Genomic DNA, 115,343 nt, shown 5'->3' with positions numbered 1-115,343 from the left:
ACAGTATGCAAGTCTCCTCGTGAGGCTGCGATGAGCGTCGGTGCTCAAGCCGAGCCGCTGAGGTTTGGTGCAAGGAGATGGCGCGACGAGGCCGGGGAGAGTCACGCAGGCAAAGAAAAAGCGCGACACCTTCGTGGTGCCACGCTGGCGGGGGTGGGGCGCGTGTCGTTCACGCGCCCCGCATAGGCTCAGGCGCGAGTGCGAGCGATCGAGAGAAGAGCGGGGGAAACGATCAGGGCGGTCAGAGCGATGACAATCGCGAAGACGATCGAAGCGACCGAGGCGACCTGCAGGGCAGCGAAAACGCCGAGGGCTGCGAGGACGACGACGAGGGCAACCAGCACGGAGGCCGAGGCGGTGGCCTGGGACATGGTGGGGGCGGTTTCAGCCTTGACGATGTTGTTCATGGGGTTCTCCTTATGAGTGTCTTCGCGCGGAAGCACGAAGCGCGCCCCGCACGCCAGCGTGTTTGTGGACCTGTTGGTCCGTGCCGCCCGGGTGGGCGACGGCATCAAAAAAGGGGGCTGACTCGTGGTCGCCCCCCTTGGTGCAGCTCCAATTCTACGTGGATTCCACCGCTCGGTCTATACCGCGCAAGCCCTTGTAAGGCATGGCACAAGCATCGTAAAAAGTTGTTAAAGCGCTGTTTTATCAACGAAAAAGACATGTGTGAAGATCAGTGGAGAAAATGCCAGTTTGTGCAAGTGTGCCCGAGTGGGAGCTCCACCCGGGCACACAATGTCACTCGGCTCGTGCCACATTCATTGCTTGGAGGCCCTTTGGTCCTTCAATTGCCTCATATTCGACCTTCTCGCCCTCGACAAGAGTGCGGCGCCCAGATTGGCCGATGATGTGTGAATAGTGCACGAAGACGTCGCTGGATTCGTCATCAGGAGTGATGAACCCGAAGCCTTTGGCGTCGTTGAACCACTTGATGGTTCCGTTAGCCATGGGCCCTCCTTCGTGTTCGCCCCAACGCTGGGGCATCGTTCGGCCCCGTCTGCGGAGTCGACATGGTTCCACTGCGCCGGCCCGGCATCGTTGCCCCCGGACTGGCCGTGCAGAATCACACCTATACGGTACCGCACTCGCGGCCAAAATGTGGCTGACCTGCGCAATCGTAAAATAAACTCTCGCCGCAACGGCGCTACTTGCCCCCGCTCAGTCGAACCGGGACGATGGCCTGCACGTCCTCACCCCCGAAGGCTACGCTTCCGATCGCCACATCGACCCCGAAGACACTCGCAAGGGTGTGCGCGTTCATGACGGAAGACGCCGGACCGACCACTGCCTCGTGCGTGGAGGAGAAGAGCGCGACCTGGTCCGCGACGCGAAGGGCGTGCGCCGGGTAGTGCGTGTTCATGATGACGGCGAGGCCGCGGTCCCTCACGAGGCGCTCGAGGAGCCCCAGGACGATCAGCTGATTGCGGAAGTCCAGGCCGGTCTCGGGTTCGTCCAGCACGAGGACGCGCGGGTTCGCGACGAGCGCTCGGGCGATGAGGATCATCTGGAACTGGCCGCCCGACATGGTTGCGCAGGGCATCTGCGCCAGATGGGAGGCCCCCACCTCGTCGAGGACGTCGCGGGCCATGCGTTCCTCGCGCGCGCCGGGCTGGGCGAGCGTGCGCATGTGGGGGGCTCGCCCGACCATCACCATCTCGAGGCCGGTGAGCGCCACATTGGAGGCGTTGCGGGCCTGCGGCACGTACGACAGGATGCGGCCCAGGGCCCGCGTCGACATCGACGAAATGGGTGTTCCGTCGATGAGGGTGCGCCCCTGATCCCACTTCTGCAGGCCGATCATGGTGCGCAGCAGCGTTGTCTTTCCGGCGCCGTTGGGCCCCAGGATGGCCAGGAGTGAGCGCTCGGGCACCTCGAAGGAGACGTTCGTCAGGATCGGGGAGGGGGCACCCGGGTAGGTGAAGGTTGCGTTCTCGACGCTGATCATCGCACTCCCCCCGTCCGTCGCAGCAGGACAATGAAGAAGGGGGCACCGATGATGGCCGTCAGGATCGAAATCGGGATCTCCGAGGCCGACAGGGAGCGCGCGAGCGTGTCGATGACGATCATGAGCGCCGACCCGAGCAGAAGCGACACGGGGATCACCGCACGGTTGTTCTGCCCGCACAGCATGCGAGCACAGTGTGGCACGAGTAGGCCGACCCAGCCGACCTGGCCGCACATCGAAATGACCGAGGCCGTGATGACCGTCGAGGCGACGATGAGGACCGCGCGCATGACGGTGACGTTGACTCCGGCGGACCGGGCCTCGTCTTCCGAGAGGGACAAGATGTTGAGCTGCCAGCGCAGCGCAACGATAACGACGACGCCCGCGATGATGAACGGAGCCCCCAGCGCGATCTGGTGGTAGGTGACCGCCGCGAGCGAACCCATGAGCCAGTAGGTGATCTCGGGAAGCTGGCTCGTCGGGTCGGCCGTGAGTTTGAGGAGTGAGAGAACCGCGTTCGCCAGGGCTGACACGATGACGCCTCCGAGCACGAGCGTAATGACGTTGAAAGAGCCCGTTCGTGTTCGCGATATCGCCGTCGTGAACGCCATCGTTGCCAGGCCCGCGACGAGGGCAGCCGCCTGCACTCCGATCAGGTTCCAGTCCAGCAGCAACGCGATGACTGCGCCGACACACGTGCCCGCCGCGACGCCCAGGGTGTCCGGCGTGGCCAGGGGGTTGGAAAAGAGCGACTGGAAGGAAGCGCCCGCGACGGACAGGCCCCCGCCAATCAGGATTGCCACGATGATGCGCGGCGCCCGCAGGTCAAAAACGACGGAGTTGACGCGCGGGGGCACAGCCGGGCCACCCCAGAACCTCGCGCGCAGTGCCGCGACCACGTCCTCGAAGGACACGGAGAAACGGCCAATCAGCATGGCCGCGGCCGCGCACATGACGATGAGGGCGATCAGCGCAGGAATCACCCACACGCGCAGCCTCCCGTTCCTGGTCAGCACAGATTGCATGAAGTCCTCTCCCCGGCCCACGCCGGGCGTATCGCGCATGAGGGACCCCGGCCTCGTCGATAGGGGGACGAGGCCGGGGCCAGGTATCAGGACGCGGCGTCGGGGTTGACGATTCGGCGGGCCTGCTCGTCGGTGAGCGTGAAGTTGTACATCTTCTGGTAGTAGTCCTTCGTCATCGCCACGAGGTCAACGTCGGAGAACTGCTCCGGGTACAGGGAGGCACCGAGCCAGTTCGCCACGATCGGGGAATCCGGGTTGGGGGTAAACCAGTTCCACATGCCCAGGCCGGTGGAGTAGACGCGGCCGGACTTCACGGAGCTGAGGGTGGACAGGTCCACGCCCTCGACCGAGTTCGTCAGGACGGTGTTTGCCGTCATGTTCGACATTCCCTTGCCGGTGACGAGGAAGACCTGGGGATCCCACGTGAGGACCTGCTCGAAGGTGACGGGCGTGTGCGAGGTGTCGGTGTCGCGCGTGACGTTCGTGTAGTTCAGGGAGTCGGCCCATTCATTCGTGAACCAGCCCTCCTTGCCGCCCGCGACCGCGAGCTGGCCATCGGCCGCGCCCATGAGCACCATTGTCGAGACGCGCTGGTCCTCGGGGACCTTCGCGGTGCGCGCGCGGGCGTCGGCGACGAGGTCCTTGCCGAGCGCGATCTTGTCGGCCATGTGTCCGTCCTCGTTGAAGACGTCCTCGAGGAGCTCCATCCACTCTGCGTAGGTCTCCGAGGGGTTGCCCAGAGTCGTGAAGCCGACGGCCGGGATGCCGGCCTTGCGGAACATTTCACCGTGTTCCTTGTTGAAGGCGTTATAGAAGACGACGTCGACGTTCAGGTTCAGGAGGGCCTCGGCGTTGAGCTCGCCCTTGTCGTAGTAGCTGGTGTCCACCTGCATCATTTCGGGCGCCATCTCGGCGGCGATCGTCTGGCTCATGGCCTTGACGCGGGCGGCGCTCATGCCCACCAGGTAGGGGGCCTTGCCGTCGAAGTAGGCCAGGTAGGTGGATTCGATGGGGATCTGGTCGATGGCGACGCGAGTGACCTTCTCGGGCAGGGTGACTTCGTTGCCCGCGTGGTCGGTGATGGTGCGTGTTGAGGCGGCCGAGGCCTCCTGGGTGCTGTGATCCGATTGGCTGGTGGTGGCCCCGGAGCCACCCGAGCAGGCGGTGAGGGCCAGGGTAGCGGTGGCCAGGATAGCGGTCAGCGTGGCGAGGCGGGTTTTCATTGCGTCCTCTCGTGTCTCAGGGATTACGAGGGAGATGCTACACAATATTAGGTGGACCTCACAAGACTAATGGTGGCATTATGACACGGTGTTATATCCCGCCGCGATCCTGTCGGCACGACGGTCGGCTCACGCCGTCTGTTGACTGGCTACAAATGCCCGGCTACCCTCGTGGGAATGACTCGAGACACCTCCTCACCCGCGCTGGTTAGCGCCTCCGGACGTTCCCTGGCGTTGAACTGGTGGCGAGTGGTCGCGATGATCTGGAGCGGCCAGGCGTTTTCCATCATCACCAGCGGCGCGTCGGGATGGGCGATCGTCTGGCACGTCACCACGACCGAGGGTTCGGCCCTCAAGCTCGCCATCGTCATGGCCCTCTCTCAGCTACCCCTCGGCCTTCTGGCCCCGCTCGGCGGGGTCGCCGCTGACCGCTATAACCGCCGCACCGTCATGATTATCTCGGACCTGGGGGCGGGTGGTATGTCGCTGGCGCTCGGGGCGCTGGCCTGGCTGGGACACGGGAGCTTCGCCCTCATATGCCTCTTTGCTGCTCTGCGCAGCTGCTTCCAGGCCTTCCACTTCCCCGCGATGAGTGCGGCCATGCCGATGCTGGTCCCCGAGAAGCACCTCATGCGAGTCAACACCCTCGACCAGGCCGTGGGGTCCATCGCCAACATCGGTTCCCCCGCCATCGGCATCGCCCTGTACACCGCCTTCGGGCTTCCCTACACCCTGGGTCTGGAGTTCGTGGGAGCGCTCCTGGCGGTCGCCGGCCTGGCGCTTGCGAGGATTCCCTCCGTCGAGGCCGAGATGCCCCCAACCATCATGGGGCAGATCCGCGAGGGCTGGCGCGCGCTGAGTGTCAACGTTGGCCTCGTCTACCTCATCGTCGCCCTCACCGCCGGCATGATGGTGTTCGAGTCGCTCGCTGTCGTCTACCCGCTGATGGCGCAGCAGTACTTCGGAGCCGATGGGGGCATGGTGTCCATTGCCGAGGCGATCACCGGGACGTGCATGCTGGTCGGCGCGGTCATCATGATGGCGTGGGGCGGGGGCAAACGCCTCGCGCTGCTCATCAGCGCCACGACCGTCGTCGTCGGCCTCCCCTTCGCCGCAGTTGGCCTGCTCCCGCGCGGCGGCTTCTGGGCCTTCGTCGCCCTCATGGGCTTCGGCTGCATCTTCCTGGCGTGGTTCCACGCCCCCCTGATGACCCTCATCCAGAGGCACGTCGGGGAGGATAAGGTCGGTCGCGCGCTCGGGTTCTTCCAGCTGATGCTCGGGCTCGCGATGCCCGTCGGTATGGTCCTGGGCGGTGCCTTCGCCGAGAAGATGGGAGGCCCCGTGCTCTTCACCGCCTCCGGCGTCTTCTTCTGCGTACTCGGTGCCGCTATGTATGCCATCCCCCGCATCCGCGACCTCGACACCCCCGTGCCCGCCGCTCTTCCTCTCGACGAGGACGCGTAGACCCCGCGCGCGCCCCTTTCCCCAGAGCCGCAGGTGTGCACGGCCAGCTATACCCTGTCTTTCAAGGGAAGGAGCATCTGCGAGCGGAAGGAGAGACGCGATGCCCGGCAGTCTTGATCTGGAGCGCGCCCTCGTTATCGGTGTTGCCTCCAGCGCCCTCTTCGACCTGTCGGAGTCCGACGCCGTATTCCGTAACGAGGGCGAGGAGAAGTACCGCGCCTATCAGCGCGACCACCTTGATGATGTGTTGGAACCGGGGATCGCTTTTCCTTTTATTCGGCGCCTCCTGGACCTCAACGACCTCTCCGAGGACGAGCGCCTGGTCGAGGTGGTCATCCTCTCGCGCAACGACCCCGAGACGGGAATGCGCGTCATGCGATCGGTCCAGCGCCACGGGCTGGACATTACGCGCGCAATCTTCATGCAGGGGCGCGCGCCGTACCGGTTTATGGGGCCGCTGAGCATGTCCCTGTTCCTCTCGGCCAACGAAAACGACGTACGCGAGGCTATCTCCTTGGGGTTCGCTGCCGGACGCGTTGTGGGGCGCGCGGTGGCCGACGACGGGGGCACCGACCTGCGCATCGCCTTCGACTTCGACGGAGTGCTGGCCGACGATTCGGCCGAGCGCGTGTATCAAAGCGGCGGTCTGGCAAGGTATCAGGAAAGCGAGAGTGCCCTGGCCAAGGTGCCCCTCTCGCGCGGCCCAATGGCAGATTTCCTGCAGAAGGTCAACCGGATTCAAGGGCTAGAGGACGTCAGAAGAGCCGATGATCCGGAGGGCTACAAGCGTCGGGTGCGCGTCGCTGTCGTGACTGCGCGCAGCGCCCCCGCCCACGAGCGGGCGATCAACTCGATCCGAGGGTGGGGGCTGAGCGTCAACGATGCGTTCTTCCTGGGAGGCATCGACAAGGGACCGATTCTGGAGGTGCTACAGCCGCACATTTTCTTCGACGACCAGCGTCGCAACGTGGACGGGGCCGCACGCTCCACCCCGAGTGTCCACATCCCCTTCGGGGAACTGAACGGGGTACGAGAGGCGGAACTCGATGGGAGACTCAATTGAGACAAGCCCTGACTCGGCAGCGCTCTCAGGTGATTCCGGCAATGCGGCAGGAACGACGACGAGGAATCGATGGGGAGTGGCCGCCGATTGTCTCCGCGTCCATCGGGGGATAGGCGTGAGCTTGCTGCGTAACGCGAGGGGTACCCGGCACGGCACTCGCAGATGTGGGCGTGGCCTGGGAGACTAGGTACATGAGCTTAACCGCGCGCGACGCCCGCCGCCTCACCCCCGTCGAGGTGGCGACCGCCGGCGCTCTCTCTGGCCTGGCCGTCACTTTCGGCCTCATCGCCGCTGTCACCCCGGTCTTTCAGCTCTTCTTCCAGGTAGCCACAGCAGTTCCCCTCGCGATGGTCTCCCTCAAGCTGCGACCACGAGCCGCGGTCGCAGCCTTCGCCTCGACGATCCTCCTCGCCATCGCCGTCGGCGGGGTCGCCACCGCCGGACGTGCGTTCCAGGCCGCGCTCGTCGGCCTCATCATCGGCTTCCTCCACAAGAAACGCGCCTCATGGCTCCCCGTCTCCGGGGTCGCCGCCGGCCTCGGCCTCGTCTGGGGTGTCGGCACCGGCATTGCCTTCTGGATCCTGTCCGACCTGCGCACCCTCGGCCTCGAAAGCATCCAAAAGACCCTCGACGGCTTCCTCAAACTGATCGGGAACATCCCCCACTCCGGCGGATTCGTCGACGCGGGGCATCAGCTTGGCCAATGGTTCGTCGACTGGTGGTGGATCTGGATCCCCATCACCCGCCTCATCGGCGTCGCCTTCCTGGTCCTTGCCGCCAGGTGGCTCCTCGGAGCCATCCTCAGCCGCATCTCCCTCGACGAGGGCTGGGACCCGCTCCTGGATGCGACCGCCCGTGTTGATGAAGAACCCGCCGCCGAGGCCTCGTCCCCCCTGCCCCTGACCCTCACCGACGTCAGCTTCACCTACCCCGGCGCCGACCACCCCGCGCTGCGCGGCGTCACCTTGAGCTTCGAGCGCCCCGAGTACACCGTCGTCGTCGGGCACAACGGGTCCGGTAAATCCACCCTCGCCCTCCTCCTCGCGGGCACCCAACCCGGCTCCGGGACACGCTCCGGCGGCGGAATGCTCGGCGAGGTTGGCGGCACCGCGCTCGTGGGGCAGCGCTCCGAACTCCTCGTTCTCGGACAGAGTGTCGCCGAAGATATCACCTGGGGCATGAGCGCCGAGCAAAGCGCCGGCCTTGACCTCGACGATCTGCTCGAGCGCGTCGGCCTGACCGGCCTCGCCGACGCCGATCCCCGCTCTCTCTCGGGCGGACAGCTCCAACGCCTCGCGCTCGCGGGAGCCCTCGCGCGCTCCCCGCGCCTGCTCATCTCGGACGAATCCACCGCCATGATCGACAGGGTGGGCCGGGTCGACATGCTCGATCTCCTCGCCTCCCTGCCCGCGCTTGGCATCGCCGTCGTCCACATCACCCACGACCCCGCCGAAAGCGCGCGCGCCGACCGCGTCATCGCGATTCGTAGCGGGCGCATCGTCTCCGACCGTCGCGTGGGGGAGGACGCGCCCCCCGTCGACGAGGCCCGGGAACCTCTCACGTCCCCCGAACCCCGTGCGTCGGCCGAGGCTACGTCTTCCCCGGCGGGCACGCCCGCCCTCATCAACGCCTCCCACCTGTGGGCGGACCGCGTCGCCCACACCTACGACCTCGGCACCCCCTGGGAGAAGCCGGTCCTGCGCGATGTCAGCCTCATCCTCGACCCCGGCCAGGCCATGCTCATCACCGGGGATAACGGATCGGGAAAAACGACTCTCTCGCGCGTCCTCACCGGCCTGCTGGTCCCCACCTGGGGGCGGGTCACCCTCGGCGGACGTCCCATGCAACGCTGCGTCGGCGACGTCGCCCTCTCCATGCAATTCGCGCGTCTGCAGCTCCAACGCCCGTCGGTGCGCTCCGACATCCTTGCCGCTGCGGGACACGGCCCGCGCATCGGGACCGGCTCCACGCATCGCAAGGGCACGATCAGCCGCGAGGAAGGTGACCGTATCGTCGCAGAGGCCATGGAACTGGTCGGCCTCGACCCCGCCCTCGCCTCGCGAGGCATCGACGACCTCTCAGGTGGACAGATGCGCCGCGTTGCCCTCGCAGGGCTGTTCGCCTCCCACCCGAGTGTCCTCATTCTCGACGAGCCCATGGCTGGCCTCGACGCGGCGTCGCGCGACCTGCTTATCTCCGTCCTTGACGAGCGGCGCCGCGCCGGTCTGTCCATCCTCGTCATCTCCCACGACCTCGAGGGCATGGACTCCCTGTGCGACACCCGAGGCCACCTCGCCCAGGGGGTGCTCTCGTGATCGAACCATACTCTGCCTGTGGGGCGACCGGCCCCGGCGGCGGTGCCAGTGAGGGTCGCTTCTCGAGGACCCCTCCCGCCCTTGGCGAAGGGGCCCCGCGCCCCAAGCCGCGGCGAAGCGCGGGCTTCACCCTGCCTCGACCCCTGCCCTGGGCGACGCCGCTGACGCGCGCCTGGCCAGGCACGCTCATCGCCTGCTGGACGGTGCTCACCACGTGCGTGATCCTCTCGCCGCGCTGGTCGACGCTCGGCATCGTCAGCGGTCTCCTTCTGGTGCCGTCGCTGATCATTCGCCTCCCCCTCAGTGTCGCGCCGCGTCCGCCTATGTGGATGGTTTCCGGATTCGTTGGAGGCTGTATCGGTGCGTGGGTGGGGGACGGGCTTGAGCTCTTCCTGCGCGTCTCCACCCTGGCGCTCGTCGTCCTGTGGGGGTCGGGGCTCGTCGCGTGGGTGACGCCGACCGCCGCGCTCGCGTCCGCGCTGCGCTTCTTCCTGACGCCCCTGCGGCTCCTGGGTGCGCCGGTCGATCAGTGGTCGCTCGTCATGGCCTCGGCCCTGCGGGGCCTGCCGATGCTGCGCGACCAGGCGCAGGCCGTGCTCGATACAGCCAAAGTGCGCCTCGGCCAGGACGTTGCCACGCTGTCCTTGGGCGGGTACGCGCGCCTGTGCGTCGACGTTATCACCGCGATCCTGTCCGCCACTTCGCGCGGCGCGGCCGAAACTGGGCGTGCGATGTCCATGCGTGGTTCCATCGAGGCGCGCAATGGTGCCGATCGTGGTGCTCGTGTGCGGCTTGGATGGGTTGATGTCTGCGTGATTGCTGCGACCCTGTTGGGGGTTTCCGGTGTTATTGCGTGCAGGTTGATGCTGTAAGTCGTCAATGCCGGTGTCTGTTCGATGGGAGTGGCCTCTGCCTTCCTCGAAAGACCCTGTGCCCTGGGTCACACGACCCTGATTTGACGCGGGTGGTGTGATGCCCCTATTCTTTCTGGGTACGCGCGAGTGGCGGAATAGGCAGACGCGCACGGTTCAGGTCCGTGTTCCAGTGATGGAGTGGGGGTTCAACTCCCCCCTCGCGCACGATGAAATCGCAGATCCTTCGGGGTCTGCGATTTTTGTTTTCCCTGGCTGTTGAGGCTTATAGGTCAGGTTGTGTTGGTTTTTGGGCTGTCTTTCGTTGCTACAAAGCCAAAAGGTGGGGGTTGGACTCGTTGTGACTTGAGTTCTTGGTTGGCCAGGTCGTGTTGGGTATATCCCGGTTTTTGATTGATATTCCGCGGTAAGGTCGGGGTTTGAATCGGCTTGGATTGGGGGATAGGAAATCCTCGATGCACAATCTGTGGTGGCACGACGCAAAAATGGGGCTCAACTCGAGCAGGTAGGCCAAGGTTCCGCTGTCTTGGGTGTAGGGCAAGACAGTCTCGGCGTAACGATACCCGTGCCCGGCATTTCAGTGCGTTTTTAGACTTCGTCACCGGCAAATACACCCTGGCCGATCACGGGCCCAAGGGACGCACCATACGACGGCGTAACGAACCATTTTGGCATCTATGGCCAGTTTCTCCATTGGTTGAGGAGGTTAACCATGTGGTCTTTGTTGACGGAATCTACCTGTCCCACAAGCTGGTGGTTCCTATTGCCTGCACCAAGACCCATGTGCTTGGCTGGTACGTGGCCAAGGGTGAGACCACCCGCGCCTGGCAAGCACTGATGTCTAGGATCGTGCCCCCAGATGTTGTCGTGTGCGATGGTGGGCAAGGCATCGCCAGCGCTGTGAAGACCACCTGGCCTACCACCCGGATCCAACGCTGTGTCTTTCACGCCTATAGCGCGGTCAAGCGTAAGACCACCACCCGGCCACGCACTCAGGCAGGTGTTGATCTCTACAGTCTTGCTCAGGCCTTGCTCGAGGTCACTACCTTTGACCAGGCAGTGGCATGGATGAGCAAACTCGCCACCTGGAACACCACCTACAAGGAGTTCCTAGCCCAGCGCACCCGGCTACCAGACGGACGTTGGGTTGCCACCCATGCCCGGCTGATCCAGGCCAAGAACTCCCTCAACACGCTGGTCAAACAAGGCACGCTGTTTACCTACCTCGATCCTGCCCTTGACCGTGAAGGTGACCCCATTGCCAGGACGTCGAACCTGATCGAGGGCGGGATTAATACCCAACTACGCTGCGTGCTCGTGGCATGAGTCTTAATCACCAGGTCAAGACCGTGTTGTGGTGGTGCTACCTGCACACCGAGTTCCCTGCCACCCAGCACACATCCTTAAAACTACGATCACCGACCAACAGATCATTGACCAATTCGACAAGGCCAGCCACCGCGCCCAAGCACAAGCCGAGATCGACAGGTGGGGAACCGCAGTTAACTGGACCGACTTCCACCACAGCGGAACCTGGCACGAAACCTACTAAACCGAAACCAACACGTTTTGACCTATAAGCCTTGCTTGTGGTCCCACGGGTGTTCCGGGCGCCGCGTGGGGCCGGGCTGCTTTGTGTGCCCGTGGGCGGCGGCCCGCCCGCTCGCCGTCCGCGCTGCGAGCCTTCGGCTCGGCGCGTCGCCTCGAAGCCCGGCCAGGCCCCGCCACCGCCCACAGGCACCGCAGCCTGGCCCGCCGCTTCCTGGGGGCGTCATGGGGGTCTCGCGTGTTGAGTTTTTGGGGTGCTCGGGTGCGTGTTGTTACAAACGTCGTCAATCCAAGGTGTTTTTCGTGTGGCTTTCTGCCTCGTTGTTACGAACGTCGTCAATCCGAGGGCTTTTTCGCTGAAAATGGCGTTTTTACGCTTGCTGGGCGAACTTTTTCGCGGAAATGCTGCTGAAGGGGCCGTGCGGGGCGAGTTTTTTCGCGCCAATCGGCCCTGCGCCCAGGTCTTGTAGGCGACGTGGCGCACGAGGCTGGCTGCGGTGGGGGTTTTGCAGCATTAGAAGCTGGTTGGCGGCGTGTTGCCGGCGTGTCGTACCTCTAATGATGCCATTTCCCCCGTTTGGTGGCGGCTCGGCCGAGCCATCACCAGGCGGGTTAACATGCGCGTAAACGGGCAAGGCGGCCACATGCCGGGTTCGAGCCGCCACCCATCGGGTTAACGTGCGCGTGAAAGGTCCTTCATGTCGGCTCGGTGCCCACTATTGGACACTGGCAGCCTGCCTATCTCGCATCACATACCCCATATAGTTGAAGATTCAACCGCGACCCCATAGGCTGGCGTCATGACGTACTTCAGGATTCCTGAGCTTCGGTCACTACACGAACGGCCCCCGCCACGGCATCACCGCGGCCCAGTCCCTCCACCAGGCAATCGATCTGTCCGTCGCCGCCGACGAGCTCGGTGTCAACGGCGCCTTCTTCCGCGTCCATCACTTCGCCCCGCAGGCGGCCGCGCCCATGCCGCTTCTCTCCGCCATCGCCTCGCGCACGAAGGCTATCGAGGTTGGAACCGGCGTTATCGACATGCGCTAGCGCATGTCTGAGTTATGGCGTTGGACGGAATACCTATTGCTTGCAGGCACGCGCAGCCCGCAGTCCGTTGGCGATGACGACGACTTCGGCGACCTCGTGCACGAGGACGACCGCTGCCAGGCCGAGCACGCCGGTGATCGCCAGTGGCAGCAGCACAGTGATGATCGCCAAGGACAGCACGATGTTCTGGTTGATGATCCTGCCGCCGCGGCGGGCGTGGCGCAGAGCCTGCGGGATGAGGCCTAGGTCGTGGCCGGTGAAGGCGACGTCGGCGGACTCGATCGCGGCGTCGGAGCCGGTCGTGCCCATCGCGATGCCCACGGTCGCCCCGGCCAGGGCGGGCGCGTCGTTGATGCCGTCGCCGATCATCGCGGTCGGCGACGTCTCCGAGAACCCGGCGACGATGCGAGCCTTATCCTCGGGACGCAGCTCGGCGTGCACGTCGCCGATCCCGGCCAGCTTCGCCAGCGCAGCAGCGGTGCGGGAGTTGTCGCCGGTGAGCATGCTCACCTTGACACCCTGGTCGCGCAGGGTCCGCACGACCTCGGGGACCTCGGGGCGCAGCTCGTCGCGGACGCCGATCGCCCCGGCCAGGAAGCCGTTGACGGTGACGAGCACGCAGGTCTGCCCCTCGGCCTCCAGGTCCTCGACCCGGGCCTTGAGCGGACCGGCGTCGATCCAGCGCGGACTGCCCACCGCCACCCTGCGGCCGTCGACCAGGCCACCGATGCCGTGCCCGGCCTCCTCGGCCACGTCCTGCGCGGCGGAGGTTCCCCGGCCCGCGGCGGCGATGGCGGCGGCGAGTGGGTGCGTCGAGTGCTGCTCCACGGCGGCAGCCCAAGCAAGCACCTGCGCATCGTCGAACCCATGGGCGGCGACGATGGCGGTTACCTCGGGCCGGTTGCGGGTCAGAGTGCCGGTCTTGTCCACGGCCAGGTGCCGGATGCCGCCGAGGCGCTCGAAGGCGGCCCCGCTCTTGATGACGACGCCGAACTTGGTCGCCGCGCCGATCGCGGAGACCACGGTGACGGGCACCGCGATCGCCAGCGCGCAGGGGCTGGCCGCGACGAGGACGACCAGGGCGCGGGTGATCCAGGTCTCCGGGTCGCCGAGCAGGGACCCGAGCACGCCGACGAGGACGGCGAGGACCATCACGCCAGGCACCAGCGGGCGGGCGATCCGGTCAGCGATCCGGGCTCGGTCGCCCTTCTCGGCCTGGGCCTGCTCTACCAGTTCCACGATCGTGGTCAGCGAGTTGTCGGTGCCCGCGGCGGTCGCCTCGACCTCCAGCACGCCGGCGCTGTTGATCGCGCCCGCCGACACCGCTTCTCCGGGCGCGACCTCGACCGGGATCGATTCACCGGTGATCGCCGAAGTGTCCAGGCTCGACCGGCCCGAGCGGACCAGCCCATCGGTCGCGACCCGCTCGCCAGGGCGGACCAGTAGCACGTCGCCGACGGCGATCTCCCTGGCCGGGACCGAGGCGGAGGTCCCGTCGCGCAGCACGGTGGCGGTCTCCGGCACGAGCTTCAGCAGCGCGCGCAGCCCGCCGCGGGCGCGGTCCATCGCCTTGTCCTCCAGGGCCTCGGCGATCGAGTAGAGGAACGCCAGCGCGGCCGCCTCCTCGACGTAGCCGAGGATCACCGCGCCCACGGCGCTGATCGTCATCAGCAGCGCGATCCCGAGCTTGCGCTTCACAACGAGATTCCGGATCGCACCGGGCACGAACGTGTACGCGCCCAGCAGCAGGCCCGCCCAGAACGCGACCAGCGCCGCGATGTGCAGCCCCGACCACTCCAGCGCCAGGCCGGTGCCGAACGCGACGCCGGAGAGGATCGGCACGACCAGGCCGGGATCACGCCACCACGGGCGCTCTGCCTCCTCTGCCTCGTCCGCGGGGCTGGTCGTCGGCTCGTCGCAGCCGCAGGCGGCGCTCACGAGGCGTCCCCCGAACTGCTCGCGGCGCAGCAGCTCGGAACCGAGCAGGCCGGGTCGATGCACGGCGCGCTCTCGTCCACGGCGAGGGTCACATCGACCAGTGCCGTCAGCGCCGCGGCCAGGTGCGGGTCGGCGATCTCGTAGCGAGTCTGGCGGCCCTCGGGCTCGGCGACCACGATCCCGCAGTCGCGCAGGCAGGTCAGGTGGTTGGACACGTTCGAGCGGGTCAGCCCCAGCTCGCGCGAGAGCACCGCGGGGTGGCTCGGGCTGTCGAGCAGGGACATCAGGATGCGGGAGCGCGTCGGGTCGGCCATGGCCCGGCCGAGCCGGTTCATGACGTCAAGACGCGAAGCAATGGTCAGCATGCACTGAACTATACAGCAGCCGCTGACCTAATGTCCAGTTGTCGCGGCTGCCGCACGCACTGCGCGCGCTTGCCCTCGTGAGGCGTGATCACCTCTTGCGCCAGCGGGGCCAGTTCGGCATCCCGCGGCCCTTCCAGGTCTCCACGAGACCCGCAACCCAGCGGACGGCCCCGGCGAGGCCAGCGCCGACCACGAGCCACCGGCCGATGCCGAGCCACACGCTCCCGTCCACGTCCAGCGCTCACTGAACACCCGTGATGAGCCCGGCGATACCCATCCAGAGACCGGCGACGACCACGGCCACCGGCAGGAGAACGAGGCGTATCGCGGCGGCGGCGGACCAGAGCTGTCGTGCCTCCAGCTTCGCCGTCGCGGCGATGATCCGCTCCGCCCGCGCGTTCGAGGCGTCGAGGCTCGCGGTCATCGTGGCCGAAGCCTCCCCGGCGACCTGCTCGACAGCCTTCTCGACCCGTTCCTCGGTGCGCTTCTCGATCCGCTGGACCGCGCCGCCGACCTGGCTCACGAGCTTCTGGTTCGCTGTGACCTGCGCCTTCAGACCCTCAATCGCCGAGGCTGTAGCCGTGCGATTCTTCTGCGCCTCCGCGACCAAGCTCCGCGACGCGGCGTTCAAGCTCTCGCTGTTAAGACTCTGCGCGAACTTGCCGAGCGTGCTCGCGATCTCGTTCTGCCTGCTCTCGATACTCGCGATCCTCGCGGACACGTCGCTGGAGGGCGAGGAGGTCGACGCCGGGGCCGTGATCCGCTCCAGCCGCCTCGTCGTCTCCTCGTCCATGACCTTCACGAGCCCCGCGAGCTTCTTCTGCTGTTCGGTCAGCGTGGCGATCCTCGTGTTCTGCGCCTCGACGGCGGCGAGGATCGAGGTCAACAGCTCCATCGTCTCCGGACTGCCGAGCTGCTGCTGCGACTGCTCGGGCTCGTTCTGCTGCTTCAGCCTGTCGAGCGCGGATGCGCGGGGAACGTCGATAACGACAGACATCCGAAGTCCTCAGACATGAGTATCTTCCGGTTCCCCGCCACGGTACTTGGGCTGCTTGACCGGCTACTCATCCGGGAGCAGAACCCCGCGCTTCTAAGTCGCGGCCTCGGTGGGATCTTCTTGTCTGCAACCATTCTCCCACGAGTCGTCTCACCATTGCAATGACGAGTCGGCTCATGAGTCAGTCGCGACGCTGCTCTATCCGAATCAGGTCGGGGTCGAATTTCACGTGACCGGGCGTGATGGGCTCGATGGTCACCGTCACCAGCTCGTCCACGAGCATCCGGCGGCGGTCCACGTCCAACACCTTCCACTTTGCCTCGACCACCTCGCGGCGCTCCGCGGTGCCGACCGGCTCCTCGACGTCCGCGAGCAGCTTCGCCGCCGCTGACACCGAACGGTCGAGCAGCTCCGCGTCGATCTCGTCGATGCGGGCCTTCACGTCGTTGATCGCTGCCGTTATCTCCAGGACCGGATGATGGATGTCGCGCAGCAGCGGGCTCAGCTCCCTCACCCGATCGACCAGGGCGTTCCGCTCCGTCAGCAGCTCCTCGCGATCCGGCCCATCGTCCTCCTGTGGCATCATGAGGTCGTGCACGTCCATCGAGGACAGATGCGTGAGCACCGCCTCGGTGACCATCGCATCGACGGGCTCGCGCTGGTGGGTGAGATGGAACTGCTCGCCGCAGCGGTACGTCGGCTGCTTGTGGCTGTTCGTCCCCGAGACGAGCGTCGCGCCGCACTTCCCGCACAGCCCGATCGTGGACAGGAGATACTTCGGCTGGTTCCCCTGCCTCGCCGACCTCCGCACGTTGTAATCCAGCTTCGCCACCGCGGCCCGCCACGTCTGCTCGCCGACGATGGGCGGGAACGCCTCGCCCTGAACCGGGTACAGCTCGCCCGACGCGTAGTGCTTGATGTAGCCACAGTAAAGCGGGTTCGCGAGCAGGTAGCGCACAGCATCGACGGAGAACTCCGACCCACGTGCGGTGAAGTGACCGGCGCTGTTCAGGTCCGTGTTCCAGTGATGGAGTGGGGGTTCAACTCTCCCCTCGCGCACGATGAAATCGCAGATCCTTCGGGGTCTGCGATTTGTTTTTGGGTGCGTGGTGAGGGCGCGTGCGGTCAGACAACATGCTTCCCGAAGGGGTAGCGGTGGTGTGCCTTGGCTGGCACGGCTAGTGTTCCGGAGGTAAGCGCTGCACCCTTTGCGGGGCGCTGCACCCGATCAGAAGGGGTGTCATGCATACCGATCGGGTGTGGCGCCCGTGTGAACAAGGGAGATCACGGGCCTGTGTGCCGGTTGACCCGCGCAAAGTGAGGGGACGGTGCCCAGGCGCTCCGCTCCTATCTCGCGCCCACGCTCAATATAGTTGAATATTCAATCGACGTGGCGTAGGCTGACGTCATGAAATACTTTGGATTCCTGAGCTTCGGTCACTACACGAACGGCCCCCGCCACGGCATCACCGCGGCCCAGTCCCTCCACCAGGCAATCGATCTGTCCGTCGCCGCCGACGAGCTCGGTGTCAACGGCGCCTTCTTCCGCGTCCATCACTTCGCCCCGCAGGCGGCCGCGCCCATGCCGCTTCTCTCCGCCATCGCCTCGCGCACGAAGGCTATCGAGGTTGGAACCGGCGTTATCGACATGCGCTACGAGAACCCCCTGTACCTCGCCGAAGAGGCCGCGGCCCTTGACCTCATCGCTGATGGGCGCACCGCCCTCGGCGTCTCGCGCGGCTCACCGGAGATAGCGAACAGAGGATGGGAGTCCTTTGGCTACCATTCCAAGGATCCACGCGGCGCGGACCTGGCACGGACCCACTATGAGCGCTTCCTCGACGCTGTGTCGGGCACACCCATGGCCCAAGCTGCGCCCCTGGGCGAGCAGTACCCCACGCAGATGACCCCCGGAACACCCCTGCCGGTTCTCCCGCACTCTCCAGGCCTGCGCAATCGAATCTGGTACGGCGCGGGATCCAACGCCTCGGCCATTCAGGCGGCGCGCGACGGCATCAACCTCATGAGCTCCACCCTGGTCTTCGAGCACGGGGACAAGCCCTTCGGCGACATCCAGGCCGAGCAGCTGCGCGCCTATCGACAGGCGTGGGCCGAGGCGGGCCACGCCTGGACGCCGCGCGTGTCCGTGTCCCGTTCGATCTTCCCGCTCCTGTCCGAGCGCGACCGAGGCCTCTACGGCCTGAGCGCGTCGGGAGACCAGGTTGGCCACCTCGACTCCGGCATCGCGACCTTCGGGCGCACGTATGCGGCAGACCCCTCGACGCTCATCAAGCAGTTGAGCCAGGACCGCGCCCTCGCGGAGGCCGACACCCTCCTCCTGACGATCCCCAACCAGCTCGGATTCGAGGAAAACTGGTCGATCATCCGCAACTTCGCGGAGTACGTCGCGCCCGCGCTCGGGTGGGAGCCGGCGAGTCCGGGTGTCCTTCCGAGCGGATACGACCTCGACGAGGTCGTGACCCACTAGGAGAGCGTGCGCCCTCCAGTGGGATCGCGCGGGGGCGCGACATTGTCCGTGCGCGCGATGTCACCGTCAACGTGGGTAGTCGTCCACGCGGGTTGCGCCATTGTCGCTGCGGCGCGCGCGGCGGGGGTGCGCGTGCGGGCGATGTGCGAACCGACTGGCGGGGAGTGTCAAGCCGGGGTGGGAGTATTGGGAGGTCCCATCCCGGTTTCACTTTCTGTGTGTGCTGGCATACACTGGTCGGACACTATCCATGCAAGACGATGAGGTCTTCTCATAATGGCTCGACGCTCCAAGGGTGCGGTGTCAATCAATCCGCGCTCCGCTCAGAATATGTCCACGCGGCCGGCTGCAATCGCGAAGAAAAAGCAGACGATTAGCCCGGTCAAGGTATTCGGTGCTGTGGGCGCGCTCGCGTGCATCGTGACCTTCCTATTCGTGCAGCTCCCCGGCCTGGACGTGGCCGGAACGCGCATGTTCGGCATCTTCCTGGCCGCGATTCTGCTGTGGGTGACGGAGGCGGTGCCCCTGGCCGGCACCGCGGTCCTTGTGATCTTCCTGGAGGTCCTGTTCATTTCGGACCATGCGCTGCTGAGTGTGGGCGAGGGCGCTCCGGCCTACACGAAGTTCTTCGGTGCCCTGGCTAACCCAGTCATCGTCCTGTTCCTGGGCGGCTTCATGGTTGCGGACGGTGCCGCAAAGTACAAGCTGGACCGTGCCCTCTCGGCCGTCCTCCTCAAGCCCTTCATGGGCAAGCCGCGCCTGACTGTCATGGGCGTCATGCTTATCACTGCGATCATGAGTATGTTCATGTCGAACACGGCGACGACGGCGACGATGTTCGCCGTCATGATGCCCGTCATCTTGGCCCTTCCCGAGGGGAAGGCGCGCACCGGCATCGCCCTGTCCATTCCCGTGGCCGCGAACGTCGGCGGCATGGGCACGCCGGTCGGCACGCCCCCGAACGCGATCGCCCTGGGTGCCCTGGAGAACGCTGGAGTCAAGGTGACCTTCCTGCAGTGGATGCTCGCCGCCGTGCCCCTCATGCTGGTGCTCCTGGCCCTGTCCTGGGCGTTCATCGCCTGGCGTTACATCCCCACGGATGCCGCGTTCGACATCGACACGTCGGCGCGCTTCGAGAAGTCGCGCAGTGCGATCATCTTCTACTCGGTCGCGGGAGCGACGATCCTGCTGTGGATGACCGAGTCGCTCCACCACATTTCCGCCAACGTCGTCGGCTTCCTGCCGGTGGTGGTCCTACTGATGACGAAGGTGATGAGCGGTGACGACCTGCGCGCCTTGGACTGGCCGGTGCTGTGGCTGGTCGCCGGCGGTATCGCGCTGGGTTCGGGTGTGGCCGCCACCGGCCTCGACAAGTGGATGCTCGGCTCGATCCAATGGGCGTCGATCCCTGGCATCCTCCTGATCTTCGTGCTGGCTCTCGTGGGCTGGGTGACCTCGAATGTCATCTCGCACTCGGCGTCCGCGAACCTCCTCATCCCGATGGGCATGGGCTTGGCGACAACGGTGTCGACGAGCGCCGCGGAGATCGCCATCGTCATCGCCCTGGGCTGCTCGCTCGGCATGTGCCTGCCGATCTCGACTCCGCCGAACGCGATCGCTTACTCGACGGGCACCACGCCGACCAGAGAGATGGCGATCGTCGGCATCGTGGTCGGTATCATCGGCATCATCCTCCTGGCGTTCGTTGCGCCGCTCACCTGGGGATTCATCGGGGTGATGTGACGTGTTCGGGGACGAGGCAGTGGTCGGATCAGGGGATGCGCGCCCCCGGCCGGGGCTCGCCCACGGGTGGACGCGGGGGCCCGCGACGGAGGACGCTTCGGTGTTGGCCCGTACGGATGTGCGCGCTGCCGGGCACCGCACCGGACACCCGATTCACATGCTGGTTGTGGGCGATAATTCGCGCGCGATCGCCGCTCCCGTCACGAGGGACCTGGCGCACGCATTCCCGGGCCTGTGCCTCGACCGTATTGATGGGAGAGAGGACCTGACCGTCTACGAGGCGGGCCTGAGGCCGGGCGATCACGTGCTCATGGGCCTGGTGACCTCGGAGGTCGATGACATCGACGCGCTCATTGATCGGGCGCGGACCTTCCCGGCGCTGCAGCGCATGCAGTGGGTCGTGGTCACGGACAAGTCCGAGCATCGCGACCTGTCCCGGTGCATGCAGTCGGGAGCGCTCGCCTCGGTCCTGAAGTCACCGTGGACGGTTCCCTTGCTGTCGGGCCAGGCGTACTCGACGATGGTGCGCTACCTGCGGGGGTGCGGATACTCGGGTAGTCAGATTCGCTCGCTCATTGCCGACCCCCCGCCGTTTGCCGTGCAGGGCCCGCTCCTGGAGGGATTGGACCGCGATGAGCGCGAGGTCGTCATGGAGCTGCTTGCTGGCGTGGAGCGGGTGCTCGGCCAGCGCCCGCGCCTGATCGTCCCGGAGGGCACGCAGTTGGTGACGCAGGGCGAGCCGGTGGGGGCCGTCTACCTGGTGCTCGACGGGCAGGTCTCCCTGCACAGGGATTCCCCGCAGGGCGAGGTCTTGGCGCATTTGGCCTCGTCGGGCCCGCTCATCGGCCTGGTGTCTCTGGCCCGCGCGGAGGACGCGTTCTTTACGGGCGAGACGGCGACCGAGGCGACGCTCGTGCGCCTGACGACCGAGCAGCTCCAGATCGTCATCTCCGAGGACCCGTCGATCGGCGGGACGCTGACGGCGCTCGCGATCCGCTCGCTGACGCGTCGCCTCATGCGCGCCGAGGACCTCCACCTGGAAAATGCGATGCTCGCCGAGGACCTCGAGGCGCAGAAGCAAGCCCTGGCCGCCACGCTTGAGGACCTGCGCGCCACCCGCGCAGAGCTGGTCGAACGCGCGCGCTTCGCCATGCTCGGCGAGCTCAGCGCCGGCATCGCCCACGAGCTCAACAACCCGGTGACGGCCCTCGTGCGCGCCGCCAAGCACCTGCACGAGGACGTCGACGCGGCGCTCGCGGCCCCGGCCCCGGCCTCGTCGAGGGAAGCGATGGCCCGGGCGCTGACCGCACCCCCGCGCTCCACCTCGGTTGAGCGCGCCCTCATGAAGGAGCTCCTGCCCGTCGTTGGTGACCGCACGCTCGCCCGGCGCCTCGTGCGAGCGGGGATTCAGGGGGCCGACGGGGCGCGTGCGCTCGCGCAGATCCCGGGCGGTATCGACGCGTACGAGGCCGGGGCGCGCCTGGGCGGGTCCCTGCGCTCGGTGCTCGCCGCGGGTGACCGCGTCATCGAGCTGACCCAGTCCCTCAAGGGATATGCGCGCCCGGACGCTGAGGACCTCAAGCCCGTAGATGTGCGTGAAGGCATCGACGATGTTCTGCGGCTCACCGCTCACAGGGTCCGCGGCATCCGCATCGACTGTGACTACGAGGATGTGCCGGCCGTGCGCGCGCACCCCGCGAAGCTGCAGCAGGTGTGGACAAACCTCATCGTCAACGCCGCCGAGGCCATCGAAGATGAGACAGCCGACCTGGATGCGGCCGCCGAGGTGTCGGGCGGCGTGCCCGAGCTGCCAGCCCGTGGCGAGGCTGAGGCCCTCATCCGGATCACCGTGCGCCCCACGCCCGAAGGCGTGAGCGTCAACATCCAGGACAACGGTCCGGGCATCGACCCGGGAATCGTCGACAAGATCATGGAGCCGCACTTCACCACCAAGGCGGGGCGCGTCCGATTCGGGCTGGGCATGGGCATGTCCATCGTCCGATCCATTATCGCCGATCACGGGGGCACCCTCACGATCGACTCTCACCCGGGATCCACGATCATGCGGATCTCGTTGCCCGCCCAACCACACGAGGAGGAATCATGACCCTGACAATCCTGTCCCTTGAGGACGAAGCGGACGTGCGCGACGCGCTCGAGCGCGATCTTGAACAGTTCTGGGACAAGATCCGGCTCGAAGTCGCCGAGGACGTTGACGACGCCTGGACCGTCATTGACGAGATCGTCGAGGACGGGGACGAGTTAGCGCTGGTCCTGTCCGACCATCGCCTGCCCGGAAAGTCGGGCGTTGACTTCCTCGTGGAGCTCATGAAGGACGAGCGTTTCGGCGCGACCCGCACGGTGCTGGTCACCGGCCAGGCGGACCAGTCCGATACGATCCGCGCCGTGAACCAGGCGGGTCTGGATTACTACATCGGCAAGCCGTGGAACCCCGAGGAGCTACGAACCGTCGTGCGTGACCAGCTCACCGAGTACGTCCTGGAGTCCGGCGTGAACCCCCTGCCCTACGTGAGCGTGCTTGACGGCGTGCGCGTCATGGAGGCGATCCGCTAAACCCCATAGCAAGGGCTGCCGCACAGCCACAAACGGCTGTGCGGCAGCCCTTGCGATTCGTGTCAGCCCTGCGCCGGCTGGCCCGGGTCGTTGCACATCGTGATGCCCTCGAATCCGGCTGCCCCCAAAACCTGGAAGATCTCGTCGAGGAGGACCATCGGCTCGGCCGTGCCCGCGGCGAACTCCGGGTGGCGGATCTCGATGGCCGCCATGCCGCGCGGGTCCGTGACCGGCTCGGTATCGAATCTCTCCGACAGCAGCGCGTTGGCCTCCTCCAGGTCGGTGGGGGAGCCAAACGCCCAGGTGACGGCCTTGTTGCCCGCGCCCGTGGGCGTGCGCTGAATGTACATGCGTGTCATGAGGATGTGGCGGCCCTGTCGTGGGAAGACGTCACCCACGCGGGTGAATAGCGCGATGTCTGCGAGCTCCCCGCCCAGCGACGAATCGACGAGGGCGTAGGCGTAGGCACCGATGCCGCGCAGGGTCAGAGCGTCGGCGAGAAGCCCCATGACCTCGTCCCCGAAGGGCTCGGGCTGGAAGTACACGCCCTCGCCGATCTCGGGCGCGTCCGGGCCGAGCAGCGAAATCTCGAAGCCCGCGTCGGCCAGTGCGTCCCGCACGAGCGCAACGTTGTGCTCGGGGAAGGGGTGCAGCGCGGCCGCGTTCGCGGCGATGCGCTCGATAAACACGTAGGTGGAAAAACCAAGCTCAGCCATGCGCTCATTGTACGGGCGTGCGCCCAACACCACATGCGCCGAGGCCGCGGCACCCTCCCAGGTTCGGCCAACCCGAGGGGGCCACGGCCTCGTGAATGAGGGGGTGTCAGTGCAGGCAGAGGCCCTGCTCGTTGAGGACCTGCAGGATGGGGGAGACGTGCGCGCCGCCCACCCCGATCCCATTCGCGACCAGGTGAGTGAAGGACTCCAAGCGCGCGCCGGCGCGCAGGTCGTAATACTCGGTGACCTCACGGTCGTAGTCGGCCAGCGCCCGAGTGTAGGACTCGACGCGGGGGTACGTGTTCTTTGCGGTGATGACCGATAGGGGCAGGCGGGGCTTCTGGCCCGGATCCTGGTCCGAGTGGCCGACGAGCAAGCCCACAATCGGGAAGGTCAGCTCCGGCAACTCGAGCGCGTCGACGACGCCGCGCGGATCCGCCAGGATCGAGCCGAGGTAGACGGTGCCCAACCCCATCGACTCGGCGGCCACGACCACGTTTTGGGCGGCCAGCAGAGCGTCCTCGGCCCCCGTCAGGAAGAGGTTCGTCGAGGACAGGGCCTCCGAGGACACGCCCTGCTCGGCGCGGATGCGGCTGTTGCGGTACAGGTCCGCGACGAAGATAAACAGGTCACCCTTCGTCCCGCCCACGTAAGGCTGGCCGGAGGCGTCCGCGATCCTGGCCCGCACCTGCGGGTCGGTGATGTGCAGGATCGTGCACGCCTGCAGGAAGGAGGAGGTGGCCGTATGGCGGGCCACGTCCATGAGAGTGTCGACCTCGGCCTCGGTGAGGGGCTGGTCCTTGTAGGCGCGGATCGTACGGTGGGCGAGCTGGCTCGCAATCGTCTCGTTCGTCATGCGTTCATTCTACGATTGGGAGCGTGAAACAAATTGAGCCCTTTGGACCTTTCGCGTTGGACTCCCGCGTGACTGCCGTTGCCGTCCCCTCGCCGGCCGGCGAGCTAAGCGGCCTGCTGACCGGCCCGAGCGCCGCCGACCTCGTCGACGGCTCCCCCTCGGTCTCGCCGGCCTCCGCGCCGGGAGGTGCCGGGATGAATCGCGCCCTCCTCGTCCCCGGATACACCGGTTCCAAGGAGGACTACTCGACCGTCCTGCCCTTCCTCGGGGAATCGGGCTGGGATGTCCTGGCATATTCGCAACGAGGCCAGGGCGGGTCCGCCGCACCGAGTGGCCTGGGCGCGTACGGGATGAGCGACTTCGTCGGCGACCTCATCGCCGTCGCCGAGGCCTGGGCTGGTTCGACGGGGCGCGTGCACCTCGTGGGCCACTCCTTCGGCGGAATCGTCGCGCGCGCTGCCGTCGTCGCCCGCCCCGACCTCTTCGCCTCCGTGACCCTCTTCTGCTCGGGCCGAGCCGTCTACGACTGGATGGACACCCTGCCGATCCTCGACCCCCTGCCCGCGGGCCCCGGCGCGCGCGAGCGGATCCTACGCTCCTACTTCCCCGACATGAACTTTGACGAACCCGGCGTCGGGTGGGCGGAGTTCCAGCGTATTCGTGCCCTGGACACGGCATCGGAGAACTTGGTCGGCATCGCCCGTATCCTCTCCCAGCTACGCCCCGACACCCCGGCGCTCGCAGCAACGGGCGTGCCCGTCCACGTGCTGTACGGGGATCAGGACGAGATCTGGCCGCCGTCGTGTTACGCCGAGGAGGCCGCCGACCTGGGTGCGCGCCAGAGCGTCATTCGCGGAGGCACGCACAGCCCGCAGCTGCAGTTCCCGCAGCAGTGGGCCGAGTTTGCCAGCTCTTACTGGGCGGACGTGGAATCGGGGGCGCTGGTCTGGTCCATGTGACGCGAGATGCTGTGACATCGTCCCAAAACGGGCCTTGTGATGCATATCTGTGAGGATGGATGCTTAGTATTGTGTTTATGAACAAGCGTTCCATCCTCACCGCAGTGCTGGCGCTCGGACTGGGCATCACCGCCCTGACCGGCTGCGCCACCGATTCCGATTCCGCTCACTCCTACGTGACCCCGAAGGACGTCAAGACGGTCGAGCGTCCCATCACTCAGATCGACGACAGCGGCATCAAGGTCCCCGAGAAGCGCGACCTGAAGATCAAGCTGGCCGAATCCGACAAGGCTGCCAAGTGGACGATCGAGGTCTCTGACCCGACCGCCCTCGAGGTCGGCAAGTCCGAGAAGAACATCGTCACCCTGCACCCGCTGCGTGCGCTGGGCGAGGAAGACGACCCGATCACCGTGACCCTGACCGATCCGGATGGCATCAGCACCGAGATTTCCGTGGTCGTCACGCCGGGTGCCAACTGATTCCATACTGACAACACTTCGGGCCCAGGATCTGCGGATCCTGGGCCCTGTGCGTTGTTCAGGCTGCCCCGGTGGGGGGAATGGCAGCATTAGAGCTACGACACGCCGGCGACACGCAGCCACAGCGGCCCTAATGCTGCAAAACCCCCACACTGCCCCAGCGTCGGGCACCACAGCACCCGACAGTGAGGCTCAGGCATCAAGGGAAAGCGGCAGAACGACGACAAGGGGGGTGGCCAACGATGAGTTGGCCACCCCCCTCTGGTATCTCGTGTCTCAGTGCAGGATGCGCGCCAGGAAGTCCCTGGTGGCCTGCTCGCGCGGGTTGTCGATGACCTGCTCCGGCGGGCCCTGCTCGACGATCTGGCCGCCGCGCAGGAACACGACGCGGTCGGCCGCCTGGCGGGCGAAGCTGATCTCGTGCGTCGCCATGAGGATGGTCGAGCCCTGCTCCTTGATCTCGCGCACGAGGTCGAGGACCTCGCCGACGAGAACCGGGTCCAGTGCCGCCGTGATCTCGTCCAGCAGGAGCAGTTCCGGATTCGTGGCGAGCGCGCGTGCGATGGCGACGCGCTGCTGCTGGCCACCCGACAGGCGATCCGGGTACTCCTTCGCCTTGTCCTTCAAGCCGATGCGGTCCAACAGCTCCATGCCGCGCTCGTGTGCGCGATCCTTTTCCCAGCCGTGCACCTTGCGGGCCGCGAGCGTCACGTTGTCCAGCACCGACATGTGCGGGAACAGGTTGTAGTGCTGGAACACCACGCCGATGCGCGCGCGGATCTGATCCGCGTTCGCACGGGGGTCCGTGATGTCCTCGCCGGCCAGGAAGATCTGGCCGTCGTCCACCCGCTCCAGCAGGTTCGCGCAGCGCAGCAGCGTTGACTTACCCGAGCCCGACGCGCCCAGGAGGACCACGACCTCGTGCGCTGCGACGTCCAGGTCCAGGCCGCGCAGGACGATGTTGTCGCCGAAGCGCTTGACGACGCCGACGGCGCGCAGGACCGGGGTGTTGTTGTCCGAGGTGGGGGAGGCCTCGTAATCCGTGGAGACCGACATCAGACGGTGCCTCCCATCTGCTCGCGTTTACGCAGTCGGGCCGTGTACCAGTCCGACAGGCGAATGAAGGGGAACGACAAGATGATGAACAGCAGGCCGGCGACGACGTAGGACGTCATGTTGTAGGTCTTGGCCTGGACCATCTGTGCCGAACGGATCGCGTCGACCGCGCCCAGGACCGAGATCAGGCCGACGTCCTTCTGCATGGAAATGAAGTCGTTCATGAGGGCGGGCGTGACCTTGCGGATCGCCTGCGGCACGATGATCATCCGCAGCGTCTGCCCGTGGGACAGGCCCAGCGAGCGGGCCGCGTAACGCTGGGAGGGGTGCACGGAGTCCAGGCCCGCGCGCAGCACCTCGGCGACGTACGAGGAGTACGTGAGGATCAGCGCGACCGTGCCCAGGAACGCGGTCGGGATGCGCGTCATCGGGTTAAGGGCGGGGATGCCGAAGCCGATTAGGTAGAGGACGACCAGGAAGGGGACGCCTCGGAAAATATCCGTGTACGCGGCCGCCAGGAAGCGGATCGGGAAGAACACGGGACCGGCCAGCGTGCGCGCGGCCGCCAGCAGAGTCGCAAAGACGGCGACGCCCAACACCGAGATCAGCAGGATCCGGATGTTGAGCCACAGGCCGGACAGGACCTGGGGGAAGGCCTCGACGAAGTATTTGCCGTTGAAGAAGGTGTTGCGGGTGGCCTCCCACCCGTCGGAGTTGACGACCACGGCGATGAGGACTCCCGCGACCACGACCGTGGAAGCCAGGGAGATGAGAATGGACCGGACCGTCTGCTTGCGCCGATAAGCGCGGCGGCCACGCTCAACCGCCGAAACGGTGAGCGTGGCCGCCGCGTCACTTGAGTAGTCACTCATGAGTGTGGGAGCCTCACTTAAGGGTGGGCACGTTCTGTGCCTCGTTCAGCCACTTTTCCTGCAGCTCGGCGAGCTTGCCGGATGAGGCCAGGCGATCGACCGCAGCGGAAACCGTGGGGGTCAGCTTGGAGCCCTTGGGCAGGACGATGCCGTACTCCTCGCCGCCCGTCGTGTCGTCGAACTGGCCGATGATGACGCCGTCATCGATCTGCGCGGAGACCATGTAGAACGCGGTCGGAAGGTCGACGACGATCGCGTCCACGCGGCCCGTCTGCAGGGCCAGGACCGTGTCGTCGGAGGAGTTGAACATCTGCAGCTTCTGGGTCAGGCCGGACTCCAGGTGATCGGAAGCGAACTGCTGCGACGTCGTACCGGCCTGGACGCCGATCAGGACGTCCTTGAGGTCAGCGATGGACTTCGCGTTGGCGGCTGGGGTGCCAGCCTTGGTGATGATCGCCGAGGTGGTCGTGTAGTACGGGGACGTGAAGTCGACGGCGTTCTTGCGCTCGTCGGTGATGGAGAACTGCTGAATGTTCAGATCCCAGTCCTTGGCGCCGGGGGTGATCGACGCGTCGAAGGTGGCGCGCACCCACTGGACGTTGTCGGCGGTGTAGCCGAGTTCCTCGGCCAGCGCGTAGATGACGGCCGACTCGTAGCCTTCGCCTGAGGCCGGGTCGTTGTCCAGGATCCACGGCGAGTAGGCCGGATCGGAGGTAGCGACGGTGAGCTTGCCTTCCGTCACGGTCGGCAGCGCGCCGGGGCCGTAGGTCTGCTCGGCGTCGGCGGAAGAAGAGGAGCTCGTGCCGCCCGTGCAGGCGGCCAGGCCGAGGGCCGCGACGGCGGCAACGGCAGCGAGGGAACGGACAGAGCGGCGCATGGGGTCTCCCGGTGACGTGGGGGATTCCGCCTTGTGGGCGGGTCTGACTCGACGAGAGTATCGGTGCACCGAAAAATGCGCTGGTGTCGTTTCGCTGCACGAAACAATGGAACGAGGTGTGGGCTGGGAAAACGGCGGAATCGTTGGGATTTTGTGTGGGTGGGGGATGGGACACAGTGCCGCGTGGGCGTGCGAAAGGGCCGGGCCACATCGGCCCGGCCCTCCCGTCAGATCACTTCTGGAACTTGTCCTTCAGATCGGAGACGACCTCGGTCGCCTTGTCCTTGGCAGCCTCGACGGCCTTCTCGACGTTCTCCTCGCCGAAGGTTTCCTTAGCCTTCTCGAGACCCTCTTCAGCCTGCTTCTTCAGATCTTCCAGACCCATGTTTCCTCCTTGGAACGAGTCGCCCGTATTGGTCGAGCGGATGGTCTCACCCTATGCCCGAACCGGGGTGCTCGCGCGTTCAAGGGGTCCCGTGGCGCGATCGTTCCCTGCGCATCCGCGCCGTGGGACATCGTGCCGTCGGGATCAGACGCCTTCGGCGAGCTTCCAGTCGTCGAAGGTGAACTCGGGGGAGACCACGCAGGTGGCCAGCGCGTAGTTGCCGCGGGCGAAGGTGCGCTGCCAGGTGCCGGCGGGCACGAGGATCTGCACGGGGTTGCTCGGATCGGATGCCTGTGTGCTGGCTGGAGAGCCCAACGTCACGATGCACGGGTCGGCCTCGGGAGCGTCGCCGCTGCCTCCCAGGTGTACCTCGAGGGCGCCGGGCCCCGACCAGATCCACAGTTCGTCGGAGTGGACGAGGTGCCAGCGGGCCTCCTCGTCGCGGTCGAGGAGGAAGATGATCGCGGAGGCACTGTGGCGGCTCCCGCGCGGCGTGTCCACCTGCGCGGGCGCGGTCCACGTGCGGCGGTAGTGGCCGCCCTCGGGGTGGGGTGCGAGGCCCATGGCATCAATCAGCGGGGACACGTCGGTCATGCAAAACTCCAAACGAAGGGAAAGGGAGGCTGAGCGAAAGGGAAACGACAGGGTCAGTGAGAGGTCGAGTAGCGCACGCGCCCGGACACGATGGTTTCGACGACGCGACCGGCACCGTGGCGGGCGACGGTGTCGATGGTCTCCACGATCGAGGTGACGGGCACGTCGACGACGCACATGTCGGCGACGGCACCCGACTGGAGCTGACCCAGGCGGTCGGGGCCGGTCGCCAGGCCCATCGCGGTGGCACCGCCCAGGGTCGCGGCCTGCAGGAGGCGGCGCGCCAGGTCCTGGTCCTCGTAGCCCTGGGATCGCGCCAGGTCGAAGAGAAAGGCGACGTCCTCGAGCAGGTCAAGGGAGGGGGAGGAGGACAGGGAGTCTGTGCCGACCGCGATCATGTTGCCCTCGCTGAGGTAGGCACCGACGGGCGGCGCGTCCAGGCCGATCACGTGGTTTGAGCGCGGGCACAGTGCCACGGCCGTCTGGCGGGCGCGTAGTCGCCTGCGGTCGTCCGCGCGCATGTACACGCCGTGGGCGACGTGGCAGTCGGGCCCGAGGACGCCCAGCTGATCGACGAACTGCGTCGAAGAGAAGCCGCCGCCGCGCGAGCGCATCGCCGTGAACGACGAGGAGTGCTCGCTCTTCCACAGGTCGGCCAGGGCGGTCGTGCGCGTCTCGGACCATTCGGCCTCGGAGTGGGACTCACCCAGGTGGATGTGGATGCGCATGCCGCGTCGCCTGGCCATGTCCGGCAAATCCAGTAGCGGCTCGGCGTCGAGGGAGTAGGGGGCGTGCGGGGAGATGCCCACTGCCGGAGGGGTTGGCATGGCGTCGAGGGACGCGGAGACCTCGCGTTCGCCTCGGGCTCGCCACTCCTCGTTCGACCAGCTCATGACCTCCCAGTAGGCGACGCCGTGCAGCCCGGCGTCGTGCAGTGCCGAAGCCGCGGCGGCGTCCGTCACCACGTCGGCGGCGGCGGTCGTGCCGCTGGCCAGGAGCAGTCGGGCGCCAGCGGCCGCGTCGCCTCCCCAGTCCAGGCCGCCCGCGTCGTAGACCTCGTCGAAGGCGCGCGCCCAGTCGTCAAAACCGCGGTACTGCCCCGCGCCCACGGACGCCATGCCCGTGTACTGCAGGTGCGTGTGCGCATTGACGAGGCCGGGGAGCAGCACGCCGTCAAAGTGGCGTTCGGTGAAGGAAAGGCCGCGCTGCGTGAGCGTTTCGACGACCCAGTCGCGCGCTCCCACGTGCTCGATGCGCCCGTCGCGCACGGCGACAGCGCCGTCGAGGATCGAGGGGGCGGTGATCGGGATGACCATGCCGGCGGACCAGACGACCACGTCGCTCATGGGGGGGCCTTTCAGTGGGGGACGCTGACTAACAGTGTAGAAGTGGGGTGGGCGCACCCGCCCGCCGGTGGACGTGAGCTGCGATTATGACAGGGACAGGGCGCCCAGCGCCGCCGCTGCCACCGCGTCGTCGGCCTCGCGCGGCAGGTCGTGCAGGCCGGGGGATAGCTCGCCTTCGTGGGTGAGGAGCTCGCGCAGGGATGCCAGCTGCACGCCGAAGCTCATGTCCATGATTTCGATGGGGTTTCCCTCGCCCGCCGTGTAGTTGATGCCCTCCCCGCGCTCGAGGACGCGCAGCGTTTTGCCGGAGGGGCTGGTCAGGGTCTGCACGTGGGGATCGCCCGACTCGGCCATGACCCAGGAGGCGGCCACGGCCTCGTCAATGGATACCTCCCCGTCGACGCCGCCGGCGACCGTGACGATCGCGCCCTCGGGCGCCGCTTCCAGCGCGCTCAGCGGGATCGTCGCCCGCTCGCCCGTCGCGGAGATCAGCATGCCGCCGCTCGCAGCGGCCTCTTCCAGCGAGGCCACGGCGAACCCGTCCATCGACGCCTGCAGCGCGCGGACGGGGTCCAGCTCCACGACGGTCACGCGTGCGCCGAGCGCCGCTCCAAAGCGCGCGCAGCCGCGGCCCACGTCTCCGTAGCCGATGACGACGACGCTCATCCCCGCCACGGGCGCGCCGACGCCGCGCGGGTCAATAAGATCGAGGATCGTCGTCCAGCACGACTGACCCGTCCCGTAGCCGTTGTCGAACAGGGTCTTCGAACGCGCGTCGTTCGAGGCCATGACCGGAATGTGCAGATCGAAAGAACGCAGGGGCCGCAACCCTGAGGTGGTCTCCTCCGCCGCGCCGACCAGCGCGTCCAGGACACCCGGGCAGCGTTCCGTCTCGTGCGCCAGGCGGATCAGGTGGGAGCCATCATCCAGTAGGAATTCGCTGCGCTGATCCAAAAACTCGCGGGCGAGCTCCCACTCGCGCTCGCGGGAGGCTGCCGAATCCGCGAAGACGGGGATGTCGGCGTCGCGCAGGCGGGCCGCGACGTCCTCGCGGGTCTCGGACGCCCAGCCGAAGACGCTGACGCGCGCCCCGGCCTCGGAGAGCATGAGGGCCAGGGCGGCCGTCTTCGGCTCCAGGACGAGGGACAGCCCCACGCTTCGGCCCGCCACCAGGGGAGCTAGTGCACGTGCCGCCACCTCGGTGACCGGCATGTGGGCGCGCGCCCACTCGATGCGTCCCTCGTCGCCGGGGCCCGTGATGATGCGCCCGTCGGGGGCGATGACGGCGCGGAAGACGCCGCCGGGTGCCAGGACCGTGATCGCGCCGGGCCTCGGGGTCGCGTCCTCCTCGAGCGAGAAGACGACCGGGGGCGAGGCCGGGGTCCCCTCGGCATCCGACAGCGGGCCCACGTGGGCGCCGAAGGCGCGCAGCAGGGCGGCGAGTGTCGGGTCGTCGGTCGCGAAGGAACGCCCCGCGATGAGCATGTTCGTGGCCCGCGCGTAGGCGCGTAGCAGCAGCTGGGCGGCGAGGGGATCCAGGGCGCGGTTCATGCGTCAAACGTAGCAACTGCGGCGTCAATGTCGGGGATGGGTCAGGGGATGACCAGGGCGGCCCCTCATAGAAATACGCGGGGCTGCGGGCCTATCGTTCAAACATGACACACGACACGGCGGGTCTGGTGACCCGAGCACTGACGAAGACATACATGCGCGGGAATACTCCCGTCCACGCCCTGGCAGGCGTCGACCTGACACTCCCGCAGGGCACGCAGGTGGCGATCATGGGTCCCTCGGGCTCCGGTAAGACCACCCTCCTGCACTGCCTGGCGGGCGTGCTGCGCCCCAGCTCAGGGTCCATCACCCTGGACGGCGAAGAGATGACGACCATGTCGGAGCGGGCGCTTTCCGACCTGCGTCTGCGTCGCTTCGGCTTCGTGTTCCAGGACGGCCAGCTTCTGCCCGAGCTGCCCACGGAAGAGAACATCGCGATGCCCCTCATGCTCGCGGGAACGCCGAAATCGCAGGCGATCGCTCGCGCACGCGAGATCCTGACGAACCTCGGCCTCGACGGTGCCGGCCCCTACCGGCCCGGCCAGCTCTCGGGCGGCCAGGCCCAGCGCGTCGCGATCGGGCGCGCGCTGGTGACCAACCCGTCGGTGATCTTCGCCGATGAACCCACGGGTGCCCTCGACCAGGCGACCGGCGGAGAGGTTATGTCCCTGCTGACCAGCGCGTGCGCGACAACGGGCGCGTCCCTCGTTCTGGTCACCCACGACCCCGCCGTCGCGAGCCGACTCCCGCACACGATTCACGTGCGCGACGGACGCGTCTCCCTGTCCGAACGAGGCGGTGTCCCCAGCAGTACACCGGCCTCGCAGCAGACTGTCCCAAGTGCGCCCGCGGCGGGCACCGCGAGCGAGGGGGGACAGCGATGAGTTCCGTACGCACCGCGGCTGAGGCGCTGCTGCGCTCGCGCGACCGGGCGACCTCCGCCCTGACGGTCGCCGCCTTCGCGTTGCCGCACGCCGTCCTTCTGGCGGTCACCGGCGGCGTCATGTCCTTCATGTCGCGTTCTGACGCTGCGAGGGCTACCGGTCTGGCCGACGACCCGACCACCATCGAGGGTGCGATGGTCATGTACGTCCCCCTGGCTTTCTTCGCCGCGACCCTCCTGATCGTCCCGATCATTTCGATGGGCGCGGCCGCTGCCCGCCTGGGCATGAGCCGGCGCGAGCGCGACCTCGCGGTGCTACGCCTCGTGGGCCTAGCGCCCGGCAAAACGAAGCTGGCGTGTATCGTCGAAACCTGCGTCTTCGCGTCCGTCGGTGTTCTCATCGGCTCGGTCTTGTACGCGGTGACGCTTCCCGCGTGGGGGGCGCTATCCTTCCAGGGCCGCCCGATGGGGGTCGGCGAAATGTGGGTGGGAGTGTTGGTTCTCCTCGCCGAGGCCGTCGCCATGATTCTGCTGGCTGCCCTTTCCTCGTGGCTGGCCATGCGCAAGGTGGCGATTACCCCCCTTGGTGTTGCGCGACGCTCCCTTGCCGGTCGGGTCAGTCCCTTCGGCCCGATCCTGGCGGTGGTTCTCCTCGTTGGGTGGCTGGTCGTGGGCGGATTCGCCATGAACTTTGGAGCCGCGATCGGCATGGCCATCCTCATGGGTTTCCTGGGAGCGATCTTCCTGGTCGTGAACCTGCTCGGCGTCTGGTCGATCAGCGTGATGGGGCGGATCATGGCGCGCTGGGCTCGTAGCCCGCAGATGATGGTGGCGGGCAGGCGCCTGGCCGATGACCCGCGCAGCGTGTGGCGTTCCTTCGGAGCCGTGGCCCTGGTTGGATTCATCGTGGGCGTGATGTTCCCGATGGGTTCCGCGATCTCCACGGAGGGAGGCACGGCCATGGATGAGGTCCAGCGAATCGTCAACGGCGACATCCTGCGCGGCATGATGCTGACCTTCGCGATCACCCTGGCGCTCGGAGCGGTGTCCACGGCCGTCAACCAGTCCATCCGAGTCATCGACTCGGCCGAGCAGATGCGTGCGCTGTCCTACATGGGGTCCCCGCGGGGCTTCATGGATCGCAGCCGCCGCCTAGAGGTCGCCCTGCCCGCCTTCGTGATGGTGGGGGGATCGGTGCTGATGGGGCTGGTGTTCATGTCCCCGTTAATTCCCTCTGGAGCGGCCAGCGGTTTCATTGCGGCGGCCGCCGCAGCTCTCGTCGGTGTCCTCCTGATCGTGCTCGCCTCCGAGGCGACGGTCCCTCTGCGCCGCCGAATCCTCGCGAGCGTGCGCGAGGGGCGGGAGTAGAGCGCTCGTCGCCAGTCGCGTGGTCCGAGCTACGGGGGAATGTAAAACCGTCGGGCGCGCGAGTGCATGGAGAAGGGGGGCGAACCTCTTGGTTCGCCCCCCTTCTGGTAGCTCACTTCTCGAGCTTGTCCTTGATGTCCTCTGCCTTGTCCTTGGCGTCCTCGGCGATCTCCTCTGCCTTGTCCTTGGCGTCCTCGGCGGCCTCTTCGACCTTGTCCTTGGCGTCTTCTGCCTTGTCCTTGGCGTCCTCGGCGGCCTCTTCGACCTTGTCCTTGGCGTCTTCTGCCTTGTCCTTGGCGTCGCCAGCGAGCTCGGCGAGCTTGTCCTTGGCTTCTTCAGCCTTCTCCTTGGCCGCGTCAACGACCTTCTCGAAGCCTTCTTCAGCCTTCTTGGCCAGATCTTCCAGGCTCATGATTCTCTCCTCAACGTAGGGTCGTTCGATGCTTTGAGCGAACATGGCCAGCCTAACACATAGTGTGACGGGCGGCTCATTTTGCAAGGGGGTGCAAGTCGTTTGTTGGTTTGCGGCTCCGATCAAATTGTTTGGAATTAAAGAAATCAAATGCATGTGATGCACGCCTCATGATTGCTAGGACTGCGCCATTCAGACCGCAATAGTCGATGGAGACATCGTGTACCGCTCGCCTTCCCAGTACTCGCACGCGGAGGGGGTCGGTGTGGCCGCGCGAGGAGCGCAGGTCACCAGGCCAGCCGCGCGTCGCCGGCGCCCCGCGCCGCCCTCGTATCCGCCCGCCGTGCGCCCGAGCGTGCGTGCGCGAGCCGACCTCGACGAGGAGATCTTTTCCCTATCCGCCTCGACCCAATGCCTGCTGTCCGTGGGTACGCGGCGCTTTTCGCGCCTCGGGGCCCTGATGGTCGCCGTGCTGGCCCCCGTTGCCGCTGCGCTATGGTGGTGGTGCTGAGAGGATCTCGACCTCCCCCGAATGGAACGGAGGGTCGTGACGGCCTCGGTTCCATCATCTGGAGGTGTCGTGTTCCTCGTCGGATTTCTTCTGCTTGCTGCCCCCGTCCTATTTGTTGCCTTCCTGGCGCTGGCTGTCGACGTCACGGCAGCAAATAGTCGTGAAAGAAAGGCCGCCGATGAGGTTGCGCGGGCTAATCTAGCCGATGGATCTGCGGACAACGCGGGCGAGTTGATCCGCGAGAAACAGCGCCGGGGTTCGAGCGTGGTGCGCGTCTGCATCATCCTGGGTTTCGTCCTCATCGGAAGTATGTTGTACCTGCCGCCGTTGGCCTGGCTCGCCAGCTTTTTTGATCCGGACGGTAACTCGCCCGCAGTCGCCATAAACTTGGCCTTCCTCTCCGCGCTGCTCTTCGTCGCCCCTTTCGGCCTGCTTGCGTTCCTGTGCGCCCTCCTCGTTCGCCTCTTCGAAAAGGGCAAGGAGAGGGATCAGGAGCGCTCAGAGTGACCATGCGTGTACCTCACGAGGTCACGTGAGGTTGCCCCAGCCTCGTCCCCGGTGCGAGCACCCGTGCCTCCCGTCGGGCACAATGGACTCATGACGACCCCCACTGACCCCGCGCGTTACGCGGGCGCCGACCTGTGCCTGGCAGCCGTCGACATGGACGGCACCCTCCTGGACGACGACAAGAACTTCCCGCCCGGGATGGATGCGCTTCTCGACCTGATGGACGAGCGTGGAGTGACCTTCGCTCCCGCGTCGGGCCGCCAGGTGTGGACCCTCATCGACATGTTCCCCGGTCGCCCGGGAATGACCGTCATCGGCGAAAACGGTGGCATCGTCATGCGTGACGGAGTCGAGGTCTCTTCCAGCCCGCTCGACGCCCCCACCATGCGCGAGGCTGTCCGCCTCGTGCGCGAGGCAACCTGTGGACCGGATGGGATCGACGGCGGCCTGGTTATGTGTGGCAAGCAATTCGCGTACGTTGAGCGCACCGACGACCGCTTCGTCGACGGCGTCATACCCTACTATCACCGCACGAAACGCGTCGATGACCAGATCGCGATCATTGATGGGATCGAGGCCGGGGACGTCGACGATGCGATCGTTAAGCTGGCCGTGTTTGCCTTGGGGCCCGTCGAGGCGCTCGCGGAGGCAACGCTGGCCCACTTCTCCGACACTCACCAGTATGCGGTTTCTGGGGCGAACTGGGCGGATCTGCAGATCCGAGGCGTTGATAAGGGCAGTGCCGTGCGTGATCTGCAGCGTTTCCTCGGAGTGGCGCGCGAGCAGACCGCAGTCTTCGGGGACGCGGGTAATGACCTGTCCATGATGAGCGAGGGGGAGTTGTCCTTCGCGATGGCCAATGCCTCGGCGGATGTTGTTGAAGCCTCGCGTTTTGTGGCGCCCTCCAACAACGAGGCCGGGGTCGCCCAGGTGCTGCGCGTCCTCCTCGGGTGAGCGTGTCTTGCGCTGGCCGCCCTTTCTTCGATGATCTCAATTTTTGAAATACCGGTCTTGGGGAGGGGACGGTGGACCGAGGAACGTCGGCCGCGCCCAAGGAACCCTGCAGCAGGCGTCGGCTTGGAGGAAGGAACAGATGAATGAGCGAACGCAATAGCATTGAGGTGCCGGCCACGCCTTCGCCGTCCGTCGCCCCCGGTGAAGGCATGCAGCAGGCAGCCGGTGGCGGGGTCGTCCCCGCGCGTGCGCGCGTCACGTGGATCCTGTCCATGCTGTTCGGCGCTGGCGGCTGGTTGCTCATATTCGCCGCGATCGCAGGTATGTCCTCCGGTCACTTCTGGTCAAGGCCCCGCCACTCGTCGTTGTTGGCCTCGTCGTCCTGATTGGTTTGTTCTATGGGTTCTTGTACCTCACTGCGTTGCTGTAGGGCCGGTGCGTTTGCGCCTCACGAGAACGTTGCTGTCGTGCTGGATGTCGCCCGTGGCGGCTCCTTCGTGGAGGTGTGGAAGAGTGACTCGCACTGACAACGATGTTAAGCGCAGAGGGGGACTCTTGAAGCGCAAGGGTGCCGGTGTGACAAATCTGGGCGCGGCCCGCCAAGTCGTGGGGCGTTTGTTCGTGGGCGGCTTGTCGGCCTGGACCGGAGTTGTGTCCGTGATCGGGCTTGGGTGCGCCGTTGTCGTGGGCTTCGTCTGGTTGATCTCCGAACTCATCCTGGGTGATCCCCTCGTTGCGTTGTTCTACTTGTGCCTTCCCTTCGCCGTGGTTGCCATTCCACTGGGAGTTGTCGGACTGGTCGACTTGATGGCTGGTTTCACGGCGCGACGCCGGTCGGGGGATAAGTGGGACCGAAAGCGCAATTCGACGGTGACTGTCCTCAACGCCGTCTCCGTCATCCACGTCATGTGTTGGAGTATGGTCGCGCTAGTTGCTCATGTTCTGGCAGATGAGATGTTAGGTCCGTGATGAGGAAGCGTGAGAGAAAGGAGGGCGGGTCGCCGTGGACGTGAATACTTCGACTGATGCTGTCGGCAACGGCAGCTCCGCTGACACCGCGGTCGCGGGGGAGAGGGTTGAGAGGACGGGTCCGGGCAGGCGAGCGAGCGCGGGTGCGGCCTCGATCTGCACGCTGGTTGCGGGACTCGTGGTCATGAGCGGGTTCTTCCTCGTCCGGTTGGCTTCGGTTGCCGACGAGATGAGCGCCAGCGCTAACCTCGTCATTCCCGGCGAGTTTGCGGTCATGAGCGACGGCGAGTTTGTCCGTTCCCTCCTGCCCGCAGCCGGCGTGGCGGGGATCGTTCATCTGGTGGGTGTCGTCGCCGGGCTGATGGGACGAACGCGCGCCGAGGATCGCAGGGAGCTCGCGCGCTGCGCGCTCGGAGTGGGTGCGAATGCCTTCTTTCTTGCCTGCGCCTGCATCACCCCCGTCGTTGGCTTGGTCCCCGATCCGCGGGCGCTCGTGCCCCTCCTCGTTGTGTGCGGCGCTGCGGTCCTGGCTGCGTGCGTGTCCCTATTCCGCGGCATGCGTGCCAGCGCGGGCGCGATATCGGTGGGCGCGGGAGCAGCGGGCATGCTGGCTATGGCCGGAGCGTTGCTTGTCGGCCTGTTCGCGATGCTCCACGAGCTCGCTACGACGCCGGGGCGACCCTTCTTGCCCGCGTTGATTGTCGTGGCCGTCTGCATCCACATGTCCGTCCCGGCGGGCCTTATCCAATTGACGGGCCTGATCGTGGGCATACGGGCGCGTCGGCACGCCGACAGCGAGGCCGAGCGGGCGCTTGCCGGGCGAGGAATAGTCCTGAACGTGCCCCTGTGCTGGTGCGTTCTCTTCCTCCCCCTGCTGCTTCTGTCAGCCATCCCGTAGAGCGCTCCCTCGACGAACGAGGTTGGGGTCGGCCTCGCCAGCATTGTTGGTTCAGTGCCCGCGTGTGATGCGATGATCCTGACCAAGAAAGGAATAGAGCATGTGATAGGAGCAACAGCCTGATGTCCAGCCTGAGATTGCGAGTGTTTCCCTCATCCGGGCGTTGCGCAGGGGACCACATGTGGCATGGCGCTACGGGCCGGTGTCGTGAACGACCCTTCTCAACCTCGCCGTCTGGCGCGCACGTCGATCAGCTTCGGAATCGTCGGCCCGGTGCTGACCGCTCGTCCCCTGCGGCCCGTCTTCATTTAGGATTGTGACTGTTGCTCATCCGGGTGCGTACCATTGGCGGAAGGATTGACCGTGACAACCCCGAATCCGAATGTTCCTAACCCGAACGCTTACTCAGATTTGTCTGCTCAGCAGCCGTCCTACCAGTACCAGGGCGGTGTTCCTCCTCAGGGGCTGCCCCAGCCGGGGATACAGGCGAACTGGGCGGCGCAGGCGAACTGGGCGGCGCAGCCCGGGAATGGTGCCGCTGTGCAGGGTTACCCGCAAGCTGGGTACGCAGGCTACGGGCATGCTCCAATGGGTCCAATGGCTCCCATGAAGCGTCGCACATCCTACATGGCTGCGGGCACTGTCTTCGGAATCGGCATACTGCTGGTGCTCTCGCCCTTCATCGCATGGTTCCTTATCGAATTCATTCCGGGCAATCACGGCGACGGTGGAGACGGACTGTACTGGCTTCCAATCGCGATGATTTTCTACATCCTGCCGATCGGCCTCATCGTCATTGTCGCCTCAATCATCGTCGCTATCGTCACCGCACTGAAGAACCGCTCGTCATAGGGCCGGTCCTCTGGCGTCAAGCACCCCGCGTCGGCACCTTCATTCGGTGCGACGCGGGGTGCTTCGTCGAGCAGAAAGTAAGGCTGGGGGCCGCGACGCAGCGCGTCGCGGCCCCCAGCCAGCAAAAACCTTGCAAAAGGTGAGTGTTACTCGCCCGCCTCGAAGGTGGCCTTTTCAGCCTCGGTGTTGGGCACGAAGGAATCCGTGTCCAGATCCGCCCAGTACTCCTCGGCCCACGGATCCTCAATCGGCTGCGAACGCTTCCACAGGATGTAGCCGGCACCCGCAACGGCACCAACCAAAGCGGTCAGGCCGAAGGCGCGCAGCACGCGGCACCTGCGGCGCTTACGCGTGGGCGTCGCCAGAGCGGCAGCCGAGGCCTCGGAGGCGCGGCGGGCGCGATCCGACAGTGAGCCGCGAGCCGTCAAAGCGGCACCAGCCTGGTTAACGGCCAGGGAAGCGCGGGGCAGGTAGTCATCCACGAGGTGCTCGCGGGCGTTCTCGATCGCCGGGCCAGCCTGCGCGGCGGCAGCCTGGGCGCGAGCAGCGGCGTTCTCAATCGCGGGGGTCGCGTGCTCAATCGCGGAGCTCAGCGCCGCCTGGGCGCGGGGCGCGGCCCAGTCAACGCCCTGGCCAGCCAGATCGGCGGCCCGCACGGCAACCTTGCCGGCGTAAATGGCGGCGGCGTCGCGAAGATGCTGAGATGATGCGCGCAACTTGTCTGCATCGAAAGTCGGCGAAGTAGCCATGATGTCTCCGATTCTGTCCACAATAAACAGGGGCGCGGACGCGCCACTCACCTCTATTGTGCTACAACAGCGTGTGATCTGCAGCCCACCGTCTCGCGTGAGGTGCCCGACGGACAGGAAACGCCCAGGAAAAGATGCGACCATTAATGGCATGAAAGCTATTCTTCACACCTCCGCCGGCGACATCACCGTCGAGCTCTTCCCCAACCACGCCCCCAACACGGTTCACAACTTCGTGACCCTGGCCAAGGGCGAGCGCGAATGGGTCGACCCCTCAACCGGCCAGAAGACCTCCCGCCCCCTCTACGACGGCACCGTCTTCCATCGCGTGATCCCCGGCTTTATGATCCAGGGCGGCGACCCCCTCGGCACCGGAACCGGCGGCCCCGGCTACCAGTTCAACGATGAGATCCACCCCGAGCTGAACTTCAACGACCCCTACCTGCTCGCCATGGCCAACGCCGGCAAGCGCATGGGCAAGGGCACCAACGGCTCGCAGTTCTTCATCACCGTGGCCCCCACCCCGTGGCTGCTCGGCAACCACACCATCTTCGGTAAGGTCACCGACGAGGAGTCCAAGCGCGTCGTCGACGCCATCGCCACCACCCCCACGGGCGCGAACGACCGCCCCGTCACGGAGCAGGTCATCACCTCCATCGAGATCGTCGACTGACCCTCTCCCCCTTAATCCTCGACGAGGCCGGGGCCGCCCCCGCTGCTCAGTGCAGTGACCGGGAAGGTGCACCCCGGCCTCGTGCCTTACTCGCCTGCCGAAAGGGAAGCTATGAGCATGCCGAGCTATGGCCAGCGGTCGGACCCGCGCGCCGCCCCCGACTGTCCGCGCCACCCGGGCGTGCGAAGCGTCGACTACTGCAAGCGCTGCAACCGACCCATCTGCGTGGACTGTGCGATCCCGACCGAGGTTCGCTCGATCTGCGTGGATTGCACGTCCTCGAAGAAGCGGTGGATGCGGTCCGCATCGCGCGCGGCCGGAGCGCCGGTCGTCACCTACTCGATGATGGCGATCTGTGTCCTCATGTTTGCCCTCACGCTGCTGGCTCCCGCCCTCACGGACTCACTTGCCCTCGTGCCCGCTTATCTGATGGCGCGCCCGTGGACGGTCCTCACGGGCGCGTTCCTGCACGGAGGCCTGCTCCATATCCTGTTCAACATGCTGTCCCTGTACTGGGTGGGGCGCGCGATTGAGCCGGTCATGGGCTGGTGGCGTTTCCTTACCGTCTACCTGGTGAGTGCGTTGGGTGGCTCTGCTTTCATTCTCGCATGGTGCCTGATCCAGCCCTCCGAGGTATTCGTCAGTACGGTGGGTGCTTCCGCGGCTGTGTTTGGTCTTTTCGCGGCGGTCTTCGTCCTGCAGCGTCTGAGTGGGTCGGACACGACCGCCATCCTGACGCTGCTCGGCGTGAACCTTGTGTACGGCTTCATGGTCAGCGGTATCTCGTGGCAGGGGCACATCGGTGGCGCGATCGCAGGCTTGGCGGCGACGTGGTTGCTCGTCCGCCTTTCCCGTCCGCGCTCGGGCGTCACCGAGGCGGCGCAGAATCGCCGCCAGGCGCTCGTGGCGCTGGGGATGGTCGTGGGCATGATCGCGGTCAACGCGCTCGCTTTCCGCGTTCTGTACGAGGTCTACGGCGCCTAGCGCGGAAACATCCGATGGGCGCAAGCCATCTAAGGATGACCTAATATAGGGAGGGTCCGGCATAGAGTGCCGGGCCCTCCCTCATGCGCCCCCCCACAGGAGACACCATGACCAGCCCCTGGGACCTGTACGACCAGCTCATCGACGAGATTTCCCCCGACGTCACCATCACCCAGATCCTCACCGACGGTAAGTGGCGTCGCGTCGCCACCAGCGAGGACGGTGTCGGCATGGCCTTCGGCATGAACGTCCAATCCCGCCCGCGCGCGACCGAGGATCCCGGCGACCTCGTCGGTCGTCCCCTGCGAGACGTCGCCGCCCTCGCCAAGTCGTGGAACTTTGAGGATGCCGGCATCGGAATGGCCGCTGTCAACGCCTACCACTCCCATCCGGTGCGAGCCCTGGCCCACGGTTTCCGCGCCTGCGAGGAAAACAACTGGGGACGCACTTTCCACCCCTACGCGCCCCTCGTCGCCGGCAAGCGCGTCGCCGTCATCGGCCACTTCCCCTTCGCGGCCGCCGCCATGCCCGACGCCGCGCAGCTCAACATCCTCGAACGCAACGTGATCGACGGCGACTACCCCGACTCCGCGTGCGAGTACCTGCTCCCCGAGATGGACTTCGTCTTCATCTCCGGATCCGCCTTCGTCAACAAGACGATGCCGCGCCTCCTCGAGCTATCCTCCGACGCGCACACCGTCGTCCTCGGCCCCTCGACGCCCGCGTCCCCCGCGATCATTCACGCCGGAGCCACAACCGTCATGTCCTTCGCCAGCGCGCACCCCGAGCGCCTCGAAGACGGCCTCGCCGGACGCACGCTCCAAGGGATGTACGACGCAGGCATGAGGGTCCAGCTCAACAGGCCCTGACCCAAAACTCGGCCGTGGCCCGGCTGCCAGCCCCGGCCTCGCCGATACAACCCAAGAGAATGGTGGGGCGTCCCGACCGCAGTCGGAACGCCCCACACATACTCACCGGAGACGGCAGGCCTGCGCCCGCCGCGCCCTCATCAACGCCAACGCAGCGTCATCAGGAAGCCCACCATCATCGTGCCCAGGCCCACCGCGATATTCCACGCGCCCAGCTTCGGCACCGGGTAGGTGCCCGACGAAATGTAGTAGACGACAACCCACAGCAGGCCCAGGATCATCAGGGCCACGAAGGTGGGAGCCCACCAGGCCGGGCTGAGTGGAATACCGTCAGTCCAGTTCTGGATCTCGGTGTCGTCCTCGACCTCGTGTCCGTTCTTCTTACGCTTCTTGGATTCGGCCACGTCGGGTCCTCTCTGCTGGCCCGCGCGGGAAGACAAACCGCCCGGCGGTGATGAATTAGTCGCAACACTAGCGTAGTCTCGGACGTGGAAAGTGCCAAAGCGCAGCGCCACGGGAGGAGGAAAGATGCACGCACGCAGCGTCCGCCACATCGCAGGCGTCCTCGCCGTGACCGTCGCCTCCGGCCTCCTCTTCTCCGTCTCCGCGCTCCACGAACGCACAAGCCCCGCTGCCACATCCGACCTGTCGACCCTCGTGCGCAACCGCCAGGAACAAGTCAGAGTCCTCGAAAACGAGGTCTCCGGGCTCGATGCGCAGATTCAGGCCTTCTCCTCCGCCGCCCCTCAATCAGGCACCCCCGACGAAGATGCGTTCACCGCCCGCTCCACCCGTCCCGTCTCCGGACCCGGCGTCCAAATCACTCTCTCCGACGCGCCCCCCGGGCAAATTCCCGCAGGTGCGACCCCCAACGACCTCGTCATCCACCAGCAGGACATCGAGGACACCATGAACGCCCTGTGGAGTGGCGGCGCCGAGGCCATGACCGTCCAAGGCGTGCGCGTCACCTCCCGCACCGTCATCCGCTGCATCGGCAACGTGATTCTCGTGGACGGCACCAGCTATTCACCACCCTATGTGATCCAAGCAATTGGTGATCCTGCCACTCTGCGCGCGACGGTTACCGCAAGCCCACGTATGGTGAATTACCAGGCCTACGTGACGAAGTACGGCCTCGGGTGGGACATGCAGACCAAAGACTCCCTGAGCTTTGCGCCTGCCACTACCTCTCTGACAGTCAACTATGCAACCGTGGAGGAAACGAATGGGTGAACACGTCGCCCCAGCCTCGCCGACAAGCAAAAAGCGCTCCAACATCTTCTGGAACATCGTCGGTGTGGTTGGCGAACTGCTCATTACCTTCGCCCTCGTCATCGGGCTTTTCTCCGTCTGGCAGCTGTACTGGACGACCTACGAGGTCTCCGGGCAGGTCTCCCAGACCATCGCCTCGTACGAAGAAGAACACCAGCCTTCCAAGCGTGCCCTCGGCGAAGTCCGCACCGATGATCCACCCGCCTTCGAACGCGAAGTCGGCGACGGCGAGGTATACGGCCTCATCCACGTGCCGACCTGGGACTGGATGAAGATTCCGCTCGCGGAAGGCACCACCTCCTACGTTCTCGACCAGGGATGGGCCGGCCACTACGACATGACCACCCAGCCTGGCGGCGTCGGTAACTTCTCCGTTGCCGGCCACCGCCGTACCTACGGCAACAACTTCCGTTGGATCGATCGCCTTACCCAGGGCGACAAGGTCGTCGTGGAAGTCGACGACCACTACCTCGTCTACTCGATGGTCTCCTCCGAGATCATCGACGCCACCGACCCCACGCAGATGCGGGTTGTTGCCCCCGTTATCGACGACGTTTCCTGGTCCGAAACACCCACGGAACGCTGGATGACCATGACGACCTGCCACCCCGAGTACGGCAACTGGCAGCGCTACATCGTCCACCTTAAGTTCGAATCCTGGACCCCCAAGGACACGGGCGTCCCCGCCGAACTCGTCGACGAACCCACGAACTGAAGGACCCCACATGTACGCATGGATCTTCCGCCACCTGCCCGGACCCACCTGGTTTAAGGTCATCGAGTCCCTGGCCCTCATCGGCGCGGTTGTCGCCGCGCTGTTCACGTGGGTCTACCCCTGGGTCCAGACCTACCTGGAGCTGGGAGAAGCCTCCGTCGGCTGAGCTTGAGCTGCGCTTGATGGAAAGGGACGAGGCCGGGTCTGCCCGGCCTCGTGCCGTATCCGCGGGCGTGTGCGGGCGGATCCGTCTGTGCCGCTTCGCCCGGAGAGCGGACAGCGCCCGCGCGCCCACTGGGGGTGCGCCCTACGATGGATGCCGGAGAAGGGGCCACGGCCTCGTACACGAAGGGACTGGCGATGGTACGAATCCTCTGCGTCGACAACTACGACTCGTTCGTCTTCACGATCGTGGGCTACCTGCGCCATCTGGGTGCCACCGTGGATGTCGTGCGCAACGATGTCGTGGATCCCGAGTGGTTCGAGGCCGGCTACGACGGTGTTCTCATCTCCCCCGGCCCCGGGGACCCCAAGAGCGCCGGAGCCTCCCTGCAGACCATCGCTGACTGCGCGTCTCATGGTGTGCCGATGCTGGGCGTGTGCCTGGGACACCAGTCTCTCGGTGAGCTGTTCGGCGCGACAGTCGGGCACGCACCCGAACTCATGCACGGCAAGACCTCCGTCATCACGCACGACGGGCGAGGCGTGTTCGAAGGAGTCCCCTCGCCGCTGACCGTCACCCGCTACCACTCGCTGACGATCGACCCGGCGACGATGCCCGATGAACTTGAGGTCTCCGCGACCACCGACTCCGGTATCATCATGGGTGTGCGCCACCGCTCCCTGCCCCTCGAGGGCGTCCAGTTCCACCCCGAGTCCGTTACGACCCAGTCCGGGCACCTCATGTTCGCCAACTGGCTGACCGCCTGCGGCGATACCGCAGCTCGGGAGCGGGCCGCGTCCCTGAAGCCCGTCGTCGCGGAGCGTTTCAAGCTGTAGGTGTCGCCGGGGCTTCCTCCCTGCCCGGTTCCGACGACGTGTCGTTGCGCGCGTGTTTCGGCTCGCTTGCTCCGTCGTGTCCTGCCGGTTTTGCCGCTTCTATGTCGTCGAGGTGAGGGTTGTTGAGCTGTGGTTTTGTGGGCGGTAGGAGCTGTGCGGGATCATCGACGAGTAACTCAGCGATGCTGCGCGCCTCGGAGTGCGCCCTGCTTGTTGTCTGACTGTGCCGCATGTTGGTTGGTGCGCGTCGGCTGTGTTCCGGGCTCGGGGCCTGGCCATCCACCAATCCTGCAACCTCACCCAGGCCTGCGTCGGTCTTCCGGCGGTGTGATCGTGTGTTCTGGATAGGAACGGCTCTTGTGGATAGGTTACTTTCCCATCCGGAACGCAATAGCCTTTCCAGATAGTGGTTTCCCATCCAGTTTTCCGAGTGTCATAGCCGCCTCTCCTGACAACTCGCATTGATAACAGTGTGGGGGGGCTTGTTGCGCACCGCGGCCCGTGTAATCGCGCGTAAGTGCTGCCGGGGGGTGGTGTGGTCATTTTGTGCCCTGTGGCTCTGTCGCCCTGTGGCCCTGGGAGAGAGAGTGTGGTCGGCATGTCGGAGCCTCGTGTGGTGTAGCAACCCGTTTGATGTGATTCCTTGTCATGCGACCGCAATGTTGCTTGTTTTGTGGCGTTGGCGCGCCGGCAAGGGAGCATTCAATCCGCTCCGAGCTGGTGGAATGCTCCCTAACCGATGCACAGTCGCTTAACTGGTGTCATGCCGCCCCGGCGGGTGAAATGCCTGTGGATGCAGGAGGGTGCGGACAATCGGCTTTGCGGTGACGGTGCTCCACGCATGCTTAGGTGGGTGGTGGCTCGCGGCCCCTGATGACGCCCGGTGCGACGCGCCACAGAGATGCTGGCAGGCAGGCGGCAGCCTCCAGGCAACCAGTTCATGTCCGGGGCGATGCCACAGGCGTGCTGTCTGTAGGTGAACGCGGATAGGTTACGCATGTGCGGATAGGTTACGCGCACGCGGATAGCTTATTGACCTATCCGCAAGCTGATAGCCTATCCGTATCGTTACAACCTATCCGCGTAAGCGTAAGCCATGCGCGAGGGACACAGATTGTCTAGGGTCTGTCGCGTGAGACCGTGGCGCACAACGTTTCTGCAACTAATGGACGCCGTTGTCTGCGAACAGGTGTCGCCAGCAAACCGCAGTCAGGGTTGTGTGCAAGCGCCGTCACCTTTGCGAGAAACTCTCCGGTAGTACGTGCAACTGGTGAGGCACCTGCCGGTGTCTCAGCAGCAGTCCGTGCAACCGCTGGCACCTCTTCGGCCGCAGGTGAAACTGTTGGCACCTTTGTGGGAAGCTTTCGAGCCATAGATGAAACCGTTGACGCCTTTGCTGGCGAAATTTGCTTGACATTTATGCTTTTGAGGTTGACAGAGGTGTCATGGGTTTCATGGCTTCGTCAAGATGACCTAACGGTGGTGCCAGCGGTTACGCGATCTTCATGAGAGGTTCCATCAGAGGTGCCGGTGGTTTCAAGCCTTGGTATGCGTGACCAGGCAGTGGCGTTGTTGGTTTCGGGAGATGGTGCGTGTGACCCGGCAGTGGCGTTGTTGGTTTCGGGAGATGGTGTGCGTGACCCGGCAGTGGTGCCTGCGGTTTCATACGGGGCCGAACCCGCGTTGTCAGTGGTGCCACTGGTTTCAAGTGAACATGGGCTCTGTGCGGCAACGTCGTCTCGGGTGGCATGACCCGTCGAAAGACCTCAACGAACGAGCCAATGCTTTTAACGAAAGCGTGCGTGACCCGGCAGTGGTGTCGTTGGTTTCAAGCGTTGGTGTGCGTGAGCCGGCAGTGGTGTCGTTGGTTTCAAGCGTTGGTGGGGTGACGTGGTGACGACGGTGCTGTCGATCTGCTTGTGGGAGGTACTTCCGACAGGGGCAAGTATCCGGATAGGTTACGCGCATGCGGATAGCTTATTTGCCTATCCGGATGCCGATAACCTATCCACATCGTCACAACCTATCCGCGTAAAGGATAGGTTCTTGGTGGGTCTGTTTTGGTCCGCGTCGCAGCACAGCACCTATTTGCCAAGTGACTGGTCGGCTGATCTGCGTTCTGGAGGCCAACATGCGCACGCCCCACATCCAGTGAGGCCCGCGCCGCAGGATTTCTCCTCGCAGGCGCGGGCCTCACCGATCAACGGGATAACCGATCAACGGGATAACCGATCAACGGAATCACCGAGCGATGGAACAACCGCTACGCGGGTCCGGGACCTACTCAGCCCCGCTTGTTGTTCCCGCCGTTGTTGCCGCCGTTGTTGCCGGTTTGTTCACCTTTCGACACCTTGAGCTTCACGGTGGAGTTCTTGTCGACCTTCGAGCCCTCACCGGGCTCGACGGACAGGACCTGGCCGGCGGGCTGGTTGCCCGCGACTTCCTCGACGGTGACGTTCAGGCCGAGAGCCTTCAGCTGCGCCTCGGCGTCTTCACGGCCCAAGCCGACGACGGTGGGAATCTCCACCTGAGCGGGCTTACCGCTCGAGATGGACACGCCGACGGTGGTGCCCTTCTTGACCTTCGTTCCGGTCTCGGGGTCCTGCGCGACGATGCGGTCCTTCTCCTTCTCGGAGTCCACGCTCGTCACGTTGCCCAGCTCCAGGCCGGCACCCTTGAGGGTGCTGCGTGCCTGGTCCTGGGTCATGCCCGACAGGTCGGGGACCTCCACCTCGTCGGAGCCGGAGGACAGGTATGCGCGTATCGTCTGTCCAGCCTTCACCTTCGAACCGGGGGAGGGGTTGGTCTGTGCAACCTTGCCTTCGGGGACGGTGTCGGAGGCAACCTTGCTGCTGTCAAGCTCCCACTTCAGGCCGAGGGCCTCGACGGCCTTACGGGCGTCGTCGGGACTCATGCCGACAAGGTTGTCGGGCAGGGTCACCGAATCGGGGCCGGAGGAGATGGTGACGCGCACAGTTGCGCCCTTCGTAGCCTGTGTGCCGGCCGTCGGGTCGGTCGAGGCCACGGAGCCCTCGTTCACGGTGTCGGAGGCGACCTTGTCGGGGTTGAGTTCCCAGGTGAAGCCGGCAGCTTCGATCTGCGCCTTCGCTTCGGCCTGGGTGAGGCCGACAACGTTGGGGACCGCGATCGTCTCGGGTTCGGCGGCACCCCGCATGAGGGCCCACACCGATCCACCGATGATGCCAAGCGCGGCGAGCAGCAGGAAGACGATGATTGCCGTGCGGCGCTTGCGGGAACTCGGGGCGTCGTCGTCCGCGTCCGCTGTGGCGACCGCGGGCATCGACGTGGATGTCGCCGCCGTGGCCGGGGCGGGGGTGTGCGGGGCAACGGCGGCCATCGGCGTGGTCGCAGCGGTCTGGGCACCAGCCAAGCCGGCGGCAGGTAGAACCTCGGTGGCCCACGAGTCCGCTGGCGGGGCACCCACGTCCATTCCGCGGGCGACGCGCTGCAGGTCGGAGAGCATCGCGGCGGCGCTCGGGTAGCGGTCGTCGCGGTTCTTAGCCAGGGCCTTGAGCACCACGCGGTCGAGGGAGTCCGGAATGTCGGACAGGATCGACGAGGGCGTGGGCGGGATCTGCTCGACGTGCTGGTACGCGACGGCAACGGCAGAGTCGCCCTTAAAGGGCGGGCGGCCCGTCAGCAGTTCGAAGAGCAGGACACCCGTCGAGTACAGGTCGGAACGCGCATCGACGGTCTCGCCGCGAGCCTGTTCCGGGGAGAGGTACTGGGCGGTGCCCACGACGGCGTTCGTCTGCGTCATGGTGGCCTGCGAGTCCGTGAGAGCGCGGGCGATGCCAAAGTCCATGACCTTGACCTTGCCCTCCGACGTCAGCATGATGTTGCCGGGCTTGATGTCGCGGTGCACCAGGTGGCTCGCGTGCGAGTACTGGAGGGCGGACAGAACGCCCGACACGATCTCGATGGCCTCGTTGATTGGAACCGCCGTGCCGTCGGAGATGAGATCCTTGACCGTGTGTCCCTCCACGTACTCCATGACGATGTAGGGAACCGCGATCGAACGGCCAGTCGCGTCCTCGATGATCTCCTCGCCGGTATCGTAGACGGCGACGATGTTCGGATGATTCAGCGACGCTGCTGACTGCGCTTCGCGACGGAAACGCGCCTGGAAGATCGAATCCTGCGCCAGGTCGCGCCGCAGCATCTTGATGGCGACGACGCGCGAGAGACGAGTGTCGAAGCCCAGGTGGACTTCGGCCATTCCGCCGCGCCCGATGAGCGAGCGAATCTCGTACCGGCCAGCTAGACGGTGGGCCATGGGCTCTGCCATGTCCTAACCTCCTCGGTAATGTGTGCTCCCGCACTTGGTTGAATCAGGGAGCCGAGCATGTATTTGATCGTAATAGCTGAGAGCGCGATCAGCGCAATCACGATGATTGCGACGACTGCCGCGCGAATGATCTGCCTGGATGGTGGGATGGGTGGTGCGACCACGCTGCGCGAGTATGTGGTCTTGGCCGGCGGGCGCGTCCCGAGAGCCGATCGGGCGTCGAGCGCGTGCCAGCGCGGGCCGCGCGTGGTCATGTCGGGTCGAGGCTCGTACACGGATCGGCGTGGACGAGACGACGGATTGGCGCTCCGAGGCTGGGGGACAGTCCCGTAGACGCGGGGCGTCGAGCCGGTTGTGGCGCGCGGTGACGAGCCCTGGTTTGCCTTATCGCGGCGAGGCTGCTCGGAGCGGGGCTGGGGGATGGCGGGAGTGTTGCGCTGCGCGGCCTTGCGCTGTGCCAGCTCGGCCTCGCGGCGGGTACGTGCTTCTTCGAGTTCACGCTGACGCCGTTCTTCTTCTTCGCGGGCGAGGCGCGCGCGGCGCTCCGCTTCTGCGGCGTCTTCGGCCTGGCGGCGCTCCGCGCGCTGGCGCAGACGCTCGGCAAGGGCGGCGCGGCGGTCCTCAGACGCGGGGGCAGTAGACGAGGATGCTTGCGCGGCCACGGCCGGAGAGCCCTGTGTGGGCGCGGAGAGGGGGCGGGAGGTCGGAAGGACTTCGGCCTCGTCGAGGACGCGTGGGACAGCGGCGTGGCGGCCCGTGACCGGGATCGCCGAGGAAGATGGCGCGATCGTCGTCGCCTCGTCCAGGACAGGAACAGCGGCATGTCGACCCGTGGTGGTGCGCACCTTGGGGGTGAGCCCTGAGGGAGGCTGCAGCATGTCCTCGGGTAGTGTGCGGCGCCTCAGGTGGCGAACCGGCGCGACGATCGGCACCGAGGGCTGGACGGGGGTGCGGACCTCCGCGGGGCGCTGTGCGGCCTTCGGCAGGGGGAGGGGGCGAGGAGTGACGGAGATGCCCATGGCTTTGGCGGCTGCGGCGATCTCGCGGACGGCGGCCGACCCGGACTCGGGGCGCTTTGCGGGATCCTTTTCCAGCAGGTGCAAGATGACGTCGGCGAGAGGTTCGGGAACGAAGTCGGGGAGGGGCGGCACGGGGTCGTTGACGTGTGCGAACGCAATGTCCACCTGAGTTTCACCCGTGAACGGACGTCGCCCGGCCGCTGCCTCGTAGGCAATGACGCCGAGGGCGTAGAGGTCACCGATGGGGGTGGCGACCTCACCCATAGCCTGTTCCGGCGGCAGGTACTGGGCGGTGCCCATAACCATGCCCGCGGCAGTCAGGTTGACCTGGCCGGTGGCACGCGAGATACCGAAGTCAGTCAGCTTCACCATGCCATCAGGGCGAACAAGGATGTTTGCGGGCTTGATGTCGCGGTGGACGACGCCAGCGCGCGCCGCGGCACCCAGTGCCATGGCGACCTGGATGAGGATCGGCATGAGGTACTCTGGCTCTATGCGCGAGCCGCCGCGCAGGTAGTCCGTCAGCGGGTAGCCGTCGACGAGCTCCATAATGATCCAGCCTATGCCGTCCTCCTGGCCCGAATCCTGTGTGTTCGCGATGTTCGGGTGGGAAATCGACATCGAGTTGCGGGCCTCGAGGCGCAGGCGCGACAGGGAGAGCTCTTCGCCGGCAAGCTCGGGACGAAGAACCTTCGCGGCGACGATGTGTCCGCTCACCCGGTCTCGGGCCTTCCAGACCTCGCCCATGCCGCCCTGAGCGATCGGGGTGAGCAGCGTGTAGCGACCGCCGAGCACTCGCCCGGCACCTGACGTCATGCGTGGAACGCTCACCTGAGCCCCGCTTCCAGGACAGCCCGAGCGATCGGGCCGGCCACGTCGCCACCGTGCGGGGTGGGGTCGGTGTCGTCGCCCTCGACGAGGACGGCGAAAGCGATCTGCGGATTGTCCGCGGGCGCAAAACCGATGGCCCACGCGTTAGCGCGGTCCCCGTCGCCGGTCTCAGCGGTGCCGGTCTTGGCGGCCACGGATACGTTCGGGAGCGCCATCGTCGTGCCCGTGCCGTAGGGCTGTGACACGACGGCTTCCATCATGGCGCGCAGCTTTGAGGCCGTCTCCGCGGAGATGGGGCGTCCACCATCCGTGGGGGTGGTCGTGCGAACGACCTGGTTGTCCGCGTCGACAATCGAATTGATGAGGAACGGCGTCATCATCTGTCCCTCGTTGGCGATCGTTTGGGCGACTTGAGCCATCTGCAGGGGCGTCGTCTGGACCGTGTACTGCCCGATCGAGCTCATGGCGAGCTGCGCGGCATCGGCGTCAGCCGGGAAAACGGAGGGGGTCACGGACAGCGGGATCTGTGACTCGCGGCCGAAGCCGAATCGGTTCGTGACGTCGGTGAGCTGCTGGTTCGTCAGCTGCTCGGAGGCCAGGACGAAGGTCGTGTTGCACGATCGGGCGAAGGCCTCTGTGAGTGTGGGATTGCCGTCGCCGCAGGTCGAGGACTCGATGTTGGAGACCTCGGTCGCGGTTCCGGGCAAGGTCGTGGAAACGGGCGAAGACAAATGAGTCTCAGGTTCGGCGAGGCCGTTTTCGAGCAGGGCGATCGTCGTGAGGACCTTGAACGTCGATCCGGGCGCGTATCGCTCGGAGATCGCGCGGTTGAGCAGCGGGTTGCTGGGGTCCGAGGAGAGCGTGGAGAATGCGTCCGAGACCGCGCCCGCGTCGGAGGAGGCGAGCTGGTTCGGGTCGAAGGTCGGAGCGGAGTACATGGCCAGAACCGAGCCGGTCTTCGCGTCGAGAGCCACGACGGCACCCTTGCGGTTAGCGAGCGCCTCGGCCGCTGCCTTCTGCATGTCCGCGTTGAGCGTGAGTTCCACGCCCCCACCCTGGCGGTTCTGTCCAGTCAGGAGGTTACGCAGACGCTGGCCGAGCAGCGTCTGCGACTGGCCGTCCAGCACGTCCTCTTCGGCGGCTTCGATTCCGGTCGACGTGTTGCCGACGGACGAGAAGTAGCCGGTGACCGAGGCATACAGGGGACCTTCGGAGTAGGAACGCGCGTAGCGCTTAGAATCGTCTTCGCGTTCGGAGGAGGCAATCGCCGTCTTTTCGACGATGATCGGGCCGCGGTCGGTTTCGGCCGCGTGCAGGATCGTGCGCTGGTTGCGTGCGTCGGCGTTGAGCGAGGATGCGGAGACGAACTGCGTGTTCGTGACGCCCACGCCGAGTAGGGCGAACATCAGCAGGACGATGATGAAAATCTTGCGAATCTGATTGTTCATGGCTTACTCACCCACTCCTACGGCCGGTTGGACTCCCGAGTTCCACGGCGCGGGGGTTGAGGCCGGGCGCCTGGCTGCGTCCGACACGCGGATCAGCAGGGCGACGGTGATCCACGAGGACACCATCGACGAGCCACCTGCCGCCAGGAACGGGGCCGTCAGGCCGGTCAGAGGAATGATGCGTGTGATGCCGCCGAGCACCACGAAGAGCTGAATGGCCAGCGAGAAGCTTAGGCCGGTCGCCAGGAGCTTGCCGAAACCGTCGTGCACCGTCAGTGCCGCGCGCAGTCCGCGCTCGATGAGGATCAGGTACAGGACCAGGATGGCGGCCGTGCCGGTCAGCCCCAGCTCTTCGGCGAAGGAGGACAGGATGAAGTCCGAGTTCGCCAGCGGCACCAGCTGCGGGTAGCCGCGGCCCCAACCGGTGCCCATGAGGCCTCCGGAAGCTTGACCAAACAGGCCCTGGACGAGCTGGTAAGACCCGTTCTCGTATACCTCGGGGTCGAGGGCGTTGAGCCAGATGTTGAAGCGCGTCTGCACGTGGCTGAAGGACTTCACCGCCACGAGGACGGCTGGAACGAAGAGCGTGAAGCCGATGACGAGCCACGACACGCGGTTCGTTGCGACGTACAGCATTGCGACGAAGAGGCCGAAGAAGAGCAGCGATGTGCCGAGGTCACGCTGCAGCACGAGGATCGCGATGCCGATCAGCCACACGACCATGATCGGGCCGAGATCGCGTGCGCGCGGCAGGCGCATCCCGAGGAACCTTCGGCCGCCGATCGCCAGGTTGTCGCGGTTGGTCACGAGGTATCCGGCGAAGAAGATCGCCAGCGTGATTTTCACGAGCTCGCCGGGCTGGACAGAGATGGGGCCCAGATGAATCCACACGCGCGCGCCGAAAGTCTCCTGGCCCAGGCCCGGAATCATCGGCAAAAGAAGCAGGAACAGTGACAGGGCACCGAAGGTGTAGGTGTACCTGCGCAGCATGCGGTGGTCGCGCAGCGCGATCAAAATGATCGCAGCGATAACGATTGCGATGCCCACGAACAGCGCCTGGCGGAATCCCACCACGGGTTCGTCCCTGCGGGCGTAGGACAGGTCGAGCCGGTAGATCATCGCCAGCCCGAGGCCCGTCAGAGCGACCGCGACCGGCAGGATGACCGGGTCCGCGTAGGGTGCGAGGAAGTGCACGCCGACCTCGGCGATGATGGCGAGCACAACGAGCACGCCGACCTGCGTCAGCAGGTTCGGGGGGATTGCCCCGGTGTAGTTCAGCGACGTGAGCACGTAGCCGGCGATGCCGATCGCCAGAGCCAACCCCATGAGGGTCAGCTCGAGGAAGCGGCGAGGCCGGGCGGGCGCGATCGATACGGTAGCCATTAGGAGTCGCCCCCGCTCTGCTCCCCTGACTGGGGCGTGCCGGACTGGGGCATGCCCGACTGGCTCGTCGAGGACGAGGGGGATGAGACCTTGTCGGCCACAGAGCGCCTGAGGCCCTCGATGTAGGAGTCAATGTCGGCGCGCGAGGAACGCAGCACTGGCGTGTCGAGGCGCTGGCGGTCGACGGGGGACAGGTCAGCGAGGGCGACATTCGAGACCTCGACCGCGTGCGACAGCTGCCACGGGCCGATCGCCTGAGGAATGCCCTGGTAGATGACGACGTACCCGTCCTGGCCGATCGCGTAGTACTGGGTCTGCGTCCACTTCCACGACAGCCACGAGGCCGCGACGACGAGGACCGTCACCAGCGAGATGAACACGGGGGTCCACCAGGAGGAACGGGGCTTGAGGTCGATGGGGGCCTCGTCCTTGTCGGAAACGATGTCCGAGGAGGAGGAACCCAGGGCGGCAGCGCGTGCAGCCGCGCCGTCGCCTCCGCGTGACTTGGCGTTGCGGTCGATGGCCGCGGCACCGACGATCTGCGGGGGAGCGGGCGGGAACGTGCCGGCGGAAACGATGTCCGCGATGACGCACGTGATGTTGTCGGGGCCGCCGCCCAGAAGGGCCAGGCGGATCAGCTCTTCGGCGCACTCACCCGGATCGTCGATGTCGGCCATGACCCGGCCGATTGTCTCGGGGGAGACGAGGCCGGACAGGCCGTCAGAGCACAGCATCCAGCGGTCGCCGACGACGGCCTCGCGGATCGTCTCGTCGGGGGCGACGTCGGCCTGCGCATCGCCGAGGATCTTCAGGACGACGTTGCGGTTGGGGTGGTGTTCAGCTTCCTCGGGCGTGATCTGGCCGGTGTCGACCAGGTACTGCACGAAGGAGTGGTCGGTCGTGACCTGCGTGAGCGTGTCGCCGCGCAACACGTAGGCGCGCGAGTCGCCGATGTGAACCATGGCGAGGCGGTTGCCGCTGCGCATGAGCGCAATGCAGGTGGTGCCGAGGCCCTCGAGGTCGCGGTCGCGGCTCGAGCGGTCGGTGAGTTCCTCGTGCGCGTCGAGGAGTGCCTCGCGCAGCAGGGGCAGCATCGAGTCGGCCGGGTGCGAGTCCGTGTCGAGGGGCACGAGGTGCGCGAGGGCGACCGAGGAGGCGATGTCGCCGCCCGCGGGGCCGCCCATACCGTCGGCGAGGACGAGGAGGTTTGAGCCGGCGTAGCCGGAATCTTGGTTGTTGGAACGTACGAGGCCCACGTCGGAGCGGGCAGCGTAGTGGAATTGAACGGCGTTTCCTGACATATCAACCCACCAATTCGAGAGTCGTCTGGCCGATACGGATGACGTCACCGATCTTGAGCTGACGCGGTGTGCTCAGTCGTTCGTCGTCGATGAAGGTGCCGTTTCGGCTGGAGAGGTCTTCGATCCACCAGCCGTCGGACTGGGGGGTCAGGGCCGCGTGGCGGCTGGAGGCGTACTCGTCTTCGAGCACGAGGGTGCACGCGGGGGAGCGGCCGATGACGATGGGGGCTTCGCCGAGTGGCAGCATGGTGCCAACGAGCGGGCCGCCGGTCACCAGGAGATCCTTGGGGGCCAGCGGGTTCGAGGAGGTGCGCTTCTTGTCCTTGCGCTTGTCGTGGGAGGCTTTACGGCGTGACGTGGCCTTGTCGCGTCCCTTTCCGCGCGGGGTGACGACGGTGCCGAAGATATCGCGTCGCAGGGTGTTGACAGCCGCGAGTACGAGGAGCCACAGGAGCACCAGGAACCCGATGCGGAAGACAGTGAATGCGAGGTCGGTGGTCACTTCATTAAACTCCGCTCTGGTCTGGGTGGGTCCAGAAGAGGATCTTGGTGCGTCCGATGACGATCTGGTTGCCGTCGAGCAGGGTCGCTGCGTCGATGCGGTGGCCTTCGACGAAGGATCCGTTGGTGGATCCAAGGTCGGTCGCGATGACGCCGGTGGGCGTAATGCGCAGCTCAAGGTGGCGACGTGAGACGCCCGAATCGTTGACGACGATGTCGGCTTCGGAGCCGCGTCCGATGACGGTTACTGGCTCGGTGAGCAGCCACTTTTCACCGTCGACGTCAATGATGGGGTGTTCGGGGGATGCGGACGAGGCCGTGGCGGGGGCAGCGGGTCCCCTGCGGTTTTCGGCGTCGACCTTGAGGGTGCCGCTGGGCTCGGATGCGTCGGCGATGAATTCGATCGTGACGGGGCCGAGGAGGGAGTAGCTGTTTGCTGAGGCGTGCTCGGTGGCCTGCTGGGCGAACTCGTCGGCGAGGACGTCAAGGGACGCTTCGAGGGAGGCCAGGTCGGCGCGCGAGGCGTAGACCGTGAAGTGGTTCGCGGCGATGATGCGGGAGGCGGAGACTTCCTGGACGGATTCGTCCATGGCGCGGCGGATCGCCGTGGTGATGTCCACGGGCTTGATCCCCGACCGGAACACGCGTGAGAAGGCGCCGTTGACGCCTCTCTCGACGGCGCTCTCGAAGCGGTCGAAGATGCTCATAGTCGTGCTCTCCTCATTCCCCCGCGCCCTGTGCGCGACGTACGTTCTGTCTGGAAGCGCAGCCGCTCCCGGTTACAGTCTAACCGGCGTGGGAAGCGCTGTGGCCTCATCTGCCGGGATGTTCCCGATGAGCAAAGGCTCAGCATTCGTTCCGGATGCGCGCCACGACGGGGAATACTCCGCAATGGTGCGACTGTGACTTCTGGTGTAAATGTTACATGTGTGACGATAAGTGTGTGCGAGCAAACAGAGTGTGGACACTCGCAGCGTCGCGCTGTTGGCTTAGGGAGCGCGTCGGGCGCGCCGCGCGGGATAACGACGTGGGTGCGCCTGCCGGATGGCGGGCGCACCCACGAGCGTCGTGAGATGAGAAATGTGGTCAGGCCGTGGCGTTAGCGCAGCCCAGCAACGGCCTCGGACCGATCAGAAGTCCCAGTCCTCATCCTCGGTGTCCACGACCTCGCCCATCACGTAGGACGAGCCGGAACCCGAGAAGAAGTCGTGGTTCTCGTCCGCGTTGGGGCTCAGGGCCGCCAGGATTGCGGGGTTCACGTCGGTGGCATCGGCGGGGAACAGGGCCTCGTAACCCAGGTTCATGAGTGCCTTGTTCGCATTGTAGCGCAGGAACTTCTTGACGTCCTCGGTCAGGCCGAGCGGATCGTACAGGTCCTCCGTGTACTGCTCCTCGTTCTCATAGAGCTCGTACAGCAGCGAGTACGTGTAGTCGTGCAGGTCGTCCTGGCGCTCCTGGCTCGATTCGTTGACGGCCAGCTGGTACTTGTAGCCGATGTAGTAGCCGTGGACGGCCTCGTCGCGGATGATGAGGCGAATCAGGTCGGCCGTGTTCGTCAGCTTCGCGTGCGAGCTCCAGTACATGGGCGCGTAGAAGCCAGAGTAGAAGAGGAAAGACTCGAGCATCGTCGAGGCGACCTTGCGCTTCTCCGCGTCGTTGCCGTCGTAGTAGGACTTGATGATCTCGGCCTTCTTCTGCAGGGCCTCGTTCTCGTTCGACCAGCGGAAGGACTCGTTGATCTCCTCCGTGGACAGCAACGTTGAGAAGATCGACGAGTAGGACTTGGCGTGCACCGACTCCATGAACGCGATGTTTGTGTAGACGGCCTCCTCGTGCGGGGTGCGAGCGTCCGGGATGAGCGACACCGCGCCGACCGTGCCCTGGAGCGTGTCCAGCAGGGTCAGGCCCGTGAACACGCGGTTCGTCATGAGCTGCTCGTCCTTGGTGAGGGTCTTCCAGCTCGGCAGGTCGTTCGACAGCGGAATCTTCTCAGGTAGCCAGAAGTTACCCGTCAGGCGATCCCAGACCTCAAGGTCCTTGTCGTCTTGGATCTTATTCCAGTTGATGGCCTCGAACACGGGCTCGGTCGCCATGGGGGCTCCTATAAGTACGCTGTCGGACGGACGAGGTCGGGGCGACCTCGCGTATAGGCTCCAGGATAGTGGGTGCGAGGCTCGCGACGAGGCCGGTGGACCGTGTTTCGTGGACGAGGTCACCTCGGTGGAGGTCAGGGCGGCGTCGTGTCCGCCATGACGACGCCCACCTTCGCGAACGTTGATGCCGCGCTCGCCAACCGGGACTGACGACGAATGCTCAGGCGCGTGACCTTCGGGCTCGAGGGGGCTCGGAGTGTTGCGATCGTCGGTGGTTTCGGCGCGGGACTGGGCTATCTCCTGACTCTGCACCTCATGACGGACGAGCTGGCGCTCTTCTTCTTCCTTCTGAACGAGGCGTCGGAGCTGAGCGGATACGCCTCCGCGTTCCTCCGGATCGCGCTGTTTCATCGGGTGTTGCCTCCCGCTGTACGCCTGACCCTCATCCTCCTGCCCAAGCGATGCCCTCACCGGGGTAGTTCCGTCATGGACTCTATTCGGATGTCTGTGCTGGTAGGCCCCGTTCTCTTCACTCGTATGGAGCTGACACATTGACCTGATCGTCCCGTGTAAGCCATTGCCACGACGTGTGCTATGGCTATATCCTGACCATTAAAAATGTGGCGCATCGCGCGCCTGACAGTTGCCTTGTAAGGAGTGAATAATCAACGGACAGCGCTATGGTGAGGGCGTGACATATCAGCCCTTAGAATTCGCCGCAGTCTCCAGGCCCTACCGTCTGGGGAACGATCAGTTGCGTCGCTACAACCGCGTGCGCTCCGGGCAGCAGAAGCAGGGGCGCATCAATCTCGCCATCGATATCGTCACCGTCCTGCTCATCGTGTCCCTGAGTACGGTCGTCGCCATCGTCGAGCTGTCCTCCATGCCCGATCCGGTGACCGAAAAGCTCGCCGCACTGACTCTTGGCCTCCTTCTCGGTGGGGGCCTGATCCTCCTTGCGCTACTCACCGCCCTCATCGTCGTGGCGCGCCGGTGGCACCAGGAATGGGATGGCAACGAAGACCTCGTCATCTTCTCCAACTCTCACGCAGCTCTGCGCGCTGCCCGGCGCGACGGCGCCATCCTGACGGCCTGCGCACGCATGCGCCTCGCGTGGTTTATCGGATTCCTCGCCGTCGGGGGTATCGCGATCGCCACCGAATCCGCACTCTTGGCCGCTCTCGTCTCCCTGCCTCTCGCGATGGGCCTCCTGGACTCGTGGCGTTCCTGCCAGGCGCTGCGCAGGATCTTGGCCCGAACGCTCTGATTCACCGGTCAATCCGCGCGTGCACCTGCGAGCCTGCCAGCCGGTAGGCTTGTGGGCATGACGAATCCCCTCATTGATTCCCTCGTGTCGATCATCGAACAGCGGCCCGAGGATCACCCCCTGCGCGAGCATCTCGCGGAACTCCTGATCGCTGAGGGGAGGGGCGGCGAAGCCATCCCTCATCTCGCCGTCATTCTCGCCGCCGACCCGACCAACGAGCGCGTCGCTGCCCTCATGCGCAGCGCCCTCGGCGCACCCGAGGCCCCCGCTCCGGCGGCTGGTGTCTCCCCTGACGAGGCGGCCCCGGCCTCGGAGAGTCCCGTGGCCGAAGATTCCCCGGCGTTTACCGAAGACACCGTGCCCTCGACCCCTGCTGTCGACGCGGCCGTGGCGTCCGCCGCGGAACCGGCTGAAAAACCCGTCCCCCACCCCCAGGACGCGTCCCAGATTCAGGGCGTACCCGACGGCGGCGCTGCCGACGAGTCCACTGCGGCGGCCCACGCCTCGGAGGATGCAGGCATTCCCGCGATCGTGACGGTGCATCCCTCGGCCTTCCCGCATGCGACCGAGGAAGCGGCCCCCGGCGAGGAAGACGCTCCGGCGGCTGAGGCCGGAGACGAGCGTGATGGCGCCGCTCATGCCGATGGCGCCAAAGAGCAAAGCTTCGACTGGAAGAGTGCCGAGAAGCAGGTCGGCGGGCCTGCGCCCGCATTCGTGAAGCAGGGGGAAGTCGAAGGCGAAATCGAAGTTGACGACAAACCCCAGGGTGAGGGTTGGGACATCGAGAGTGTGACGTCAACGCTGGAGGACGTGGGCGGCATGCAGTCCGTCAAGGACCGCCTCACCACGGCCTTCCTGGCCCCGCTGCGCAACCCGGAAATCCGCAAGCTCTACGGCAAGAGCCTCAACGGCGGCCTGCTGCTGTACGGTCCTCCCGGATGCGGCAAGACCTACATCGCCCGCGCTCTCGCCGGCGAGGTCGGCGCCGCATTCATGAACGTCAGGATCAGCGATGTCATGGCACGCTACCTCGGTGAATCGGAAGCTAACCTCCACGAGCTCTTCGAGACCGCGCGTGCCAACGCACCCGTCGTGCTCTTCCTCGACGAAATCGATGCGATCGGCATGCGGCGATCGCACGCCGGATCGTACTACATGCGACCGATCACCAACCAGCTCCTCATGGAACTGGATGGCATCGGATCCGATAACGAAGGCGTTTTCATCCTCGCCGCCACCAACACCCCGTGGGACGTGGACTCCGCGCTGCGCAGGCCCGGACGCTTCGACCGCAGCGTCGCCGTCCTGCCACCCGACGGCCCCGCCCGACAGGCAGTCCTCTACCACCACCTCAAGTCCCGCCCCGTCGAAGGCATCGACCTGGGCCACCTCGTGCAGCGCACCCAAGGATTCACCGGTGCCGACCTGGCCCACCTGGTCGACAGCGCCGTCGAATACGCGATGATGGACTCCGTGCGTACCGGCAATGTGCGCATGGTGACCATGCACGACTTCCTGAGGGCTCTGGAGCAGATTCGGCCCAGCGCTGGGCCCTGGTTCGTGACCGCCCGCAACTTCATCGAATACGGCAACCGAGACGGCCAATACGACGACCTCGCCGAGTACATGAGGGCAAACAACCTCATGTGAGGTGGTGGGCGGTGTCAGTACGCCGCCCACCACTCGCCGTTTGCTCGTTGAGACCGAGGAGGATCGATGTCCAACGATGACATCCAGGGGCGGATTGAGCGCGCCTATTTCTTGATCGACATCAAGCGTCCCCAACAGGCCATCGAAGAGCTCGCCACGATCCCTCAGAGCGATCCGGAGGTCGCGGCGCGAGTGAATTGCGCCCTCGCCCAAGCCCACCTGACCCTCGATCAGAAGGAAAAGGCGTATGAGTGCGCCCGACGAGCCATCGAAGCCTCGCCCAATCACGCGATGGCGCTGTACTGGCTGGCGCACCTAGAGCCGGATTCTCGTCGCGCGCTCGACCATGCAACACGCCTCGTCGAGAGCAGTCCAGAATTGGGTCCTAGCCATGCCACGAAGGCCCGCGCTCTTGCGCGTAACCACCGGTGGGAGGAGGCGCTGCACGCAGCGCGTGAAGCCGAGAATCTCGACCCCGAAGACTCCTTTGTGCTCAACACCCTTGGCAGGGTGCTCGCCAGGGATGACGAGAAAGCAGCGCTCGAAGTCTTCCAACGCGTCCTCGCGCTTGAGCCGGAAAATGTGGCCGCTCGAGAATCCATCGCTTCCCTCGAAGCAGGCGACCACGCCGACGCCAGCAGCCGCCTGTACCGCGACCTCCTCGAGGAGAACCCCGCCGCCAACGTCTACGAAAATCAGCTGCACTGGCTGGTGTTCAAACCGCTGTTCACCCTGTGCTTGGGCCTGTCGGTCGCCTACCTGATCGGCTGGTCGATTGCCGGTCTCGTCTACGCGCTCGGCAGTCGTCAGGTAGCCCTCATCGTTGGGCTGGCGTGGACCGCACTGTTTCCCCTGCGCGCCATGGGCTCCGCAGTACGCCAGCACATCTCGCGGGTCGCCGCCGGTCAGGGCAAGAAGCGCCGCGACGTCCTGAACCTCGCGTTCAAGCGCCGCCCCATCGGCGCGAGGGTTGCGACGATCTCGATCGCAACCCTCGCGCTCACCCCCGCAGCATTCGGGGTCGTGAGGTACTTCGTTCCCGCCTCCTCGTGGTGGACGGCCGTGGGTGTGCCCATCCTCCTCATGGGCTGCGGATGGGTCGGTGCCGCCGTTGCCCGCTACATGATCTTCGTGCGTCAACGCTGACGAGCGGGCCGCACGAAGCGTCTCAGCCCTTCGAGAGCCTCTCGCGTGCGGCGCCCGCACCAAACGTCAGCGCGGTCAAAGCGGCCTCCAGGCCGCCCAGGACCAGCCCCTGCCTCGTATGAGCGAAACGTGACCCCTGTGCGCGGCGACGCTCACCGCGGCGGAACAGCCAGCGCTCCACGCCGACGGTGATCATCGCCGAACCTAGAGCAGCGCCCGCGAGAACCGCAAGCTCGGACGGGTCCGCCTCCGTGACGCCGTCGAGCGGATCCTCGCCTGCGACGGGAGACGCCTTCGAGCAATCCGCGTCCTCGTCGTCGTAAGGCGTAAGGGCGGAGGGCTCCGGTAGCTGCGCTACCATCGACCAGCCCAGCACGCCCAGCAAGCCCGCCTTCACGAGGCCGCGCAGCGGGCGAGAACGAACGTAATCCGGCAGCGCATACCAGGCGACGGTCGCGCCCACGCCCGCCGCGAAGCCCGCGACCCGAGTCGGATCCACCGACGCAACGCACGGACAAGAACAGGTTGTCGACACGGTCATAGTCGTTCCTTTCAATAGGTGAGCGCGCGAATCAATCCGCGAGCAAGTCAAGTAGGTGAGAGACGACCTTTCCGCCCGAATAGGCGGATCCGTCGTGCTGGTACTCGTTCGTGATGTAGTGGCGCGCGCCGATCAACTCGCCCGTTTCCAGGGATAGCTCGCGCGGCACGAACATATCGTCGTAGTACACGGCCGCAGCCACCGGCACAGTGTTGCGCGCGAGCACATCCGGCAGATAGACCGGCACCGCCTCCGTCGTCGACGCGAGAATCTCCGCCGCGCCCTTCAGCGGTGCCAAGCCCGGGTCCTCGTCGAAAACGCGACGCATGAAGTGCTCGCCCGTCAGGTAGAACGGCTCGCTCTCGTCCAGCGGGTCCGCGTCCTTCGCGAAGCCCGGGACCTCCTCGGCCAGGCGATCCGCCGCCCACCCCGTCGCCGTGCCGACAAGCTCCGGCGTCGCGCACGCGTAGATGTACTCCTGGAACACGGCGTAGATCGGTGCGACGTCCACCTGAGAGCCGATCGCCGCCAGGAATTGCGATGAGAGACGACGCTGCCCGCCGACGCTTACCCACGGGCCCTCGAGTAGGTAGTGCAGCTGATCCGTGTTGCCCTGCCCGCCCAGCATCATGCCGATAATGCGCAGGCGCGCAGGGGAGAGGCGCTCGCCCGTCGGCAGCGTCTCCTCCGTGTCCGCCAGGTGCGCGCACAGCTGGCGCACCGTCTTCTCGTCGCCGGGGTGGCGCTGGAAGTACGCCCGATTGCGCGCCGCAGTGCGCTCGTAGGTGAGCCGGTAGATGTCGTCCACATGGACGAGGCCGGGTAGACCTCCCGTGATCATGCTGGCCTTCAGGCCCTGGGGGGCCAGCGACAGGTACGAGGTCGTGATGAAGCCACCGAAGGACTGTCCGAGCGTCGTCCACGGCTCATCGCCGCACAGCTCGCGGCGAAGCGCCTCCGCGTCGTACACGATCTGATCCTGGCGGAAGTGGCGCAGGTACGCGGCCTTCTCATCGTCCGTGGCCAGGTGGGAGAGCGCCTGGGCGTCCATGCGCGTGGACTGGCCGGTTCCTCGCTGATCGAGGAGCACCACCCTGTAGTCCTGCAGGAGACGATTCATCCAGCCGCCGCTAAACGTGCCGAAACGCGGGCTCGGATAGCCCGGTCCGCCCTGCAGGAACACCGCGTAGGGGCACTCCTCGCGGCCCTTGCGCACGACCTCGCGCGCGAAAATCTCGATCGTCGGATTGTCGTCCCCGGAGGGGCGCAGGTGGTCCAACGGAACCTCTAGGCGGTGCTCGTACACCGCGTGACCGTGATGCAAGTACGACTCTGTGTGCATGTGCACAATCCTATCGTGTTCGCGTCGCCGAGGTGGGTGCCCCCTCTGACTGCGGGGTTTCCGACATGAACTTCAGCGCTCTTTCCGGTGTGTGAAACGGTGTCGCAAGACTGCGACACGGCTGCGATCATATGGATAAACAGCGCAGTTAGAGTTCATACATCGGCGCACCGGGCGCCGGGATACATACGACTGAACAACACCGGAGGATGATCGACATGAAGGCACATAGGAGCGGCATAACACGTAGGGCGCTCGCGGCCCTGACCGCGCTCCCCCTCGCGATTGCCATGAGCGGCTGCCAACTCGGCATCAGCAAGCAGGATGAAGGCGGCGGATCCAGTCCGGCTCCGGCCGCATCCCAATCGAATGGCACCGGGGGATCTCAGGCAACTTCTTCGCCCCAGGCGACGGGCACCGCCAAGCCCGCCGCGTCTGGGGTTCAAGGCACCTGGGAGGGAGCGATCAACGATAAGAACTTCCGCGTGGACGTGAACTCCGTGGTCGTCAAGAACGGGGTCACGACGCTGACCTTCACCGTCACGAACACCGGTTCCACGGGGACCCTGATGTGGTACGTCTCATTCGGGGGCAACAACCTGCTGTCCGACGATGTGAAGCTCGCTGACCCGCAAAACAGCCTCGTCTACTCGCCCGGAAAGGCGGCGGACAAGTCCTGCATGTGCAGCGAACTCGACGCCTCCTCGCTCGAACCCGGCGAATCTCGGACCGTCTTCACGACGTTCAAGGAGCTGCCCGAAGGGGTGGGTGCTGTCACCGTGACGATACCGAACGTCGCCCCCTTCGAGGGCATCCCGGTGACCAGGGAGTGAGCGTCATGACCATGATGAGGAGGCGCGCGGTAGCAGCTGCTGCCCTCGCGCTCGTGGCCGCCGTGGGCGCGAGCCCCGCCCTGGCCGCGGACAAGGTGGAGTGGCCAGTGGCGACGATCGAGTTCCCCGAACCCGTCAAGATCATCTTCTCCGTCTCCACGATCGACGGTGCGGTCGCCACGGCGGAGCAGCCCGATGCCACGGTCACTACGCTTTCGGGGGATGTCAACTTCGAGGTCGACTCTGATCAGCTCACGGCGCGTGCTAAGGAGGTCCTCGACTCCCTAGCGTCGGAGTGGACCAAGGCTAAGCCCTCGACGGTCTCCGTCATGGGCCACACCGACTCAGTAGCCGATGACGCCCACAACCTCGATCTCTCCAAGCGTCGGGCCAAGGCCGTGGGCGACTACCTCACAGGCAAGGTTCCCGGCCTGTCGATCACGACCGATGGGAAGGGAGAAGCCGAGCCCATCGGCGACAACGAGACGGACGAGGGGCGCGCCCAGAACCGGCGCGTCGAGATCCGCGCGCAGAAGTGACACCCGCGCTCGGTCGCTGCTCTCCCGTGCACCGATCGCACTCCAAGGCTCAACGCGAACTCTGACAGCACGCACCCGGCCCCCCACCAGCACGCCGCTGGCGGGGGGCCGCGGCGTTCACCTCGGGGGCTGGGGAATCCTCTGCGCCGTAGGAGAGACCTCGTCGGGCAGTGGGAGGGTGAGGACGACGCTGGTACCCACTCCCTCGCGCGAGGTGAGGCGCACGTGGCCGCCGTGCCGCTCAATGACGAGGCGGACGAGCGGCAGGCCCAGCCCCGATCCTGAGCGCCCAGCCGCGTTCGACCCGCGCGCCAGCTCCGAGAACACGCTCTCGCGTTCCGCCTCGGGAATCCCAATTCCCGTGTCAGCGACCTCAATGCTCACGCCGGTCTCCGACTGGCTGCCGCGAACCTCGATGCTGTCGCCCTCACCCGAGTACTTCACGGCGTTAAACACGACGTTCTGAATCGCGGAATACAGTAGATCGGCGTCCCCGACGACGCGCGGCAGCGGCCACGGGGCGGTTGGGAACACCAGGGTGAAGCTGCGCGCCTCGCCCACGCTGGAGCGTGCAGCCTCCACGGCGTCGCGTGCCGCCTCCTCCAGATCCACGAGCTCGCGCTCCATGGGCGCCGACGACAGGTCGGCCAGTTTGCGTAAGTCCGTCACGAGCACGCCCATACGCCTGGCCTGGGCCGCCACGAGGGCCGAGGCCTCGTCCTCGCCCGAAGCCGTGGCCGCGAGGATCGCTGTCAGGGGATTCTTCAGCTCGTGATCGAGGCGGGCCAGAAACTGCCGGTGCTCGAGATCGCGGCGCGCCTGAGCCTGCGCCGCACCCGCGAGGCGCGCCTTCGACACAGCCACCGAGACGAGCAGGAACGCCACCGCAACGGCGGACACCAGAACGCCGAGTGCGGCCACGGCAGCGGGCAAGGAAACGAAGGCGCGCACCCCGAGCCTCGAGCCGAAGAGCCACCACACCAGGGCACACACGCAGGTGATGACCGCGGGAGCCAGGCACAGCATGATTCGGCGCCTCATTGCCCCACCCTCCCAATAAAGCGGTACCCCACGGAGGGAACGGTTTCGATGAACACCGGGTCCGAGGGATCCTCCCCGAGGGCCGCGCGGATCTCACGGATACGATGGTCGACTGCTCGCGTGGAGGAAGCAAAGTCGATTCCCCACAGCACCGACAGGAGTCGCTCGCGGGTGTGGAGCTCTCCGGGGTGGGTCATCAGATAGTCGAGGAGTCCCATCGCCTTGGGCGTCAGCTCAAGTTCCCTGTCGGCCAGGAAAGCGCGCCGAGCGAGGCGGTCAAGCACCAACTCGCCACTCGTGACGCGCTCGGACGCCGACAGGGGGCGCGTGGAGCGCATCGAACGGCGCAGCACCGCGCGGATACGGGAGACCAGCTCCTGGGGGTCGAAAGGCTTCGACAGGTAGTCGTCGGCACCCTCGTCCAGCGCGGCTGAACGCTCGAAAGAGGTGTCGATCTGGGTCAGCAAAATGACGGGGGTCCACGTGCCGCCCGCACGTATGCGGCGCACCATCTCGCGTCCGTCCATGTGTGGCATCATGATGTCGGAGACGACAATGTCTGGGCTGAGCCTGCCGTGGGCGGCCAGCCCCTCCGCCCCGTCCCGGGCCGTGTGGACCGTGAAACCCGAGCGGCGTAGGAAGGGCGCGAGCCCGTCGATGATGGCCGCCTCGTCGTCGACCAGCAGGACGGAGGCCCCCGCGGGGGCGGGCTGGGGAGGGGCCCCGGTGCTCGTCGTCACGGATCTTCTCCTCGGTGTCCGGCTCCGATCGTGGGCGCCGACAAGATCGGGCGCTCTCAGCCAGGGTATGCGACGCGCCGGGTGCTTGTCCACGGGCCCGGCGGGGTCGAGATCCCGACGACGTCTCCCCATGTGGGTGGGGCATACCCCTCGTCGCCTGGGAGCCTCGTTACCAGTTCAACAGCGTCACGTAGCACACCGTCCCGATGCCGACGCTCCACAGGAGCTTGCGGCCAAAGAGCAGGTGCACAGCGACGGTGACGCCCGTCGCCACCAGCGCCGCCCACCAGTTGCCCGTTGCCTGCGCCCCCTGGGCGAGTGTCGAGAGGACGAGGATCAGCATGATGCCCGGCGGCATCCACACCGCCATGTCCGACACGTAACGCGAATCGCGCAGGGGTTCGAGAATCTTGAAAGGTAGAGCGCGGAGCGTCAAGTCGATGATGAAGGTGATCGCAAGGATCGCCAGCAGGTAGCCCAGCGTCGGTGTCATCGCGCGCCTCCTTCGGCCATCTCGTCCGCGGAGTGCCAGATGCCCCGGCGATGAAGAAAGTGGCGGACTGTCAGGCACGCGACGAACAGCAGGAGTGCGGCCATGAGGTGCTGCCCGGGTGCCACCACCATCGCCACCGCGAAGGATGCGCCGGCCAGGAGGACCGACGGCGCCTCGTGCCTCGTGCGCGCCGCGTCCAGCGTCAAGGTGATGAACAGAGCCGTCAGCGCGAAGTCTAGGCCCTCGATCTGCGTGGGAATGAGCGATCCGGCGAGGACGCCGACCGTGCCCGACACTAACCACGTCAGGTGGAAGAGTACCTGCATTGCCAGGAGTCGAGGCTTCGTCCATCCGTTGGGGCGGGCGGCGGTCAGCGCGTAGGCTTCGTCCACCAGGGCGTACATCGAGAAGAGGCGGGCGAAACGCCCCTCGATCACGTGCAGGGGGAATGAGAATGCGAAAAACAGGAGGCGGAAGTTCACCAGCAGCATCGTCACGGCGATGACGGCTAACGGCGTGTTCTGCGAGGCCAGGGTGACGACGAGGAGCTCGGCCGAGCCCGAGTAGGCGGCCAGGGAGAGCGCTGGCGCCATCCACCACGGCAGCCCCAGCTGGACGACCAGCAGGCCGTAGGCCAGGCCCAGTGGGATGTAACCTGCGGCGACGGGTGCCGTGATACGCAGACCGTCAAGGATCTCGAGGCGGGTAGGGCTAGCCGGCACGGGGACATTCACGGTGCGCGGTAGCTTGGGCATGGGAGCAATTTTTACGCGCCGCTACGGCCTCGCGCGCGTTGGCGCGGCCGTGCGTGACGACTTGCACGTTTTAGTGGGTCGAAGGTCCCGGTGTGGAAACCTGCGGGGAGGGATAGCCCTCGCCTGTCACATAGTTTCAAAACCGGAACGACCGATCGCACAATAGACCGCCCGGTGGAAATATTTTATTGTCGCCGAGGAACACACACCTCGGCGCTTCCACTGACAACGCACACAAGGAGCCGTCATGAGCGCCGCCAACGCACGCAAGAAGCCATTCCTCCGACTCGCCACGGCCGCCGTCGCCATGGTCGCAGCCCTGGGCATGGCCGCCTGCTCCGGTGGCTCAGCCTCCTCCTCGTCCTCCTCGTCGAGCGCGCAGGTTGGCGACCGCGGCCCCGAACAGATCAAGGAAGCGGGCGAGATCGTTATCGGTATCTTCTCCGACAAGGCCCCCTTCGGCTACATCGACGCCGATGGCAAGCCAGCCGGATACGACGTCGTCTACGGCGACCGCATCGCCGCCGACCTGGGCGTCACCGCCAAGTACGTCCCCGTCGACGCCGCCGCCCGCACCGAGGTTCTCGCCTCCAACAAGGTCGATATCACCCTCGCGAACTTCACCGTCACGCCCGAGCGCGCCGAAAAGGTCGACTTCGCCAACCCCTACTTCAAGGTCTCCCTCGGTGTCGTCTCCCCTTCCTCGGCTGAGATCACCGACGTCGGCCAGCTGGCCGGCAAGACCCTCATCGTCACCAAGGGCACGACCGCCGAAGCCTACTTCGAGGCCAACCACCCCGAGGTTAAGCTCCTCAAGTTCGACCAGTACTCCGACGCCTACCAGGCCCTCGAGGACGGTCGCGGCGAGGCCTTCTCCACCGACAACACCGAGGTCATCGCCTGGGCGATCCAGCACCCCGGCTTCAGCGTCGGCATCAAGAGCCTGGGCGAGACCAGCTACATCGCCGCCGCCGTCAAGAAGGGCAACACCGCCCTCCTCGGCTGGCTGAACAACCAGCTCGTCGAGCTCGGTGAGGAAGACTTCTTCCACAAGGACTACGAGCAGACCCTCGCCCCCGTCTACGGTGACGCCGCGACCCCCGACGACCTCGTCGTCGAAGGCGGCGTGGACACCACCTCCACCAACTGACACAGGTACGAGGCCGTGGCCCCTCCCGGGTCCGCCCGCCGCGGGTGAGCACACGGAGCGGCCATGGCCTCGTCCCTCCGCATGACCATGAACGTTGAGATCCTGGCGCGATACGCGCCCCTCTACGTCGACGCCGCCGTCCTCACCCTGCGGATCGCGGCCATCGGCATCGTCGGCTCCCTCGTGGTGGGCCTCCTGGTCGCCGCGATCCGGCAGTACCGGATCCCGCTCGCCTCCCAGATCGGCGCCGCCTACGTCGAACTGTCGCGCAACACGCCCCTCCTCGTGCAGCTCTTCTTCATCTACTTCGGCCTGCCGCGCGTGGGCATCACGTGGAGCGGCGAGACCTGCGCGATCGTGGGCCTCATCTTCCTGGGCGGCGCCTACATGGCCGAAGCCCTGCGCTCGGGCCTCGACTCGGTTGCCACGATTCAGTGGGAGTCGGCGTCCGCGCTCGGCCTCACGCGCACTCAGACGCTGCGCCACGTCGCCCTCCCGCAGGCCATCGCTACCTCCGTGCCGCCGCTGGCCGCCAACGTCATCTTCCTCATCAAGGAAACATCCGTCGTCTCCGTCGTCGCGCTGCCCGACCTCGTGTACGTCGCGAAAGACCTCATCGGTATGTCCTACAACACCTCCGAAGCGCTGGTCCTCCTCGTCATCGCCTACCTGGTGATCCTCCTTCCCGTGTCCATCGCGGCCCGACTCATCGAAAAGAAGGTGCGCCGTGGCGGATTTGGGAATTAACGTCATCTTCGAGGGCCGCAACCTCGTGCGCATCCTCGAGGGCCTCGGCGTCACCGTCGGCATCTCCGCGCTCTCCGTGTTCCTGTCGTTGATCCTGGGCGTCTTCGTCGGCCTCGGAATGCGCTCGCGGTGGCGTGCCCTGCGCTGGCTCATGCAGATCTACCTCGAGTTCGTGCGCATCATGCCCCAGCTCGTCCTCCTGTTCGTCGCCTACTTTGGGCTCACGCGCGTCGCGGGGATCAACCTGGACGGTATCACCGCGTCCGTCCTCGTCTTCACCCTGTGGGGTGGTGCCGAGATGGGCGACCTCGTGCGAGGCGCGCTCATCGCGATCCCGCGCCATCAGTACGAGTCCGCATACGCGCTGGGACTCACCCCGAGGCAGACCATGCGTCGCGTCATCCTGCCGCAAACCTTGCGCAGGCTCGCGCCACCGGCCGTCAACCTCATCACCCGCATGATCAAGACGACCTCGCTCGTCGTCCTCATCGGCGTCGTCGAAGTCCTCAAAGTCGGACAGCAGATCATCGACGCCAACCGCTTCAACTACCCGACCGCCTCGCTGTGGATCTACGGCCTGATCTTCGCGGCGTACTTCCTCATCTGCTGGCCCATCTCGCTCCTCTCACGCCACATGGAGAAAACATGGCAGAACTGACCTCCGACACCGCGGCCTCTCGCGCCGGAAGCACGCACCAGCTTGCACCGGACGCGCCCCACGCGGGCGGCGGCGAGCCACAGCTGCGCCTCGTTGACCTCGACAAGACCTACCCCGGCGGCCACCACGCCCTGCGCGGCGTCTCCCTCGACGTCGCCGATGGCGAAGTCGTCGTCATCATCGGGCCGTCGGGCTGCGGCAAGTCCACGCTCCTGCGCACGATCAACGGCCTTGAGCCCATCAATTCTGGGCAGATCCTCTTCGACGGGGATGACCTGGCCGCCCCCGCCGTCTCCTGGCCGGGCGTCCGCCGCCGCATCGGCATGGTCTTCCAGTCCTACGAGCTCTTCCCCCACCTGACCGTCATGGGGAACCTGACGCTCGCCCCCGGCCTCGTCGCGGGAGAATCGCGCGCCGACGCGAGCGCGCGGGCGTTGAATCTGCTCGAGCGCGTCGGTCTGGCGGACCGCGCCGACGACTACCCGCGCCAGCTCTCCGGCGGCCAGCGCCAGCGCGTCGCCATCGTGCGCGCCCTCATGATGGACCCCGAGATCCTCCTCCTTGACGAGGTCACGGCCTCCCTTGACCCGGAGATGGTGCGCGAGGTCCTCGACGTCGTCCTGGAACTGGCTCGTACCGGCATGACGATGCTCATCGTCACCCACGAGATGGGCTTCGCCCGCGCGATCGCCGACCGCATCGTCTTCATGGACGAGGGCCGCATCGTCGAGGTCGACCCGCCGCGCAAGTTCTTCGCCGACCCGGCGTCTGACCGAGCGCGCAAGTTCCTCGACATCTTCAGCTTCGAAGGCGCCAAGCTGTAGGGGTTTCCAGGCGAAAGTACCTCCTGGCGGGGCCTTGGCCGACGGGCTTGTAGTGTCGTCGGCGCGTGTGCAGGTTCCGCGTTCTTCCTGTTGATTTGGGTGCTACACCCGATCCGTCGGCATTGCACCTCTTCTGATCGGGTGTACCGCGACTGATCGGGTGTAGTGCCACTGATTGGGTGTATCGCGTAGGTGCCGTTGGGGCTCACGGATAGGCTACGAGCATCCGGATAGGTTACGAGGATCCGGATACCTTAATAACCTATCCGCGTGCGCATAACCTATCCGCATGTGCGCAACCTATCCGCGTGGGGCGTGCTAGCCCCGCTGGAGCTCTAGGTGGGGTTGGGGCACGTGTACCTGGCCGGCGAGGTGCCAATTTGCGTAGCGGTCCGGTGCCTCCGCGCGATCATTCGACGCACCTGGAGTTCGCCCGCCGATCTCGTCTACGACAGAACACACCGGCTCAGCCGATCAGCGTCGACTGGTGGTGCACCATGATCAGCCGCGCCTCGCCGGAAGTCGCCGGTGCCCACACGCTGGATTCCAGCGAAGCACCGCCCTCCCAGCGCACCCGGTAGCGGGTCAGGAACGCCCCGCCCAGGTCGTGCGCGTCGATGCGTCCGATTGCCGGGGAAGCGGGCGATGGCCCTGCGAGCGTCGTGGTCGCGCCACCGCCCGGCCAGATGCGCGTCGTTCGCTCGTCCGTCATTGCGGCGAGAGCGGATTCGTCGCCGCCGGTCCACGCCAGGATGAACTCGCGCTCGCGGGCGACCGCATCCTCGGTGGTCACCGAGTCCTCACTCATCGACGAGGCCGGGGCCTCCTCCGCGGTCTCGCTCGGGTTGGTGGTCGTGGAGAAAACGCTGGGATGAGAACGGAAAGTTGATGTTGCGGCTTCGGCCGTGGGCGTGTCGTGGCTGGCGCTCGTGTCCTGCGATTCAACCGACATGGATGAGGCGGTCATGCCGGCGGCGTCGGCCGAGCCACCGCGCGACGTGGAAGCGATGAGGCTCTCGTCGGAGATGGTGTCTGTGCCGAGTCGGTCAGAGGAAGCGGCGGTGGCTGCCCCGCCCTCGTTCGCCCGGCTGGGCGGCGTAGTGCCGCGAGTAGCATCGCTAGTAGCTCCGCGCGCTGCCCCGCCCCCGAACCCGGGGCCGGGCTCGGGGGTGCGCCCGGCCTGGTAGGCCTCGGCGCAGCCGCGCGCCAGGTCGTCGGCCCGTTCGTTCATGCGGTGTCCCGCGTGGCCCTTGACCCATTCGAAGGTGACGCGGCGCCCTTCCATGGCGCGGTCGATCTCCTGGATGAGCTCCAGGTTTTTGATGGGCTTCTTGTCGGCCTTCGTCCAGCCGCGCTTCTTCCAGCCGAGCCGCCACTTGGACACGACGTTGATCGCGTACTGGGAATCGGCGAGGATGTGCAGCTCTTCGCCGGTTTCGGCCGTGGCCTGAAGCAGGCGCAGGATCGCGGTCAGCTCGCCCAGGTTGTTGGTGCCCTGCGGCCAGCCGCCCGCGTCCCACGTGTCCTCGTCCACGTACCAGGCCCACCCCGCGGGCCCGGGGTTGCCGAGGGAAGAACCGTCTGCCGCCGCCGTAATCGTCATGACCTCATCCTATCGGGATCCCGAGGCCTGATCGGATGGGGACGAGGCCGGGGCGCGGTGTCGTTGCGGGCCGCGCGCCTCTTGGGATGTGGCTCCGTCTGTTTCGTCGATGAGACGAGGCCGGGGCGTGGCGTCGCTGCATTGCGCGGTAATTGGGGCCGGTGCCGGGTCGGTCCAGTGGGTTGAGGCGTGGGTACTGGCCTAGACTCGTGTGGTGGGCGCGGCCGCGCCCTTTACCGCGACGAAAGGGATGAGACGCGTGGCGGAACGGCTCGACGAGCGCAATGCGACAGGTGCCGACGAGCAAAACCGCGGTAGCTCCAGGACGTCGAGGCGTATCCGCCGATGGGCGTTTCTCGTCGTCGTGCTCTCGGTCGCTGCGCTCGCGGTGAGCTGTGTCTTTCGTGGGGAACTGACCAGGAAAACGGCCAGTTTCCTCACGACGAGCGACGCGGTCGTTGCCGTGCGCCTGGGGTCCGGATGGTCGACGGTGGCCGAGGATTTTCGGTATGACGATTACGACGGCTGGATCGTGCTTCTCGACATCGACGGGCACGGTCAGGTCGTTGCCGTGAACAATGTGAGTGACGGGGATGTGCTGTGGAATGAGAGGGGTGTCTTCTACGGGTCGCCGTCTCAGGACTCCCTCACGACGGAGGCGGGGACGCAGGGAATCGGACGAGGACACCGCAGCAACGAGCGTCACCGCTATGCGCTCCCCGATGGCGCGCTCGCGGTCGTGCACGGTGAAGAGTTTGGTTTTTGGGTTGATACCGTCCACGTCGATGGACGTGTGACGAGCGTCGAGAATGACAAGACAAGGGGCTCTGTCGGGCAGTGTGGGTCGCGTATCCTGGCGATCACCGACACGGAGGAGTCTCCCGGCATCAGTGCCGCAGCGTTTGCGGCGCATGCTGCTCGATCGGGCGACGAGGAGGCGCCGACCACCCTCGCCGCTGTTGTTCAGCTCAACGACCACGACGGGGAGGCGTCCCCACTCCTTGCGGTAGCGCCGATGATCGACGGCTTGAAGTCGCGGCAGAATATGTTCGCGTGCGAAGGGGACGTGATCACGATGCCGAGCGTGCAGGCGGACGAGGCCGCTGCCTCAAGCAATGGTCCGACGAGCGAGCGGCAGCGAACGCTGGTTCTTCAGCGGTGGGACCTGTCAACGGGTGAGCGCTCGATCATTCCCGTCCTCGACGAGGCCGGGAACCCCCTTGAGTTGAATGAGCGGCAGGACGTTTCCGAGTACGAGGCGATTCGCGTGGGCAGCGAATACAGGTTCGTGTCCTCGGGCGGGGACGCTTTCGCCGTCGACCTGGCGAGTAGCCAGGGCCGGCATCTGTTCTCCCTCGACGTGCCGCGGAGCGAGTACCTGTCGGTTTTCCAGGTGACCGAAACAGGTGTCTACGCGCTCAGGGACCGCCGAGCGGACCGTGTCGTCACCCTCTCGTACAGGCCTTGGGATGGGGACCAATGGCGTGACCTCGTGACGACGAGTAACCTGGCGCCGTACCTCAAGAAAGGCATGTGGACGCCGACGGTGGACATCCAGTCCTTCGCCCTGCGCCCCGGCTGGGACGGCGGCGCGCAGTAGCACGGCGCTGCCACACGGCACAGTGGCGCAAGGCGAGAGGGGTGGCCTTCCGAGGAAGACCGCCCCCACCGGCGTCTATGGCTCACGGACACTGACCCCGTGACCAGAGGGCGCCGCATGCGGGCGGTGCTCACCGGGACAGAGCGATCGAGCCACGCCGCCGCACAGCGAACCCGGCCGCTCGCAAGCGGCCGCAGCCGTTACAAGGAGACACCTACCTGGCCGAGCGCGAAGGCGAACTCCTCGCAGCGCGCCGCCCACCGCCCCTCGCGTCCTGATGGGCCGGCGTGGCCGGCGACCATCTCGGTGCGCAGGATGATGGGCCGCTCTCGAGGGTCGCGCGCGGTGACGAGGCCGTGGCCGGCTTCCCCGCTCGCGCTTGCCTCCCCGGCCACCCCCGAATCGCAGCAATTGCAGCGCTGCCCAGCCCCGGCCTCGTCCGTGGGGGGAACCTGGCCGGTCGCCTCGCGTAGGCGCTGCACCCACTTGGTGGGCTCGACGAACTCCACGCGCGTGTCGTTGACCGACGTCGTCGCCATGATCGCGGGCAGCAGCGCGCCGTCGGGCACGTTCTCATACGGCGTGTAGCGGCTCATCGCGTCGAACACGGCGCGCGAGGTTAGGGGGTTGCCCCACTCCTCCCACTCGCCCACGGTCAGCGGCAGGGACGGGTCCAGGATCGTTGAGAGCGCGTCCACGAAGGGCACGCCCGCCAGGATCGCGCGGAAGCGGTCGGGCGCGGCGTTGATAACCGCGCCCATGAGGAGGCCACCGGCGCTGCGTCCCTCGGCGACGAGGCGGCCGGGTGCCACCCACCCGGAGTCCACCAGCCAGTCGGCCACGTCGATGAAGTCCGTGAAGGTGTGCTCCTTGACCAGCTCCTTGCCGTCCTCGTACCAGGCGCGGCCCATCTCGCCGCCGCCGCGCACGTGCGCGATCGCGTAGACGGCGCGGCGCAGGATCGGCAGACGCAGGGTCTCGAACTCGGGGTCGTAGCTGACCTCGTAGGAGCCGTACCCGATTTGCCAGCCCGCGTGCGTCCCGTCCGGGCGCGCGTCCCGGTGATGGATCAGGGTCACGGGGATGCGAGTCGCGCCGTCGCGCGCGAGCACCCACACGCGCTCTTCGACGAACTCGGCCGGATCCCAGCCGGGGGCCTCGCGGGTGCGCAGGGTGCGCACGGTCAGGGCCGCGCCTTCGGGGTCCTCGGGGGACGAGGCCGGAGCCGGGGTCGGCAGAGAAACTTCCGCGACTGTGGGCGGCACGGTCTGCGACTGGAACTCCACGCGCAGCGGATCGGTCCACGGGGTCGGCACGGTCGCGATTGTGCGCACCGGGGCGTCGACCTCCACGCGCCGCCACGTGGGCGAGGGTTCGCGGCGATCCCACACGTCGACCTGCGTCAGAGAGCCCGAACGAAGCGAGAGCGCCACGTAGTCCGCGTGAGCCTCGACGTCGGTGATGCGCTCGCCGGGGCCGGGGCTGCGCAGCGGCTCCCAGGACTCAAACGGCGTGAGGGGCGTGGGCTCGTCCTCCGGCAGGGGAGTGCCCGGCGTGCGATCCGCCAGGGAACCCCGCGAGAACGCGGAGGAGGACGTGACGCCGAGGCGCGCCAAGGCCTCGGGCGACCCCCCTGCGGGCAGCATCGCCTGCGCGAGCGAGCCCTCCTGCGTCAACCCCGTATGGACGATGAACAGGCGGTCGCCCGCCGAATCCGCCGACACCAGCGTGCGCGGGCGCACCGGCATCAGCGGCAGCGGGCGCACGGACGGGTGGGCGGGCAGCCACAGCCACGCGCGGCCCGCCGTCGACGACGAGGCGTGAATGACGACGTGCCCCGGGAAACCCGAGGGCGCGAACCCCATCTCGAAGCCCTCGTCCGGCTCGACCAACAGCAGCTCGTCGGCCTCGCGCGGCGTGCCCACGCGGTGCAACCACACGTCGCACGCGCGCCACGCGTCGTCCACGCCCATGTAGATAAAGGACGCGGAATCATCCGCCCACGCGAAGCTGTACCCGGCGTCCACCACGGCCTCGTCGATGACGCGCCCCGAGGCCTCCTGCACGACCCACGTGTAGCGCTCATCCCCGCTTGTGTCCCGCGCCCACGCGATCAGGCGCCCATCCGGGGACGGGTACATGTCCGCCAGGCGGAAAAACTCCTGCCCTCGCGCCCACTCGTTCTCATCGACGAGGAGCTCCTCGCCCGGCGTGGGTACGCCCGGTTGGGGGACGAGCGGAATCGGCACGCCTGCCTCGTCGCGCTCCACCGGCGCGCGGTGATGCGTCGCGTACGACTGGCCCTCCGCGAAACGCCGGAAATACCAGAACTCGCCCTCACGGATCGGAACCGTCACGTCGGTGAGCGCCGTGGAGGTCTTGACCTCCTCCACGAGGCGCGCCGCCGCCTCGCGCGTCGGCGCCGTCACCGTGTCCGCCCACGCGTTCTCCGCCTCCAAATGAGCCCTGACCTCGGGGTTGTCTGCGTCGCGCAACCAATCCCACGGGTCATCAAAATGCTGCCCGAACTGGTCGCGCACCCGGTATCCGTAACGCTTCGGGGCAACCGGGGGAGTGTTCATCGACGAGGCATTAGACGCCTCACGCGTAGTCGTGTCAGTCATGGGGACCATCTTAGAGGTGGGCCAACTGATGGGGATCCACGAAACAGTGGTGAGGCCGTGCGAGACTAGGGGAGTGAACGATGAACAAGCTCCCGCGCGCGGATCCGCTGCCGCGCTCGAACCCGCGGCGCTCGCGGACCCGTCCGCGCCTCGTCCCCAGCCCGGCACCCGAGGGCAGAGCGGCGGGGGAGCGGCCCCGGCCTCGTCCCTGAGCCTGACGCGCCGACTCCTCGCCTGGGTGCGCGAGTTCATCCAATTCGGCATGGTCGGGGCCACCGCCTACGTTGTCGACGCAGGCCTGTTCAACCTGCTCCAGCACGGGCCCCTCGGCTTCCTCGCCGGGCACCCCAACACCGCGCAATTCGTCGCCGCCGCGACCGCGACCCTGTACTCGTGGATCGCCAACCGCCTGTGGACCTACCGCGGACGCACGCGGGACAATGCTACGCGCGAGGCCATCCTCTTCTTCTTCGCGAACGCCTGCGGCATCGGCATCTCCCAGTTCTGTCTGCTGTTCACCCACCACATCCTTGGGTTCACCTCGGCGCTGGCCGACAACATTGCCGTCTACGTCGTCGGCTTCGCCCTGGGTACCGCTTTCCGCTTCTTCTTCTACCACTACGTGGTCTTCACAGGGCGTACGCGCGCGTAGGTTGAAGGTGCGGCGGTAGGGTCGAAACGTGAAGGAAACGCCAGAGCACTACCCGACCCCCGAGGAATCCATCGCCACGATGGTCACCATCGACGACACCGCCCTCGTGTTCGAAGGCGGCGGCATGCGCAACGCCTACACGGCCGCGCTCGTGAGCCGACTCATCGCCGAAGGCATCAACTTCCCCCACATCTCCGGCGTCTCCGCGGGCTCCAGCCACCTGTGCAACTTCACCTCCCGCGACGCCGCCCGCTCGCACGACACTTTCGTCGACCTTGTCGAAGACCCCGAGTTTGGCGGACTCAAGCATTTCCGCAAGGGCCACGGCTACTTCAACGCCGAGTACATCTACGAGCGGATCTGCTACCCCGACGGGATCCTGCCCTTCAACATGGACGCCTTCCTGGCGAACCCGGCGACCACCCGCGTCGCTACCTTCAACGCGTCGCGTGGGCAGGTCCGCTGGTTCTCCAAGGAAGAAATGAGCACCCTGGACACGCTCGGACCCATCATCCGAGCCTCCTCCACGCTGCCCATCCTCATGCCGCCCGTCGACATCGACGGCGACACCTACGTCGATGGCGCGCTCGGCCCCAACGGCGGCCTGCCCTTCGATCAGCCCCTGCGCGAGGGCTACCGCAAGCTTCTTGTCGTCCTCACTCGGCCCCGCGACTATGTCAAGGGCCCCATGCCCGCCAGCGTTGGTGCCCTCTTGCGCACCGCCTACCGTCAGTTCCCTTCCGTGTTCGAGGGTGTGGCTCGTCGTCCCGACCGCTACAACGCGGGACGTCGCCTCCTCTTCAAGCTCGAAGAACGAGGCCAGGCCTACGTGTTCGCTCCCGACAACCTGTGGATTAACAACACCGAGTCGCGGCGCGAACGCCTGGAGGCAACGTATCGTGCTGGCCTCGTGCAGGCCGTGCGCGAGATGCCCGCGATCAAGGCGTTTCTCGGGCTGTAGGGGTTCTTTCTGCCCGTGTTCCGGCGGCGCTTGCTGCATCGCCAGGTCTGCGGTCGCAGCGAAGTGTCGCCTCTTAGTGTCGCCGCTTGGTGTGCACCCGGGCGGCGGCACGCCCGCCTCGGCCGTCCGCCCTGCGAGCTTCGCTCGGAGCGTCGTCTTGAAGCGCGGCCAGGCCCCACGTTCCAGGCGCCTGCCCGGGCTGTCTGAAACCGGATGCGCCTCTGTTGGTGCGGGTTTTGCTCGTTGTGAAACCGGATGCGCCTCTGTTGGTGCGGGTTGTGTTCGTTCTGAAACCGGATGCGCCTCTGTTGGTGCGGGTTTTGCTCGTTGTGAAACCGGATGCGCCTCTGTTGGTGCGGGTTGTGTTCGTTCTGAAACCGCTGGCACCATCGTCGGTGAGAAACGGCCGTTTCTGGTGCACTTTTCGCCGGCAGTGGTGCCGCGGGTTTCATGTGTGGGTTGGGCGGGGCTGGCAGTGGTGCCGTGGGTTTCGTGTGCGGGTCGGTCGGGGCTGGTGGTGGTGTCGTGGGTTTTGCTCGTTCTGAAACCGGATGCGCCTCTGTTGGTGCGGGTTGTGTTCGTTCTGAAACCGCTGGCACCATCGTCGGTGAGAAACGGCCGTTTCTGGTGCACTTTTCGCCGGCAGTGGTGCCGCGGGTTTCGCGTGCGGGCTGGGCGGGGCTGGCGGTGGTGCTGTGGGTTTCGTGTGTGGGTTGGGCGGGGCTGTCAGTGGTGTCGTGGGTTTCGTCTGCCCGTCGAGAGCAGCCGGAAGGGGCGCCTGGAGTGCGATGCCTATATCTAGGGCGCGCCCAGGACCCGAGACCGAGGGTGCAATGGCCGTCGGGGCTGCCTGTGGGTGCCTCGCGCAGGGCCCCTTCAACGGGGTATCCGCACGATTCGGTCTATTTTGGTGACAACGTCGCCGATCCCTACATCTAGGGCACCTCGTCCCCAACGACCCCTAGATGTATGGGTGCGACACGCCCATAGGGCCCAAAGCTAGGTGTGACGCTCGACATTTTTTGCGTGGTTGGAAGGTGGTTATGCACAGGGTGGTGGTGTGGTCGTCCACAGGATGCACAGGTGTGTGTGGGGGTGTTGAGAGCTACTCGATATGCGCGAAGGTTAGTCGCAAACCTCAATGTTTGCGCGCATCTTCGCGCACCCTCGATGGGGGCTCGACAAACCCGTGTGTCCCCTCCGGGATCCTGACCGACCGCTCCGTCCACAGACCCCTCTGACCTCATCCACAGTCGGGGAGGTAGACACAACATCTAGGGGTCGCTTGCGTGAGCGGCCACGAGGTGTAGTGTTGTTGTGTTCGCGGCGAACGAGCCGCTAGAAAGCCAACACAGGATGCCAACGTCCGGCCTTGAGCCGCAAGGAGACACGAACATGTCGATCACCGTCTACTCCAAGCCCCGCTGCCCCCAGTGCGACGCGACCTACCGCGCCCTCGACAAGCAGGGCGTCTCCTACGAGAAGATTGACGTCACCCAGGACGCGGAATCCCTCGCCTTCATTAAGGGCCTCGGCTACCAGCAGGCCCCCGTTGTCGTGGCCGGCGATGACCACTGGTCCGGCTTCCGTCCCGACCGCATCAAGGCCGTCGCCGCCGCAGCCGCCTCCCTGGCGCTGCAGGCCTGAGTCGCGCCGACAAGTCCCGGCCGCGAGGCCGGGACTTTCGCGTATCTGGGCAGGGCCGAGGCCGGGGCGCACCCTTCGAAAACGGCGTGGATACACTCGAATGAGCGGGGAGTGAACCCTTGGTTGAAACAGGGGGAATCGTGGGCCGACCGGCCGTGAGTGCAGGCCGCCCAAGACCTCATGCGCACCCCGACGATCATGCTCACCCGCCGAGCTGGGTGCGTCGATCATCCCACATGGGACACGCGAGCAAGGCAACCCCGTCCGGGCCTCGGGGGTGAGACACTAGAGGTTCAGCATCCCGCCAAGCAGGAAGGATCACCATGGGCAGCGTCGTCTACTTTTCGTCGGCGACGGGTAACACCCGCCGTTTTGTTGAAAAACTCGGCCTTCCGGCGGCGCGAATCCCGTTGCTTCCCAAGGATGAACCCCTGCGCGTGACCGACGACTACGTGCTTGTTGTGCCCACCTATGGTGGCGGCAACCTCAAGGGAGCGGTACCTAAACAGGTCATCAAGTTCCTCAATAACCCCGAGAATCGAGCCCTGTGTAGGGGCGTCATTTCGTCGGGAAACACTAACTTCGGCAAGGCCTACTGCATTGCGGGCGACATCATCGCGGCCAAGCTGGGGGTCCCCCACATGTATAAGTTCGAGCTCCTCGGCACGCCCGAGGACGTCTCCAGAGTTCGCGAAGGACTGGAACAGTTTTGGCAGAAAACTACACCGACACAGGCGTAGAGGAAGCTCTCTCCCCGGAGCTTGACTACCACGCGCTGAACGCGCAGCTTAACCTGTACGACGCGAACGGACACATCCAGTTCGACGCGGACCGTGCGGCTGCTCGCCAGTACTTCCTGCAGCATGTCAACCAGAACACGGTGTTCTTCCATGACCTGGAAGAAAAGCTGAAGTACCTGGTGGACGAGGGATACTACGAGAAGCATGTCCTGGACCAGTACGACTTCTCGGACATCAAAGAACTGTATAAGCAGGCCTACGCTCACAAGTTCCGCTTCCCGACGTTCCTGGGTGCGTTCAAGTACTACACCTCGTACACGCTCAAGACCTTCGACGGTAAGCGCTACCTGGAGCGCTTCGAGGATCGCGTCGCCATGGTGTCCTTGTACCTGGCGCGCGGCGACATCGAGCTGGCCCGCAGCTTCGTCGACGAGATCATGACGGGTCGCTTCCAGCCGGCCACCCCGACCTTCCTCAATGCCGGTAAGGCGGCGCGCGGCGAGCTGGTCTCCTGCTTCCTGCTGCGCATCGAGGACAACATGGAGTCGATCGCTCGAGGCATCAACTCCGCGCTGCAGCTGTCCAAGCGCGGCGGCGGCGTCGCTCTGCAGCTCACCAATCTGCGCGAGTCGGGTGCTCCGATCAAGAAGATCCAGAACCAGTCCAGCGGCGTCGTGCCCGTCATGAAGCTGCTTGAGGACTCCTTCTCCTACGCGAATCAGCTGGGTGCGCGTCAGGGCGCGGGCGCTGTCTACCTGCACGCGCACCACCCGGACATCATGCAGTTCCTGGACACCAAGCGTGAGAACGCGGACGAGAAGATCCGGATCAAGACGCTGTCCCTGGGCGTCGTCATCCCCGACATTACGTTCGAGCTGGCCCGCAAGAACGAAGACATGTACCTGTTCAGCCCCTACGATGTGGAGCGCGTGTACGGCGTGCCCTTCTCCGAGATCTCGGTGACGGAGAAGTACCACGAGATGGTGGACGACGGGCGCATCCACAAGCGCAAGATCAACGCTCGTCGCTTCTTCCAGACGATCGCGGAGATCCAGTTCGAGTCGGGCTACCCCTACATCGTCTTCGAGGATACGGTGAATAAGGCGAACCCGATCAAGGGCCGCATTACCATGTCGAACCTGTGCTCGGAGATCCTGCAGGTGTCCGAGGCCTCGACCTACAAGGACGACCTGTCCTACGACCACGTCGGCAAGGACATCTCCTGCAACCTGGGCTCGCTCAACATCGCGAAGACCATGGATTCCCCGGACTTCTCTAAGTCGATCGAGATGGCGATCCGTGGCCTTACGGCCGTCTCGGACCTGTCGGATATCTGCTCGGTGCCGTCGATTGCCCGCGGCAACGCGATGAGTCACGCGATCGGCCTGGGTCAGATGAACCTGCACGGTTACCTGGCGCGCGAGCACGTGCACTACGGGTCCGAGGAGGCTCTGGACTTCACGAACATGTACTTCATGACGGTCCTGTTCGAGGCGATCAAGGCCTCGTGCACGATCGCGCGCGAGCGGGGTGAGTCCTTCGAGGGCTTCGAGGAGTCGAAGTACGCGTCGGGGGAGTTCTTCCGCAAGTACATTGACGAGGAGTGGGCACCTACGACGGACAAGTGCCGTGAGCTGCTCGCCGCCTCGTCGATCAAGGTTCCGACCCAGGCGGACTGGGAGGCCCTGGCGGCCGACGTCGCCAAGTACGGCATGTACAACCAGAACCTGCAGGCCGTGCCTCCGACGGGTTCGATCTCCTACATCAACAACTCGACGTCGTCGATCCACCCGATCGTCTCCCGCGTGGAGATCCGCAAGGAAGGCAAGATCGGCCGCGTCTACTACCCGGCGCCCTACATGTCGAACGAGAACCTTCAGTACTACCAGGATGCGTACGAGATCGGCCCGGAGAAGATCATCGACACCTACGCGGTGGCCACGCAGCACGTGGATCAGGGCCTGTCGCTCACGTTGTTCTACCCGGATACGGTGACGACGCGTGACCTGAACAAGTCCTACATTTACGCGTGGAAGAAGGGCATTAAGACCCTGTACTACATGCGTCTGCGCCAGATGGCCCTGGAGGGCACGGAGGTCGAGGGCTGCGTGTCCTGCATGCTGTGACGTTACGCCCGTTTGTCGGGCGGTGCGGGGGTCGGGAAACCGGCCCCCGCACCGTTTTATCAGGGACGAGGCTGGGGCTGAGGGGCCGGGGATGGGGGAGTGATGGTGCCTGTGAGCCTCGCCGATTATTCGGTTTTCTTGACGGCTGCTCGTATGATGTGGGAGGTACATTCCCCACATTTTCCCGGAGTAAGCGATGAGCGATCCCACGAATCCCTACGGCGTTGGCGGTGTCGCGAGCCAAGGCGGCTATGGCCAGCAGGACGCGTACGGTGCTCAGTCGGCATATGGGTCCCAGGCCTCGTATGGGGGGCAGCCTCCATACGGCGCGGGGCAGCCTCCGTACGGCGGGGGACCGGGTATGCCGGGCTACGGGCAGCCGCAGGGCTACGGTCAGCCCGCCTACGGGAGCTTCGGGTACACCCTGAACCCCGCCGTTGAGCGTGTGCGTTCGAACGCATCGATGGTTCGCATCATGGCGTTCATTAGCTTCGTCACCGTTGGGCCGATTCTCTCGATTGGCGCGTGGATCTGGGGTGGCATGCTCGTGACCGAGGCGCAGGGCCTCAACGCTCCCATGGACGTGATCAATGACGTGGAGGGTGCTCGAAAGATTGCGATGATCTGCACCATCGTTCAGCTCGTCGGCATCGTCCTCTTGTTCCTTGTCTCCTTCGTCCTCCCCTTCCTCGTTGTGTTCATCGCGGGCGCATCGTCGGGGTACTGACGAGATTGAGCGGCGAATGTCGGATGCGCGCCCCCAAGGGGCGCGCATCGCTGTTACCCGTAGTGGTGCAGCGCTCATCCCTGTCCCTGTTTTCCTAACGGTGAGACACGTGCGCTAGGATGAACCGCGTAACTGATGACCTATTCCGTTTGGAGTATCCCATGAGCGATCCCATCAACCAGTACCCTGCCTCCGATCAACCCGCTTACGGTCAGGCTCCCCAGGGTGCGTACGGTCAGGCTCCCCAGGGCGCGTACGGCCAGCCCGCATACGGCCAGGCTCCTCAGGGTGCGTACGGCCAGCCCGCATACGGCCAGGCTCCTCAGGGTGCGTACGGCCAGCCCGGTTACGCGGTGAACCCGGCTCTTGAGAAGATCCGTTCGAACGCCTCGACCGTTCGTATCGCCTCCATCCTGAGCTTTGTCTTCGGCGGTCTCATCCTGTCCGGTGCCATGTGGTACTGGGCGAACAAGATGACCGCTGAGGCGCAGGCTCTCGGTGCCCCCCTCGACATCGCGACGGAGCTGAACAGCGCGCGTAACGCTGCGAAGATCTGCTCGATCATCCATATCGTCATCCTCGTGGTGGTCGTGCTGTTCTACGTCATCGGCATCATTGCTATCCTCGCAAACGGTGGCTCAAACTACTGAGTTCTTCACGGTGTGGGGTCCGGATCGACTCTGGATCCGGACCCCACACGTGTATGTTCACGCCTCCTGTTAGGATGCTTCTCGTATTGACCGGAAAGAAGAATTGGAGCCGCTAGTGAGCGACCCCCTGAACCCGATGCCGGCGGACGGCACCGCCCAGCAGCCCTATGCGAACCCTCAGCCTCACGCGCCGGAGGGTAGTGATACTGCTTGGGCTGCCCCGCAGCAGAGTCCTTTCGTGGCACCCACCCAGGCCCAGCAGCCCCAGTTCGCCCAGCCCGGAGGGAACCAGTACGTGCAGAATGGTCAGGGTGCCCAGGGTGTCTACGGCCAGCCCCTGTACGGACAGCCGATGTACGCCCCCTCGGCGGGCAAGGACTTCTCGAACATCCAGATCGGCTCGTTCGTGGCCATGGGCGCGGCTGTCTTCAGCTGGGTTCTTTTCTCCCTGCTCCTGTCGATCCCCGCGATGATCGCCGCGATCGTCCTGAACGTGAAGGCGAAGCGTGAGGGTGCCCCGCAGAACATCGTGAAGACCTCGATGATCGCCATGATCGTCTCGATCGTGATGGTAGTCCTCCAGACTGCAGGCCTCGTCGCGTTCGTTGCCTTTGCTCTGTTAGGAGACCTGTAAACAGCAGGGCGTGAGGACGCTGCCGTGTCCGACCTCACGGCGCGCAAGCCTGCGAGAACAGTATCGACGTTCTCGCAGGCTTCGCCTGTATTCTTGAGAGTATGACTCCCCGATACGAAGCCCCCTCGCGCTCGACGTCCGGAACAGACGCTGACCTCCTCGACCAGCTGCGATACGCGGACGGACGCCCCTACGGCTTCTACAAGAACGCCCTCGGTGCCTGGGATTACGGGGACTTCACCCTTGCCATCGATCACGTGCAGGCCGACCCCTACGCACCACCCTCGTCCCTGCGCGCCTGGTCCACGCCCGAGGCGATGGGACTGCCCGAGGCCGCCCTGGCCTCGTCCGACGCGCGCCTGGCCGCCGCGGACTTTATCGCCCGCTCCTTCGACGAGGCCATCCGCAACCGCGGCACCCGCGATGTCTCTATTGCCCGCGCCGGTGCCCTCATCCTGCAGCGCTCCTACGCGACCGTCATGCCCGACCGCGTCGAGGTGCGCTTCCAGGTCAAGCTCCCCGCGCGAGGCCGCACGATCCTCGGCAAGAGCGCCGCCCGTCTCTTCGACGTGGACGTGCCCAACATCGTCATGGACTGCTTCGACTTCGTGTCGGAGGACCCGGGCACGACACGCAAGCGTTCGCGTCTCCTCGGCCATGTTGCGGCGTACGAGGACTACCGTGCCCTCCAGGGGATCCTTGAGGAACGCGGGTGGGTGTCCTTCGTCGCCGACGAGGCGATGCTCGCGCGCCGCTCCGGCGTTTCCGAAGCACCCCTGTCCGGGGATGGCGTCGTTGCTTTCGCCGCGCCCGAGTCCCTGCGCGCCACCGTCACCCTGCCCCACGCCGGCGACGTGTCCGGCATGGTGATCCCCCCGGGCCTGACCCTCATCGTGGGCGGCGGCTACCACGGCAAGTCCACTCTGCTGGAGGCCATCGCCCAGGGCGTGTACGCCCACGTCCCCGGCGACGGACGCGAGCTCGTCGCCACCGATCCCACCGCGATGAAGGTGCGCGCCGCCGACGGCCGTGCCGTCACGGGCGTCGACATTTCGCCGTTCATCACCCACCTGCCCGGCGGTGCCGACACCACATCCTTCTCCACCGAGAACGCGTCCGGCTCCACCTCGCAGGCCGCCTCCATCATCGAATCCCTCGAGCTGGGTGCGCGCACGCTGCTCATCGACGAGGACACCTCCGCTACCAACCTCCTCATCCGCGACACCCGTATGCGCGACCTCGTCGCCGCCGAGAAGGAACCCATCACCCCCCTCGTCGACCGTGTCTCCTCGCTGACCGAATCCGGGGTTTCTCTCATCATGGTCGTCGGCGGCTCCGGAGCGTTCCTCGACGCAGCTGACCGGGTCCTCATGATGGATAACTACCGCTGCCTCGACGTCACCTCCCGTGCGCGCGAGGTTGTCGCCGACCTTCCGCGCCCCCGCACCGACGAGCCCACCAGCTGGGAGGCGGCACCCCGCGTGCCCGGGGCGAAGGACCGCGTCGACCGGCCGCGCACCAAGGCCTCGGGCACTACGATTCTGACGATTGATCGTTCGACCGTCGATATTTCCGATGTCGCGGGAGTCGTCGACCCCGGGCAGGCCGAGGCCATCGCCTGGTGCGTGCGCGGCGTGCTTGAGGAGATGGCGGGCAAGCAGTCGATGCCCGAGCTCATGGCCAAGCTCGGCCGTCGCCTCGCCTCCGAGGGCCTGGACGCGGTCTGCAAGTTTGGCGCACGGTCTTACCCTGCGTTCTTGGCGCGTCCTCGCCTCATCGACGTGGGTGCGGCGGTCAACCGGTACCGTGGCCTGTCCCTGCGCGAGCCGCGCGGCGAGGTCTCCGAGCCCTAATCGCTGTTGTCTGCCTGCTGGGCCGTGCTGCGCCGTGGGCGGCGGCCCGCCCGCGAGCCGTCTGCGCCGCGAGCTTCGCTCGGCGCGTCGACTCGTTGTCCGGCCAGGCCCCGCCGCCGCCCACTGGCACCGCAGCCAGGCCCTCCGTCTTGCGGTGCCCTCCAATCGCCCGGTGCTGGGGAGGGATGCGCCCAAACTGCAGACCACCTCGGTGAAAATGGGTGAAATTTGGGTGTTTTGGGCGAGGTGGTCTGCGTTTTGGGCACATTGTGATTGTGGGTACGAAGAGGGGCACAGCACGGGACATCGCGGAGACCTTCGATGAGGTATGGGCACCCCTAGCGTGCAACGGCAGACTGGATCCCATTATGGTGGTGGGCGCTATTCTCGCCGTGAGCCGCCGACCGATTGTTATCACCAGAGCCTGGTTGAGGTGCAACATTGTGCGACTGAACTAGTCGCGGCGATACAACGCCCGGATCTGTGCGATGACTTCTTCGGGGTGGGCGAGAGCCTCCCATCGGAAGCGGCGGATCCGCCAGCCCTGCGCTTCGAGTAAGCGCTGGCGGCGCTCCTCGGCCTCGATGGAACGATGGACCGAGTCAACATCGGAACCGTACTTGCCGCGGCCATCAAACTCGATTCCGATCCGGTGCTCCGGAATGGCGATGTCGATGAAGTACCATTTATTCGCCGCTGAAACCGGGTACTGAGTTTCCAACCCCTGCAGGCCACCTTGCACCAGCAGGTAAAGCAAGCGCGATTCACCCGCACTCTCGCACCCTGCATCCGCGTGTGTGACGACCCAACGCGCTGAGATTGCGTGCCTTCTGCCTTGTGAGGATGTGCCGATCAAACGCAGCAGCCGCTCGCGGCTGTGTTCCTCGCGCCGCCGGGAATCATCGCGATAGAAACGCCGATATCGAGCCAGTTCATGCAAGCCGGCACACGCGACGACGAACGCCTCCTCTTCGGCAAGGGACAATGCGCAATCAACAACAGTGTCTTCAAGGGTGATCCCGAGGAAGTCTCCGTCGTGACGAATCATTGCGGGTGATCGTCCGCCCCGAGGCCGGTGGGGCTGCACAGCCATGGCTGGAAAATGCAGTGAACCTGCCTGGATTTTGGGAAGATCAATCGGGCGCGGGTGTTGGTCCGTTGCTGTCGTGACGTGGAGCGGATGTGCGCCCAGGAGGGGCAGGTCGAATAGCCACGCCGCCGTCGGTCCCGAGGCGATGAGGTGGGGGTGCTTGTGCTGAACGGCGGCCAGCCGCGCGAGAGCAACCACCGTGCCTGGGTCAGGGTGTGCGGTAATGGCCTCGGTATCGAGGTAATAGCCCGGTGCAATCCTTATCAGCTTGCCGAGCTGTGCATGTCGAGCGAGTCGGCGGCGCTCGGTACTCGTCGCTCTGGTGGTGGTGTGTGCGTGCCTTGCAATGGCGCGGATTGCAAATGCGTCCATCGTGGTCTCCTTCGACTCACCTCCGATTTTAGGGGTTGTGCCCAAAGTGCAGACCACTTCGGTGAAAATGGGCGAAATTGGGGTGTTTCGGGCGAGGCGGTCTGCATTTTGAGCGCATGAGTGGTGTGCGGTGCGCTCGTGGGCACCGCAGCCAGGCCCCGCCCACGGGTGTTCCGGGCACATAACGCGGGTATTTCAACGGGTGCACCCCTGGGGTAGGGCGACCGAGCATCCCCGAGAATACCCCGGGTGATCTCGGGGATGAATCAGGGGAAACCTCCGTAGCGGTGACGCGCACCGCAGGCGCACGATGGATGCATGAACACGAACACGACAATCGCGCAGGCCCCCGTGGCCGACCAAGAGGCCCCGGCCTCGTCCATCGTCCGACTCCAGGGCGTCTCCAAGATCTACGGAAGCGGCGACGCGCAGGTGCGCGCCCTCGACGACGTGAGTGTCGGCTTCGGTGCCGGCGAATTCACCGCCATCATGGGACCCTCCGGATCGGGCAAGTCCACGATGATGCACATCCTTGCCGGCCTCGACGCCCCCACCTCCGGGCACGTCTTCGTCGAAGACGCCGACATCACCGCCCTCAAAGACACCGCGCTGACCAAGCTGCGCCGCGACCGGATCGGCTTCGTGTTCCAGTCCTTCAACCTGGTGCCCACCCTGGACGCCCGCGCCAATATTCTTCTGCCCATGCGCCTGGCTGGGGCTACTCCTGAGAAGGAATGGTTCGACCTCATCGTCAACTCTTTGGGCATCGCGGACCGATTGAGCCACCGCCCCTCCGAGATGTCTGGTGGTCAGCAGCAGCGCGTCGCCGTCGCCCGAGCGCTCATGAGTCGCCCCGCCGTCATCGTCGCTGACGAACCGACCGGAAACCTCGACTCACACTCGACCTGCGAGGTCATGGACCTGCTGCGCCGCGCCGTCGATGAACTCGGCCAGAGCGTCATCATGGTCACCCATGACACTGCGACCGCCGCCTACGCGGACCGCGTCCTCGTGTGCCGCGACGGCCGCATCGTCTCTGACCTGCGCGACGTCACCGCCGACTCCCTCACCGCGGCGCTGCGCTGACCGCGCGCCCACACCCCAAGGCTCTCCTCATGTCTGCAATAAACTCCCTCCTGCGCGCTAACCTGCGCTCCCATGGCCGCCGCTACGTCTCCACCGGTCTGGCCGTCGCCATCTCCACCGCCTTCATCGTCATCACCCTCATCGTCATGACGGCGATGACCGCGGGCCTGACCTCCAGTGTCTACCAGCAGTATCGAGGCGGCACGATCGTCGTCTCCCAGAACAAGGACGCGACCGACGAGTCGACTCAGCGCGCCGAAGAAATCCTGTCTGCGACCAGCGGCGTCACCGCCATCAAGCACATGGCCCAGTGGCCTGCCGACGCCCAGACCGACGCGACGCGCGCCCGACTCTACGTCTCGCCGCTGGCCCCCAAGCCTTTCGCCGGCCTCGACCTGAGCGCCGGAGCCGCACCGACCGCTGACGACCAGATCACTATCCCGGAGCACACGGCCTCAACCCTCTCACTGAAAGTCGGTGACACCGTCCGTGTGCGCGAAGGATTCACCGAGGGCGACTACCGCACCCTCACCATCGTCGGCACCACGCGCTCGCACACGATCAGCATGGGCATCCCCGCCAGCTACGTGACCGACGGCGGTTTCTCCGCGCTCTTCGAGCACACCGTGTCCGGCCAGTTCATCGTCGCGACTTCCGGTTCGGATGCGGACAGCAACGCAAACCCTCCCGTCGCCACCCAGGACGAGTGGGTGGCGACAGCAAACTCAGCGCTCAGCGGCATCTCGGGCGTGACCGTGACCAGCGTGCACAAGGCAATCCAGGAGGACCTCGACCAGGCGCGTCTGGGAGCATCAGTGACGATGGGAATCATGCTGATCTTCCCAGCGATCGCGGCGCTCGTGGCCTCCATCGTCGTCTCCTCGACATTCCGCGTCGTGCTCACACAGCGCACCCGCGAGCTGGCACTGCTGCGCACGCTGGGAGCCACCAGGCGACAGGTCCGCTCGCTCGTAACCCGAGAGGCACTCGCGATCGGAGCGATCTCGTCCGCGATTGGCGTCGTGCTCGGCTGGCTGATTGGCGCGCTCACGGAGACGGGAACAGGCCTGGCCTCTAGCATTGGTGAGGCGCTGGCAGGCACCTCCGTCTGGCAGCTCGCCCTCACGTGGCTGGGGGCTACCCTGTTCACGACCCTGGTCGGCGTCTTCCCTGCCCGCGCTGCCTCCCGCGTCGCGCCCGTCGCCGCCCTCGCCCCCGTGAACGAGGCCGGGGCCGCCGCCCGCAAGAAGCACACCGTCCGCTTCATCATCGGCGCGCTCATCGCTGTGGCCGGTTGCGCTGCTGTGGCGGCTGCGTGGCGCTCGGATAGCGGCGGCACGAAATTCCTCGGGGCATTCGGCGGGTCGCTCCTGGCGCTCCTTGGTGCGCTGCTCGTCGCCTCCGTGCTGCTGCCCGCTCTCACCCGTGCGTTCGGCGCGGCCTTCCCGGGCACCCTGTCCGCCATGGCCCGCGAGAACACGATGCGCAACCCCGGCCGCACCTCCGCGACCGGCACCGCGATTATCATCGGCGTGACCCTCGTCGTCACCATCATGGTCGGCGCCGCGTCCGTGCGCACCACCCTGACAAACGCCGTGAACGACGCCCGCCCCTTCGACCTCATGGCCGTGTCTACCTCCGGAGCGCTCACCGACGACCAGCAGGCCGCCATCGCGGCCACCGACGGCGTGGCCGCCACCGTCGCTCAGTACGCCGCCCCCGGCACCCTGACGACCACCTCGGGCGCGCCCGCCTACGCCGGACCCGAGGGAGCCGGCTCGCAGGACGAGGCCCAGGCCTCGTCGGTGTTGATCACCGGAGAACCCGACTACACGGGCGTCACCCACTCGACCGTCACCCAGCTGGGCGATAACCAGGTGCGCGTCGGCGACGAGGCCCTGGCTGGGCAGACGCTGCGCCTGTGCGCCGACACGTGCGTGGACCTGAGCGCCACCTACGACAAGAATGGTGGAGTTGGTCAGGCCCAGGTCTCTGAGAAGACACTGAGGTCTATCGCGACGTCGCTCGAGCGCCAGGCGATCATCATCAAGATGGCCGATGGGGCCGACGCCGAGACCGTCCAGGCCGCGCTGCTCAAGGACTCGCACCTGAGCGTCAACGGCTCCGCCCTGGAACGCCAGATGTACACGAAGATCATCGACCAGCTGATGCTCGTCCTCGTCGGACTGCTGGGCGTGTCCGTCCTCGTGTCGCTTGTGGGCGTGGCTAACACGCTGTCTCTGTCGGTTGCCGAACGCACCCGTGAGAACGGCCTGCTGCGGGCCCTTGGCCTGACGAAACGCCAGATGAAGAGGCTCCTCGCCCTCGAGGCACTGTTCCTGTCGATGACCGGTGCGCTCATCGGTGTTGGCATGGGTGTTGCCTTCGGGTGGGTCGGCGTTATGAGCCTGCCGATCGATGGGACCACTCCCGTGCTGAGCGTGCCCTGGCTGCAGCTGGTCGGCGTGTGTGTCGTCGCGATTGTTTCCGCGCTGATCGCCTCGTGGCTGCCCGGTCGCCGAGCTGCGAAGGTTAGCCCCTCGGAGGCGCTCGCGACGGAGTGATAACAGCCCGTTGAATAACCGGTGTTGATGACGGGTGGGGTGTCGAGAGGCGCCCCACCCGTTGTCATGTTGTGCTGCGTGGTGTTGCTTGTGGCCCCGCTGGTGTTCCTGGCGCCGGAGGCCCCGGCCGCCGCGTGGCCTGCCTTGATGGGCCGGGCCGCTGTGTGTGCCGGTGGGCGGCGGCCCGCCCGCGAGATCGCCACACGCGAGCTTCGCTCGGAGTGGTCGATCTCCAGGCCCGCCCTGGCCCTGCCGCCGCCCGCCGGCACCGCGGCCAGACCCTCTTGTGCCCTCCGGTCCCTCCGGCACCCTCCGCACCGGTGGGACCGGTGTGCTCAGGGTGATCCGCGTCGGCTCGTTGTCCGGCCAGGCTTAGCTGCGCCTCAGCACTCGACGACGTTGACCGCCAGCCCTCCCTCGGATGTTTCCTTGTACTTGGAGAGCATGTCGTTACCCGTCTGGCGCATTGTTTCGATGACGACATCCAGGCTCACGGTGTGGCGCCCGTCCCCCCACAGGGCCATGCGTGCGGCGTTGATCGCCTTGACAGCCGCGATGGCGTTGCGTTCGATGCATGGCACCTGGACGAGGCCGGCCACGGGGTCGCAGGTGAGTCCCAGGGAGTGCTCCATTGCGATTTCCGCGGCGTTCTCGACCTGCTGGGGGCTCCCTCCCAGCGCCTGGGCCAGGCCGGCAGCGGCCATCGCTGAGGCGGAGCCGACCTCCCCCTGGCAGCCGACTTCGGCCCCCGCGATGGAGGCGTTCGTCTTGATGAGTGCGCCGATCGCGGTGGCCGCGAGTAGGAAGTCATGCACAAGGGTGCGGCGATGCTCCCGGAACGTCTCATCGTCCTCGTGTTCGCAGTCCTCAGTGGCACCTGCCTGGCTGCCGGAGAGCCGGATGTGAGAGAGCGGCGCAATCGAGCCGTCGCGCGTATCCGGACCCGCCGCAACACCCGGGGTTGATCCCGTCTCGGGGCAGTGGGTGACGAGATAGCCCAGGACGGCCGGAATCACGCCTGCCGCGCCGTTCGTCGGTGCGGTCACGACCCTGTGTCCCGCGGCGTTCTCCTCGTTCACGGCGAGGGCGAAAAGGTTGACCCAGTCCATCGCGCGCATCGGATCGGCCGTCGTGGAGACCCATGCCCGCGCGTCACCGGGCACCCCCTGCCCCGTTTCGGCGGTCGCGGGGGACGATGGGCCGAGGAGGCGCCTGGCGAGCTTTCCGGCGAGCGCTTGCGCACGGCGGGGGACGTCGAGTCCTCCCGGGAGGATGCCCGTCGCGGACGTTCCCGCGTCCACGCAGTCGAACATTGTGTCGGCGATGCGGTCAAGGTAGGCGTCCAGGGTCTCGCGGGGGCGCACCGCCTCCTCGTTGGCGCGCACCAGCTCAGCGATGCTCTTGCCCTCCGCATCGCACTGGGCCAACAGCTGGCTACCCGAAGCGAAAGGATAGGGCGCGGGGACGTCAATGCCGACGCTGGTTTGGCCGGATGCTAGCGACGAAACCTCGGGGTTGTCGGTGTCGTCGTTGGTCTGGGTCATCACGAAGCCGCCTCCCACCGAGTAGTAGGTTCGCCGCAGGATGATGTGTGTGTCTGCGTCGGTGGCGGTGATGGTGAGAGCATTGACATGGTAGGGCAGGACCGTGCGCGCAACGAAGCGGATATCGCGTGCAACGTCAAGAGTGACCTGGGCTCCGCTGGGCAGCGTCAGCGTCCCGGTGCTCGCCAGGGTCGGCAGGATCGATTCGACGGTCGAGATGTCGACGGTTTCCGGATCGTAGCCCGCCAGGCCGAGGAGTACTGCGCGGTCCGTGGAGTGGCCGCGTCCGGTGGCTCCAAGGGAGCCGAAGAGGTCGATTGTGATGTGGCATGGAGGGGGGAGAGTCGTCAGCTCAGTCGTGAAGGCGAGCCCGGCACGCATGGGGCCGACCGTGTGGGACGAGGAGGGACCGATCCCGATACGGAACATGTCGAAGACCGACAGGGGGTGAGGCGCGTCGTGCGCGGCGATGTGGCCGGACACGATCGCGGCCGGGGTCGGACGCGAGGAATCGTAGGTGGTGACGGGCGTATCCAGAGCGACGGGGCGTAGGTCCATGCTCTCTATTCTGCAGTAGTCGTGGCCCGGTGCCTGGACTCAAGGAGTTTGGGGTTGCGTACGTATCAGGAGGGGAGGTGCGAGGGGGTATGGTCGGATGTGAAGTCATCTCTCCTGTCAGTTACCCGTGTTCGATAGCCGTTAACTGTCAGCTGTCTAGGTGGATGTTAGCCCGAGTGTATAATCTATTATAACGGTTGGTAATTAAGAGAAATCGCGCAACAAGATACGACAGGTGAAATGCTTCGGGGAATGAAATGGCGACTTTTGTGAAACAGATAATGCAGAGTTGCATTTTTCGGTAACTGTGGCGTATTGTTCTCCATGTCAAAGATATCGAGTGATTGCCCGTCCCTCCCAGCGAGGCTCGCAATCGCGACATATGAGCCAATCGAGGGGAAAATCTCGATGGCGATCGGGTGGCGATGAGATCGCGATTCGCTTAAGTGAAAGCGTCTCATCGGCGAGCGCCCGATCGTTGCGGATTAACCCTCGTTGCGGTCGTGTTGACCGGTGGCGACGGCCTGGCCTGCGAGCTGTCAAGAGCTTGCGGAGCTCACGCGCTCGCTGGATGACACTCGCGCTCGTGCTCGGGGGCGTCAGCCTCCCCTTGAAGACTTACGTCTCACACATCACACACAGGAGAATAAGGAAAACAATGAGCACCACGAAGACCCGCCGCAGCGTGAGCCTGCTCGCGGCCTTTGCCGTCGCCGCCGGCGCGCTGGCCCTGCCCGCCGCCGCGTCGCAGGCAACCCCCACCTTCGGGCTGGCTGCCACGACTGAGCGCCCGGCCTCCCTGGTCGACCTCGACCCCGCCAAGACCGGCTCGATCACCATCCACAAGCTGGTCAAGCAGGACGACAACGGCACCAAGGAAGGCAACGGCCTCCTCGACCCGAGCGCGACTGGCAAGCCGCTGGCCGGCGCGACCTTCACCGTCGAGAAGCTGACCTCGGTCGACCTGACCAAGCAGGAGGGCTGGGAGAAGCTCGCCAACTACCGCAAGGGTAAGGGCGACGAGAAGATCTCGGCGAACGCCGCCGCCATCGCGGCCGCCCGCGCCGACGGCACCGGCACGCCCGTGTCCATGACGACCGGGGATGACGGCCTCGCCACCTTCAACAACCTCGCTCTGGGCGCCTACATCGTCACCGAGACCCAGACCCCCGCCGGATACACCGGCTCGCGCCCCTTCATCATCACGGTGCCGATGACGCACCCCACCGAGCTGAACAACTGGGTCTACGACGTTCACGCCTACCCGAAGAATGCCAAGGTCAACGTTGAGAAGGAGGTCGACGACGCTCAGACGCCCGCCGTCGGCTCCCCGATCTCCTACACCATCACCGCCGATGTGCCCGACGCCCCGGTCGTGGACTACTACAACGTCGTCGACCAGTACGACAAGCGCGTGAACCTGCCCGAGAATCAGATCGAGCTGCGCATGGTCGAAGCCAAGGACGGCGATGTTCCCCTGGTCAAGGGTGAGGACTACACCCTGATCCCGGCCGTGGGCACGGATGGCAAGACCAACTTCTGGACCGCCGAGTTCACCGAGGCCGGCCGCAAGAAGATGATCGCCCAGCGCAAGAGCAGCGACACCAAGATCGTCATGTCGCTGGAGGGTACTCTCAAGGAAAAGATCGGCGACGAGGGTCTGGTTGAGAACAAGGCCATCCTCCTGCCCGGCGCTCCCGCCAACAACTGGACGCCCGGCAGCGGCGAGGTTCCCCCGCCGGAATACCCGAACGCCAAGGTTGTCTCCAAGTTCGGCAAGGTGACGATCACCAAGACCTCCTCCGTTGACGAGACCAAGAAGCTCCAGGGCGCCGAGTTCCAGGTCTACAAGTGCACGCCTAAGGCCAAGCCCGCCAATAACTTCGAGTCGGTGGACGCCACCCTCGAGACCAAGCTGACCGTCGCCGGCAAGGACACCTTCGTGACCGACGACCAGGGCAAGGTCACGATCGACGGCCTGCGTAACAACGACTGGGAAGACAACGAGGAAGTGGCTGACCCCGGCTACTACTGCCTGGTTGAGACCAAGGCTCCCGACGGCTTCGAGCTGCAGTCCCGTCCGATCGCCTTCCAGGTCCTGGCGTCCAACTCCACCAAGGACAACAAGTACACCCTCGAGACCACCGTCAAGGACGTGCCGAAGAACGGCGGCTTCAACCTGCCGCTGACCGGTGCTGCCGGTGTCGGCGTGCTCATCGGTACGGGTGCGCTCCTCGTGGCTGGTTCTGGCGCGATCGTGCTGGCCAACAAGCGCCGCAAAGAGCAGGCTGACGCCTGATCCGCGCTAGCACACGGGGGTGCGGCTCGCAGGCCGCACCCCCGTGCATGCAACGAACATCCGCCTCTGGTGAGGCGACATCCCAATGACTCAGCTGGAGCGCCAGCACGAATGGAGAACGCGTGAGTAAGCAAGCGTCCGATCAGTCGAAGACCCCCCTCAAGGTCCGTCTTCTGACGATCGCGCCCCCCGTTCTCCTCCTGGCCGGCATCCTCGTCCTGCTCTACCCGGTCCTGGCCACCCAGTACAACAATCATCGCCAGTCCCAGATTGCCGAGCAGTTCAGCGCGGTGGCCGAGGAGGTTGGCCCCGACGCGGTCGCAGAGAGCCTGAGCCGCGCCGACGAATACAACCGCGCGGCCGCGGAGGCGCCCATCCTTGACCCCTGGTTGGATGCGCAGCGCCCCGACACCGTCCAGTACCGGGAGTACCTCTCTCAGCTTGACTTGAACGACGTCATGGCGACCGTCAAGATCCCATCCATCGACGTCAATCTTCCGATCTACCACGGAACCGACACCGCGACCCTCGACAAGGGTGTCGGCCATCTGTTCGGCACAGCCCTCCCCGTGGGTGGGGAGTCCACCCACACCGTCCTCACAGGCCACACGGGCCTGGGGACGGCCACGATCTTTGATGAACTCACGAGCGTGCAGATGGGCGAGTTCTTCTACATTGAGACCGCCGGCCGCCACCTGAAGTATCAGGTCACCGACATCCGCGTGGTGCTGCCCAATGAGACAGAGTCCCTGAACAAGGTGGAGGGTAAGGACCTGGCCACCCTGATCACGTGTACTCCCTACGGAGTCAACACGCACCGCCTCCTCGTGACGGGCGAAAGGGTCCCCATGGATGACGTGGACGCCCAGGCCGAGGCCGAGCAGGTTCACTCCCGCGTCCTGCAGCCCTGGATGATCGCCGTCCTCGCCTCCGTTGCAGTGATCCTGTGCGTCGCCGGATGGATCTGGCTGCGCGCGCGCAAGCGGACTCGGGAAACGCTGGAGGCGGCGCAAACGCCGGAAGCCTTGGCTGTGGCGGAGGATGCCGCAGCCCCCAAAGAAAACGACGCGTCAATTGGCGAGTAAGCTCACTAGCGCGCTCGTTGTCCGAACAAATATAATTACCTTAGAACCGTAGAAGATACTTGGAGAACTGATGCAGTATCGCCCCAACGCCCGCATTGTGCGACATGCGAGGGCCGCGATCACGCCTCGTCGATACGGCGTGCGGGTCCTCATCGTAGCCGCGCTCGCCGCGCTCGTCGCGATGCCCGGCCTGCTGGCCTCCCCGACCCAGGCCGGCCCGACCCTCGAAAGTGCCGGATCAGACGAGGTCGTCTTCGATCGGACCGAGGGACGCATCGGTCCCGCCATTCTCAACGACTCTCCGACCGACCGCACGACCGCCGTCGCCGACCACGCATTCTTCGGCGTCGTGCGCGGCATGAGCGTCTTCGACTCCAGGGACCGCAACCAGTACTCGCAGGCTCACCAGCCGGGCGTGGCCCAGCGCTGGCTGAAGGCCGACGTCGCCAAGCGTGGGGACTACTGGTCCTACATCACCCGAGGCGTCGCGTGGGACTACCACATCAATCCCTACGGCTACCGGGGGGAGTACAGGGACAACGTCATCTCTGCCTCGACCACGAGCGCCCTGGGCTACAAGCCCAACAACCCCGGCAAGTCCGCGCTCAACAGCACCTTCCTGATCGGCACCGTCCGACACAACAACTTCCCGATCTGGTCGGCGATCCACTACGTGCACGCCTCCTTCGACATTCGCATCGGAGACCTCGAAGAATCCTTCCCCTTCGACCAGCACGAGACCACCAACGATAACGACACGACCGCCGTGGCGAATCAAGGTGGAGCCTACAGGTACTACTCGCAGGCGTACTCCGCCCGCTCGTGCCCCGCGGAGGCACCCTACTACGCCCTCATCCGCGGATACGGGGAGAACACCTGGTTCTGCTTCCAGCACGTGGGCCCCGGCTACGGCAACTACGACATCTACACCAACCAGCCGAACTACTACCCCAACTACGTGGATGTTCCGGGGCACACGCCCGAATCTGACGACGTGCTCACCGTGAACAAGACCACCTCGGACCGCACCCTCGTCGTTGACGGCATCCCCTACCGCCTCTTCCTCTGGGGCTTCGTTCCCAGCGCCGACGGCAACTGCCCCGCCGAGCCGCCCGCGGGCTCGGAACCCGTCAACACCTTCACCACGAAGGAGAATCAAACCTCCTACGGATGCCTCTACGGAGAGTTTCGTCAGGAGCGATTCCTGCGCATCGCGAAGAACGTCACCGAGGACTCCGGAGCCCCCGGCGAGGAGATCCCCGCCTTCAACTTCACGACCCTGCCCGCCGGCGACTGGAAGGCCCCCGAGGGAGCGCCCCTGCCCAACGAGGCACAGGCCGACACCTACATCAGTCCCGGATCCTTCTCCGACTTCTCCCTCAAGCCCACCGCCTACGGCAACGGCGGCACGGTCCTGAGCGGATACCAGTCCTTCATCCCCGGAAAGTCCCAGTTCATCGTCGCCGAGACCGGACCCACGATCCCCGGCAGGAACCCGATCGCGCCCGGCCAGCCCGGCTACTACGGCCCCTGGCCAGTCAGCGATGATCCCAACGCCGCGCAGTGGAAGCTCTCGGAGGTCACCTGCGTCAACGGAGTTGGCGACCGAGTGAACGTCACGCGCGACCCGGCCACCGGCGGCATCGACTTCTCCGCCGTGCCCCCCGCTTCCTCGGCCAAGGCTCTGCCGGTGACCTGCACCTTCACCAACCAGAAGCAGGCCCCCAAGATCCGCATCGAGAAGAGCATCGAAAGCGTCAAGGACGCTTTCACCCCCAACATCACCGTCACCTATCGCATCACCGCCACCAACGACGGGACCCTGAAAGGAACCACCGGACAACTGTCCGACTCCCCCTCCTTCGCTCCGGGACTGAAGGAACGCTCCGTCAGGATCGCCACGACCCTGGAAGGACTCGACAGCGCCACCCCAACGCGCTACGGCCCCTACACCCTCACCGAGGGCACGGACCTCGAACCGGGTGCCCAGGCCACCTGGTACATCCGTATGCATGTGGCACGCAACAAAAGGACCCCGGGTTACAGTGAGCCCGCACTGGAGTGCGCCTCCGACAATGGGCACCTGACGCCCAGGCGCGGCCTCTATAACTCGGTGAGTGGCCCCTACGATTACGACGGAAGCGCCAACAACGAGGCGTGCGCTCCCGTGCGTCCTCGCTACATCCGCATCGAGAAGGCCGGCACACAACCCGTTGGCACGCCGAACGACGATGGAACCTACCCGCTTAAGGGTGCTGCCTTCGCGATCTACGACAACGCTGAACTCAAGGGAACGCCCGTCAGCGTCGTCGACGGTGGCCCCACCTTCCTGAGCGACCCCCTGGCCCCTGACACCAACTACTGGCTCGTCGAGACACGCGCGCCAGCCGGACACGCGCTTCTCCCCAGGCCCGTCCCATTCCGAATCAGCGTCGGAAACGACGCGGACGCGACCACCGTCCTCACGGCGGAGTTCGGTCCCGACGAGGGCTTTTCCTCCGTGCGCGTCCTGCCGGCGAAGCCCGGGGTGAGCGGTGAGGCGGGGGCCCCCGGCATCCGTATCGTCGACACCCAGGTGGGCACGCTGCCCGTCGCAGGCGGATACGGCGTCTACCCCCACGTCGCGGGAGGAGTCGGCATGATTGCCCTTGCTGGAGCGTGCATGTGGGCGCGTAAGCGCCAGCGCGTCAGCCAGTCCTGACAAGGCCGATAGGCTAGCGAGACCCCCGAACCACCGGTCCGGGGGTCTCGCTGCATGCGGGGCGAGCGCGCCCGGGGCGCTGCCGTCGCCTAACATTGAGGGCATGAATCTGCGCATGCCCGAACGCGTCCGCGTCGACGCCGTCATCCAGGCCGCCATGGACATGGAGGCCGCCCCTTTCCTACACGAGCTTGCCCCCCTCGGTGACGCTGAGACACCCGACGCGGTGCTCGGCGGGTCGCGCATGACCCAGCGATTTGCCCTCGGGGAGCTCGAAGGGAAGAGTGTCCTGGTGGTCACCTCGGGCATCGGGCTGGCGAACGCCGCCTGCGCCACCGCCCGCGCCCTCACCCTCGTCGATACTCCCATGGTGATCGCGGCGGGTACGACCGGTGGACTCGCGCGTGACATCAACGTCGGTGACATCGCCGCTGGAACGACCACCATCTACGGGCAGGCGGATGCAACCGCGTTTGGATACGCGCCGGGACAGATCCCACAGATGCCCGTCGACTACACCTCATCCGAGGCGGCGGCAGCGCGACTGGACGACCTGTCCGACGTGATCTCCCACCGGGTGCGAATCGGCCAGGTTCTTTCCTCAGACTCCTTCTGCACACAGGAACACGCCGAACCCATGCGTCGGCGCTTCCCCGACGCCATTGCCACCGACATGGAGACCTGCGCGATGGCCCAAGTATGCTGGTCCGCCGGCGTCGACTGGATCTCTTTGCGAGCCGTCTCTGACCTGTGTGAGCCCAGCGCCGACCAGGCGTTCCACATGGATGGCAAACGCGCGGCCTCCCACAGCGCCGACGCGGTTGCCGCCTACCTGAGGATGCTATGAACACCAACGATCGCCCCACCCGAATCCTCATGGTGTGTACCGGCAACATCTGCCGCTCCACTATGGCCCACGCCATCGCCGAACAGAGCGCCGCTCAAGCCGGTATCCGCATCGTCGTTGACAGCGCTGGAGTCTCAGACGAGGAACGTGGGAACCCCATCGACCCTCGGGCCGCACGGGTCCTGCGCGATGCCGGATATGACGTTCCCGACCATCGTGCGCGCCAGGTCAGCGCCGCGGAGCTGGACCAGTGGGACCTTGTCCTGGCAATGACTGGCCGACACCTGAGCGCTCTGCAGCGCCTCGCGAACCGCGCTGGAACTGCTTACCGCAGTAGCGCTGCCGCCGGGAGCGATGGGCATGACCGTGGACCGCTCATCTGCCTGTACAGGGACTTTGACCCCGAGGGAAGCGGGGATGTCCCCGATCCTTGGTACGGAGGCCACCAGGACTTTGTCGACACCCGCGAAGTGATCGAGCGGGTCACGCCCCGCTTGCTTTCCTTCGTGTCGCAGGGCGTGCTGCGCTCCTAGTCGGGAAGACTCGCCCCGGCCTCGGTCAGTAGCGCCCGAATCTGGTCCTCGAGGCCCGAGGTTCCCCTGCCCATCGAGCGCAGCTGCCCGTCAGGCCCCGCCAGGTAGTGGGTCGGCCACGCGTTTGCGCCGTACGCCTGGAAGGCCTCCAGCTCGGGGTCCAGCGCCACCGGGTAGGTGATGCCCAGACGGGACACGGCGCCACTGACGACGGACGCTTCGCGCTCGTGGGCCTGCTGCGGGGAGTGTACGCCGATCACAACGAGGCCAGCGTCCTTGTACTTCTCGTAGATGCGCTCGATCTCGGGAATCTCGCGCGCGCAGTTGACGCACGAACTCGACCAAAAGTCGACGAGGGTCACCGTGCCGTGAGGCTCTCCCAGGGAGTTGAGCCACTCCGAGGCGCCGATCGCGGGGAGGGTGCCGCAATCCTTCGCCCCGCTGCGCGCGCACTGCGCGAAGTCGGTGCTCGCCTGGACCTCGTGTTCGGGCTCGCACGCGCCGTCCTCGCAGGCGCCCTCCGTGCCCGCCTGGAGCGAGGCGGTGTAGTCCGGAACCATCCGCTGCAGGGCAGCGGGAGCGTCCGTCGCGATGCCCAGTGCGAGTGCGATCATCGCGACGCCAGCGGCGATTCGCAGGGGACGTTGACGGGTCTTGAGGAAGCGGGCAGCGACGCCCGAACCGGCGAGAGCGACAATCAGAAGGGGGATCGACACGCCCACCGCGAAGGACACCGCCAGCCCAATGACGTGCCACGTGATCTGGCCCGAGTTAGAGGCAACGATGATCGAGGTCAGCACCGGACCCGCGCAGGGCACGAAGACCGCGCCCAGGACGAGGCCGAGGCCAAATCCGGCGCTGTTTCCCGTCGTTCGGGGAGCCAGGCGTGCGAAGGGGCGTTCCAACACCTCCATGACCTTCGGGACGATCATGCCGATTCCCACGGCCGCCAGCAGGACGATACCTGTCCAGCGGATCAGAGTCTGCGGAAGGTGCAGGAGGCTCAACAGGGCCGACCCCGCCACCGTGATCAGAAGGAAAGAGGTCACCAGGCCCAAGACGATGAGCACGGGGCGACGGGTCACCGACTCGGAGCCGTCGGCCTTGACCGCCGCCTGCGCGCGGGTCGCGCTCTCGCCGCCGAGGTTCACACCCGGGGCGAGTCGGAACAGTGACGGATCCGGGCCCGCCTGGCCGGCTTCGGAGGAAGTCCCTCTCCCTGTGCGCGTCGAATCGCTGCCGCTGGCAGCCCCCAGGAACAGCGCGGGCAGGACGGGAAGGATGCACGGGGAAATGCCCGTGATGAAGCCACCGAGAAGGCCAAGCAAGAGGAACATAGGTTCACCTTACTTTGTAAGGGGTGGTTGTGCACGACAGAGGGTGGATCGGCGAGAACACGCACGGCAGACATCGCACGCGCATCCCTACAGCGACAAGACGAGGTTCGCGCGCTCCTTCGTGCGTTCAACGAGGGCCATGTTCGCCGCGTCTACCGTGCGCACCCAGTGGGCCGCGTCCGCGCGGTCGCGCCCACAGCTGACGTGTCGATCGATGAGGCGCGAGGCCAGCTCCTCGAAGGGTGTCTCAATGAAAACGAGCAGGTCGATGAGGCCGCGCACGTCCGCCCAGCCTGGCAGTTCGAGGCCCAGGTAGTTGCCCTCGGTGATGACGACGCCGTCGACCTCGACGGGCAGGGATGCGGCGACCGGTTCGTGCAGGTCGCGCCGGTAGTCGGGGGCCAGGACCACACCGTCTGCGCGCCGTACGCGCCCCAGCAGGGCCACGTAGCCGCCGACGTCGAAGGTGTCGGGCGCGCCCTTGTGGTCGGCGATGCCGCGCGCGGCCAACACCGCGTTGGACATGTGGAAGCCATCCATGGGTGCCAGGCCCGCGACCGGGATACCGGCCTCGGGCAGGGCGGCGGCCAGCTCGGCGGCGATCGTCGTCTTGCCGGTCCCGGGAGGGCCGGTCAGGCCCAGCACACGCACGGGGTCGCCGCTGCGGGCGCGCTGGGCGACGGCCTCGACGATACGGTGGGTGATCGACGAGGCCTGGGCGCGCCCGGGCGCTCCGGCAACAGCGTACCGGTCCGAGCCCGCCCGAGAGGAAGTCATGGCTTGATGACGGGCAGCGTCGACCAGGGGAAGTTGATCCACTTGTCGGTGTACGCCCACACGTAGTCGGGCTCGATGATGGACACGGGCTTCTTATAGATAACCGCGCTGCGTGCTTCGACGCGCACGGAGGAGGAGCCGTCGAGAGAGAGGCCGTGCTTGTCGATGAGGTCCATGACCATCTTGAGGGTCTTGCCGGAGTCGGCGACGTCGTCGACGACGAGGACCCGCTTGCCGTCCATCGCGGAGACGTCCATGAGCGGGGGAAGCAGCATGGGCTCGTCGAGGGTCTCGCCGATGCCGGAGTAGAACTCGACGTTCATGGTGCCGATGGCCTTGACGTCCATCGCGTAGGCGACGGCGCCGGCGGGGATCAGGCCGCCGCGAGCGATGGCGACGATCAGGTCCGGGATCCATCCGGAGTCGACGACCTGCTGGGTGAGTTCACGGGACGCGTCGCCGAAGCCTTCCCAGGTCAGGACTTCGCGGTCGGGAGCGGTGCTGGCGTCGGGGCTGGCGATGGTACCCATGGCTTCCTTCTCTCGGGGGTGTTGGGATCAAGGGTATCGCCGTCGGGCGGGTGTCTGCTCGCCTACCCGGGTTGCAAAACGGTGACGTGGCAAGAGACACGTCATGCGCCGCCCCCTCGGCACAGGTAACGCTAACGCCGTCGGCGGATCGAGGCTAGTTCGCGCTCGTAGGCGCGCCCGGGCGAGGTCGGGGTCCCCTCTCGCTCCCACGTGAGGATCAGCGCGGGGTTGAAGGCGCGCGAACACGCCCCGCAGGAGGAGACGCGGCGCGGCGCCCGGTACAGGCGTCGGGTGGCCCCGCAGCGCGGGCACGTGCCCACCCACGGCGCGTCGGGGGATGGCAGGGACGAGGGCAGACGGGCCGAATCGGGTGCCCCGAGGTCTCGGGCGGCGCGCTTCCACGTGGCGTCGTGCCCGTGGGACGGGCCGACGAGAGCGTGGGCGATCTCGTGCAGGATCACTCCTCGGATCGTGCCCTCGTCGTACAGGTCGGTGAGCGGGGCGGACAGGCTGATGGTGCGCGTCGCGTGCGCGCACACCCCGGCACGACGCCTCGCGTTGTCGAAGCGAAAACGCCACTCGGCGAGGCCGGCCGCGTCCATGAGGGAACGCGCGAGGGTGCGCGCCTCCTGGCGATTCACCGCGCCCCCGCGAGCACGCCGAGCAGGCGCTTGAAGGAGACCTTGTTCGGCGTGCCCAGGGTCTGGGCGAACACGGAGACGCGCAGTTCCTCGGCCATCCACCGGGCCTGGGTGAGCGCTGCGGCGCTACGCGCGTCGTAGGGTCGCCGTTCCAAGGCCTCGCGCGCCGAGGCGATGTCGGCCTCGGCCTGGTGGATGCGGTCCATGTCCTCCAGGTCGCGCCCCAGAGCCCCCGGAGAGGATGCGGCGCGCTCGATGCGCACGGCCCCGGCGCGCAGGTAGCGCCCCAGGTGAGGTAGGGCCGAGGCCGGGGTGGCCGACACGAAACCCTCGTACAACAGGGTGCGCCCGTGCCGGGCGACGTCGCGCGTCGTCTCCTCCAGGGACGCCTGCGGGTGGGCGCGCACGGCTGCATCGGCCTGCGCGCTGGCCTCCAGGGCGCGCACGACGTGGGAGAGGATCCGGTAGACGCGGTCCTCGTGCGCGTCGCGCGCTGCGATCACGAGGGCCTCGAAGGCCTGGGGGTCGCGCACGTCGGCGGGGGTGCTCAGCTCATCCACGAGGGAGAGGGCCGAGGCCAGCTGCGCGTCCGCGACCAGGGCGGCCGTGTCCGGGTAGGGGGAGGCCGCCAGCATGAGGGCCTCGCGGCCCGTCCATCGCGTCGTGATGCGCTTCGTCGCCAGGGCTACGCGGCCCAGGAGCAGTCGGGCGAGGCCGGCTCGGTGCTCGCGGTCGGCCTCGGCTGCGCTGGCCATGACGCGCACGCCCGCCGCCGGCGCGGACGCACTGCCCTGGGGGACCAGGGCAGGGAAGGCCCGCAGCGTCATCGTGCCCGAGGTCTGGGTGATCGACCGAGGCAGCGTCGGCATCTGCGTGAGCTCGTCGGCGTGGAATGCCTGGTCCGGCGCCGGCGCCGGGGCCGAGGCGGGGGCGTCCGTGGTCGATCGCGCGCCCTTCCCGGGGGCGGACTGCGCGCCCTTGGAGGTGGGGGAGTCTTCCCCACCGCGCGACGCGGCCTTATCCGAGGCGCCGCGCCCGCGCTTGTTCCTGCGCGCCTGCTTCTCGCCGGCCTCCTCGAGGGCAGCGCGAACGGCCGTGCGCACCGCCTTGTTCGCGTCGGTAGCCAGGCGACGCTGCAGGTAGGCTAGGTCCTTACCCGAGCCGAGCTCCTTGCCCGAGGCATCCGTGACAACGAAGGTCATGAGCAGGTGGTCGGGCAGGTGGGCGCGTGCGTGCGCCAGGTCAGATTCGCTCAGGTCCACGCCGCGCAGGACGCGCACCGCGTGGGCCAGAGCCTCCAGGACGGAGCCCTCGGTGAGCGCGCGGGGCTTCGCGGGAACGCGGGTCGCCTCCTCGGCGCCACCAAGCGACGGGGCCTCCTTGCGCGTAGCCCCCTGCTGCGTCCTCTTGGGAGAGTGACGCGTCGAGACGCGGCCCGAGCTCGCGCCCCACGCCGCCAGGCGGCCCATCGCGGCATCCAGGCTCAGAGGATCCGGCTCGTCGCCGGCGTTGCTTGCGTTCCCGGCAGACGTATCCGGCGCGGGCGTCGCCTCGACCGGCTCATCGCCCGCCTGCTCGATCCACCGCGCCACCGACGCGGCCACGTCCGGAGCGGGTGCCAGGAGGCGACGCACACCCTTGGGCAGCGCGCGGATTGCCTCGGTCAGCAGGTCCTCTCGCATGCCCGGCACCAGCCAGTCCGTGCCCTGATCGCTCACGCGCTCGAGCACCTCGATCGGAATACGCATCGATACGCCGTCGCGCGGGCTGCCCGGCGCAAACTCGTAGCTCAGGGCCAGGGACAGGTCGCCGCACTGCCAGCGGTCCGGGAAACCCTCGCCGGACGTGGCCTCGCGCGGCATCAGCAGTGACGCCGGATAAATCAGCAGATCCGGACGCTCCCGGCGCTCGTCCTTCCACCAGCGGTTGAACGCCGCGGCGCTCGTCACGTGCTCGGGGACACGATCGTCGAAGAACCGGAAACGCGCCTGCTCATCCGCCACGAGGCCGTGGGTACGGCTACGGCGCTCAACCTCGCGCGCCTGCTCCACCAAGGCCTCGTTACGGCGCTGGAAGGCGTGCCTCTCCCTCCACTGACCATCCACCAGGGCGTTGCGAATGAACATCTCGCGCGCCAGCTCGCGCGCGCTCATCCCCTCGCGGGTGGCCGCCAGCTCCTCGAAATGACGCGGCTCAAACGACCCCGACGACAGCGGATCCTTCGACGCCGACACCAAGCCCGCCGCCAGCGCCTCCAGCGACCCCGCGCGCGGAGCATGAGAGCGGGAGACGGGCACGGCCTCGTCGATGACCGTCTCACCCAGCCGCCCCAGCAGCACCTCGCGGTCCGCCGCCAGTGTCAGGCCGTAGAGCGTCACGCGCTCGCGGACCATCGCCGCGCCCTTCGCGACCGACCAGAACGGTTCCGAATACGAGCGCTTGAGCAGGCCGCCCGCCGCCGGCTCGACCCACTCCGGGCGGATGCGGGCCACCGTGCGGGCAAACAGGCGCGAGGTCTCCACGAGCTCCGCGGTCATCACCCAGGCGGGGTGGCCGCTCACACCTGAACCCGGCCAGATCGTGAAGTGCGTGCCGCGCGCGCCCTCGTAGTCGCGTTTCGTCTCGTCCCACGACCCCAGGTAGGACAGCAGGCCGACCAGCAGCGAGCGGTGCAGCTGGTCCGCATCCACGGATGCCGGGCCCTGCCCGTAGGTCAGGACCGCGCGAACGGCCGCGTCCTGCGCGCCGCCGAAGTGGGCGGCCTCCACGACGTCGCCCGTCGACGGCTCGCCCACCGGCCCCGCGGCGATCCCGAGGATGCGGGCCATCTGGCGCAGCTGGCCGACCACGTCGCGCCACTCGCGCCACCTCAGGTAGTGGAAAAACTCCGCCCGGCACAGGCGTCGGAAAGCCGACCCCGACAGGTCGCGCGCCTGAACCGCTAGGTAGCGCCACAGGTTCAGGTAGGTGATGAAATCCGAATGCGGGTCCGCCAGGCGCGCGTGCGACGCGTCCGCCGTGCCCTGATGGTCGGCCGGGCGCTCGCGCACGTCCTGGATCGACAGTGCCGCCACAATGACGAGCACCTCCGAGGCGCAGCCCAGGCGCTGCGCCTCCAGCAGCATGCGCCCCAGACGCGGGTCGATCGGCAGACGCGCCAGGTCCCGGCCGATGCCGGTCAGCCTGTACTGGGACGAGGCCGCGGCCGCGTCCTGCGTCCCACTGTCCGGCGCGAGCGCGCCGATCTCCACGAGGAGGGCCACGCCGTCGCGTACCGAGCGGCGGTCCGGAGCATCCAGGAACGGGAAGTCCTCGACGGCGCCCAGGCCCAGGGACGCCATCTGCAAGATGACGCTGGCCAGGGAGGTGCGCAGGATCTCCGGCTCGGTGAAGCGCGGACGCGAGACGTAGTCTGCTTGGGAGAACAGGCGGATCGTCACGCCCTCCGCGACGCGGCCGCATCGGCCCGCGCGCTGGTTCGCGCTCGCCTGACTGACCGGCTCGATCGGCAGGCGCTGCACCTTCGTCTTGTTCGAATAGCGCGAAATGCGCGCCAAACCCGGATCGATCACGTAGCGGATGCCCGGAACCGTCAGCGATGTCTCCGCAACGTTCGTTGCCAGGACCACGCGGCGAAGCCTATGCGGCTCGAACACGCGATGCTGCTCGGCCGCCGTCAGTCGCGCGTACAGCGGCAGGATCTCGATGTCGGTCGGGCGTGCGCCCCTGTCGTCGCCCGCGCGCCTAGACCGCCCCTTCAGGTGATCGAGGAGGGCCGCCTCCGTGTCGCGGATGTCGCGCTCGCCCGGCAGGAAGACCAGAATGTCGCCGTCGCCCTCCGCGCTCAGCTCGTCCACCGCGTGGCAGATCGCCGTCTCCACGTCGATGTCCTCGCCCATCCCGTAGCCCAGCGTCGCCAGCTCGTCGTCCGGGTCCTCCAGAACCAGCTGCATTGGACCAGGCTGAGCGGCGTCCTCGCTGCCGGCCTCCTCCGCCTGCTCGGCGACCGCCTCGGACGTGTACGAGGAGGGCGTCGTCGGGCCGAGCGGACGGTAGCGGATCTCCACCGGGTACGTGCGACCCGACACCTCGATGACGGGAGCAGCTTCGAGCAGGCGACCCGAGCCGGGTGTCCCCTCCCACGTCCCAAAATGGCGGGCGAAACGATCCGAATCGATCGTCGCCGACGTGATGATGACCTTCAGGTCCGGGCGGGCGGGCAGCAGGCGTGCCACGTAACCCAAGATGAAGTCGATGTTGAGGCTGCGCTCATGGGCCTCGTCGATGATGAGCGTGTCGTAGCGGCGCAGCATCGGATCCGACTGGATCTCCGCCAGCAAAATACCGTCCGTCATCAGCTTGACGAGGGTCGTCGGGCCGACCTCGTCCGTGAAACGCACCTGGTAGCCGACCACCTGGCCGGGCTCGCGGCCCACGGTCTGGCCCAACTCGTCGGCGATGCGGTCCGCGACCGAGCGCGCCGCGAGCCGGCGCGGCTGGGTGTGCCCGATCATGCCCGCAACGCCGCGGCCCAGCTGCATGCAGATCTTCGGCAGCTGCGTCGTCTTGCCCGAGCCCGTCTCGCCCGACACGATGACCACCTGGTGGTCACGGATGGCGCTCGCGATCTCGTCGCGGCGAGCGCTCACCGGCAGGTCCGGGAAGGAAATCACCGGGATCGCGGCCGCGCGTTGGGCCAGCTGCTCGGGCGTGAAGGGCCTGAAGGGGCGCGCGTGCTCTCGCTGCGGGCGGCGGCCCGCCCGGTGAGCGCGGGCGTTGGTGGCGGTCCGATCAGCGTCGCTGTGGCCTCGGCCCTTGCCGTTCTTGCTGTTACCGCTCTTGTCGCTCTTGTCGCGCGAGCCCTGAGATGCCTGTGCGAACCCTTCCCGAACTGCGCCGCCGCGTCCTCGGACGTTGCCGCGCTGCCCATTCGCGCGTCGAGGCGCGTGGGGGCCGGAACCGCGCGCGTTGGGGTCGGACGGAGGCGTGCTGGAGCGAGAGTCAGGCATGATGGAGCCAGTCTAGTCGCGGCCAGACGCGGCGGCCCTTCGGCGCGTGGGGTAGCGGGCAAGTCGGCCAACAGCAAAAAGTGCACGCAACTCCCTCGGGGCTATTTCTGAGAGCGGCCCACAATCGCATCATGTCAACGCTTTAACTCTCACGGCTGAAAGAAGCGCCGGGGACTTACGTGCGACATTGTCGGGGATCTGCTGTGGTCGCGGCAATGCGAGGGTGCGCCACGCGTGGCACGGCAGGCGTGGCGCGCGCTGGGTCTACAGGTCCTCGTCGAAACGCGTCACCGGCGCCTCCAGGCGCAGATCCACGAGGGCACACGCCAGCTCGTCGATCTCCTCCCCCTGGTACACGCGCTCCCTCCACGAGGCCGGGATGGCCTCGATCCCATAGAACGCGCCACCCAGCTGCCCGTAAATCGCGGCGTTCGTATCCGCGTCACCGCCCATGTTGGCGATCGCCAGGGTCGCATCCTTGAAGGAAGGGAAATCCAGCAGGCCGTGCACCGCCAGGCGAATACCGTTCACGATGTAACCGCTGGTCTCAGCCTCCCACGACGCGCGAACCTGCGGATCCGGGCTGATCACCCGCGCGGCCATCTCGTCGAACGGCTCACCTGTCGACGCCCAGGACACGTCCATGAGCTGGGTCGGGGACCAGCCCAGCAGCGCGCCAACCAGCAGGGCGGCGAAGACCTCGGTGGCGGCCTCGGCCTCGAGGGAATAATGCGTCTCGCGTGCGCTCAAGCGAGCGGTCTCGACGACCTCGCGAGGGGAACGCGAGCGGAACCCAGCGATCACCACCGGTGCCAGGCGCATGATCGCGCCGTTACCCGCGCTGGTCGTACGCTCTGCGGTCACAGGCACACGCGGATCGTGCTCGAAATCGAACAGCGCGGCGCGCACCTGGCCACCGATGTCGAAACAGCTGTCCGTCGACGAACGATAACCCTTCGAAAACCAGCGCTGGTAGCGCTCCATCACGTCAAACGAGTCGTAGCGGCCCTTCGCCAGGAGGGAATCCGCGATGCACAGGGCCATCGACGTGTCATCCGTCCACTGCCCGGGCTTCAGGAGGAAGGGGCCGCCGCCCACCATGTCCGTGATCGGCTCGAAGGTGCCTGCCCACTTGAACTCATTCGTGGTGCCCACCGCGTCGCCGACAGCCAGGCCAACCATGGCGCCGCGCGCCCGAGAAAGAAATTCCGTCATGCCTACAGTCTCGCACAGGGCACCGACAAGTGGCTCCGGGTTCCATGCGCGGCCCGGCCGGACGGACTGGGACACGCGGGCCAGCCCCGGCCTCGTCCCCGGCGGGCCCTGTGGGAAAACGTCAGGCGACCGTCGTGCCGAAAAGCCAGCCCAGCAGGTAGGTGACGCCCGCCGCGCCGTAGCCCACCAGGAGCTGACGCAGCGCGCGTGGGGCGGGGGACTGGCCCGAGAGGATGCCGACCACGCCGCCCGTGAACAGCAGCGCGATGCCGACGATCACCGACGCGACGATAATCGCGGTCATGCCGGTCATGCCCAGCAGGTAGGGGACCAGTGGGAAGAACGCGCCCACCGCGAAGAAAGAGAACGACGACAGGGCCGCCTTCATCGGGGTGCCCACCTGCTCGCCAGCCCCGTCCGACTCGGGGTTGCCGCCCAGGGCTGCTCGAACAGCGATCGCGCCGGACTCTCCGGTCGCGGGCGTGGCCAGGCGCGCGAAGACCTGCTTCGCGTGGATCTCGGCCTCCTCCTCGCTCTCGCCGCGCGCGCGGAACACCAGGGCCAGCTCGTTGGCGTTCACGTCTAGGTCCGGGACCACCTGATGCGCGTGCGGGTCGGGGATCGAGGCGTCGAGAAGCTCGCGCTGACTACGCACGCTCACCCACTCGCCCGCCGCCATCGACAGCGCGCCGGCCAGCAGGCCCGAGATTCCCGTCAGGAGGACGACGTGGGGCTCCATGCCGGTCGCCGCCACGCCCAGCACGAGGGCCAGATTCGACACGAGGCCGTCGTTCGCGCCGAACACCGCCGCGCGGAACGTGCCCGCCAGGGTCTCGCGTGACTTCGCGGCCAGGGAACGAATGACCTCGGCGTGAATGTGCTCGTCCGCCTGCATGTGCGTCGGCACGTCGTCATCCACGTCGCGTGCGGAACGCTGCTCCGCGCGCTGGGCCATCGCCAGAATGAAGATCGTGCCAAACAGGTGCGCCAGCACGGACGCGGCGCGGGTGCGCAGCGGCGGCTTGGGGGCGGGCAGGGCGTGCTCACCCAGGCGCGCCAGCCAGTACTCCTCGTGGCGGCGCTCCGCCTCCTCAAGCTGACGGAGGACAGCGCGCTCCTCGCCCGTTCGGCGCTCCGAGAGGTCGCGGTAGGTGCGAGCCTCCATGCGCTCCTCGGCCAGGTGCTTGCGCCAGCGCTTGATCTGCGCCCTCGTGGGCTCCCTGTCCGTGTTCGCGGCGGATGCCTCGTTCCCTCGTGTGCTCAACGCTGGGGTGAGGACGAGGTGGCCTGCGCGTCGATCGTCGTCGGCGAGGCCGGGGTGCCGAAAAGGCGTTCCTTCACGGCATCCGCGACCTTATCGGTCACCTGCTCGCCGCCCGCACGCACGAAGTCGGACATCTTCTGGCCAGCCGCATCCAGGGGACGCGCGACGACTGGGAAACGACGCAGCTTCGAGGCGCTCGCACGGATCTGCTCGTAGCGCTCGCGGCCCGCGCGGGTGCCCAGGATGTATCCGATGCCAACTCCGATGAGGATTCCGGTCTTGGTTCCCATGAGTGTCCTTTTCTCCATGCGGGTGGTGGGGTGTCACGCGATTGTGCTCGCGTGGCGATTTCGTGGGCGCGGCTCTCGCCCGCTCATATGCGTCTCATCTTAATGGCGGTGCCCTCCTCGTCGCACGATCCTCTTCCTGGGTGGGGATTATTCTGGGCCCCGTCATTCCCGGGGCGCCGCCTCGTCACATTCGTGCGCATTGTGGTCGTTCGTTTACGGCGCATGCTTGAAAGCGCTATGTTTGTTGCGTGAGTCAGATAACGATTGAGACACCGCGGGGAGTGTCCCTCTCCGGCACATTCACGCGTCCCGTGGACTGCCGCGATGCTGCGGTGATCTTTTCTCACACTTTTTTGTCGGATCGTCACGCATCGGGCATGTTCGATTTACTCGGTCGCGCACTGCGTCGCGCCGGCTACGCGACGCTGGCCTTCGATTACTCCGGTCACGGTGCCTCGGGCGATGAGATCATCACCTTCGATCCCCTCATCGAAGACTTCCGTTACGCCTCCGGATGGCTCGCTGATCAGGGCTTCGCGCGCCAGATCTGCGTTGGCCACGAGTTCGGTGCCACCGTTGCGCTGCGCTCCCGCCCACCCGCCGTCCAGACCTACGTGCTCGTCTCCCCGGTGCTCGGTCCCCTGTCCTACGACTGGAGCCTCGTGTTCTCTGAGGTGCAGCTCTCGGAGCTCGAACGTCACGGGGCAACGACCGTGCCCGACGACTCCGAGACAGTGCGCCGACAGTTCACCCTGTCCAAGCGTACGCTGGCGGACATGTCCATGGTCTCCGGCGAAGAGGTACTGCGTGGCGTGAGCGTTCCGGTGCTCATCACACACGACTCCTTCGACGAGGAGACCGGCCTGCTCGACCGCACGCGCGACGCCTTCCACCTGCTGCCCGACGGCTCCCTCGTCGAGATGACCGCGCCGCCCGACGGTATCGCGGGCGAGTACACGCCGGTCGGCGGCGTGCCCGTCCTCGACGAGGCCGTGGACCGTGCGCTGGCTGCGTCGGGTTCCGCGCACTTGCCCGTGCTCACGGATGTTGCCGCCAAGTGGGCCAGCCGTTGGGTGCCCGTTAGTCGCTGATCGCCGGTCGGTGGCGGTGGGTGCGGTCTTCGTTGGGTTGTTTGCTGCGGTTGTGGTGTCGGCTCGACGGTGGTGCCGGGGGTGTCATCGTGCTTCTGGGAGGCATCAGGTGGTGCTTTGGATAGCAGGCTATAGGCCGGATCTGTAACCGGTGGCACCTCTG

At 66.2% G+C, this 115,343-nt stretch carries 101 protein-coding genes, 1 tRNA gene and 2 pseudogenes; 57 read left to right on the top strand and 47 right to left on the bottom strand.

Annotation, left to right across the window (positions count from 1 at the left end):
- Nucleotides 1–188: 188 nt before the first annotated feature.
- The 5 genes from RDV55_RS04670 to RDV55_RS04650 all read right to left on the bottom strand — a co-directional run bounded on the left by RDV55_RS04670 (nt 189) and on the right by RDV55_RS04650 (nt 4,196).
- A complete protein-coding gene (locus tag RDV55_RS04670) occupies nt 189–407 on the bottom strand; it encodes a hypothetical protein (protein ID WP_111823234.1) in 219 nt (72 codons plus the stop codon).
- Between the two features lie 334 nt (nt 408–741).
- Nucleotides 742–951 (bottom strand): cold-shock protein, encoded by a 210-nt coding sequence (locus RDV55_RS04665; protein WP_111823233.1) that lies wholly within the window; start codon nt 949–951, stop codon nt 742–744.
- Nucleotides 952–1,147: 196 nt separating this feature from the next.
- Nucleotides 1,148–1,948 carry an ABC transporter ATP-binding protein gene (locus RDV55_RS04660; protein ID WP_111823232.1) on the bottom strand — a complete coding sequence of 267 codons (801 nt, stop codon included), beginning with the start codon at nt 1,946–1,948 and terminating at the stop codon, nt 1,148–1,150.
- On the bottom strand, nt 1,945–3,012 hold the full coding sequence (locus RDV55_RS04655; protein WP_245907647.1) for a FecCD family ABC transporter permease: 1,068 nt from the start codon (nt 3,010–3,012) through the stop codon (nt 1,945–1,947). Before RDV55_RS04655 ends, RDV55_RS04660 begins: the two co-directional genes overlap by 4 nt.
- A 47-nt stretch (nt 3,013–3,059) precedes the next feature.
- The gene (locus RDV55_RS04650; protein WP_111823231.1) at nt 3,060–4,196 is read right to left on the bottom strand and encodes an ABC transporter substrate-binding protein; all 1,137 of its coding nucleotides are present in this window, start codon (nt 4,194–4,196) and stop codon (nt 3,060–3,062) included.
- A 177-nt stretch (nt 4,197–4,373) separates the two neighbouring features.
- On the opposite strand from RDV55_RS04650, the gene RDV55_RS04645 reads away from it, so the two are divergent.
- The 7 genes and pseudogenes from RDV55_RS04645 to RDV55_RS04615 form a co-directional block, all read left to right on the top strand.
- Nucleotides 4,374–5,660 carry an MFS transporter gene (locus RDV55_RS04645; RefSeq protein ID WP_245907646.1) on the top strand — a complete coding sequence of 429 codons (1,287 nt, stop codon included), beginning with the start codon at nt 4,374–4,376 and terminating at the stop codon, nt 5,658–5,660.
- Between the two features lie 100 nt (nt 5,661–5,760).
- Nucleotides 5,761–6,723, top strand: coding sequence for a 5'-nucleotidase (locus RDV55_RS04640; RefSeq protein ID WP_111823230.1), 963 nt, complete (start codon nt 5,761–5,763; stop codon nt 6,721–6,723).
- Between the two features lie 191 nt (nt 6,724–6,914).
- Nucleotides 6,915–9,038, top strand: a complete 2,124-nt coding sequence (locus tag RDV55_RS04635) for an ABC transporter ATP-binding protein (RefSeq protein WP_111823229.1) — start codon at nt 6,915–6,917, stop codon at nt 9,036–9,038.
- Nucleotides 9,035–9,910, top strand: a complete 876-nt coding sequence (locus RDV55_RS04630) for an energy-coupling factor transporter transmembrane component T (protein WP_174703799.1) — start codon at nt 9,035–9,037, stop codon at nt 9,908–9,910. Before RDV55_RS04635 ends, RDV55_RS04630 begins: the two co-directional genes overlap by 4 nt.
- Nucleotides 9,911–10,033: 123 nt before the next feature.
- Nucleotides 10,034–10,117 (top strand) — tRNA-Leu (locus tag RDV55_RS04625).
- Between the two features lie 234 nt (nt 10,118–10,351).
- Nucleotides 10,352–11,462, top strand: a pseudogene (locus RDV55_RS04620) (IS1249 family transposase).
- Nucleotides 11,463–12,277: 815 nt separating this feature from the next.
- Nucleotides 12,278–12,505: pseudogene (locus tag RDV55_RS04615) on the top strand (LLM class flavin-dependent oxidoreductase); the annotation flags it as partial.
- Between the two features lie 36 nt (nt 12,506–12,541).
- On the opposite strand, the gene RDV55_RS04610 reads toward RDV55_RS04615, so the two are convergent.
- From RDV55_RS04610 to RDV55_RS04595, 4 genes are all read right to left on the bottom strand, one after another.
- On the bottom strand, nt 12,542–14,446 hold the full coding sequence (locus RDV55_RS04610) for a heavy metal translocating P-type ATPase (protein WP_111823509.1): 1,905 nt from the start codon (nt 14,444–14,446) through the stop codon (nt 12,542–12,544).
- Nucleotides 14,443–14,811 (bottom strand): Cd(II)/Pb(II)-sensing metalloregulatory transcriptional regulator CmtR, encoded by a 369-nt coding sequence (cmtR, locus tag RDV55_RS04605; RefSeq protein ID WP_003791506.1) that lies wholly within the window; start codon nt 14,809–14,811, stop codon nt 14,443–14,445. The genes RDV55_RS04610 and cmtR overlap by 4 nt, the downstream gene beginning before the upstream one ends.
- Before the next feature lie 241 nt (nt 14,812–15,052).
- Nucleotides 15,053–15,808: a hypothetical protein gene (locus RDV55_RS10580; protein ID WP_174703798.1), complete on the bottom strand. Its 756-nt coding sequence runs from the start codon at nt 15,806–15,808 to the stop codon at nt 15,053–15,055.
- A 181-nt stretch (nt 15,809–15,989) separates the two neighbouring features.
- Entirely contained in the window at nt 15,990–16,868 is an 879-nt protein-coding gene (locus RDV55_RS04595; RefSeq protein WP_111823228.1) for a recombinase family protein, read from the bottom strand.
- A gap of 348 nt (nt 16,869–17,216) precedes the next feature.
- On the opposite strand from RDV55_RS04595, the gene RDV55_RS04590 reads away from it, so the two are divergent.
- The 4 genes from RDV55_RS04590 (at nt 17,217) to RDV55_RS04575 (ending at nt 22,613) form a co-directional block, all read left to right on the top strand.
- A complete protein-coding gene (locus RDV55_RS04590; protein ID WP_111823227.1) occupies nt 17,217–18,296 on the top strand; it encodes an LLM class flavin-dependent oxidoreductase in 1,080 nt (359 codons plus the stop codon).
- A 276-nt stretch (nt 18,297–18,572) separates the two neighbouring features.
- Nucleotides 18,573–20,039, top strand: coding sequence for an SLC13 family permease (locus tag RDV55_RS04585; protein ID WP_174703797.1), 1,467 nt, complete (start codon nt 18,573–18,575; stop codon nt 20,037–20,039).
- 100 nt (nt 20,040–20,139) lie between these two features.
- Entirely contained in the window at nt 20,140–22,146 is a 2,007-nt protein-coding gene (locus RDV55_RS04580; protein ID WP_373462908.1) for a sensor histidine kinase, read from the top strand.
- Nucleotides 22,143–22,613 (top strand): response regulator, encoded by a 471-nt coding sequence (locus RDV55_RS04575; RefSeq protein ID WP_111823225.1) that lies wholly within the window; start codon nt 22,143–22,145, stop codon nt 22,611–22,613. The genes RDV55_RS04580 and RDV55_RS04575 overlap by 4 nt, the downstream gene beginning before the upstream one ends.
- Nucleotides 22,614–22,675: 62 nt before the next feature.
- On the opposite strand, the gene RDV55_RS04570 is transcribed toward RDV55_RS04575, so the two are convergent.
- On the bottom strand, nt 22,676–23,329 hold the full coding sequence (locus RDV55_RS04570; protein WP_111823224.1) for a hypothetical protein: 654 nt from the start codon (nt 23,327–23,329) through the stop codon (nt 22,676–22,678).
- Nucleotides 23,330–23,435: 106 nt separating this feature from the next.
- Nucleotides 23,436–24,185: an NADPH-dependent oxidoreductase gene (locus RDV55_RS04565; protein ID WP_111823223.1), complete on the bottom strand. Its 750-nt coding sequence runs from the start codon at nt 24,183–24,185 to the stop codon at nt 23,436–23,438.
- A 23-nt stretch (nt 24,186–24,208) separates the two neighbouring features.
- On the opposite strand from RDV55_RS04565, the gene RDV55_RS04560 reads away from it, so the two are divergent.
- Together RDV55_RS04560 and RDV55_RS04555 are read left to right on the top strand one after the other, a co-directional pair.
- The gene (locus RDV55_RS04560) at nt 24,209–25,144 is read left to right on the top strand and encodes an alpha/beta fold hydrolase (RefSeq protein WP_111823222.1); all 936 of its coding nucleotides are present in this window, start codon (nt 24,209–24,211) and stop codon (nt 25,142–25,144) included.
- 59 nt (nt 25,145–25,203) lie between these two features.
- Complete coding sequence (locus RDV55_RS04555) at nt 25,204–25,623, top strand: hypothetical protein (protein ID WP_111823221.1); 420 nt, start codon at nt 25,204–25,206, stop codon at nt 25,621–25,623.
- Nucleotides 25,624–25,899: 276 nt separating this feature from the next.
- Here RDV55_RS04555 and RDV55_RS04550 read toward each other — a convergent pair whose 3' ends face one another.
- From RDV55_RS04550 to RDV55_RS04520, 7 genes are all read right to left on the bottom strand, one after another.
- Nucleotides 25,900–26,679: an amino acid ABC transporter ATP-binding protein gene (locus RDV55_RS04550; protein ID WP_111823220.1), complete on the bottom strand. Its 780-nt coding sequence runs from the start codon at nt 26,677–26,679 to the stop codon at nt 25,900–25,902.
- The gene (locus RDV55_RS04545; RefSeq protein WP_111823219.1) at nt 26,679–27,551 is read right to left on the bottom strand and encodes an amino acid ABC transporter permease; all 873 of its coding nucleotides are present in this window, start codon (nt 27,549–27,551) and stop codon (nt 26,679–26,681) included. The genes RDV55_RS04550 and RDV55_RS04545 overlap by 1 nt, the downstream gene beginning before the upstream one ends.
- 13 nt (nt 27,552–27,564) lie before the next feature.
- Nucleotides 27,565–28,428, bottom strand: coding sequence for an ABC transporter substrate-binding protein (locus RDV55_RS04540; protein ID WP_111823218.1), 864 nt, complete (start codon nt 28,426–28,428; stop codon nt 27,565–27,567).
- A 232-nt stretch (nt 28,429–28,660) separates the two neighbouring features.
- Nucleotides 28,661–28,813 (bottom strand): hypothetical protein, encoded by a 153-nt coding sequence (locus RDV55_RS04535; protein ID WP_003797040.1) that lies wholly within the window; start codon nt 28,811–28,813, stop codon nt 28,661–28,663.
- A 144-nt stretch (nt 28,814–28,957) separates the two neighbouring features.
- Nucleotides 28,958–29,407, bottom strand: coding sequence for a cupin domain-containing protein (locus RDV55_RS04530; RefSeq protein ID WP_111823217.1), 450 nt, complete (start codon nt 29,405–29,407; stop codon nt 28,958–28,960).
- 53 nt (nt 29,408–29,460) lie between these two features.
- Nucleotides 29,461–30,753: an amidohydrolase family protein gene (locus RDV55_RS04525; protein ID WP_111823216.1), complete on the bottom strand. Its 1,293-nt coding sequence runs from the start codon at nt 30,751–30,753 to the stop codon at nt 29,461–29,463.
- 84 nt (nt 30,754–30,837) lie between these two features.
- Nucleotides 30,838–32,304 (bottom strand): adenosylhomocysteinase, encoded by a 1,467-nt coding sequence (locus RDV55_RS04520; RefSeq protein ID WP_111823215.1) that lies wholly within the window; start codon nt 32,302–32,304, stop codon nt 30,838–30,840.
- Between the two features lie 104 nt (nt 32,305–32,408).
- Between RDV55_RS04520 and RDV55_RS04515 the strand changes: the two genes are divergently transcribed.
- Nucleotides 32,409–33,188, top strand: coding sequence for an ABC transporter ATP-binding protein (locus RDV55_RS04515; protein ID WP_111823214.1), 780 nt, complete (start codon nt 32,409–32,411; stop codon nt 33,186–33,188).
- On the top strand, nt 33,185–34,555 hold the full coding sequence (locus tag RDV55_RS04510) for an ABC transporter permease family protein (protein WP_111823213.1): 1,371 nt from the start codon (nt 33,185–33,187) through the stop codon (nt 34,553–34,555). Before RDV55_RS04515 ends, RDV55_RS04510 begins: the two co-directional genes overlap by 4 nt.
- A gap of 112 nt (nt 34,556–34,667) precedes the next feature.
- On the opposite strand, the gene RDV55_RS04505 is transcribed toward RDV55_RS04510, so the two are convergent.
- Nucleotides 34,668–34,967: a YtxH domain-containing protein gene (locus RDV55_RS04505; RefSeq protein ID WP_133256510.1), complete on the bottom strand. Its 300-nt coding sequence runs from the start codon at nt 34,965–34,967 to the stop codon at nt 34,668–34,670.
- Between the two features lie 220 nt (nt 34,968–35,187).
- On the opposite strand from RDV55_RS04505, the gene RDV55_RS04500 reads away from it, so the two are divergent.
- From RDV55_RS04500 to RDV55_RS04470, 7 genes are all read left to right on the top strand, one after another.
- Complete coding sequence (locus RDV55_RS04500) at nt 35,188–35,478, top strand: hypothetical protein (RefSeq protein WP_111823211.1); 291 nt, start codon at nt 35,188–35,190, stop codon at nt 35,476–35,478.
- Between the two features lie 69 nt (nt 35,479–35,547).
- Nucleotides 35,548–35,985 carry a hypothetical protein gene (locus tag RDV55_RS04495; RefSeq protein ID WP_245907645.1) on the top strand — a complete coding sequence of 146 codons (438 nt, stop codon included), beginning with the start codon at nt 35,548–35,550 and terminating at the stop codon, nt 35,983–35,985.
- 90 nt (nt 35,986–36,075) lie between these two features.
- Nucleotides 36,076–36,939 (top strand): HAD-IIB family hydrolase, encoded by an 864-nt coding sequence (locus RDV55_RS04490; RefSeq protein WP_111823209.1) that lies wholly within the window; start codon nt 36,076–36,078, stop codon nt 36,937–36,939.
- 143 nt (nt 36,940–37,082) lie between these two features.
- Nucleotides 37,083–37,325, top strand: a complete 243-nt coding sequence (locus tag RDV55_RS04485; RefSeq protein WP_111823208.1) for a hypothetical protein — start codon at nt 37,083–37,085, stop codon at nt 37,323–37,325.
- A gap of 127 nt (nt 37,326–37,452) precedes the next feature.
- Nucleotides 37,453–37,908 (top strand): hypothetical protein, encoded by a 456-nt coding sequence (locus RDV55_RS04480; RefSeq protein WP_111823207.1) that lies wholly within the window; start codon nt 37,453–37,455, stop codon nt 37,906–37,908.
- 34 nt (nt 37,909–37,942) lie between these two features.
- Entirely contained in the window at nt 37,943–38,806 is an 864-nt protein-coding gene (locus tag RDV55_RS04475) for a hypothetical protein (protein ID WP_245907644.1), read from the top strand.
- Nucleotides 38,807–39,412: 606 nt separating this feature from the next.
- Entirely contained in the window at nt 39,413–39,658 is a 246-nt protein-coding gene (locus tag RDV55_RS04470) for a hypothetical protein (RefSeq protein WP_309188044.1), read from the top strand.
- A 146-nt stretch (nt 39,659–39,804) separates the two neighbouring features.
- Here RDV55_RS04470 and RDV55_RS04465 read toward each other — a convergent pair whose 3' ends face one another.
- Nucleotides 39,805–40,407 carry a hypothetical protein gene (locus tag RDV55_RS04465; RefSeq protein ID WP_174703796.1) on the bottom strand — a complete coding sequence of 201 codons (603 nt, stop codon included), beginning with the start codon at nt 40,405–40,407 and terminating at the stop codon, nt 39,805–39,807.
- Between the two features lie 151 nt (nt 40,408–40,558).
- Between RDV55_RS04465 and RDV55_RS04460 the strand changes: the two genes are divergently transcribed.
- The 3 genes from RDV55_RS04460 to RDV55_RS04450 all read left to right on the top strand — a co-directional run bounded on the left by RDV55_RS04460 (nt 40,559) and on the right by RDV55_RS04450 (nt 42,933).
- Entirely contained in the window at nt 40,559–41,080 is a 522-nt protein-coding gene (locus RDV55_RS04460) for a peptidylprolyl isomerase (protein ID WP_111823204.1), read from the top strand.
- A 111-nt stretch (nt 41,081–41,191) separates the two neighbouring features.
- A complete protein-coding gene (locus RDV55_RS04455; protein WP_174703795.1) occupies nt 41,192–42,064 on the top strand; it encodes a rhomboid family intramembrane serine protease in 873 nt (290 codons plus the stop codon).
- Nucleotides 42,065–42,171: 107 nt separating this feature from the next.
- Complete coding sequence (locus RDV55_RS04450; RefSeq protein WP_111823203.1) at nt 42,172–42,933, top strand: Rossmann-like domain-containing protein; 762 nt, start codon at nt 42,172–42,174, stop codon at nt 42,931–42,933.
- 140 nt (nt 42,934–43,073) lie between these two features.
- On the opposite strand, the gene RDV55_RS04445 is transcribed toward RDV55_RS04450, so the two are convergent.
- Complete coding sequence (locus tag RDV55_RS04445) at nt 43,074–43,337, bottom strand: cell division protein CrgA (protein ID WP_007588580.1); 264 nt, start codon at nt 43,335–43,337, stop codon at nt 43,074–43,076.
- 124 nt (nt 43,338–43,461) lie between these two features.
- On the opposite strand from RDV55_RS04445, the gene RDV55_RS04440 reads away from it, so the two are divergent.
- The 4 genes from RDV55_RS04440 to RDV55_RS04425 all read left to right on the top strand — a co-directional run bounded on the left by RDV55_RS04440 (nt 43,462) and on the right by RDV55_RS04425 (nt 45,919).
- The gene (locus RDV55_RS04440; RefSeq protein ID WP_111823202.1) at nt 43,462–44,166 is read left to right on the top strand and encodes a DUF881 domain-containing protein; all 705 of its coding nucleotides are present in this window, start codon (nt 43,462–43,464) and stop codon (nt 44,164–44,166) included.
- Complete coding sequence (locus RDV55_RS04435; protein WP_111823201.1) at nt 44,159–44,920, top strand: class E sortase; 762 nt, start codon at nt 44,159–44,161, stop codon at nt 44,918–44,920. Before RDV55_RS04440 ends, RDV55_RS04435 begins: the two co-directional genes overlap by 8 nt.
- Nucleotides 44,921–44,930: 10 nt before the next feature.
- Nucleotides 44,931–45,086, top strand: coding sequence for a hypothetical protein (locus RDV55_RS04430; protein WP_165835836.1), 156 nt, complete (start codon nt 44,931–44,933; stop codon nt 45,084–45,086).
- A 146-nt stretch (nt 45,087–45,232) separates the two neighbouring features.
- Nucleotides 45,233–45,919 carry a glutamine amidotransferase-related protein gene (locus tag RDV55_RS04425; RefSeq protein WP_174703794.1) on the top strand — a complete coding sequence of 229 codons (687 nt, stop codon included), beginning with the start codon at nt 45,233–45,235 and terminating at the stop codon, nt 45,917–45,919.
- Between the two features lie 2,284 nt (nt 45,920–48,203).
- Here the strand turns inward: RDV55_RS04425 and pknB are convergent.
- The 8 genes from pknB to nrdF all read right to left on the bottom strand — a co-directional run bounded on the left by pknB (nt 48,204) and on the right by nrdF (nt 58,804).
- Nucleotides 48,204–50,228: a Stk1 family PASTA domain-containing Ser/Thr kinase gene (pknB, locus tag RDV55_RS04420; protein ID WP_111823199.1), complete on the bottom strand. Its 2,025-nt coding sequence runs from the start codon at nt 50,226–50,228 to the stop codon at nt 48,204–48,206.
- Nucleotides 50,201–52,063, bottom strand: a complete 1,863-nt coding sequence (locus RDV55_RS04415) for a protein kinase domain-containing protein (protein WP_111823198.1) — start codon at nt 52,061–52,063, stop codon at nt 50,201–50,203. Before RDV55_RS04415 ends, pknB begins: the two co-directional genes overlap by 28 nt.
- Before the next feature lie 11 nt (nt 52,064–52,074).
- Nucleotides 52,075–53,526, bottom strand: a complete 1,452-nt coding sequence (locus tag RDV55_RS04410; RefSeq protein WP_111823197.1) for a peptidoglycan D,D-transpeptidase FtsI family protein — start codon at nt 53,524–53,526, stop codon at nt 52,075–52,077.
- 3 nt (nt 53,527–53,529) lie between these two features.
- Complete coding sequence (locus RDV55_RS04405; protein WP_111823196.1) at nt 53,530–54,909, bottom strand: FtsW/RodA/SpoVE family cell cycle protein; 1,380 nt, start codon at nt 54,907–54,909, stop codon at nt 53,530–53,532.
- Nucleotides 54,909–56,210, bottom strand: a complete 1,302-nt coding sequence (locus RDV55_RS04400) for a PP2C family protein-serine/threonine phosphatase (RefSeq protein WP_111823195.1) — start codon at nt 56,208–56,210, stop codon at nt 54,909–54,911. The genes RDV55_RS04405 and RDV55_RS04400 overlap by 1 nt, the downstream gene beginning before the upstream one ends.
- Before the next feature lies 1 nt (nt 56,211).
- Nucleotides 56,212–56,712 (bottom strand): FHA domain-containing protein FhaB/FipA, encoded by a 501-nt coding sequence (locus tag RDV55_RS04395; RefSeq protein ID WP_111823194.1) that lies wholly within the window; start codon nt 56,710–56,712, stop codon nt 56,212–56,214.
- Between the two features lie 4 nt (nt 56,713–56,716).
- The gene (locus RDV55_RS04390) at nt 56,717–57,418 is read right to left on the bottom strand and encodes an FHA domain-containing protein (protein WP_111823193.1); all 702 of its coding nucleotides are present in this window, start codon (nt 57,416–57,418) and stop codon (nt 56,717–56,719) included.
- Nucleotides 57,419–57,841: 423 nt separating this feature from the next.
- The gene (nrdF, locus tag RDV55_RS04385) at nt 57,842–58,804 is read right to left on the bottom strand and encodes a class 1b ribonucleoside-diphosphate reductase subunit beta (RefSeq protein WP_111823192.1); all 963 of its coding nucleotides are present in this window, start codon (nt 58,802–58,804) and stop codon (nt 57,842–57,844) included.
- A 228-nt stretch (nt 58,805–59,032) separates the two neighbouring features.
- Between nrdF and RDV55_RS04380 the strand changes: the two genes are divergently transcribed.
- The 4 genes from RDV55_RS04380 to RDV55_RS04365 all read left to right on the top strand — a co-directional run bounded on the left by RDV55_RS04380 (nt 59,033) and on the right by RDV55_RS04365 (nt 62,867).
- Entirely contained in the window at nt 59,033–59,359 is a 327-nt protein-coding gene (locus RDV55_RS04380; protein WP_245907643.1) for an ABC transporter permease, read from the top strand.
- A gap of 136 nt (nt 59,360–59,495) precedes the next feature.
- Nucleotides 59,496–60,071 carry a hypothetical protein gene (locus RDV55_RS04375; RefSeq protein WP_111823191.1) on the top strand — a complete coding sequence of 192 codons (576 nt, stop codon included), beginning with the start codon at nt 59,496–59,498 and terminating at the stop codon, nt 60,069–60,071.
- A 57-nt stretch (nt 60,072–60,128) separates the two neighbouring features.
- On the top strand, nt 60,129–61,721 hold the full coding sequence (locus tag RDV55_RS04370) for an ATP-binding protein (RefSeq protein WP_111823190.1): 1,593 nt from the start codon (nt 60,129–60,131) through the stop codon (nt 61,719–61,721).
- Nucleotides 61,722–61,787: 66 nt separating this feature from the next.
- Nucleotides 61,788–62,867 (top strand): tetratricopeptide repeat protein, encoded by a 1,080-nt coding sequence (locus RDV55_RS04365; RefSeq protein WP_111823189.1) that lies wholly within the window; start codon nt 61,788–61,790, stop codon nt 62,865–62,867.
- Between the two features lie 22 nt (nt 62,868–62,889).
- On the opposite strand, the gene RDV55_RS04360 is transcribed toward RDV55_RS04365, so the two are convergent.
- Together RDV55_RS04360 and RDV55_RS04355 are read right to left on the bottom strand one after the other, a co-directional pair.
- Nucleotides 62,890–63,408 carry a peptidase S9 gene (locus tag RDV55_RS04360; protein ID WP_165835835.1) on the bottom strand — a complete coding sequence of 173 codons (519 nt, stop codon included), beginning with the start codon at nt 63,406–63,408 and terminating at the stop codon, nt 62,890–62,892.
- Nucleotides 63,409–63,439: 31 nt separating this feature from the next.
- Complete coding sequence (locus RDV55_RS04355) at nt 63,440–64,750, bottom strand: alpha/beta fold hydrolase (protein ID WP_111823188.1); 1,311 nt, start codon at nt 64,748–64,750, stop codon at nt 63,440–63,442.
- A gap of 218 nt (nt 64,751–64,968) precedes the next feature.
- Here RDV55_RS04355 and RDV55_RS04350 point away from each other — a divergent pair, with 218 nt between their 5' ends.
- The gene (locus RDV55_RS04350; protein ID WP_245907642.1) at nt 64,969–65,583 is read left to right on the top strand and encodes a hypothetical protein; all 615 of its coding nucleotides are present in this window, start codon (nt 64,969–64,971) and stop codon (nt 65,581–65,583) included.
- A 5-nt stretch (nt 65,584–65,588) separates the two neighbouring features.
- On the top strand, nt 65,589–66,122 hold the full coding sequence (locus tag RDV55_RS04345) for an OmpA family protein (RefSeq protein ID WP_111823186.1): 534 nt from the start codon (nt 65,589–65,591) through the stop codon (nt 66,120–66,122).
- A 117-nt stretch (nt 66,123–66,239) separates the two neighbouring features.
- Here RDV55_RS04345 and RDV55_RS04340 read toward each other — a convergent pair whose 3' ends face one another.
- The 4 genes from RDV55_RS04340 to RDV55_RS04325 form a co-directional block, all read right to left on the bottom strand.
- Nucleotides 66,240–67,163, bottom strand: coding sequence for a sensor histidine kinase (locus RDV55_RS04340; protein WP_111823185.1), 924 nt, complete (start codon nt 67,161–67,163; stop codon nt 66,240–66,242).
- Nucleotides 67,160–67,903 carry a response regulator transcription factor gene (locus tag RDV55_RS04335; RefSeq protein WP_111823184.1) on the bottom strand — a complete coding sequence of 248 codons (744 nt, stop codon included), beginning with the start codon at nt 67,901–67,903 and terminating at the stop codon, nt 67,160–67,162. Before RDV55_RS04335 ends, RDV55_RS04340 begins: the two co-directional genes overlap by 4 nt.
- Before the next feature lie 169 nt (nt 67,904–68,072).
- Complete coding sequence (locus RDV55_RS04330; protein WP_111823183.1) at nt 68,073–68,396, bottom strand: branched-chain amino acid transporter permease; 324 nt, start codon at nt 68,394–68,396, stop codon at nt 68,073–68,075.
- The gene (locus RDV55_RS04325; RefSeq protein WP_111823182.1) at nt 68,393–69,151 is read right to left on the bottom strand and encodes an AzlC family ABC transporter permease; all 759 of its coding nucleotides are present in this window, start codon (nt 69,149–69,151) and stop codon (nt 68,393–68,395) included. The genes RDV55_RS04330 and RDV55_RS04325 overlap by 4 nt, the downstream gene beginning before the upstream one ends.
- A gap of 247 nt (nt 69,152–69,398) precedes the next feature.
- On the opposite strand from RDV55_RS04325, the gene RDV55_RS04320 reads away from it, so the two are divergent.
- From RDV55_RS04320 to RDV55_RS04305, 4 genes are all read left to right on the top strand, one after another.
- Nucleotides 69,399–70,301 (top strand): cysteine ABC transporter substrate-binding protein, encoded by a 903-nt coding sequence (locus RDV55_RS04320; RefSeq protein WP_111823181.1) that lies wholly within the window; start codon nt 69,399–69,401, stop codon nt 70,299–70,301.
- 87 nt (nt 70,302–70,388) lie between these two features.
- Entirely contained in the window at nt 70,389–71,048 is a 660-nt protein-coding gene (locus tag RDV55_RS04315; protein ID WP_111823505.1) for an amino acid ABC transporter permease, read from the top strand.
- A complete protein-coding gene (locus RDV55_RS04310; protein WP_111823180.1) occupies nt 71,029–71,706 on the top strand; it encodes an amino acid ABC transporter permease in 678 nt (225 codons plus the stop codon). Before RDV55_RS04315 ends, RDV55_RS04310 begins: the two co-directional genes overlap by 20 nt.
- Nucleotides 71,694–72,530 (top strand): amino acid ABC transporter ATP-binding protein, encoded by an 837-nt coding sequence (locus RDV55_RS04305; protein WP_245907640.1) that lies wholly within the window; start codon nt 71,694–71,696, stop codon nt 72,528–72,530. The genes RDV55_RS04310 and RDV55_RS04305 overlap by 13 nt, the downstream gene beginning before the upstream one ends.
- 466 nt (nt 72,531–72,996) lie before the next feature.
- On the opposite strand, the gene RDV55_RS04300 is transcribed toward RDV55_RS04305, so the two are convergent.
- A complete protein-coding gene (locus tag RDV55_RS04300) occupies nt 72,997–74,133 on the bottom strand; it encodes a ribonuclease H family protein (protein ID WP_111823179.1) in 1,137 nt (378 codons plus the stop codon).
- A 250-nt stretch (nt 74,134–74,383) separates the two neighbouring features.
- Here RDV55_RS04300 and RDV55_RS04295 point away from each other — a divergent pair, with 250 nt between their 5' ends.
- The gene (locus RDV55_RS04295) at nt 74,384–75,733 is read left to right on the top strand and encodes a hypothetical protein (RefSeq protein ID WP_111823503.1); all 1,350 of its coding nucleotides are present in this window, start codon (nt 74,384–74,386) and stop codon (nt 75,731–75,733) included.
- A 200-nt stretch (nt 75,734–75,933) separates the two neighbouring features.
- Here the strand turns inward: RDV55_RS04295 and RDV55_RS04290 are convergent, their stop codons facing one another.
- On the bottom strand, nt 75,934–78,366 hold the full coding sequence (locus RDV55_RS04290; protein WP_111823178.1) for a S9 family peptidase: 2,433 nt from the start codon (nt 78,364–78,366) through the stop codon (nt 75,934–75,936).
- 64 nt (nt 78,367–78,430) lie between these two features.
- Here RDV55_RS04290 and RDV55_RS04285 point away from each other — a divergent pair, with 64 nt between their 5' ends.
- The 9 genes from RDV55_RS04285 to RDV55_RS04245 all read left to right on the top strand — a co-directional run bounded on the left by RDV55_RS04285 (nt 78,431) and on the right by RDV55_RS04245 (nt 88,347).
- Nucleotides 78,431–79,009 (top strand): GtrA family protein, encoded by a 579-nt coding sequence (locus tag RDV55_RS04285; protein ID WP_111823177.1) that lies wholly within the window; start codon nt 78,431–78,433, stop codon nt 79,007–79,009.
- A gap of 28 nt (nt 79,010–79,037) precedes the next feature.
- Entirely contained in the window at nt 79,038–79,970 is a 933-nt protein-coding gene (locus RDV55_RS04280) for a patatin-like phospholipase family protein (RefSeq protein ID WP_111823176.1), read from the top strand.
- Nucleotides 79,971–81,365: 1,395 nt separating this feature from the next.
- Nucleotides 81,366–81,617 carry a glutaredoxin-like protein NrdH gene (gene nrdH, locus RDV55_RS04275; protein ID WP_111823175.1) on the top strand — a complete coding sequence of 84 codons (252 nt, stop codon included), beginning with the start codon at nt 81,366–81,368 and terminating at the stop codon, nt 81,615–81,617.
- Nucleotides 81,618–81,940: 323 nt separating this feature from the next.
- A complete protein-coding gene (nrdI, locus tag RDV55_RS04270) occupies nt 81,941–82,357 on the top strand; it encodes a class Ib ribonucleoside-diphosphate reductase assembly flavoprotein NrdI (protein ID WP_111823174.1) in 417 nt (138 codons plus the stop codon).
- The gene (gene nrdE / locus RDV55_RS04265) at nt 82,327–84,483 is read left to right on the top strand and encodes a class 1b ribonucleoside-diphosphate reductase subunit alpha (protein ID WP_111823173.1); all 2,157 of its coding nucleotides are present in this window, start codon (nt 82,327–82,329) and stop codon (nt 84,481–84,483) included. The genes nrdI and nrdE overlap by 31 nt, the downstream gene beginning before the upstream one ends.
- Before the next feature lie 196 nt (nt 84,484–84,679).
- The gene (locus tag RDV55_RS04260; RefSeq protein ID WP_111823172.1) at nt 84,680–85,210 is read left to right on the top strand and encodes a hypothetical protein; all 531 of its coding nucleotides are present in this window, start codon (nt 84,680–84,682) and stop codon (nt 85,208–85,210) included.
- Nucleotides 85,211–85,371: 161 nt separating this feature from the next.
- Complete coding sequence (locus RDV55_RS04255) at nt 85,372–85,860, top strand: hypothetical protein (RefSeq protein ID WP_111823171.1); 489 nt, start codon at nt 85,372–85,374, stop codon at nt 85,858–85,860.
- Between the two features lie 115 nt (nt 85,861–85,975).
- The gene (locus RDV55_RS04250) at nt 85,976–86,494 is read left to right on the top strand and encodes a hypothetical protein (RefSeq protein ID WP_111823170.1); all 519 of its coding nucleotides are present in this window, start codon (nt 85,976–85,978) and stop codon (nt 86,492–86,494) included.
- A gap of 101 nt (nt 86,495–86,595) precedes the next feature.
- The gene (locus RDV55_RS04245; protein WP_111823169.1) at nt 86,596–88,347 is read left to right on the top strand and encodes an ABC-ATPase domain-containing protein; all 1,752 of its coding nucleotides are present in this window, start codon (nt 86,596–86,598) and stop codon (nt 88,345–88,347) included.
- Nucleotides 88,348–88,801: 454 nt separating this feature from the next.
- Here the strand turns inward: RDV55_RS04245 and RDV55_RS04240 are convergent, their stop codons facing one another.
- Nucleotides 88,802–89,809, bottom strand: coding sequence for a DUF559 domain-containing protein (locus RDV55_RS04240; protein ID WP_165835834.1), 1,008 nt, complete (start codon nt 89,807–89,809; stop codon nt 88,802–88,804).
- A gap of 318 nt (nt 89,810–90,127) precedes the next feature.
- Between RDV55_RS04240 and RDV55_RS04235 the strand changes: the two genes are divergently transcribed.
- The gene (locus RDV55_RS04235) at nt 90,128–90,895 is read left to right on the top strand and encodes an ABC transporter ATP-binding protein (protein WP_111823167.1); all 768 of its coding nucleotides are present in this window, start codon (nt 90,128–90,130) and stop codon (nt 90,893–90,895) included.
- A gap of 29 nt (nt 90,896–90,924) precedes the next feature.
- A complete protein-coding gene (locus RDV55_RS04230) occupies nt 90,925–93,459 on the top strand; it encodes an FtsX-like permease family protein (RefSeq protein WP_111823166.1) in 2,535 nt (844 codons plus the stop codon).
- 383 nt (nt 93,460–93,842) lie between these two features.
- Here the strand turns inward: RDV55_RS04230 and RDV55_RS04225 are convergent, their stop codons facing one another.
- On the bottom strand, nt 93,843–95,561 hold the full coding sequence (locus RDV55_RS04225; RefSeq protein ID WP_111823164.1) for an L-serine ammonia-lyase, iron-sulfur-dependent, subunit alpha: 1,719 nt from the start codon (nt 95,559–95,561) through the stop codon (nt 93,843–93,845).
- 658 nt (nt 95,562–96,219) lie between these two features.
- On the opposite strand from RDV55_RS04225, the gene RDV55_RS04220 reads away from it, so the two are divergent.
- The 5 genes from RDV55_RS04220 to RDV55_RS04200 all read left to right on the top strand — a co-directional run bounded on the left by RDV55_RS04220 (nt 96,220) and on the right by RDV55_RS04200 (nt 103,026).
- Nucleotides 96,220–97,860: a SpaH/EbpB family LPXTG-anchored major pilin gene (locus tag RDV55_RS04220; RefSeq protein WP_165835833.1), complete on the top strand. Its 1,641-nt coding sequence runs from the start codon at nt 96,220–96,222 to the stop codon at nt 97,858–97,860.
- 122 nt (nt 97,861–97,982) lie between these two features.
- Entirely contained in the window at nt 97,983–98,945 is a 963-nt protein-coding gene (locus tag RDV55_RS04215; RefSeq protein WP_111823162.1) for a class C sortase, read from the top strand.
- Nucleotides 98,946–99,015: 70 nt separating this feature from the next.
- Nucleotides 99,016–101,646 carry a SpaA isopeptide-forming pilin-related protein gene (locus RDV55_RS04210; RefSeq protein ID WP_111823161.1) on the top strand — a complete coding sequence of 877 codons (2,631 nt, stop codon included), beginning with the start codon at nt 99,016–99,018 and terminating at the stop codon, nt 101,644–101,646.
- A gap of 103 nt (nt 101,647–101,749) precedes the next feature.
- On the top strand, nt 101,750–102,493 hold the full coding sequence (gene mtnN / locus RDV55_RS04205) for a 5'-methylthioadenosine/S-adenosylhomocysteine nucleosidase (protein ID WP_111823160.1): 744 nt from the start codon (nt 101,750–101,752) through the stop codon (nt 102,491–102,493).
- Nucleotides 102,490–103,026 carry a low molecular weight protein-tyrosine-phosphatase gene (locus RDV55_RS04200; protein WP_111823159.1) on the top strand — a complete coding sequence of 179 codons (537 nt, stop codon included), beginning with the start codon at nt 102,490–102,492 and terminating at the stop codon, nt 103,024–103,026. Before mtnN ends, RDV55_RS04200 begins: the two co-directional genes overlap by 4 nt.
- Here RDV55_RS04200 and RDV55_RS04195 read toward each other — a convergent pair.
- From RDV55_RS04195 to RDV55_RS04160, 8 genes are all read right to left on the bottom strand, one after another.
- Nucleotides 103,023–104,363, bottom strand: a complete 1,341-nt coding sequence (locus RDV55_RS04195) for a cytochrome c biogenesis protein/redoxin (RefSeq protein ID WP_111823158.1) — start codon at nt 104,361–104,363, stop codon at nt 103,023–103,025. The two genes, RDV55_RS04200 and RDV55_RS04195, sit on opposite strands and share 4 nt — an antisense overlap.
- Before the next feature lie 87 nt (nt 104,364–104,450).
- Nucleotides 104,451–105,140 (bottom strand): AAA family ATPase, encoded by a 690-nt coding sequence (locus RDV55_RS04190; RefSeq protein WP_111823157.1) that lies wholly within the window; start codon nt 105,138–105,140, stop codon nt 104,451–104,453.
- A complete protein-coding gene (locus RDV55_RS04185) occupies nt 105,137–105,670 on the bottom strand; it encodes a phosphoribosyltransferase (protein ID WP_111823156.1) in 534 nt (177 codons plus the stop codon). Before RDV55_RS04185 ends, RDV55_RS04190 begins: the two co-directional genes overlap by 4 nt.
- 131 nt (nt 105,671–105,801) lie before the next feature.
- Nucleotides 105,802–106,311 carry a SprT-like domain-containing protein gene (locus RDV55_RS04180; RefSeq protein ID WP_111823155.1) on the bottom strand — a complete coding sequence of 170 codons (510 nt, stop codon included), beginning with the start codon at nt 106,309–106,311 and terminating at the stop codon, nt 105,802–105,804.
- The gene (locus tag RDV55_RS04175; protein WP_245907638.1) at nt 106,308–111,320 is read right to left on the bottom strand and encodes a DUF3418 domain-containing protein; all 5,013 of its coding nucleotides are present in this window, start codon (nt 111,318–111,320) and stop codon (nt 106,308–106,310) included. The genes RDV55_RS04180 and RDV55_RS04175 overlap by 4 nt, the downstream gene beginning before the upstream one ends.
- A 264-nt stretch (nt 111,321–111,584) precedes the next feature.
- Nucleotides 111,585–112,535, bottom strand: coding sequence for an ADP-ribosylglycohydrolase family protein (locus RDV55_RS04170; RefSeq protein WP_111823154.1), 951 nt, complete (start codon nt 112,533–112,535; stop codon nt 111,585–111,587).
- Nucleotides 112,536–112,656: 121 nt separating this feature from the next.
- Nucleotides 112,657–113,799: a VIT1/CCC1 transporter family protein gene (locus RDV55_RS04165; RefSeq protein WP_309188033.1), complete on the bottom strand. Its 1,143-nt coding sequence runs from the start codon at nt 113,797–113,799 to the stop codon at nt 112,657–112,659.
- Nucleotides 113,796–114,089: a YtxH domain-containing protein gene (locus tag RDV55_RS04160; RefSeq protein WP_309188031.1), complete on the bottom strand. Its 294-nt coding sequence runs from the start codon at nt 114,087–114,089 to the stop codon at nt 113,796–113,798. Before RDV55_RS04160 ends, RDV55_RS04165 begins: the two co-directional genes overlap by 4 nt.
- A gap of 377 nt (nt 114,090–114,466) precedes the next feature.
- On the opposite strand from RDV55_RS04160, the gene RDV55_RS04155 reads away from it, so the two are divergent.
- Nucleotides 114,467–115,180 carry an alpha/beta fold hydrolase gene (locus RDV55_RS04155; RefSeq protein WP_373462907.1) on the top strand — a complete coding sequence of 238 codons (714 nt, stop codon included), beginning with the start codon at nt 114,467–114,469 and terminating at the stop codon, nt 115,178–115,180.
- Nucleotides 115,181–115,343 lie beyond the last annotated feature (163 nt).

It is taken from the genome of Schaalia odontolytica, from assembly GCF_031191545.1.
Taxonomy (GTDB): domain Bacteria; phylum Actinomycetota; class Actinomycetes; order Actinomycetales; family Actinomycetaceae; genus Pauljensenia; species Pauljensenia odontolytica.
Note: the sequence above shows the minus strand (reverse complement) of the source record. Positions and strands in the feature narration are given on the sequence as shown.

Coding starts and splice junctions, on each gene's coding strand:
- RDV55_RS04650 (WP_111823231.1), bottom strand. CDS start 4,196: ATGAAAACCCGCCTCGCCACGCTGACCGCTATCCTGGCCACCGCTACC.
- RDV55_RS04295 (WP_111823503.1), top strand. CDS start 74,384: ATGAGACGCGTGGCGGAACGGCTCGACGAGCGCAATGCGACAGGTGCC.
- RDV55_RS04225 (WP_111823164.1), bottom strand. CDS start 95,561: ATGGACCTACGCCCCGTCGCTCTGGATACGCCCGTCACCACCTACGAT.
- RDV55_RS04220 (WP_165835833.1), top strand. CDS start 96,220: ATGAGCACCACGAAGACCCGCCGCAGCGTGAGCCTGCTCGCGGCCTTT.
- RDV55_RS04660 (WP_111823232.1), bottom strand. CDS start 1,948: ATGATCAGCGTCGAGAACGCAACCTTCACCTACCCGGGTGCCCCCTCC.
- RDV55_RS04230 (WP_111823166.1), top strand. CDS start 90,925: ATGTCTGCAATAAACTCCCTCCTGCGCGCTAACCTGCGCTCCCATGGC.
- nrdH (WP_111823175.1), top strand. CDS start 81,366: ATGTCGATCACCGTCTACTCCAAGCCCCGCTGCCCCCAGTGCGACGCG.
- RDV55_RS04585 (WP_174703797.1), top strand. CDS start 18,573: ATGGCTCGACGCTCCAAGGGTGCGGTGTCAATCAATCCGCGCTCCGCT.
- RDV55_RS04425 (WP_174703794.1), top strand. CDS start 45,233: ATGGATGCCGGAGAAGGGGCCACGGCCTCGTACACGAAGGGACTGGCG.
- RDV55_RS04555 (WP_111823221.1), top strand. CDS start 25,204: ATGCTTAGTATTGTGTTTATGAACAAGCGTTCCATCCTCACCGCAGTG.
- RDV55_RS04305 (WP_245907640.1), top strand. CDS start 71,694: ATGGCAGAACTGACCTCCGACACCGCGGCCTCTCGCGCCGGAAGCACG.
- RDV55_RS04370 (WP_111823190.1), top strand. CDS start 60,129: ATGACGAATCCCCTCATTGATTCCCTCGTGTCGATCATCGAACAGCGG.
- RDV55_RS04655 (WP_245907647.1), bottom strand. CDS start 3,012: ATGCGCGATACGCCCGGCGTGGGCCGGGGAGAGGACTTCATGCAATCT.
- RDV55_RS04545 (WP_111823219.1), bottom strand. CDS start 27,551: ATGAGTGACTACTCAAGTGACGCGGCGGCCACGCTCACCGTTTCGGCG.
- RDV55_RS04360 (WP_165835835.1), bottom strand. CDS start 63,408: ATGACCGTGTCGACAACCTGTTCTTGTCCGTGCGTTGCGTCGGTGGAT.
- RDV55_RS04640 (WP_111823230.1), top strand. CDS start 5,761: ATGCCCGGCAGTCTTGATCTGGAGCGCGCCCTCGTTATCGGTGTTGCC.
- RDV55_RS04400 (WP_111823195.1), bottom strand. CDS start 56,210: ATGTCAGGAAACGCCGTTCAATTCCACTACGCTGCCCGCTCCGACGTG.
- cmtR (WP_003791506.1), bottom strand. CDS start 14,811: ATGCTGACCATTGCTTCGCGTCTTGACGTCATGAACCGGCTCGGCCGG.
- RDV55_RS04535 (WP_003797040.1), bottom strand. CDS start 28,813: ATGGGTCTGGAAGATCTGAAGAAGCAGGCTGAAGAGGGTCTCGAGAAG.
- RDV55_RS04670 (WP_111823234.1), bottom strand. CDS start 407: ATGAACAACATCGTCAAGGCTGAAACCGCCCCCACCATGTCCCAGGCC.
- RDV55_RS04160 (WP_309188031.1), bottom strand. CDS start 114,089: ATGGGAACCAAGACCGGAATCCTCATCGGAGTTGGCATCGGATACATC.
- RDV55_RS04440 (WP_111823202.1), top strand. CDS start 43,462: ATGCACGCACGCAGCGTCCGCCACATCGCAGGCGTCCTCGCCGTGACC.
- nrdI (WP_111823174.1), top strand. CDS start 81,941: ATGGGCAGCGTCGTCTACTTTTCGTCGGCGACGGGTAACACCCGCCGT.
- RDV55_RS04365 (WP_111823189.1), top strand. CDS start 61,788: ATGTCCAACGATGACATCCAGGGGCGGATTGAGCGCGCCTATTTCTTG.
- RDV55_RS04590 (WP_111823227.1), top strand. CDS start 17,217: ATGAAATACTTTGGATTCCTGAGCTTCGGTCACTACACGAACGGCCCC.
- RDV55_RS04240 (WP_165835834.1), bottom strand. CDS start 89,809: ATGGACGCATTTGCAATCCGCGCCATTGCAAGGCACGCACACACCACC.
- RDV55_RS04190 (WP_111823157.1), bottom strand. CDS start 105,140: ATGACTTCCTCTCGGGCGGGCTCGGACCGGTACGCTGTTGCCGGAGCG.
- RDV55_RS04350 (WP_245907642.1), top strand. CDS start 64,969: ATGAAGGCACATAGGAGCGGCATAACACGTAGGGCGCTCGCGGCCCTG.
- RDV55_RS04300 (WP_111823179.1), bottom strand. CDS start 74,133: ATGACGATTACGGCGGCGGCAGACGGTTCTTCCCTCGGCAACCCCGGG.
- RDV55_RS04175 (WP_245907638.1), bottom strand. CDS start 111,320: ATGCCTGACTCTCGCTCCAGCACGCCTCCGTCCGACCCCAACGCGCGC.
- RDV55_RS04490 (WP_111823209.1), top strand. CDS start 36,076: ATGACGACCCCCACTGACCCCGCGCGTTACGCGGGCGCCGACCTGTGC.
- RDV55_RS04465 (WP_174703796.1), bottom strand. CDS start 40,407: ATGGCTACTTCGCCGACTTTCGATGCAGACAAGTTGCGCGCATCATCT.
- RDV55_RS04210 (WP_111823161.1), top strand. CDS start 99,016: ATGCAGTATCGCCCCAACGCCCGCATTGTGCGACATGCGAGGGCCGCG.
- RDV55_RS04665 (WP_111823233.1), bottom strand. CDS start 951: ATGGCTAACGGAACCATCAAGTGGTTCAACGACGCCAAAGGCTTCGGG.
- RDV55_RS04195 (WP_111823158.1), bottom strand. CDS start 104,363: ATGTTCCTCTTGCTTGGCCTTCTCGGTGGCTTCATCACGGGCATTTCC.
- RDV55_RS04565 (WP_111823223.1), bottom strand. CDS start 24,185: ATGACGAACGAGACGATTGCGAGCCAGCTCGCCCACCGTACGATCCGC.
- RDV55_RS04505 (WP_133256510.1), bottom strand. CDS start 34,967: ATGAGCCTGGAAGATCTGGCCAAGAAGGCTGAAGAAGGCTTCGAGAAG.
- nrdF (WP_111823192.1), bottom strand. CDS start 58,804: ATGGCGACCGAGCCCGTGTTCGAGGCCATCAACTGGAATAAGATCCAA.
- RDV55_RS04315 (WP_111823505.1), top strand. CDS start 70,389: ATGAACGTTGAGATCCTGGCGCGATACGCGCCCCTCTACGTCGACGCC.
- RDV55_RS04510 (WP_111823213.1), top strand. CDS start 33,185: ATGAGTTCCGTACGCACCGCGGCTGAGGCGCTGCTGCGCTCGCGCGAC.
- RDV55_RS04390 (WP_111823193.1), bottom strand. CDS start 57,418: ATGAGCATCTTCGACCGCTTCGAGAGCGCCGTCGAGAGAGGCGTCAAC.
- RDV55_RS04405 (WP_111823196.1), bottom strand. CDS start 54,909: ATGGCTACCGTATCGATCGCGCCCGCCCGGCCTCGCCGCTTCCTCGAG.
- RDV55_RS04450 (WP_111823203.1), top strand. CDS start 42,172: ATGACCAGCCCCTGGGACCTGTACGACCAGCTCATCGACGAGATTTCC.
- RDV55_RS04410 (WP_111823197.1), bottom strand. CDS start 53,526: ATGAACAATCAGATTCGCAAGATTTTCATCATCGTCCTGCTGATGTTC.
- RDV55_RS04485 (WP_111823208.1), top strand. CDS start 37,083: ATGAGCGAACGCAATAGCATTGAGGTGCCGGCCACGCCTTCGCCGTCC.
- RDV55_RS04345 (WP_111823186.1), top strand. CDS start 65,589: ATGACCATGATGAGGAGGCGCGCGGTAGCAGCTGCTGCCCTCGCGCTC.
- RDV55_RS04235 (WP_111823167.1), top strand. CDS start 90,128: ATGAACACGAACACGACAATCGCGCAGGCCCCCGTGGCCGACCAAGAG.
- RDV55_RS04575 (WP_111823225.1), top strand. CDS start 22,143: ATGACCCTGACAATCCTGTCCCTTGAGGACGAAGCGGACGTGCGCGAC.
- RDV55_RS04290 (WP_111823178.1), bottom strand. CDS start 78,366: ATGGTCCCCATGACTGACACGACTACGCGTGAGGCGTCTAATGCCTCG.
- RDV55_RS04645 (WP_245907646.1), top strand. CDS start 4,374: ATGACTCGAGACACCTCCTCACCCGCGCTGGTTAGCGCCTCCGGACGT.
- RDV55_RS04325 (WP_111823182.1), bottom strand. CDS start 69,151: ATGCCCAAGCTACCGCGCACCGTGAATGTCCCCGTGCCGGCTAGCCCT.
- RDV55_RS04185 (WP_111823156.1), bottom strand. CDS start 105,670: ATGGGTACCATCGCCAGCCCCGACGCCAGCACCGCTCCCGACCGCGAA.
- RDV55_RS04470 (WP_309188044.1), top strand. CDS start 39,413: ATGAAGCGTCGCACATCCTACATGGCTGCGGGCACTGTCTTCGGAATC.
- RDV55_RS04355 (WP_111823188.1), bottom strand. CDS start 64,750: ATGCACACAGAGTCGTACTTGCATCACGGTCACGCGGTGTACGAGCAC.
- RDV55_RS04515 (WP_111823214.1), top strand. CDS start 32,409: ATGACACACGACACGGCGGGTCTGGTGACCCGAGCACTGACGAAGACA.
- RDV55_RS04460 (WP_111823204.1), top strand. CDS start 40,559: ATGAAAGCTATTCTTCACACCTCCGCCGGCGACATCACCGTCGAGCTC.
- RDV55_RS04430 (WP_165835836.1), top strand. CDS start 44,931: ATGTACGCATGGATCTTCCGCCACCTGCCCGGACCCACCTGGTTTAAG.
- RDV55_RS04415 (WP_111823198.1), bottom strand. CDS start 52,063: ATGACGTCAGGTGCCGGGCGAGTGCTCGGCGGTCGCTACACGCTGCTC.
- RDV55_RS04260 (WP_111823172.1), top strand. CDS start 84,680: ATGAGCGATCCCACGAATCCCTACGGCGTTGGCGGTGTCGCGAGCCAA.
- RDV55_RS04155 (WP_373462907.1), top strand. CDS start 114,467: ATGTTCGATTTACTCGGTCGCGCACTGCGTCGCGCCGGCTACGCGACG.
- RDV55_RS04570 (WP_111823224.1), bottom strand. CDS start 23,329: ATGGCTGAGCTTGGTTTTTCCACCTACGTGTTTATCGAGCGCATCGCC.
- RDV55_RS04540 (WP_111823218.1), bottom strand. CDS start 28,428: ATGCGCCGCTCTGTCCGTTCCCTCGCTGCCGTTGCCGCCGTCGCGGCC.
- RDV55_RS04530 (WP_111823217.1), bottom strand. CDS start 29,407: ATGACCGACGTGTCCCCGCTGATTGATGCCATGGGCCTCGCACCCCAC.
- RDV55_RS04525 (WP_111823216.1), bottom strand. CDS start 30,753: ATGAGCGACGTGGTCGTCTGGTCCGCCGGCATGGTCATCCCGATCACC.
- pknB (WP_111823199.1), bottom strand. CDS start 50,228: ATGGCAGAGCCCATGGCCCACCGTCTAGCTGGCCGGTACGAGATTCGC.
- RDV55_RS04520 (WP_111823215.1), bottom strand. CDS start 32,304: ATGAACCGCGCCCTGGATCCCCTCGCCGCCCAGCTGCTGCTACGCGCC.
- RDV55_RS04340 (WP_111823185.1), bottom strand. CDS start 67,163: ATGAGGCGCCGAATCATGCTGTGCCTGGCTCCCGCGGTCATCACCTGC.
- RDV55_RS04550 (WP_111823220.1), bottom strand. CDS start 26,679: ATGTCGGTCTCCACGGATTACGAGGCCTCCCCCACCTCGGACAACAAC.
- RDV55_RS04245 (WP_111823169.1), top strand. CDS start 86,596: ATGACTCCCCGATACGAAGCCCCCTCGCGCTCGACGTCCGGAACAGAC.
- RDV55_RS10580 (WP_174703798.1), bottom strand. CDS start 15,808: ATGTCTGTCGTTATCGACGTTCCCCGCGCATCCGCGCTCGACAGGCTG.
- RDV55_RS04170 (WP_111823154.1), bottom strand. CDS start 112,535: ATGACGGAATTTCTTTCTCGGGCGCGCGGCGCCATGGTTGGCCTGGCT.
- RDV55_RS04330 (WP_111823183.1), bottom strand. CDS start 68,396: ATGACACCGACGCTGGGCTACCTGCTGGCGATCCTTGCGATCACCTTC.
- RDV55_RS04200 (WP_111823159.1), top strand. CDS start 102,490: ATGAACACCAACGATCGCCCCACCCGAATCCTCATGGTGTGTACCGGC.
- RDV55_RS04255 (WP_111823171.1), top strand. CDS start 85,372: ATGAGCGATCCCATCAACCAGTACCCTGCCTCCGATCAACCCGCTTAC.
- RDV55_RS04635 (WP_111823229.1), top strand. CDS start 6,915: ATGAGCTTAACCGCGCGCGACGCCCGCCGCCTCACCCCCGTCGAGGTG.
- RDV55_RS04435 (WP_111823201.1), top strand. CDS start 44,159: ATGGGTGAACACGTCGCCCCAGCCTCGCCGACAAGCAAAAAGCGCTCC.
- mtnN (WP_111823160.1), top strand. CDS start 101,750: ATGAATCTGCGCATGCCCGAACGCGTCCGCGTCGACGCCGTCATCCAG.
- RDV55_RS04320 (WP_111823181.1), top strand. CDS start 69,399: ATGAGCGCCGCCAACGCACGCAAGAAGCCATTCCTCCGACTCGCCACG.
- RDV55_RS04455 (WP_174703795.1), top strand. CDS start 41,192: ATGAGCATGCCGAGCTATGGCCAGCGGTCGGACCCGCGCGCCGCCCCC.